Consider the following 112,822-nt stretch of genomic DNA (forward strand, 5'->3'; position numbering starts at 1 on the left):
CGGAAGAAGGGCCACAGCAGTACGGACCCGGATGCCACCAGCCCGGCGGCGACGGCGGCGCAGACGGCGACGCCGTCGGATGTCTCCGAGGCCCTCAGGGAGGCGAGCACGGCGAAGGTCACCGCCACCTGCCATGCCACCGCGGCCACGATCGGGCGCACGGCATGCCAGAGCTCCCGCGGCGTGGTTCCGGCGAGCCGTGCGCCGACGGTGGCGTACACCGCCACGTACGGCAGGAAGACCACAAGGTGCGCCAGTGCGGCCCCACGGATCCCGTCGATCGACACGAGGATCCACAGGGCGACCGCGGTGGCGATACAGCGGACGCCCATCACCTTCGCGCGGAAGGCGATGTGTCCGTTCCCTGAGAGCGCCTCACCGATGCAGTTGTCGATGGCGTAACCGATGCCGGCCACCCACAGCACCTGGAAGGCGGTCACCATGCCCACCCATTCCGGCCCCAGGACCGCCGGAAGCACCACCGGTGCGAGCAGGATGCCTGCCGGCAGCATCGGCAGCAGAAGCGCCGACACCAGACGTACGGACTGCACCGTCCGCTCCCCGCTGGTCTCGGGACTGGACGCGGCGGCGGCGAAGAGCACCTTCCCCACCTGATCCGAGAATTGCGTCTCGGGCGCCATGGCGATCGTGAAGGCCACAGCGTAGAGACCGACGAGACTCGCGTCGCTGGAGAGGCCGACGATCAGGTAGTCGACGTTGGCGGCCACCATCATGGTGACGCCGAACAGGAAGAACCACCGGTCGCCGGTGCGCCCGTGTTTCCGGGTGCCGGAGGCGGAGGCGTACACAGCCGTCGACCGATCGCGCAGATCGGGCAGACACAGCACGGTCGTGAGCACCGCCAGCAGACCGAACAGCACCACTTGGCGCGCCACCAGCGACCAGACGCCCGCGCCGGCCAGAACCGCGGCCATGGCCACCGCCGCGGACGCGATGTTGGCGGCGGCCGTCGCCCCACCGAGTCGCCGGAACCGCATCGACTTGTGCAGCAGCGCCGTCGGGATGACGGAGATCGCGTGCAGCGGCAGGCAGACCGCGAGCAGCGCGACCGCGGGTGCGTCCCCGCCGTCCGCGAAGGTGCCCACCAAGGGTCCCGCGGACGCCGCCATCGCCGCGGCGAGCGCGATGGCGATGAGGAAGCAGCGCCAGAAGGCGCGTACGAGGTAGGCCTGGGTGAGACGGGGGTGCACCATGATGCCGCCGTAGGTGCCGCGTTCCACCAGCAGGGTCGCGATGTAGACGACGGCTGTTCCGACCGCCACGGTGCCGAAACTCGCGGGCGGCAGGCGTCGTGCGAGGAAGATGAGCGATCCGTAGGCGAATGCCTGGGCGACCAGATGGGTTCCGGTCATCCACGAGGCGGAGGCGATCAGGCCGCGTCCGGTGAGTTCGCGCGGCACGGAGACCACCTTGGTGCGGACGTTCACGGCAGTGCCGGGCCGTGGGCCGACGTCGCCGACGACCCACGGCGCCGCCACCGCAGACGCAGGGCTTCGACGGTCAGGCGAGCGGCGGTGGGAAGCCCTTGGACCAGGTAGCGGCGCCAGAGCCAGGGTTGCCTCGTGAGCCGCCAGGCCCACTCGAGGCAGAGCCGCCGCACGATGTCCGGGGGGCGTGTGCGATCGCCGTTGATGAAATCGAAACTCGAGCCCACGCCGACGAACCACGTACCGGGCAGGGAGGGGCGCAGATCGGTCATGACCGATGTCTGGCTCGCGAAGGGCAGACCGAGGAACACGATGTCCGGGGACGAGGCGATCAGTGTGCGCGAGAGGGCCGCCAGCTCCCCGGCCATGGTGTCGGGCCGGACGTAGCATGGGTGGGTTTCGGCGCGCAGCCCCGGATTCTCCCGCGTGAGACGGTCGGCGGCCCGCTGCGCCTCGCCGGGACGACCCCCTGCGAGCAGGACCGAGCGCCCCCGCGCACTCGCTCCCGCGGCCAGTGCCCGGAGCATGTCCGTGCCGGTGATCTGCCGGGGCACCGGGGTTCTCTGGATCCGCAGGGCGACCACCAGCGGCATGCCGTCGGTGACGACGAGCTCGGTGTGTTCGAACAGCCGCCGCAGCTCCGGCGAGCGCCGGTACTGCCGAAGGATGTCGATGTTCGGCGTCAGCACCGTCCCGCCTCGCCCGTCCGCCAAGCTGTCGAACACCTGGCCGACGGCCTCGTCGAGTGTCACCGTATGGATGGGCAGGCCCATGAGACGTGCGATCCGGCGAGGCGGAGCCGATCCGGGGGCAGGCGACGACATCGGACTCAACTCCTCAGCATTTCCTGTGAGGACACAGGGAGGTCGCGTTCGACGGCCGCGACGTCGTCGCTCGGCGCGCGGCGCCTGAATCGCTCGATCCCGACGGCCGCGAGAACGCCGAGGAACATCCCGCCGACCGCCGCCACGCCGATCGTCACGGCTTGGGGCATCTCCTTGACGCGCACCGGCGGACTGGTCGACTCGATCCCCAGGGTGGGGTCCGCGCCGGACTCACGGACGAATCGGAGAAGTTGCAGCTTCCGGGACTCTTCCCCGGTGTTCGGGTCGACAGCGGTGTTCTCGGCCGAGAAGGCGATACGGCGGTCCAGTTCGGCGGAGACCGTCTGCCACCGATCCTTCAGAGCCGTCTCGGCGAACGTCTGCGCCAGGCGGACCGCCTGGTCCGGGTCGGCCGCTCGGGCGGTGATCCCAATCAGGTTCGTCTCGCCGACCGGCTTGACGTCCACGGCGTCGCGGACGGATTCCGGCGTCCAGCGGCCTCCGAGGGACTGGGCGGTCCCGACGGCGACTCGGTGGGAGTCCACCAGTTGCGCGACCATGGAAGACGTACGGGTGGCATCGCCCGCATCACGAACCAGGCTGGTTCCCAGGAACGTCTCGTCCGATTGCGAAAGCGGCGTGACCGGCATCCTCGTGGTCGCACTGTAGGAAGGCGCCCGAGGACCCAGGGCCACCACGCTCGCCACAACCGCGGCAACCGTGGTGAGCACCACCAGTGGCCACCACCGCGCAACGCCGTGGACCGCGCCCCTGCCCCGACGCTCACCCGTACCCGCGCCCGCACCCGCTTCAGCGACGTGTGGCGCGCCAGGCCGTGTGCCGTCCGGAGCCGTGAGGCTCCCCGGGTCACGCCCGTAACGATCCCGTGTCATGTCGGCCGCCCGTATGCGAGAAGGTGCACTTCGACCGCCCGGTTCTCGTCGAGGGACGGGTCGGGTGCCACGGCGCGGGCCAGCTGCGCGTCGATGGCACGGTTGAGATCGTGCGGATCCCCCGCCGCGAACGTCTGTGAGGCAAGTTCCCGCAGGCCGCCCACGTTCGCCGCGGCGGTCGGGGTGCCCAGCTGACGGGCGACCGCGAGCACTCCGCTCTGGCTCGCCTTGTCATAGGGCAGGACGACGAGATCCGCCGCCGCGATCGCCGCCGTGAACTCCGGCAGTTCGAGGAACTCCACTCGTGCGGCGACGTCGACGCCGTAGGCCTTCGCGAGTTCCGCGCAGGGAGCCCATCCACCACGGTCTTCGCCCACGACGGCCAGGCGCCGATTCGCAGGCCAGTGGCGAGCGCCCTCGATGAGCACGTCGAGCCGCTTCTCGGGGCGGATGCATCCCGCGAAGAGGACGACGGACACGTCCGGACCGGCCCCCCACGCGTGGCGCCACCGGAGCCGCGCGTCGTCCGAGGTCTCGGGCACGATCTGGACCAGGGGAGAACAATGCGCCTTGAGACCGCGGCGGCGCAGAACCTCGACGTCCGCCTGGGAGTAGACGATGATCGCGTGCGGGACGCGCAGGGCGAGCCGCAGCAACGCGCCGTCCACCCGGCCTCGTCGCGAGAACGTGTCGTGCGGTGAGTAGATCACCAGTCGATCCTGGAACCGCCCCACGCCCAGGGCGAGAAGTGTGAGTGCCCCCGCCGCGGCGATGCCCTGTACGTGAAGGACCGCTCCGGGTGGCACCGCGGCGTGAAGGTGCGGCAGCGTACGGCTGACGAACCTGCGGGCGATGGCGCCGGAGCGGCGGGCGCCGGCCTGACCATGACGTGGCCACCAGGAGCACGGGCACAGGTCGACACCCTCGATGCGCACCTCCTCGTGCTCGTGCCCGGTGTGGAGCACCACGCGCCGGCCGGACCGGCCGAGAAGCTGACCGAGGCAGCAGGCGTGTTGGAAGACCCCGGCGTATCCCGATGGCTCGAACAAGTGGATCTCGGGGCGAGCGGACGGTCCCGCACCGGCGGCCTGACGAGCCGTGCCCGTCGTGGAGGCGGTGGCCTCGGTCATGGTCGCGCGACGGGACGGGCCCTCTGTGTCGGTTCGCTTGGGTTCGCGGCGCATGTCAGCAGTCTGTCGATGGCACCGAGGCACGTTCATCGGGTGGCAGGACCCGATTTTTCGCGGCGACATACCCAGATACGCCGAGCGACAACACGGTCACCGTACGGGCACGAAAGCGGTCTCGACCGAAGATCCTTAGACTGAGGGTGTACGGATACACATACGGACCACGGACCACGCTGGGGACAGCCGTGACCGATCTTCTCGAACGCGGCGCCGTACTGCAGGGTCTCGCAGACCGCCTGGAACAGGCGGAACACGGCCACGGACAGCTGGTGCTGGTGCGCGGTGAGGCAGGCATCGGCAAGACCGCGGTCGTACGACGATTCGCGGAGGAGATGGGCGGTAACGGGCGCGCCCGGGTTCTGCTCGGGGCGTGCGACCCGCTCTTCGCGCCGCGCCCCCTGGGCCCTTTGATGGACATCGCCACGCTGCTCGGCCCGCCGGCGTCCCAGTCCCTGGAGGCCGGCCTGCGCCGACGTACCGACCCGGGCGGAATCTTCAGCGCGCTGCTCAACGCGCTCGGCGGCCAGACCGGTGGGCAGCCGACACTGCTGGTGATCGAGGACCTCAACTGGGCCGACCAGGCCACCTTGGACCTGGTGCGTTACCTGGCGCGGCGGATCGACCGGATCCCCCTCCTGCTCCTGGCCACCTATCGCGACGACGAGATCGGACCCGCCCACCCCCTGGCGGTGGTCCTGGGCGACCTCGCCGCTCTCGCCGCGGTCCACCGCTGCACGCTGGAGCCGCTGAGCCGCCGGGCGGTCGCCGATCTGACGGCCGCGGCCGGGCACCCGGTGGACGCTTACGAGCTGTTCAGCAACACGCATGGAAACCCGTTCTACGTCACGGAAGTCCTGGCGGCCCGCACCCCCGGCGTCCCCGCCACCGTGCGTGAGGCGGTACTGGGCCGCATAGCGCGGCTCCCCGATCCGGCCCGGGAGGTGGCGGAGACGGTGGCCGTCATCGGGCCCCGTGCCACCGAACAGCTGATCGCCGCTGTGTCACCGGACGCCGCCACGGCCCTTGAGGACTGCCTGGCATCCGGTGTGCTGCGCCCGGACGGCCCGGTGCTGTACTTCCGTAACGAGCTGGCCCGCCGGGCCGTCTGGGAGTCGCTCCCGGTCTACCGGCGCGCCCGACTGCACGGCCGCGTCCTGGCCGCCCTGCGCTCCGGTCCGGTCGACCCCGTCGATCTCGCGCAACTCGCCTTCCACGCCGAGCAGGCCGGCGACGAAGCGGCCATGGCCGAGTACGCCCCGAGGGCAGCCGCCTACGCCGCGGCGCTGGGCGCACACCGGGAGGCCGCCGAGCTGTACGGGCGCGCCGTACGCAACGCGGCCGCCGCCCAGCCCGCACAGCGTGTCGAACTGCTCGAAGCCCAGGCGTACGAGAGCTATGTGACCGGGAACGTTCTGGAGGCGATCGACGCCTGGCGCGAAGCGGTCCGGCTGCGCCACGAGCAGGGCGACCGGCGCGGGGAGGCGGAGGACCTGCGTCGGCTCTCCGACATGCACTGGCTCGCGGTCCACACGACGGACGCCTGGCGCGTGGGCCTGGACGCCGTTCGCGTGCTGGAAGGCGAGGGCCCGACCCGGGAACTTGCCTGGGCCTACGCCAACCTCGCCCAACTGGCCTGCCTCGGCTACGACCCCGCGACGACGGCCGACTACGCGGGCAAGGCCGTCGAAGTGGGGCTGGGCCTCGGCCTGGGCGAAGCCGCGCTGAAGACCCATGCGCGCCTCTACGAGGCCCTGGTGAACGTGGCCTGCCGCGGTCAGGACTGGCAGGATTTCGAGGACGCCTGGCATGCGGCCATGGCCGAGGACGGCGTGGCGGACGACGCCTGCAAGGTCGGAGCGGTGGCCTGCTGGACCGCGGCACTCCACCACGACCTGCCGCGCCTCGATCGGCTCACCGTCCGTACCTGCGCGTACTGCCGCGAACACGACCTCCCGATGTTCCTCGTGCCGGCCCTCGGAGCGGCCGCCCTCGGCATGCTGCACCGGGGCCAGTGGGCACGGGCCGCCCAGAAGGCGGGCGACGTGCTCGGCCGGAACCCCCAACCGCTGCACCGGCTGCTGCCCTTGGTGACGTCGGCGCTGGTCAGGGCCCGGCGAGGCGAACCGGGCGTGTGGCCGCTCCTTGACGAGGCACTCGCGTACGGCGAAGAGGCGGACCTCTTCCTGGCGGGCCCGGTGTGGGCCGCCCGCGCCGAGGCGGCCTGGCTCGAAGGGGACGACAGCCTCGCCGTGGCGGAGGCCGAACACGGCCTGAAGGCGGTCACGATCGACAGCGACCCCTGGCTCGTCGGCGGGATGCTGCGCTGGTCCCGGCTGGCGGGCGGCGACCCCCCGCAGACGAGGGCGGCGGAGCCGTACGCCCTGGAAGCGGCCGGGAGGTGGCGCGAGGCGGTGCGCGTGTGGGAGGAGCTCGGCTGCCCGTACGACGCGGCGCTGGCCGGCCTCGGCGGTGACGTACCCGCCCTGCGGCAGGCCCTGGAGACCTTCCGCTCCCTGGGGGCCCGACCGGCCGCGGACCGCGCCCGGGAACGCCTGCGGGCGGCCGGGGTGCGGCGCTCCCCGTACGGCAGGCGTGCCTCGACGTCCGCCAACCCGTACGGCCTGACCAAGCGCGAGCGTGAGGTCCAGCGCCTCCTGTGCGAGGGACTCAGCAACAGGGAGATCGCCGCCCGGCTCTACATCACCCCCAAGACCGCCGGACACCACGTGGCCGCCGTGCTCGCGAAACTCGGCGTCCACACACGCGAGCAGGCCGCCATCCCGCTCGACGACGACCCCTCATGGCCCTGACTCCGGTGACGACGCCCTGAGTTTCGTCACGACGCTCTGACTCCTGTCATGACGGACACGCGAGGTGTCGTGACGGCCACCCCCGGTATCTGGGTATCCCGCGGCGAAAAAATCGGCTCCGGTGACCGATGAACCTGCCCCGGCACCACCGCAGACTGGTCGCACCGCGAGCCTGAAGGCACGAACCGCCTCGGGCACGCGGGACCGATCCGCAGCACGCCTTGCCGGCGCCGGACGTAGGAGTGGTGACTCATGGCGAGACGCATCCGCGTGGTCGCGTTCCTGGGCACACGGCCCGAGGTCATCAAGATGTATTCGCCCGTTCGGGCACTACGCGATCTGGATTCGGACTTCGAGACGACCGTGTGCGCGAGCGGCCAGCATGCAGAGCTGTTGTCCGACGCCCTGACGACGTTCGGGATGGACGTCGACCACCAGTTGGCGGTGATGCGAAAGAACCAACGGCCCGCTGAAGTGGCATGGAGAGTGGCTCGGTGGGCCGCCGACATCTGCGACCAGATACGCCCGGACGTCGTCCTGGTTCAGGGCGACACGACGACCACGATGGCCGCCGGCCTCGCGGCTTTCCACTCCTCCACGCGCGTGGCTCACGTCGAAGCCGGGCTGCGGACCTATGACAACAGCGCCCCCTGGCCCGAGGAGGGCCACCGACGGATCCTCGGCGCGATCGCGGATCTGCACTTCGCCCCCAGCGAGATGGCCGCGGCCAACCTCGAACGGGAGGGCGTGGCCCCGGACCGGGTGTTCCTCACCGGGAACACCGGTATCGACGCGCTCCATTGGGCCCTGTCGCGCCCGCGTGAAACGCCCGCGCCCCCCGAAGGGCAACGTCGCATCGTGATCACCGCGCACCGGCGCGAGAGCATTCCCGACGGGATCAGATCCGTCTTCGGCGCTGTCCGCCAACTGGCGGGTCTCTATCCCGACGTGCACTTCCAATTGGTGAGTCACCCGTCTCCGCCGGTCTTCCGGGTGCTCCAGCAGACCCTGAACAACGGGGCCCCTCCCCGGAACGTCGAGGTGCTGGCGCCGCGCAGCTACATCCCCTTCATGCACATGCTCGCCGACTCGTACGCGATCGTCACGGATTCGGGCGGCATCCAGGAGGAAGCACCGGCCTTGGGCAAACCGCTTCTCGTGGCCAACCGTCGCACGGCACGCGAGGAGCCCCTCATGGCCGGAACGTCCAACCTTGTCGGAACCGATCAGAACGAAATCGTCGCGGCGGTGGCCGCCCTCCTCGACGACCCCGCCCACTACGCGCGCATGGCCACGCGCCATGACCCCTACGGGGACGGCTGCGCCGGCGAGCGGATCGTGAAGATCCTCGGCGACGTGCTCGCGCCAGCGGTGGAGAAGGAGTTCTCGCGATGAAGACGGCGTCCTCGATCACCGGTACCGGATTGTCCGCCGAGACAGCGGAGGCTGCCCGGCGCGTCGAGCGATGGTTGTTGCGGAGCGGGGTGCAGATCGAGGAGGGGCCCCAGCGCGGAGCGGTCGCGGGATGGCTGGATCGGGAGGGGCGACCGGAGTTCGTCTACCTCGAGATCACCGGCTACTACCTGAACACGATGGCCTGGTTGGCGTCGGGCGCGGCGAGTTCTCCGGACGGTGCCGCGGAGGCTGTCGAGCACGGGCGGCGGGCGTCGGACTGGCTCACCCGCACCGTGTCGGAACGGGGAGTCCCGCCCACGCGGCTGTACCTGTCGGGCGATCGCTCCGATTGGCGGAACGCCGGCGTGTTCATGTTCGACCTGGCGATGGCGGCGCGGGGCGTCGCATGTCTCGGCGACGTCGCCCGGCACGGCGCATGGGAGAGCCTTGCCGCCCGCCTCTGCACTCTCATCGACAGCATGTGTGCGGGCGCCGCCGTCCTACGGTCCCATGGCGCGGTCGCCGGTGCGCCCCTTCCCGACCGCTGGTCGACACAACCGGGGCCGCACCACCTGAAAGCGGCCGCGGCCCTGCTCCGGATGCCTGATGGCGTGCTCGGCACACCCCTCGCACGGATCTGCCACCGAACCTGCGAGCACTGGGAGGCGACGTTGCGGGAAGCCTGGCCGTGCCGCGAGCTGCACCCGCTCCTCTACGGGATCGAGGGCCTGCTCATCGGGGCGTCCCCTACGGAAGACGAGGCGCTGGAGGTCGTCGAGAGCCTCTACACCCGCCTCATGGGACTGCAGGACGGCGACGGAACGCTCGCGGAGACCACGGGAGGGGGGATCGTACGCTCCGACGTCCTCGCCCAGGCCTTGCGTATCGGCCTCCTGCTGCGCGCGCGTGGACACCTGCGGATGGACCACTGGGCCGGACGTCTGGAGGGGCTGACGCGGGCGCTGCTCCGCTTCGTGCGACCGGACGGAGGAGTTCTGTTCTCGGCCGATCAGGACATCGCCAACGCCTGGTGCGCGATGTTCGCCCACCAGGCGTTGCTCCTTCACTCCCGCAGCCACTCCCGCACCATCGATCAGGACCCCCTGATCGCCCTCGCTTCGAAGCTCTTGGTGTGACTCGGCGATCAGTACTCAGTAGGACTCAGTAGGCGCCTCGGTGCTACTCAGTAGGCGCCTCGGTGCTGGAGAACGGCCGGTACCGTCCTGACCAGGAGCGTCAGGTCAAGCAAGAGGTTCCAGTTGTCGATGTAGTCCAGATCCATTCGCACTTGTTCGGCGAACTCGACATCGGAGCGTCCGCTGACTTGCCAGATGCATGTGATACCGGGCTTCACGAGCAATCGCTGCCACTCCCGCGGACCGTAATGCGCACACTCCTCCGGAAGAGGGGGGCGCGGGCCGACGAGACTCATCTCGCCGTGTATGACGTTCAGCAACTGTGGCAACTCATCGATGCTCCACTTGCGAAGAACGCGTCCCACCGGAGTGATCCTAGGATCGCGACGAATCTTGAAGAGGGGCCCGGTGCTTTCGTTCAGGTCCAGATAGGCCGACCGCTGACGCTCCGCATCCACGCACATCGAACGAAACTTGAACATCCTGAAATGCTTCCCGTCGCGCCCGACTCGCTCTTGCGGATAGGAGACCGGGCCCGGGGACGACAACTTGACCGCGCACGCTGCCACCAGCAGGATCGGCGACAGCAGGATCAGCGCCAGCAGGGCCAGAACAACGTCGAGAACACGCTTTTCGATCAGTTGGCGGCTGCTTGCCGAAAGAAGGCCGCGATCGCGAGAGACGTGGTCGGTGGCGGCGGCTCCTTGATTGATATACACGTTGCGCCGCGTGCGATGTGACGTCGAATGAATGAATCCGTGCCCGCGCATGCCAGCAGTCTGCGATGATTCCGAGCCGGCTTCATCGGTAACCGGACCCGATCTTTTCGCGGCGGGCTACCCAGATTCGCCCAGCGACGGCGCTGTTACGCGCCGTCGTCCAGGCGGTCCGCACCACGCACCAGGGAAGAGGTTCAGTGCTCGCAGAGGGAGAATTCTCGTTCGTAGAGCTGATCGTTGTGTTCGTCGACGAAGAACTTGCGTTCTTGCATGAGTGTTCAAGCGTCATGGTAGAGGCGTCGGACCACGGTTGCTGCGGCGGCACATCAGATGTCGAGACGATCTTTTCCGATGGGTCGACAAGGAAGAACGCAAGGATTTTGCGGTGTCCCGGGCGAGTGGGGTCCATGAGGCGGAATGAGCCGATCCGGCCACCGGTTACCAGGCTGCCGGGCGCGGCCTGAACCGGTACCGCAAGCGGCAGCTTGCGCTGCGGGCCAAGCTCCAGAAGAGGCGGACCAAATCCGCCAAGCGCCGGTTGCAGGAGCGTTCCCGCCGTGAGCAGCGGCACGCCAAGAACATGAGCCACGTCATCGCCAAGACGATCGTGACCGAGGCTGAGCGGACTTCATCGTCTACAAGGCCAAGCGGGCGGGAGTGCCCCTGGTCTCCGTCAATCCCGCGTACGTCGCAGACATGCGCCGAGTGCGGCCACGTCGACAAGCGCAACCGTGTCGACCAGGGGCTTTTCATCTGCCGGGGGCGGGGTCGTTGCCTACGCTGACGGGAATGCTTCCCGCAACCTCGCCGCACGCGGCGCTGCTGTGTGGAATGCGGGGCCTGAGTCACGCGTCCCTGCCACCCCATAGGGGTGTCTGGACGGAGGAGCCAACCCAGCATCCAGCTGGGCACTACCTCCAAGACCGGTCCTTTAGGGCCGGGTCGTGTTGACTGCGTCTTCGTCCTCCAGCCCGTAGACCTCACGCAGACCGTTGTCGTCGTTACTCGTCTCACCGGGCGAGCCCGCTGACACCGCAGCGCCAGAGGTCAGTTGACGATGAGCCTGCCGGGCCTGATGCCGAAGAGCTTGGTGATCGAGGTGATCGAGTTCTCGGGGGGTCAACGAGACGCGTTGACGGTGGCGGTGGTGTTCCGGTCGGAGTTGTACGGGTGCGTGACCGTGCGGAGCGACGCTCTGTTCGAGACGCGCGGCTGTGCACAGACGGTCCGGTCCGGGCCTGGCGCTCGATCCCGAGCATCGGCACGAGCACGGAGCCCTGTACTCCGGGATCAACCAAGCTCGGATCGACGCCTCCGGCTCCGAGGGGCAGCGGGACGGGGGCCCGGGCACGGCGAGACACAAGGCACCTGTGGCTTTCTGCCTGGTCAGGTGGAACACGCGTCTGGTGGGTCGCCCGATAGGTGATCTTCCCTGCGTGTCCGGTGCGGCTCGGTCAGGCTTTCTTCGGGGAGGGGCGGACCACCGGCCCCGGTCTCGGAGAGCAGCTGATGCTGCCGTTGGACGGCAGATGGCCGAAGGGGAGGACGACATGGCGTACGAGAGCGGGCCGCGCGGGGGACGACCGAGGGATGCGGTGCTGCTTGTGGCGGGTCTGGCCGATATCGCGGTCACCGCGGTGAGCAGTGCGGTGGGTGAGGTACGGGGGCTGTTGGGGCGCTCCGACGTGGCCGGGCTCGCGGATGAGGGGCAGGAGGAGATCAAGGCCCGCGGGCGTCTGGTCCTGGACCGGTATGCCGTTCCGCCGGCACACATGGAGTTGCTCGCCCGGCATGTGGTTGCCCGGCGCAGTGGACCGGTTGATGCCTGAAGGCGCCGGGCAGGGTGCCCTGAAGGCCCGTGTGGACCAGGTGCTGCGGCACTTCGTCCAGCAGGAGACCGACGCGCTGCTCGACATCGACGTGGACCTGGCTCCCGTGGCGGACCAGCTCCAGGTCGCCACGGCTCACGGGAAGCGTTTGCGGGCGGCGTTCTGTTACTGGGGATGGCGGGCGGCCGGCCAGCCGGACAGCGACGCCCTGGTCCGTGCGGCGGCGGCGATGGAACTCGTACACGCCGCGGCCGTCGTGCACGACGACCTCATCGACCACAGTGCTCAGCGCCACGGGCTGCCCACCCCTCACCTGGCGCTCCGCTCCGCCACCACCGCCAGTCCGCGCCCGAAGGCGGCTGCTCGCTCGCTGGCCATGCTGGTGGGTGACCTGCTGATGTCCTGGGCCGGCCAGCTGTTCACCACCTGCGGTCTGCCGGGAGCCTATCTTTCGCGGGCGCGCCCCCTGTGGGGCGTGTTGGCCCGCGAGCTGGTGGCGGGGGAGTGCCTTGAGATCCTCCGCACCGGAGCTCGCCCGGACCCGCACGCCTCCCTGAAGGTGATCCGCTACAAGACCGCCAAGTACACGGTGGAACATCCGCTGCACATCGGCGGGGCCCTCGCCGGTGCCTCTCCAGGGCTACGCGCGGCGTTCTCCGACTACGGGCTGCCGCTGGGGGAGGCGTTCCAGTTGCGGGACGACCTGCTCGGGCTTTTCGGAGACCCGGAGCGGACCGGCAAGGCGAACGCGGACGACCTCACCGCACACCGCCCCACCGCCCTGCTGGCGCACACCTGGCAACACGCCACAGCCGACGAACGGCGCGTGCTGGAGCAGACGTTGGGGCAGCGCGAACTCGACGAGGACGGTGTGCTGCGCGTGCGGGAGATCATGTACCGCACCGGGGCGCCCGCCCGTATCGAGGACATGATCACTGAGCGAATCCACGTCGCCACCGCCGTCCTTGACGACACGGCGCTGCCCCTGGAAGCCGCCCGAACGCTGGCCGACCTGGCACGCATGGCCACCGTCCGCCATCACTGAACCCCTCGCGCCCGGCCCAGCCCCCACTTCTTTCTGCAAGGAGCCCCCGATGGCCTACACCGAGCAGTCCCTCCAAAGCCTGCGCCTGGCGGGTGACGAGCTGGCCGACGCCACCGTGGCGACGCTCTTCGAGCGCGGCGAGATCGGCACGTTCAACACCCTGATGCGCTACGTCTCCACAACGGGCCAGGAACTTCCCGAGGGGCTCCCTGAGGTGGCCCGCCAGTACCTCCACGAGACGAGCGCCCCGCCCTCCTGGGTGGACTGGGGTGAGATGGAAAAGGCCCGGCTGTTCTTCATCGACAACAACGTCCACATCTCCACGGCCCTCTCCTTCGCCTCGATGCCCGCCTGCTACGTCCTGCCTCACGTCGCCAAACTGCTCTCCGCCACCCATGGGCTGAAGTACCCGTCCAAACGGATGGCGGAGACCGGGCAGTTCACCGTCTACCTCATGCGACCCGACGCCTTCGAAGCCGGCAGCCGGTTCATCCCCGCAGCCCAGAAGGTCCGCCTCCTGCACGCGTCCATTCGCCATCACCTGCGCCGCGAAGACCGCTGGGACACCGAGAACCTGGGCACCCCGATCTGCCAGGAGGACATGATCGGCGGACAGATGATGTTCTCGATCCAGGTCCTGGACGCCCTGCACCGGCTCGGCATCCACATGAGCACCGAAGGCGCCGAGGCGTACTACTACGCGTGGCGCGTCGTCGGCGCCATGCTCGGCATCGACCAAGCCCACGCGCCACAGAGCTTGGAACAAGCCCGCGAGTTCTCGGACCTGTACATGACCCGCCACATGGGGCCCTCCGAAGAGGGCGCCCTTCTCACCCGTCAGCTCATCGACCTCTTCGAAGAAGTCGTCCCCGGCACCCTCTTCGACCCCCTCGTCAGCGCCCTCATCCGCTACCTCGTCGGCGACACCTGCGCCGACTGGCTGCAAGTCCCCCGCACCCCGTGGGACACCGCGGTCAAAGCCGCACCGGCGCTCCTCGGCATCCTGGAGACGATCGAGGACAGCTCACCGCTGGGCGCCTGGGCCCTGGACCGCCTCGGCCACCTGACCACTCTCTTCGAACTCAGCTCACTGACCCGCGGCCGCGTCATGCACTACGCCATCCCTGAACACCTGAAGAAGGACTACGACGTCCCCTCCACCATCCTGCGCACCCGCCGATGGACACCCCCTCCTCCCACCGTCGCCGCACTGTGATCGGCCGGAAGGGGGCAGGGTCCCTGCCCTGCCCCCGCCCTTCCGGTCACTTCACCGAACCGGCCATCACTCCCTGCACGAAGTGACGCTGGAAGGCAAAGAAGACCACCACCGGCACGATGAGGGAGAGGAAGGCGCCCGGCGCGAGGACATCGATGTTGCTGCCGAACTGCCGCACCTGCGACTGCAGTTCCACCGTCAGCGGCTGCGAGGAGCTGTCGGCGAAGAGCAGCGCCACCAGCATGTCGTTCCACACCCACAGGAACTGGAAGATCGCCAGGCTGGCGATCGCCGGGCGACCCACCGGCAGTACCAGCCGCGTGAAGATCCGCCATTCGCCGCCCCCGTCCATCCGCGCAGCCTCCAGCATCTCGCGGGGGATGTCGGCGAAGTAGTTGCGCAGCAGGAAGACGGCGAACGGCAGCCCGTACGCGACGTGGAAGAGCACCACGCCCGGGATCGTGCCGAACAGCCCCAGCTGTCCGAACAGCTTCGCCACCGGCAGCAGACCCACCTGCACCGGCACCACCAGCAGCGCCACCACGCCGAGGAAGATCCAGTCCCGGCCCGGGAAATCCAGCCAGGCGAAGGCGTATCCGGCGAGCGCCGCCACGACGACGACCAGGACGGTCGTCGGCACCGAGATCAGGACCGTGTTCCAGAAGGCCCGTGTGATGCCCGCGTTGCCCAGGAGAGCGGTGTAGTTGTCCAGGGACAGCTGGCCGGGCCCGGTCAGCGCCGTCCACCAGCCGCTCGCCGCGTTGTCGCTCGCCGAGCGCAGCGAGGACAGCAGCAGCCCGGCGACCGGGGTCACCCAGATCAGGCCGACCACGGCCAGGAACGCCTGGACCAGGCCGTTGCCCAGCCAGCGGCGCAGCCGGCCGCCCGGCATCGTCGCGGTCGCACTCATGACTGACTCCTGCGGAAGCGGCGGACGTTGAACACCATCGCGGGGATCACCAGGAGCAGGAGCAGCACACCGAGCGCGCTGCCGAGCCCCTGGTTGTTGCCGCCGCCGAAGGAGACGAGCCACATCTGGGTGGCCAGCACGGTGGCGTCCTCCTGCACCGGCCCCGGCGCGATGATGTAGATCAGGTCGAAGACCTTCATCACATTGATCACCAGCGTCACGAAGACGACGGTCAGCACGGGCGCCAGCAGCGGCACGGTGATCCGGCGGAAGACCTGCCACTCGTTGGCCCCGTCCATCCGCGCCGCCTCCAGCGCGTCGCGCGGCAGGGACGAGAGACCGGCGCCGATGAGCACCATCGCGAAGCCCGTCCAGATCCACAGGTACGCGCCGATGATCGCCGGAGTGACCAGGGCGGGACCGAGCCAGGAGACACCCTCGTAAGGCGGCGCGAAGTTCTCCGCGGGCAGCCGTACCGTGTACGCGCCCGCCGTGAGGTCGGTGAAGCGGAACGATCCGTCGGCGGCCGTGGTCGCGGTGGCGACGGTCTTGCCGTCGCGCACCGCCTCCACCGCCATGCCGGGCAGCCCCCGCTCCCCGGCGTCGACGGCACCGGGCCGTCCGCCGCCACCAGGAGTGAAGTCGAGGTACACGGCGCCGGCCACCTCCTTCGGACCGGCCTGGCCGGCCGCAGCCTGCTTCGCGCCGGCGGGCAGCTCCTTGGGCGGCACGCCGACGAAGCCGAGGGCGACGCTCTGCCCCGGGGAGAGCGCGTCGGCCGTCCCGTACGAGCCGTCCGGCCGCTTCTCGAGCCCCTGCCCCTCGCGGGCCCGGGCCTTCGGGTACGACGAGGAGTCCTCGAACACGTCGTGCACGCCGACCACGGCCGCGTTCAGCACGCCCTTGTCCGGGTCCTCCTCGTAGGCGAGGCGGAAGATGATGCCGGCCGCCAGGAAGGAGACGGCCATCGGCATGAACAGCAGCAGCTTGAACGCGGTCGCCCAGCGGACCTTCTCCACCAGTACCGCGAGTATCAGCCCGAGACCAGTGAGCAGTGTCGGCGCGACGACCACCCAGATGGCGCTGTTGCGGATGGCGGTCAGGGTGGCCGGGTCGCGGAACATCTCCGCGTAGTTGCCCCCGCCGACGAACTGCGTGCCGGACGCGTCGAAGAAGCTGCGGCCCACGGAGAACAGCACCGGGTAGACGACCAGCGCGCCGAGCAGCAGGAGCGCCGGCAGCACGAACGCGACGGCGATGATCCGCCTGCGGCGCCTGGCCCGGTCCCGCGGACTGGTCTCCCGCCGGCCGCCCTCGGCGGCGCCGGCCCGGGGCGGCGGGGGAGCGGTGAGTGTGGTCATGACGGCCGCCTCAGCTCTTGTACGCCTTGGCCGCCGCGCTCTCCAGCGCCGCGGCGGTGCCCGCCGGGTTCGACGAGTCGCGCAGGAAGTCCTGGAGGATCTTCCACTCGCCCACGCCCTTGGTGCCGCCGAACGCCGCCGGAGCCTGGTCCGACATGTCGAAGCGCACCGAATCCCCGGCGTCCATCAGCGACTTGGCGGTCTCACGCAGCGTGTCGTCGCCGTAGGAGGTGAGGTCGAGCTTCTTGTTCGGCGACAGGAAGCCGCCCGCCCCGGCCCACACGGCCGCGGCCTCCGGCGTCGCGAGGTACTCCATGAACGCCATCGCGGCCTTCTGGTTCTTGCCGTCCTTCAGGACGACGGCCGCGTCACCGCCGCTGACCACCGGTGCCTTGCCGCCCGCGACCGCGGGGAAGGGGAAGAAGGTGGCGTCCTCGCCGATCTTCCTGCCGAACTGGTCCTTGGCGATGCCGGCGACGAAGTCGCCCTCGTACACCATCCCGGCCTCGGGCTTCGGGCCGAAGACCTTCTCGACGGAGCCGGGGAAGTCGGTGCTCAGCGCGCCCTTCTGGCCGCCCGCGATCAGCTTCTTGTCGGCGAAGAGCGCGCCGAGGGTGGTCAGCGCCTTCACCACGGTCGGGTCGGTCCACTTGATCTCGTGCTGGGCGAGCTTGTCGTACTTCTCGGGGCCGGCCTGGGAGAGGTAGATGTTCTCGAACCAGTCGGTGAGCGTCCAGCCGTCCTCGCCGGCGACCGCGAAGGCCGGCAGGCCCGAGTCGGAGACCGCCTGCCCGCTCTTCAGCATCTCCTCGTACGTCTTCGGCGGCTTCACACCCGCCTGGTCGAACGCCTCAGGGCTGTACCAGACGGTCGACTTGTGAGCGGCCTTGAAGTACAGGCCGTACAGGGTGCCGTCGACGGTGCCGTAGTTCTTCCACACCGGCGCGTAGTTGGCGTCGACGGACTTCTTCGCGGTGTCCGACAGCGGCTTGAGCCACTGCTGCCGGGCGAACTGCTGCAACACGCCGACCTGGGGGACCATCACCACGTCGGGGGCGTTGCCGCCCTCGATCTTGCTGCCGACGACCGTGGAGACGTTGTCACCGGTCGAGGTGAACTGGGTCTTGGCGCCGGTCTTCTCGGTGAAGGAGTCCAGCACCTTCTGGAAGTTCTTCTGCTCGGCGCCGGACCAGACACCGGCCACGTTCAGGGTCTGGCCGCTGAGTTCCTTACCGCCGCCGCCCGCGCTCACCGGGCTGCCGCCGCAGGCGGTCGCCCCCAGTGCCAGGGTGAGCGCCGAGCAGCACGCCATCGCCGTACGTCGTCGCATCTTCATGTCAAACCTCCGAGGTGGTGTGGTCACTGATCCACCAGGCGGCGGTGGATCCGGGCAGTACGCCGGCCGGGCAGGGGCCGCTGGACAGCAGGGGGGCGCCGGCGACCGGTGCGGGCACCGGCGCGGCGGTGAAGTTCACGGCGCAGACGAGTCCGTCGCCGCGCAGGAAGGCCAGGACGCCGGGCGGCGCGTCGAGCCAGCGCAAGGTGCCCTCGCCCAACTGCGGCAGCCCGTGCCGCAGTTGCAGACCTTCGCGGTACAGGTGCCAGAACGAGCGGGTGTCGGTCAGCGCCCGGTCGGTGGCGTGCTCGGCGAACCAGCCGGGCTGCGGCAGCCACGGCTTGGCGCTCTCCGCCCCCGTGCTGAAGCCGAACGGGGAGGCGTGCCCCGACCACGGCAGCGGCACGCGGCAGCCGTCGCGGATCCGGGCCCGGCTGCCGGTGCGCCGGAAGATCGGGTCGGTGAGGACCTCGTCGGGCAGGTCCACGACCTCCGGCAGGCCCAGCTCCTCGCCCTGGTAGATGTACGCGGCGCCGGGCAGCGCCAGCATCAGCAGGGCGGCGGCGCGCGCCCGGGCGACCCCGAGCCCGCTGCCTTCGGTGCCGGACTCGCCGTACCGGGTGACCGTGCGCACCTGGTCGTGGTTGTTGAGCACCCAGGTGACGGTGGAGCCGGTGCCCGCGATGTCGCGCATCGCCTCGTCGATCACCTTGCGGAAGGCGTCGGCGTCCCAGGGCGCGCCCAGCAGGTCGAAGAAGAACGCCTGGTGCAGTTCGTCGGGGCGGACGTAGCGCGCGTGCTCACGGGCGGTGGGCACCGACACCTCGCCGACCAGGAGCCGTTCGCGGCCGTCGCGAGCCGTGTACTCCTCGCACACCGACCGCCAGTGGCGCCATACGTCGTGCACCTCGGGCTGGTTCCAGGCGAGCGGGTTGACGGAGTCGCGGGTACGGGCGTCGGCCTCCGGGTCGGGGGAGTCCGGCAGGTCGGGGTGTTTGAACAGTCCGGCCGCCACGTCGATACGGAAGCCGTCGACGCCCCGGTCCAGCCAGAAGCGCAGGGCGTGGTCGAAGTGGGCGCCGACCTCGGGGTTGCGCCAGTTCAGGTCCGGCTGCTCGGGGGTGAACATGTGCAGGTACCACTGGCCGGGCGTGCCGTCCGGCTCGGTGACCCGGCTCCAGGCGGGGCCGCCGAACATGGCGTGCCAGTTGTTGGGCGGCGCGTCGCCGTCCGGGCCGCGGCCCTCGGCGAAGTGGAAGCGGGCGCGGGCCTCGCTGCCGGGGGCGCCGGCCAGGGCCTCGCGGAACCAGGCGTGCTCGCTGGAGCAGTGGTTGGGGACGATGTCCAGCAGCACCTTGATGCCCAGCCGGTGGGCGTCGGCGACCAGCAGGCCGAATTCGGCGAGGTCGCCGAAGACGGGGTCGACGTCGCAGTAGTCGGCGACGTCGTACCCGTGGTCGTGCTGCGGCGAGGGGTAGAAGGGGCTCAGCCAGATGCCGTCGACCCCGAGCTTCTTGAGGTACGGCAGGCCGGCCCGGACACCGGCGAGGTCGCCGATCCCGTCGCCGGTGCTGTCGAGGAAGCTGCGGACGTACACCTGGTAGATCACCGCGTCGCGCCACCAGTGACGGCGGCTCGGGGCTGTGTGCATCACCCGTTGACCTGTATTTCTGCGTGAAGGGTGCGCGCCACCCAAAGCGGGTAGCGGTTATGCATGCATGTTAAGTAGGCACGACGAGAGGGTGTCAACGAAGATGCCAAAAATCAGAGTTGGTTGGGATGATTTGTCCCGCTTTGCGGTTGCACCCGGCGAGCGCCGGTCCGCATGCTGGTACCTAACAGGTAGGTAGGAAGCTTGATGAAGGGGGCTGTGACGGAGACGTCAGCGACGGCGGGCGATGGCCGCGAGCTCCTCCGCGAGCCGGCGCACCGCCGCCTCGGGCGTCTGGTGCTGCGCCATCGCGTCATGCGCCACGGCCTGCACCGCCAGGCTCACCTGCTCGTAGTGCGGGCTCTTGGGACGCGGCGCGGCCGCCAGCACGCTCGCCCGCAGCGCGGGCAGATAAGGGAAGCGCGCCACCAGCGCCGGATCCCCGTACAGCGCGGCCCGCACCGGCGGCAGGGCGCCCTCGCTCAGGACGCGGCGCTGCACCTGTTCGCTGGTGAGGTACGCGATCAGGTCACGCGCCGACTCGGGGTGCCGGGCATGGCTGCTCACGGCCAGATTCGAGCCGCCCAGCACACTCGCGCCCGGCCCCCGCGGGCCCGGCAGCGGCACCGCGCCGAACTTCCCCGCGACCCTCGACTGCGCGCCGGACGCGCCGGCGTACGCGTACGGCCAGTTACGCAGGAAGAGCAGCCGGCCGTCCTGGAACGCCTGCCGGGACTCCTCCTCCTTGTACGTCAGGGCCTCCCTCGGGATCCAGCCGTCCCGCACACCACGGGAGAGGAACCCCAGCCCTTCGCGCGCGGCCGCCGAGTCGACCGTCACCCGCTCGCCCTCGTCGCCGAGGACCGACCCGCCCGCCGAGTACACCGCCTCGGCGGCGTTGACCGTCAGCCCCTCGTACGGCAGGAACTGGCCCGCGTAGCCGCCGAGTCCGTACTTCGGGGCGATGGTGCGGGCCTGCCGCTCCAGCTCCGCCCAGGTCCGCGGCGGGCGCTGCCCCTCGCGGTCGAGCACGTCCTTGCGGTAGAAGAGCATCCCGGCATTCGTCACGTACGGAACGGCATGGAGCCGCCCGTCGTACGTCGCGGTGTCCACCACGGGCGGCAGGAAACTCTCCAAGGGGAACCGGCCGCGCTCCAGCGGCGCGATCCACCCGGCCGCGGCGAACTCCGACGTCCACGCGACATCGATGTTGAGCAGATCGAACCTGCCCTCGCCCGACCTCAGATCCGTGATCATCTGGGCCCGGGTCTCGTCGGCCGAATCCGGCAGCTCGACCAGGGTGACCTTCTCGGCCGGATGCGCGCGGTTCCAGCCGTCCAGGACACGGCCCAGATAGCCGGTGAGATCACCGGCCGTCGCCAGCGTCATGGGGCCGCGCCCGCCCTCGCGCTCCGCGCCGCCCGACGGGGTGCCCGAGGCCATGTAACCCGTCAGTACGACCGCGAGAGCCAGGAGACCCCTACCGGCGGCACGTATCCACCGCATAGGTTCCTCCCAGAGCACCGCGCCGTACACCTTCGTCCGACGACAGGGCATGTATACCCGTTAGGCATGGGCGATACTAGAGCCCACATCACATCGGGAGCACGCCAAGGGAGGACAGCACGGGTGCGCCTTCCCCTCCTCGCCCTCCTGGCCAAGGGCCCGGCCCACGGCTACGAGCTCAAGCAGGAGCTTGAGCAACTGCTGGGCGCCGCGTACCCTCCCACCAACGTCGGCCAGATCTACGTGACGCTCGGCCGGCTGGAGAAGTCCGGGCTGATCGAGGGCGAGGAGATCGCCCAGGAGAGCCGCCCCAACAAAAAGATCTACCGCCTCACCGACGCCGGGCAGGAAGCACTGCGCGCCTGGTTCGACGAGACGTCGGACGAACCGAGGGTCCGGGACGAGTTCTTCATGAAGCTCGCCCTCGCCCCGCGCACCGGTCTCGCCGACCAGATCGCCCTCATCAACAAGCAGCGACGCGAGTACCTCACCACCATGCGCAACCTGTCCAAGCTGGCCGCCACCGAAGACCGGGACAACCGCATAGCCCACCTGCTGATCGAGGGCGCCATGCTGCACCTGCAGGCCGACCTCGACTGGCTGGAGCGGTGCCAGGAGGAACTGGAGGAGCTGCGATGACGGACTCCGCCGTACCCGCGCCGCTGCTGCGCGCCGAGGGCCTCGTCAAGACCCACCACGGCGAGGGCGCGCCCGCACACGCCGTGCGCGGCGTCGACCTGACCGTGCGCCGCGGCGAGTTCGTCGCCGTCACCGGCCCCTCCGGCGCCGGGAAGTCCACCCTGCTGCACCTGCTCGGCGGCCTCCAGCGTCCCGACAGCGGCTCGCTCCGGCTGGACGGCGAGAGCACCGACGGCTGGACCGAGGCGCGCTGGGCGGTGGAGCGGCGCCGCCGCATCGGCATCGTCTTCCAGTTCTTCAACCTCGTCTCCAACCTCACCGTCGCCGACAACGTCGAACTGCCCGCCCTGCTGGCCGGCACCTCCGCCAAGCGAGCCCGCGCCGAGCGCGAGGAGCTCCTCGCCGAGCTGGGCCTCGACGGCAAGGCCCGCAGCATGCCCGGCGAGCTCTCCGGCGGCGAACAGCAGCGCGTCGCCCTCGCCCGCGCCCTCGTCAACCAACCCCGGCTGCTGCTCGCCGACGAACCGGCCGGCAGCCTCGACAGCAAGGGCACCCGCGAGGTGATGCGGCAGCTGACCCGCTTCCACCAGCGCGGCCAGACCATCGTGCTCGTCACCCACGACGCCCGGCTCGCCAGCGCCGCGGACCGGGTGATCAGCTTCTTCGACGGCCGCATAGCCGACGATGCGGAACTGGGCGGCACACCGCCGCGCGGCCACGGCATCGCCGGCGTACTGGAACTGAAGGACTGACCGGTGCGGGCCATGCTGCGCTGGGCGCACGCCGATCTGCGCACCCACCGGGGCGAGGCACTGTTCATGGTCGCCGCCACCGCCGGCATCGTCGCCTCGCTGCTGCTGGCCACGGCGCTCTTCGGCTACGCCACCAACCCCTGGCAACGGGTCTTCACCCAGTCGCGCGGCGCTCACGTATGGATCCACATCGGCCCCACCGCCGACACCGGCCCCCTCGCCACCCTCGACGGCGTCGAGCAGCTCTCCGGCCCCTACCGCACCGCGGCCGCCACCGTCGCCTCCCGAGGCGCCCGCGCCGGCGTGGAACTACGCGCCACCACTGCCGAGCCCCCCGGCACCGGCCGGCCCCAGATGACGTCCGGCCGGTGGCTCGACGACGCCGTCCCCGACGGCGTCGTCCTGGAAACCGGACTCGCCCGCGCGCTCTGGGCCGAACCGGGCGATCGCCTGACCCTGCCGACCGGCCGCACCCTGACCGTCCTCGGCGTCGCCGACAGCGCCGAGCCCCGCTACCGCCCCGGCGAGCGGCCCGGCACCGTCTGGGCCCTGCCGCGCGCGGTGCCCGACGACCGCGGCGGCGGCCAGGTCGTCGGCCTGCGCCTCGCCGACCCGGACGACACCGACTACACCGTCCAGCGCGCGGTCACCGCGCTCGGCGCCGGCGCCGTCACCGACGTCTCCACCTGGCAGCAGGCCCGCGCCGAGGCCCAGGGCGACACCAGGCTCCTCGGACAGGTCCTCGGAATGTTCGGGCTCGGCGCGCTGATCGCCGCCGCCCTCGCGGTCTTCGGCGCCATCAGCACCCGGGTGCGCGGCCACCTGCGGGACATCTCCGTCCTCAAGGCCATCGGCTTCACACCCGGCCAGGTCGTGCGCGTCTTCCTCGTCCAGCACCTCGCCTTCGCCGTGGCCGGCGCGGCCCTCGCCACAGCGGCCGCCCAGACCCTCGGCCACCGCCTGCCCGGCCGGCTCGGCGACGCCGTCGGCGTCTGGCAGGGGCTCCAGGGTCATGCGGCGGCGCTGGTCGCGGTGCCCGTCGCGGTGGTGCTGTTCATCGGGGCGGCCACCTGCCTCGCCGCCTGGCGGGCCGGGCGCGTCGAGCCCGTACCCGTCGTCCCGCCCACCGTGGCCCCGCGCGGCGGACTGTCCCGGGCCGCTCGGGGCGCACTCGGTCTGCGGGTGCCGGCCGCCCTGGTCCTCGGCTGGCACCGGGCCTTCGGCCGAGGACGGCGCGCCCCGGCCGCCATCGTCCGCCTCGCCCTGCCGCTGCTGCTGATCACCGTGGCGCTCGGCGCCTGGACCACCATCGAACGCTTCGACAGCCGCCCCGAACAGCTCGGCCACGCCGCCGCGCTCACCGCCCGCCCCGACACGACCCTCACCGACCGCGAGGCCGCCGCGCTCCTCGAGGCCCACGACAAGGTCACCGCCGCCCACCCCGGCCTGGAGGTCGCCGCCCTGGTCCCCGGCCAGACCGGCACCATCGCACTGCGCGGCCTCGGCACCCGCGACGAGCCCTACCCGTACTCGATCGCCGAGGGCCGCGCCGCCCACGGCCCCGACGAGGCCGTCGCCGGTCAGGGCCTGCTCGACCTGCTCGGCGTACACGTCGGCGACTGGGTCCGCGTCACGGTCGGCGGCCACCCGCAGGTACTGCACCTCGTCGGCCGCAGCATCGAACCGGAGAACGGCGGCCGGGTCATCTCCACCTCGCTCGACACCCTGCGCGAGAACGACCCCGCCCTGCGCCCCTCCCTCTACCAACTCCGCCTCGAGCCCGGCGCCGACCCGCGCGCAGTCCGCGCCGAACTGGCCGCGGCCTCCCGGGGCCACCTCGACATCCACGAGGTCACCACCCCCGCCGACCGGCTCTCCACCCTGCGTGGCGTCGTCTTCGGCCTGATCGCCGTCCTCGCCCTGATCGGCCTGACCGAACTCTCCACGGCGATCGGCGGCGCCATCCGCGACGGCGAACGCGACCTGCTGGCCCTGAAGGCCATCGGGCTCTCCCCGCGCCAGATCACCGCCGTCACCGTGACGGCCATCGGCTGCACCGCCCTGGCCGCCGCCCTCGCCGCGACGGCCCTCGGCGTTCCCTTCGCCCACTGGCTGATCGACCACGAGGCCCACACCACCGGCATCGGCTCCGGCATCGCCCAAACCCCACCCGCCGGCCACCTCGTGGCCACCTGCGCGGCCGCCGTACTCGGCGCGATCGCCCTCACGGCCGTCCCAGCCTCCCGAGCGGCCCACCGCCGCCTCGCGGACAACCTGAGCGCGGTCGCCTGACGCGTCGTCACTCCGACAGCGTGGGGTCAAGTACGGGGCCTCCCGTGCGAGCTTGACCGGGCGGCGCCGAGCGTGGGCTGCCGCCGGTGCGCCCCGGGCACGGGCGGAGCGAGGCCGCCGATCGTCCGCTCCGACATCCGTGCGCGCTCGAACGCGGACGCGAGCTCGCGCCGCTGTCTCAGCACGTCCCGGTGTACGCAGGCCGGCCGCGCCACGCTGCCCGGCGCACGCGCGGCCCAACACCCTGCTCCGCAAAGCGGGTGTCGAGGTCATCGAGATCGTCGGCGCCGAACTCGGCCGAGGCCGCGGCGGAGGCCACTGCATGACCTGCCCCCTCATCCGCGAACCCATCACCTTCTAACCCCTCACATCGCCTCTACCGGGCGCTCGCCGACCACGAAGGCGGCAGGCGTAGGAGGCTGTTGAGGCCGCGCACACCGACTTCGCCCCTCTCCGGAGCAGTCGCGACCGTCGCGCGCCGATGTCTGACCCGGAGCGCCGTCCGGACGGAACAACGCCCGGCAGCACGAAGGCGCCCCGGCCGCATTCGCAGCCCGACGACGCCTTGTCAGTGGCCAGGGAGACACTGGCGCCATGAAGACCTCCTCATCCACCGCAGCCAGTTCGGTCGAGCCTTCGTTCACCTGGGTCGAGTCGATGGGCGGCCCTCTGATCGCCATATCTGTTTCCGTAGTGGACGGATGGCGTGGTTGCACGGAGTGGGGGCTGGTCATCGGCGACGGGGACGTGCTGGACGACTACGACCGCGCCTGCGAAGTGGACGGTCTGGCGGGAGTGATCGCTGTCGGTGACGACGGCCTGCGAGGGCTTGTCCTGGCGGATGAACCCGCCTCCACCTGCTACCTGCCGGAACACCGAGTCTTCGTCCGTTGGCTCGGAGCCAACTCGGATGCCGATCTGTTCGCCGCCGCCCGGGCCGTCCTGGCCGACCCCACGACCCAGTGGGAAGAGTGCGGTGTCTGGGAGACGGACGGGCCGGCGGTGCTCATGGACTCCGTCACCCCCGGGAACGAGCTGGACGTCGAGTACCCCGAGGGCGGCGGACTGCCGGAGCAGGCGCCCATCCCCATACCGCCCGGTCGCTGGACAGTCCGCGCCGTCCATACCTCGACGAACGAGGAGACTTCGGTGGGTCTGGTTCAACTTCTGCCCATGACGCCGGCAGGCTCTCCGGAAGTACTCCACGGAAGTAATTGACGTGCTGACAAACCGTCAGTGAATGAGCGAGCGAGCGCTGCTGGGGGCAGGACCGAACCAGGACTTGTCCGGCCGTTCACCCGGCGCGCCGTCATAGGCGTACGACGATCAGGGCGATGTCGTCTCGGGTGCCGCCGGCCACGCCGAGGTCGGCCAGCAGGGCGTCTGCGACGCGGTCGGGGCTCATGCGGGCGTGGCGGCCGAGGGCGTCGGTGAGGCGGTGCAAGCCGGTGTCGATGTCCTCGTCACGGCGCTCGATGAGCCCGTCCGTGTACAGGACCAGGACGTCACCGGAGGTGTAGGGAAGGGTCGCCTGGGGGCGGGCGGCGTGTTCGGGGCGGGCGCCCAGTGGGGGATCGGTGGCCTGATCCAGCAGGTCGCAGGTGCCATCGGGGTGCACCAGGACGGGCGGAGGGTGCCCGGCGCTGCTGTAGGCGATCCGCTGATGGCCGGCCTCGATCACGACCTGGACGGCGGTGGTGGCAAGCGCCCCTTCCACCGAGCGGGCGTACAGACCCAGGACCTCCAGCGACTTGGCCGGCTCGTGCAGGGCCCGGACGGCGGCGCTCAGCGCGCTGCGGAGCATACCCATGACGGCGGCGGCCTCCAGGCCGTGACCGACGACGTCACCGACCGCGACACCGAACGAGCCGTCGGGCAGGTCCACGACGTCGTACCAGTCGCCGCACACGTTCAGCGACCCGACCGCGGGCAAGTAGCGCACCGCGACATTCCCGTGCCCCTCCAGGTCGGGCGAGTGCAGCATGGCCTCCTGCAAGGCGACGGCGACCTGCCGCTCCCGGGCATGAGCCTGGCGCAGCTCCTCGTTCAACCTCTGCAGCACCCGCCCCCGCGCGTACAGCTCGGACTCCATCACCTCCCGCCGGCCCAGCAGTCCGCCTGCCGCCCGGTCGGGGCGGGACCGGATGAACTCGGTCACGTCCTCCACCCGGTGAATGATCCACGCCACCTGACCGTCCGGCCCGAGCACAGGGGTGTTGATCGGAGACCACCACCGCTCCTCGAACTCCCCGGGCCGCGACGGTACGGGGATGTCGTACTTCTGCACCGCCATCGTGTCCGGCTCCCTCGACTGCAGTGCCCGGTGCAGCGAGGCACCCAGGTTCCGCACCCCGTCCGCGGTGGCGTCCGCGGGATTGTCCGGGAAGGCATCGAAAATGTACTGGCCCACCAGGTCCGACCTGCTCCGACCGGTGGCGCGCAGGTACGCGTCGTTGACGTCGACGATCACCAGGTCACGGCCGAGCACCAGATACGGACTGGGCGTGGCCACGAACAACGCCTTGTAGTCAATGCTCGGTTCCAAGGAACCTCACACCCGCCTTTCCACCGCTCAAAGAGGCTCTTCCCGATGCGGGTAGCAACACCTCCCGGAACAGCCGTGCCTCCCACTGCGTCGCGAGCCGTGGGACCGTCGTCGTTGTCGTGACGACGGAGGAGACGGCAGCTGCCGTCACCATGGGTCACATTTACTTACGATGAGTAAGCAGCTTGGTCGTCGTGCACCTGCCTCCAGCCTCACCCGCGCGGCCGCTCGGCGCGACACGATCGTGGGCGGGCGCCGGGGTATCGGCGGTATCTCCTCGCTACCTGCTCGGCTTGCTCCGTCTCCAGCTCGCGGCCGGATGCATGGGCTGCGGCTCTGTGGAAAGCCGCCAACCATGGCACCCATCTCACCGAAGCCAGAGCGCGGAGACGACCACGACCGCTTCGAAGAGGACCGGCACAACGGCGCGGGTCCGGACGAACGGGTGGAGGACCAGGCACCGGACAAGCCCACCGAGCTGAACAAACAGTCCTGGCGGGCGGTGCTTCGCGGCACTTTCAAGGAGTTCAAGGAGGACGAGCTGGCCGACCGGGCTGCGGCGCTGACCTACTACGGTGTGCTGGCCCTGTTCCCCGCGCTGCTGGTCCTCGTCTCCTTGCTGGGTATCGCCGGGGAGTCCGCGACGAAACAGGTCCTGGACAACATCCAGAAGCTCGCCCCTGGCTCGGCGCGTGATGTGATCACCAATGCGGTGGAGCAGTTGCAGGGCAATGCCGGTATCGGCTCGATCCTGGCGATCGTGGGCCTGGCTGTCGCGGTGTGGTCCGCCTCCGGATACGTGGCCGCCTTCATCCGTACCTCCAACGCCGTCTACGACATGCCCGAAGGCCGCCCGGCCTGGAAGGTGCTGCCGCTGCGCCTGGGCCTGACCGTCACGCTGATGATTCTGGCCTGCGCGAGCGCGCTGATCGTGATCTTCACCGGTGAGCTGGCCCGGCAGCTGGGCACCGCCCTAGGGGTGGGTGACACCGCGCTGACCGTGTGGTCGATCGCCAAGTGGCCGGTCCTGGTCCTCCTGGTCACGATCATGATCGCGCTTCTGTACTGGGCCGCTCCGAACGCCAAGGGACGCGGGTTCAGGTGGGTGACCCCGGGCAGCTTCCTGGCGCTGCTGATCTGGATGATCGCCTCGGCCGGCTTCGCGTTCTACGTCGCGAACTTCGCCTCCTACAACAAGACGTACGGCACCCTCGCCGGGGTGATCATCTTCCTGGTGTGGTTGTGGATCACCAATATCGCCGTGCTGCTCGGGCTGGAGTTCGATGCGGAGATGGCCCGCCAGCGGGCGATCGCCGGCGGACACCCCAAGGACGAGGAGCCCTACGTTCCGCCGCGCGACACGCGGAAGTGGAGCGATGAAGACCGCCGCCGGATGGACTGATCACGGCCCGAACGGCCTGTGCGGGGAAAGCTGCCGACCATGAGGCTTCTGGCGTCTTTGCGTACCTGCGAGAACCGGCTGACCAAGCGCATGGCGTCCTGGAAATCCCCATGGGCGCGTGGCCTGCTGCCGCCGGTGGAGGATGCGGCCCAGCACACGAAGCTGTGGTGGGCTGCCGCTGCCGCCATGGCAGCCGGGGGCGGATGGAGGGGCCGCAGGGCCGCGGCGGCGGGTGTTGCGGGGATGACGGTGGCACTGGGTCTCTCCAACGGGGTCGCGAAGCAGCTCGTCGAGCGCCGCCGCCCACCGAAGGAATGGTTCCCGCACGAGGACGTCGAGGACCGGCCGGACAGTTCCTCCTTCCCGTCCGGGCACACAGCCGCGGCCGTCGCGTTCGCTGCCGCCGTCGCTCCGACGTGGCCGTGGGCGGGCGCCGCGTGTGCCGTGCCCACGGTTCTGGTGGCGATCGAGCGGGTCCACAGCGGCGCGCACTACCCCTCCGACGTCGTAGCCGGAGCCGCCATCGGGCTGGGTGCGGCCGCTGCGGTGCGGGCCGCGCCGGGCCTGCTGCTGCGTCACCTCGGGTGAGGCGCCGCGAACTCCCGGCGCGCAGCCGCCGCTTCCGCGTACAACCAAGAGCGTCCACCATGTCCACGTCGGCACGAGGCCGTCAGGCAGGAGAGGCCGTCCGGTCGAGGCGCTGACGTTGCGAGGCGGTCAGCCGGATGCCGGCCGCAGCGAGGTTCTCCTCCAGATGGGCAAGCGAGGCGGTTCCGGGGATCGGCAGGACGACGGGGGAACGCGCCAGCAGCCAGGCGAGCAGGACCTGAGGAACGGTGGCGTCGAGTTCCGTGGCGACGGCGGCGAGTACGGACGCCTGATCCGCGTCGGTTTCCGCAGCGACGGGACGCCAGGGCAGGAAGGCGATGCCCTCGGCCTCGCACATCTCCAGAACGGGTTCGTAGTCTCGGTCAAGAAGGTTGTAGCGGTTCTGCACGCTTGCGATCTCGGCGCTCCGCCGGGCCTCGGCGAGCTGCTCAGGGGTGACTTCGGAGAGCCCGATGTGCCCGATCTTTCCTTCGAGCTGGAGCTCGCGGAGCGCGCCGACCTGTTCGGCGAGCGGAAGCTTCGGGTCGATCCGATGCAATTGGAGCAGACCGATCCGCTCGGTCCGTAGTCGCCGCAGGCCCTGTTCGACCTGTTCGCGCAGACTCTCCGGCCGTGCATCGTACGCCCACCCTTCCGGACCGGACTGGGTGACGCCGACCTTGGTGGTGAGCAGCAGATCGTCCGGGTACGGATACAGGGCCTCGGCGAGGAGTTCCTCGTTGGCCCCCCATCCGTACAGGTGGGCCGTGTCGATCAGGGTGACACCCAGGTCGACAGCTCGCCGGGCCACCGCCTTGGCGGCAGCCCGCTCAGGGCCGGGCCCTGTCGGCAGCCGCATGGCGCCGAACCCGAGCCGGGACACCTCGTACTCGCCTCCCACGGAGAACGTGCTTGCCGTGCTCGGTGTTCTCGAAGCCATCGGTTTCCCCCTCATCGGCCCGACGATACCTGGGCGGAGCCCGTGAGGGCTCCTCCCGCTGACGGCCCGCCAGGTCCGCCGCGCACGTTCTCCGGCGCCCGGCGTGGTCGTCGGTACTCAGCCGCGCGGCCCGGGGCGTGCGTGCGATTGAGTACGGGGGCTCAGGTCCGGGACGGGCTCTCAACCTGACGATGGGGCAGTCACCGCGACCGTCACGAAGGGCCCGCGCATGCTCAGTCGCCTCGCCGCCGCAATCGTTCCCGTCCTCGGTCGGCTGGCCGTCACGGCGGACCTCCCACGACTGCCCGCGGGCGGCGCCGTGATCGTGGCCAACCACAGCAGCCTGGCCGACCCTCTCGTGGTCCTCGCGGCCCTGCGCCGTATGGGGATCGAGCCCGTCGTCCTCTGCGCGGCAGGACTTTGGCGCGTTCCGCTGCTCGGCCGCGCCCTGACCCGCGACGGATATGTGCCCGTGCGCCGCGGGACCGCCCGGGCCGCCGAGGCCCTGACCGGAGCAGAGGCCGCTCTGCGAGCCGGACGCTACGTCCTCGTGTACGGCGAAGGCTGTATTCCGCCTCGTCCGGACTCCGCGGACGCACCACCGCAGGCTTTCCGCAGCGGGCCGGCCCGACTGGCGGCCGCCGCCGGAGTACCGCTGGTCCCACTCGGCCAGGCCGGTGCCCGTCGTATCACCTCGGGCGGCGCCACCAAGCAGCTTGCCGGACTGCTGACCGCGCCGTTGCGCAGACCTCGCCTGCACGTCCACATCGGGGCTCCACCGATGCTGCCCGCGGACACGGCCTCGGCGACCCACGTGGCTCGGCAGTCCGTGACGCACGCGTGGCGCACGGCCGCACACCGGCGCACGTCGAGCAGCCCACACCCAGTGCCCTGAGGGAGGACGCCACGATCGGCGGACGCTCGGACATGTCGGCCCCGGTACGTCGCCGAGCGCCGCGGAGGCCCCCGCCGCGTGCACATGGCCGACAGACCATGGGAGTTTGCCCGAGCCGCTCCACCATGCGCGGGTCGACTTCGAGCGTCCGACGCAGAGAGATCTCAGGCGGGCACGGCTCTACTCGGCACCGACACGAGCGGCCATACTCGGGCGAGGGCCCATGCGACGGGGGAGGGGGCCAGGGCATGAGCGGCGACGAAGCGAGCCCGGCTCAAGAGCTGTTCACCCTCGGCGCGCTGATCCTTGCCGAGCCGAAGCGGCCGGTCCTGCGCCGGTACCACGGTCCCGTGATGCACGTGGCGGCCGAGGACGGCACGGTCCTGGCGCATGTTCATGAGCGCGGAGCCTTCGCGTACGCCCTCGAAGATCTCGGGCGCCGGCCCTTGCTGGGGGTCGACCTCGTCTCCAAGGGGGCACTTGCCCGGCCGCGTTTCCGGTTGACCGACGGCGAGGGGCACCTGATCGGGGAGGCCCACGCGCCCGGCCGGGTCAGCCACACACGACTGCTCGAGGTACGAGCCGGTAGCGCCTCCATGCAGCTCACCCGCAATGCGGTGCTGGGCAGGACCTGGTCCGTACGAGACGGTCTCGACCACGCGGTGGGCCGGGTGACGGTCTCGACCTGGCGCTCGCTGGACGGCCTTCAGCGGTACCGCGTCGAACTGGACCGACGAGCCGGAAGCGAGCAACGCCGTCTCGTGGTGGCCGCGACCGTCTGCCTGCAGGCGATGCGGCGCTGGATGACCGCCCCTCAGGGCACTGCGGCCTGACTCGTTGTCCCCTTGGCTGCTTGCCGGAACGAGAGAACGCCTGCGCCGCCTGCCGGGAAGTGGCGAGGCGTCGTGAGCGGTGCCGGTCACTCATCGGCGTCGCGTAGCCGGGCGGCGAGGATCGCGACGTCGTCCTCGTACGCGCCGTTCGCCGTGCGGGCCAGGAGGGTGTCGAGCATGTCGTCCAAAGTGCCGTCGGTGGGCAGGCTCAGTGTCGCGAGCGCCTGCACGCAGACGTCGATGTCCGTGTCGCGCCGCTCCACCAGCCCGTCGGTGCAGAGCAGTAGGGCGGTGCCGCGTTCCATGCGTACGGTGATCGATTCGTAGCCGCCGAGCCCTGTGCCGACGGGCGGGCCGGCCGGCAGCGACAGAACCTCCGTGCTGCCGCTGGGCATGGGGCCCTCACTGTTCACAGGTTCCCTGTCTGTCTCCACTGATCACCGGAGCTGATCCATACCCAGTCGAGGGAGGGGCCTCTCGTCCGAGGCCACGCGTTCCTCGCGGAGTGCTGAGCGCGGGGCACAGCGAGGTCAGCCCGGAAGGCTCCCACGATTGGCTGCCGGGAGTTCGCAGGTCAACGAGGCCCCTGCTCCACTGAGGGGATGAAGTGGGTGCGAGCAGCCGGTGGCACGAGCGGGGCAGCGGCCCGAGGACTGTTTCCCGAAGGTCATCGCTACGCGCGGATCGCTCCGCTGCTGCTCGTTCTGACCTTCGTCAGCGGTCTCGTCGACGCGGCGAGCTTCCTGGGGCTCGGCCACGTGTTCGTGGCCAACATGACCGGCAACGTGGTCTTCCTCGGGTTCGCCCTGTCCGGCGACGCTCAACTGTCGGCCCTGGCCTCCGCCGTAGCGTTGGCGGGGTTCCTGGTCGGGGCGGTCGCCGGCGGGTGGTGGCGCAGGGATACGGATCCGGGAGGACTGCTTGCGCCGCTGGTCGCGGTCCAAGGGCTCCTGGCCGCGCTCGCCCTCGCTGCCCAGGGGTTTTCCTGGGGCCGCTACGCCGTACTGGTCCCCTTGGCCTGCGGCATGGGCCTCCAGAACGCCGTCGCCCACCGCTTGGCCGTGCCCGATCTGACCACCACCGTCATGACCCGGACCCTTACGGGCCTCGCGGCAGACCCTACGGGTCCCGCGAAGGTACGGAGAGCGGTGTCGGTGATGATGCTCGCCGCAGGCGCTCTGACCGGCGGTCTCCTGCACGCCCGCGCCGGGGTCGAAGCGGTTCTCGCCGCGGTCCTGGCCCTGCTGCTCGCCGTCGCCCTCGCCGCACGCAGGTGGAGCTGAGCACTCCGGAGAGACGACGGCGGCGCTTCGGGGAGGGGGCGCAGGATGCGGCCATCCCATGGCGCCTGCCCGCTGTGTGGCTGTCGGGGAGGGACGACGTGGTGTCCCCACCCACGGGCAGGCTCCGAACGGTGGTTGGCCGACCCATTCTTCGAGACAGCTGGGGCGTCATAACCTCCCGCGGTCCCTGTACGCGATCTCGGAGGCACACCGATGCGTCTCTCCCTCGTCTCCGCACCACAACGCTCCTGGCAACGGGGAGCGGCAACAGCCCTCGCTCTGGCCGCTCTCGTCCTCAGCTCCGCTCCCGCCACAGCCACCCCTGCCTCCGCCCCCGTGAAGCCTGGAGGCCACTGCGCCCGGCCGACGCAGCTGCGCGTGCCGGGCGCCGCACACCAACAGGCGGCCTGTCTGGACGAACTGACGACAGCGGGCACCGTCGCCTCCGGGCACACCGACCCCGCCGACTGGGCCGGCCTGACGCCCAAGGACCTGCCCGTGCCCAGCGGCGTCCCAGGGGTCCAGATCGACGGGTACTTCCCCGACACCTCCCTCACCAACACCAACCACGGCTGGAACCACGACGCCCAGTTCGTCATACGCATGCCCGACCAGTGGAACGGCGGCCTCGTCGTCGCCGGTACCCCGGGCAACCGGGAGCAGTACGCCAACGATCGAGCCATCGCCGACTGGGTGCTGGCCCGCGGCTACGCCTACGCCGCCACCGACAAGGGCAACACCGGTCTCTCCTTCTACAGGGACGGGAATGCTCCCGGCGACGCGATCGCCGAGTGGAACGACCGCCTCACCCAGCTCACCAGAGCGGCCCGTGCCGTGGTGGCGCAGCGCTACCACCGTCCCCCCTCGCGCACCCTGGTGACCGGTATGTCGAACGGCGGCTACCTGGTGCGCTGGCAACTGGAGAACCACCCGGAGGTCTACGACGGGGGCGTCGACTGGGAAGGCACGCTGTGGAGCGCTGCCGGCCCCACCCTGCTGGAGTTCCTGCCGAAGGCGCTGCGCGCCTACCCCGTGTACGCCGCGGGCGGCGAAGGCGCCCGGGAGGCGCAGCAGGCCCTCCACTCCGCCGGCTATCCGGCCGGGTCGGAGTTCCTGTGGCCCTACCACCACAAGGTCTACTGGGATCTGACCCAGCGCATCTACCGTGAGGAGCTCGACCCCGGCTTCGACGGCGAGACGGAAGCCGGTACGCCGTTCTGCGCGCCGGGCACGCCCGCCTGCGACAGCGACTACGACTACGCGACACGGCCCGCCGAAGTCCGGCAGGCCGTGCGGAAGATCGCCCTCACCGGCCGGATCGGCAAGCCTCTGATCACCGTCCACGGCACCCTGGACGTCCTGCTTCCCATCGGCCAGGACTCCGACGTCTACGCCCGCATGGTGCGCGAGAGCGGCCGCGGGTACCTGCACCGCTACTACCGCATCGAGGGCGGCACCCACACCGACTCGCTGTTCGACACCTTCCCGGACAGACTCCGGCCTCTCGCCCCCTGCCACCGCAGCGGCCTCACCGCCCTCGAGAAGTGGCTCTCCACGGGCACCCGCCCGCCGGCCTCGAAGACCGTCGCGCTACCCACCGGAGCCGACGCGACGGCACTCGTGAACCACTGTTCCCTCGGCGGATAGGGGACGGCCCCGAATCGGGCAAGTTGCTTCGCCCCACACGGGCCGTAAGCCGATGTCGTGAATCCGTCCGAATGCACGACCGCGCGGCGTCGCGACGCCACCGTGCCGCAGCACTCAGCCCAGGGGGTCCCGGTCCCAGTCGGCCGTGACGCGGGCCGCCTGGCGCTGCAGGGAGGCGATCAGCTCCTGCACGCTGGGCGCGGCCGTGGAGCGCAGGGCTGCGACGCTGATCTCCCGGCCCCCGGCGAGGCCGTTCTGACCCCGCGTGAGGCGTTCATGAGCCCCGGCCGGGTCGTGCCCGCCGCCGAGGCCGTGGGCCGGGTGTCGGCGGACACCCTGGCCGCGTACCCGCCCGGCATTCCCAACGTGCTGCCCGGCGAGGTCATCACCAGCCAGACGGTGCGCTTCCTGCAGCTCACCGCGGCAGCCCCGAACGGGCACGTACGCGGCGCCGTCGACCCGCTCGTCTCCCATTTCCGTGTGGTCACGGGCGGTCGCCCGTGAACGGGCCGAACAGCTCCCGACCTCGCCGCATGCCCGGCACCCGGCTCAGGTTCCGGGGAGGATACGGCGCGTTTCGTAGGCCCACATCGCGATCTCGACCCGGTTGCGGGCGCCGAGTTTGGCCATCAGGCTGGCGAGGTGCGTCTTCACCGTGCTGAGGCTGATGTGCAGTGCATCGGCGATCTCGGTGTTGGTCAGCCCGCGAGCGACGGCGAGGAGCACCTGCTCCTCGCGGGCGGTGACGGGGGAGACCGGCTGGGCCAAGGGCCGGCCGGCGGGCAGGTCCGCGAATGTCTGGAGCAGACGGACGGTGACGCTGGGCGCGATGAGCGCCTCACCGTCGGACGCCGACCGTACGGCCTGCGCCAGGAGGTCCGGTCCCGTGTCCTTCAGGAGGAAGCCGCGGGCGCCGGCGCGCAGTGAGCCGTAGACGTACTCGTCGAGGTCGAACGTGGTGATGACGACCACGGCCAGCGGGTCGGCGACGCCCGGGCCGGCGACCAGCCGGGTGGCCTCGAGCCCGTCGAGTACGGGCATGCGGATGTCGAACAGGCAGACGTCGGGGCGTAGTTCGCGGGCCAGACGTACCGCTTCCCGCCCGTCGGCGGCCTCGCCGACCACCTCGATGCCGGGCTGCGCGTTCAGCATGATCCGCAACCCGGTGCGGATGATCGTCTGGTCGTCAGCGACGAGGACGCGAATGGACACCGCTCTCGCTCCTCGCTCTCGGCAGTTCGGCTTCGACATGCCAGCCCCGGTCGGTACCCGGGCCGGCTCGTAGTGTGCCGCCCAGCAGGGTCGCGCGCTCGCGCAGTCCGGTAAGTCCGTATCCGTCGCGCCCCCGGCCGGTGCGCCGGCCGTTGTCGCGCACGCTCACCCGTACCGTGTGCCGTTCCGCGGCGACCCGCACGACGAGCTCGGTCGCGTCGACCGCATGGCGCAGCGCGTTGGTCACCGACTCCTGCACGATCCGGTAGACGGCCGCGTCCACGGCCGGGGGCAGCGCGTCCAGTTCGCCGTCGAGCCCCAGGTCGACCCTGAGGCGACCACCCGGAGTGCGCACCAGGCGCTCCAGATCCGCGACTCCGGCAGGGGGCGCCAGCTCGGCGCCGACCCCCCGGTCGCGCAGCGCGGCGACCATGGCGCGCATTTCCTCCAGGGTGCGCGCCCCTTCCTCCTCGACCCCCTCCAGCGCCTCGACGGCGGCGGACGGGTCGGTGCCCGCGAGCACCCGGCCCGCCTGGGCGATGATCACCATGGCCGACACGTGGTGGGCCACCGTGTCGTGCAGTTCCCGGGCGAGCTGCTCGCGCTCGCGGGAGCGCACCTGCTCCAACTGCCGCTCGCGAGCGGTCACCCGGAACCGCACGGCAGCCCCGACCACGCCGGGCAGCAGCAGGAAGACGAAGCCCACGACCTTTTCGACGACCGGGGTCTCGTCCGTGACGACACACAGCGCGCCGACCGCGATGATCACCGCGCCGCCCAGCACGATCTCGCGTCCGGATCCCCACCGCGGCAGCGCGTACACCAGCACGAGCACGACCGCGCCGGTGTACAGGCCGACGGGCTCGCGCGGTGCGGCGACGAGTGAGGCCACCTCAAGCAGACTCACCGAGCCGAACGCCGGCGTCACCATCGCCAGCGGGCGGGTCCGGCGCCACAGCAGCAGCAGGCACAGCCATACGGCGAACACCACCGCCACCGGCCGCCACACGACGTTCTCCCGCAGGGTGGCCTCCAGCGCCACACCGGCAAGGCCCACGGCGAGCAGCGCCCAGTCCCGCCACACCCGGGCGGGCGCGTCGGGCGGCCGGGGTTCGGTCCACAGGGTTCGCAGGTCGTCTCGGAGCACGGTTCTCAGCCTAGGGACCGCGGCGTGCCGCGCATCGGCCGAAAGGACGGGTCGTCACTCCGCCCCGGGGCCGACGGATCCGCGGCCCGCGGGCCGATGCCGCGGAGCGCCGTGGCGACGAGCCTCGACATCGGCGGCCGTACTAGGACGGCCGCCGAGGTGGTTGGAGGACCCGATGCTCTCGAAAGCCCTGTTGCGCCTGGGCGCAAGCGCCGCCCGCCATCCCTGGCGGGTGATCACGGCATGGCTGATCGCCGCCACGCTCGCCGTCCTCGCCGCCGTCGCCTTCGGCGGGCGTACCGCGGACACGATGACCGCTCCGGGGCTGGACTCCCAGCGGGCCGCGGAACTGATCGAGCGTGCAGGCACCGGCCAGGAGGGGATGACCGCCCAAGTCGTCGTCACCCCCCTCGACGACGGTGCGACGTTCTTCGACGACGACCGCGCGCGCACCGCTCTCACGCGGCTGCGGGCCGAGGTGGAGCGGCTGCCGCACGTGCTCGGCACGAGCGACCCGGCAGGGGCGCTCGACACGGGCGGGGACACCGCCGTGCGCGGCGGCCTCGTTTCGGCCGACGGGCGGATCGCGGTCGTCCGGGTGCAGTACCCCGACCAGAGCAGGCTGTCGGCCGAGGACCTCGACGCCCTCGTCGATCTCGGCGACCGGCTGCGCACCGAGGTGCCGTTGCGGATCGAGATGGGCGGGAGCCTCTTCTACGCCTTCTCCGACCCCAACGGCGGCGCGAGCGAGTTGATCGGCCTCCTCGCCGCGGCCGCGATCCTGTTCCTGGCGTTCGGTTCGCTCGTCGCCGCCGCGCTGCCGATCGGCATGGCGGTCTTCGGGCTGACCGTCGGGGTCGCCACGATGACGGTACTGGCGGGGGTGACCGAGGTCCCCACCTTCGCACCGGTCCTGGGCAGCATGGTCGGGCTCGGAGTGGGCATCGACTACGCGCTGTTCGTGCTCGCCAGACACCGGGAGTACCTCGCGTGCGGACTCGATCCACAGACGGCGGCCGGACGGGCGGTGGCCACGGCGGGGCGGCCGGTGGTCTTCGCCGGCGGCACCGTCGTCGTGTCGATCCTCGGCATGGCGGTCGCGAACGTGCCGTTCATGACGGTGGGCGGGGTTGCCGTCTCGATCGTCGTCCTGACGATGGTGCTCGCGTCGGTGACGCTGCTGCCGGCCTTCCTCGGCGCGGCGGGCCCGCGCCTGGCCCGGGCCGGCCGGATCGTCCGGGCCCTTCGGGCCAGGCGGCCGGGCCGAATCGACCGGCGGCGCGCCCCGGCGGCAGGCGCCGTCTCCGCCCCCGGGTGGCGCCGCTGGATCGGCCACGTCGGCCGGCACCCGGTGCCGTACGCGGTCGGCGCGGCAGGGCTGCTGCTGACGGCGACGCTGCCCGTGCTCGGCCTGCGCGTCGGCCTTCCCGACGACGGCTCACTGCCGCAGAGCCGTACCGAGCGCCGCGCCTACGACCTCGTCGCCGAGGGGTTCGGCCCGGGCATCAACGGTCCCCTCGTCATCGCCGCGGACCCCTCCGGCGATCGGGGAGTGGTGGACCGTCTCGTCACCACGGTCGCGGCGGACCCGGGCATCGCATCCGTCGCACCGGCGCACATCGATCGGGCCACCGGCATCGCGACCCTCGTGGTGTTCCCGACCACCAGCCCCCAGGACAAGGCCACGGCCGCCACCATCGCCCGGCTGCGCGCCGACGTGCTGCCCACGGCGATCGGGCACGGCCCGGCCAGGGCCCACGTCGGCGGCGCCGCCGCGAGCCTGTCCGACGTGGGCCAACGCACCAGCCGGCGCCTGCCGGTGTTCGTCGCCGCCGTGCTGGCGATGTCGTTCCTGCTGCTGATGCTGGTCTTCCGCTCGATACTCGTACCGCTCAAGGCGGTACTCCTGAACCTGCTGAGCATCGGCGCGGCCTACGGCATCATGGTCGCGGTCTTCCAGTGGGGCTGGGGAGGCGCGCTCATCGGGCTGGAAGCGACAGTTCCGATCGTGTCGTTCATCCCGATGTTCCTCTTCGCCATCCTGTTCGGCCTGTCCATGGACTACGAGGTGTTCCTGCTCTCCCGCGTACGCGAGGAGTACCTGCGCACCGGCGACAACGGCACGGCGATCGTCGAGGGCATCTCGCGCACCGCCCGTATCATCACCTCGGCCGCCCTCATCATGGTGGCGGTCTTCCTGTCCTTCGCCGTCGCCGACGACGCCTCCGCCAAGATGTTCGGACTCGGCCTGGCCACCGCGATCTTCATCGACGCGACGGTCGTACGCATGGTGCTGGTACCGGCGACCATGACACTCCTCGGCCGGACCAACTGGTGGCTGCCGAAGTGGCTGGACCGGATACTTCCCCGCGGCCCGGTCGACACCGACGACACCGACACGGAATCCACGGGTGAAGCCCCGCGACCACGACTGGTCGACCGTTGACCCAAACTCCTGCCCGCCCTTGGCGCCCGGCCCCTCAGCGCGTCACCTAGGGGCATGGCGAGTCGTGCTCATCGGGTGCTCCTGATGAGGTCCTTGATCCAGATCATCGAGGCGCGCAGGTCGAGACCGGCGAGGTAGCTGACGGGAGTAGTGCCGCATCGGGTGGCGATGCCACGCCATGTGTTCGACGGCGTCCACCGCCGGCTCGTCCTGCCGCCGGATCACGCCCTCGAACTGCTGCCGCAGTCGCTCGGGGCCGTACTCGCCGATCGGCAGGTCCGGCTCGATGAACTCCCAACCGGAAACGGTCAGTCACGCGCGCGTCACGTAAGACCGTCCATCGGGCCGGACCATGCCACGAAGGCACATCCCGGAAATTGATCACGACTCGATTCGGCGAAACCGCGATGCGCGCGCACGGACGCCGCCACGATGGCAGCATGGGCGAAGAAGGTACGGGATCCGGCAAGAGGCCGGTCACGGTCAGGGTTCCGGTGGAGCCGGTAGAGGCCGCGATGGAGGCAGACGCCCTCGACGCGGCGGTGCGCCACAGTGCTCTGGCGGTACGGGGCCCGCTGTTCGGGGTGGCCTCGCAGAGCAAGGACGACGGGCAGCGGTGGCGCGTAGTCGTCGAGGTCACTCACAGCTGTCCGCAGCAGGCCCGCGACGGGCTGAACTCCCTTCTGTGGTACCGGGCGAAGGACGAGGCGAAGAGCAGAGCGGAACGGCGTGCACTGCTGGCGGCAGTCTCCCGCCTGGAGAAGCACTACGTCGACGAGCTCACGGTGCTCGACACCCGCTACCGCGTGGTGCGGGCCGAGGAGTACGCGGGCATCGACGAGCACGGCGACATCGAGACGCCACGGCCCACCGACCCCGAACCCCTCGTCCCTGACTGGAGCCCGGGGGCCGGCGCCCGCAGCCCGAGGGTCGACGACGACCTGGTTCTCGACCCGGACGCACCCCTTTCACCCCTCCAAGCGGCGGAGCGGGTGTCGTTGCGCTCCATGGCGTACACCGGAAGCAGGTTCCCCGAGCCCGTACTGCACGACTCCGCGCGGGCCGTAGAGACGCACCCCGACGTCCTGCTCATGCCGGCGGCGTTCCTGATCGTCGAACGCTCCGGCAGCGAGCCCTGGAAACCGGGCAGCGGCCTGCAGGCAACCGCCCACGACGCACGCCGGACCCTGGCCTTCGCTCTGACCTGGATGGAACCGCGGACGCGCGGCCTGATCCCGTTCGACGCCGAGAGAGACGTCGACGCACACACCGTCGTCGCCGAGAACAGCAGCCCAGCGGTCACGGAGTTGAGAGCGTTCGCCGAGGCGGCAGACCGGCTGCGCGCAGGCAGCCTCAACGAGGTCGAGGTGCACGGCACCGTCTCCCGTATCGCCCGAGCCCGCCGCTTCCTGCGCTGGGGCCCCGACGGACCAGAAGGCCCACGCCCGTCCGACATCAACACCCACACCCCCAAGGCAATCCACCCACCGCTCGACGAAGACGGCACCGTCCACTTCGACGGCCCCGCGGCGGGCGGAGGGTAGCTGGGACATCAACCCACCGCGCTGCGGCTTCTGCGGCGCGCTGCCTTCTTTGCGTGCGAAGCCATGTCCGCCGTCCTATGCCTCTGACGGTTTGGCCGGCGCGGGAAGGTCCACAAGGCGGGCGAGGGCGGCTGTGAGGGGAGCGCAGTGGCCGGGTAGCTGCCTGGAGGCCCAATTGGCCGCGAGCGTCAGGAAGTCGGTCAGGTCGCGCTCGGCGCCGGTGAGCAGGTTGCGGAGTTCGGCGACCGACAGCTCGATCACCAGGCTGTCGCTCTGCTCGGCGTTGACCGTGAGCCGGACGACGTCACCGAAGCGCTCCGCGACCGGTGAGGCGGGTTCGTGGCCGAAGCCGAGCAGGCTGCCGTCCTCGATGAACTGGTGCCAGTCGCGCCAGTCCTCCAGTCCGTCACAGCAGCCAGGCAGGAAGGTGATCCCTGTGGCGTTGTCGGTGACCCGCAGGCCGCCGGGGGCTACGAGGTTGTCGAGCGTCAGCAGTCCGTGAAGGAACGAGTCGAGTGCGTCGGCCGGGCGAGGCGGCTGACTGCCGTCGGGGTCGATGTCGTTGTAGCTGGCGATGCGCATCACCGCCGATCCGACCTCCGTGGGTGAGAGCTCCCCACTGAGAGGCAGAAGGCCGAACGACTCGACCTCGGCGACAGGCCAGAGGTCGAAGCCGTCAGGTGTGTACATCTCCAGGACGGGCTGCATCACGATCACCAGGCGAAGTGTTCCGCATCCCCTGCCCGTGCCGCCTCTCGATAACGCCGAGCATCCTCATCTCGGTCATGCCTTCGCGTCCACCGCCCCCGCAGCCGCAGCACAGCCGCTCCACGCTGCCGCCCGCGTGTCAGCGAACCGGCCGGCGATTGCGTCATCAGCGATCTTCCGGCGAATCCCACCGCCGAGCGGCCCGCTCTTCGGTCACGCAGGGGCGGCAGGATGCGAACTGCGGCGTACGGGTTGCAGCCCGTTGCTCGGTCCGGGCGGGGCAACGCCCCTTCGGTGAGGTGCGCTTGACGCCGTGTCTGTGCCGTACGTCACCCGACTTCAGGGCCGCCGGACGGCGTGCGTTCGCCGGAGCTGGGCAATGCTGGGGCAATGCCCTTCACCGCCCAGCACGCCGAGCACGGTCGGCTGGACGCCACCCAGCACGATCTGGGCTGCGGGGTGAGTTGGGAGACGATCCATCGGGCCCGGGCTCCGCTGCACTGCCCGGCCTGTGACGGGCGGATGGTCGCCCGGCGCTCGGTGCTGGGCATGCCGCACTTCGCCCACCGCCGACGGACGCCTGACTGCCCGCTCGCGGGGGAGAGCGCGGAGCATCTGCTGCTCAAGTCCGACCTCGCCGCCGCCGCACGCGTGGCGGGCTGGGACGCCGTCCTCGAGGCCGCCGCGCCCCATGGCGCCTGGCGGGCCGACGTCCTGGCCACCTCCCCGGACGGTCGGCGATTCGCCCTGGAGGCCCAGCTGTCGCCGATCACCGAGGACAACGTCCTCGAGCGCACGGACCGATACACAGCGGACGAGGTGGAGGTCTGCTGGTTCGACGACCGGGAGCGTCCCCGGCCGTGGATGACCGCCGTCCCGTCACTGCACCTGACCTCGGCCTCTGCGGGGCCACGGGTGGTGCGCGGGGTGATCGCCCGGTACACGGCAAGGGATGGCTGGAGCGCGGTCGCGGGCATATCCCTGAACAACGCGGTGGAGCGGATCCTCGACAGGCGTCTCGTCCCACACGACGAACGGTATGTCCTGGACGCGGGAACTCCCCGCGGCGAGCCGTACCGTTGCCGGTTCTGGACCGGGCCACGGTACGCGGCCGAGGCCCGGGAAGAGTCAGTGCGCAGGCGGGCGGAGCGGGAAGCCCGAGAGACCCGGTGGCAGCGCGAGGCGGCGGCTCGGAAGGCACGGGCGGCGGCGTACGAGCGGTTCTGGGCCCGGACTGGCATCGGATCGGCGTGGTGGCGGACCTTCGAGACCATCGTGCAAGGGGCGCTGGGCGCCGACACGTTCTTCGGAGCGCCCGCTGCGGCGTACGGCGAGGGCCGACCGCTGTACACCAAAGAGGACGCCGGGGTGCGCGTCGTCGCCGTGGCACTGCCTGCTCGCCTTGGGGCGTGGGCGGAGACGACTCCCGTCATCGTCGACGACGTCCCGGCCCTGCACAGGATGGCCGAGTTGGCGTTCTGCGACGTGAAGGTCTTCGTCGCGGCCCCGGAGGCGCAGTCGTTCGAGTGTTGGTGGGTCCGGCCGGGCGGGGTGTACTAGGGCCTTCTTCAGCCGCGATCAACGGGGTGGCACGAGCCTGCCGATCCAGATAGTTGCTGCGCCGTGTGGGAGTCCGGCGAGGTAGCCCGCGGGGGTCTGCTGAGCCCGCCGCGGCCCCTCGTCGGCAGCCTTGGCACCGGCGGGGCCACGGGCCTCACGGCCGGGGCGGCCGCCGCGTGGTGACGCGACCGCCATGCGAAAGCGATGCCTTCCTTGCCCAGCACGAAGGCGAATCGCTGCAAGAAGCGATGCACAAACGCTGCACGTTGAGGAACCCGACCGTGCGCTCGATTCTGAATGGGCCGGGACGTACCCGCCCGGCGGTGCCCCGCCCCCTCGGAGCGGAAGCTTCCGCCCGCCGGACCGCACGATGGGCAACAGGAGTCGTCATGATCGCAGCGCCCACGGCAGATCGCCTCCGCACTTTGGCCTCCGCACCGACCGACGAGGAGATCGGCGCCGGACTCGCTCGCGGCGACGAGGACTGCTTGGCCCTGGCCTACCGGCGCTGGGGCGGTCTTGTGCACACTCTCGCGAACCGGGCGATCGGGGATTCCCGTGAGGCGGAGGACGTGACGCAGCAGGTTTTCCTCGCCGCTTGGCGTGGTCGCCAGGGGTATCGCCCAGATCGCGGGCCTGTTCCCGCCTGGCTGGTCGGAATCGCGCGACGCAAGATCGCCGATGCCCTCTCCGCGCGCACCCGCAGGACCGAGCTGGAAGCCGCAGCCGGAGCCGTGCTGCCTTCGCACGATGTGTACGCGGACGGTACCGAGCACGTACTGGACCGCATCGTCGTCATGGGAGAACTGGCCCGTCTGCCAAGCGTGCAGCGGGACGTCCTCACCCTCGCGTTCTTCGGCGACCTGACGCAGAACAAGATCGCGCAAAGGACCGGTCTGCCGCTCGGCACCGTGAAGAGCCACGCCAGGCGCGGGCTCCAGCGTCTGCGCGGCAGCCTCACGCCGCTCCCGGCAGCCGTCCCGGGCGACGACGGACCAGGCTCCCGGCCGTCCGCCGGTACCCGGCCGAATCCGGTCACCGCTCGGTGAGCAAGGCGCTCCGATCTGCGGCGGCGACGGCAGACGGTCACGGTGCTTCGTGGCGAGGGCCTCGCGCGGGATCGGTCTCCCCGGAGACGAACTCGCGGTGGGCGCCGGTGGAGCCGTCAGCGCCTGGGCGTTCGAAGAGCTCCGAGTTCCTCGTTGAGCACGGTGAGAAATCGCAGCGCGGTGGCGAGTTCCTCGTCGTCGAACTGCTCCCTCGCCTGGGTGGCCGCCTTTGCCAGCGGGAGGAAGTACAGCCGGGCGACGGCTCGTGCGCTCTCCACGTAGTGCACGTGCACCACGCGGCGGTCCATGCTCGCCCGCGACCTGCGAATGTGACCCGCCTCTTCGAGGCGGTCGAGACACGCCGTGACGGCGCCCGAGGTCAGCCCCAACTGTTTCCGCAACCGGCCGGGTGTCAGAGGTGCGGGGCTGTCGAGGATGATGCCGAGCGCCTGTACGTCGGTGGGGTGCAGGCCATGGGTGGCCGCGAAACCGTGGACCAGCCGGCTGATCTCCCCGTGCGTACGGCGCAGTGCGACGGCGAAGCTCTGGAGGTCGCCGGGTACCCGCGCGGGGGGCGGCGCCGTCTCTCCGTCATCGGTACTGGGCACGCGGTCAGCCTACGCTCCGGAGAACGAGCGGATCACCGGAGGGCCCTCTGGGCGGGCCGGGCCGGGCACCCGGGTTCGTCCACTTTGATTCGTCGCAACCTCATCCGACGAGGGGTGTGGCGTCGAATGTCTCGTGACGATGTTTTTCCCACCCATGGCCGTTCCCGTTTCAGGGCCGGACCCAGGAGGAGGAAGCACCATGAACACCTCGCACATCACCCGGCGCGCCGCTGCCGTCGCCGCTGCCTTCATCCTGCCGGTTTCGCTGGGCGTTCTCGCTCCGCATGCCATGGCCGCGGGCACGGACGGGCCGTTCGGCCCCGGCTGCGCGTCGGTCCCCAAGGAAGGGGAAGGCAGCTTCGACGGCATGGCTGACGACCCGGTGGCGACCGCCGCGTCGAACAACCCGGAGCTGTCCACACTCGTCTCGGCCGTCAAGGCGGCCGGCCTGGTCGACACGTTGAACAAGGCCGAGGACATCACCGTCTTCGCGCCGACGAACGACGCCTTCGCGAAGATCCCGAAGGCCGACCTGGACAAGGTCCTCGCGGACAAGGCAGCCCTCACGAAGATCCTCACCTACCACGTCGTGGAGGAGAAGGTCGACAAGAGTGACCTGGGCGACGGCTCCTTCAAGACGCTTCAGGGCGGCACGCTCACCACCGAGGGCTCGGGCGACGCCTTCACGGTCAACGACACCACCAAGATCGTCTGTGGAGACGTGCCGACCTCCAACGCCACCGTCCACATCATCGACACCGTCCTCATGCCGAAGTGACGGAGCGTCGCCGTCAGGGGTCGACCACGACGACAGCCGTAGCCCCGCGTGGCTACGGCTGTCAGGTCCGTCGGGGTACCCCGGCCGTCATATCTCTCAATCATTGAGATACTTTACGGTCGAGTCAATCAGGTGACGTCTTGGAAGGCTGACATGACAAGGACATCGCGCTGGGCACGCTGGGCGGTCCCACTCGCGCTGCTGGTGGTCTGGCTGGGCATCGGCGGCACTCTCGGGCCGTACGCGGGAAAACTGGGTGAGGTCGCCACGAACGACCAAGCCGCCTTCCTGCCCCGCAGCGCCGAGTCCACCCAGGTCCTCGAGGCCCGGAAGGCGTTCGAGCGGTCGGAGTCAGTGCCTGCGATCGTCGTGTGGACCGGCGAGGGCGGTCTGGTGACGGATGCCCAGCGAGATGCCGCGACCCGGGCCGTGGCCGGCCTGGCCGGCCGTCCCGGGATCGCGGGCACCCCCTCGCCGGCGCTGGTCTCGCAGGACGACCAGGCGCTGCAGGCCGTCGTCCCCTTGGCCCCCGACCTGGGCGAGGAGTTGCCGGTCGTCCTGGACGAGGTCCGTGAGGCCGCGCAGTCGGTCTCCGGCACGCGGGTCGAGATCGCCGGCCCCGCCGCCAGCCAGGCCGACCTGTCCGACGCCTTCGCCGGGATCGACGGACTCCTCCTGGGTGTGGCGCTCGGGGCAGTCCTGCTGATCCTGCTGCTGGTCTACCGCAGCGTCCTGCTGCCCCTCGTGATCATCATCAGCGCCGTCTTCGCCCTCGGTCTGGCCTGCGCGGTGGTCTACGCGCTGGCCGACCGCGACATCGTTCGGGTCGACGGACAGGTCCAGGGAATCCTGTCGATCCTGGTCATCGGCGCCGCGACCGACTACGCCCTGCTGCTCGCCGCCCGCTACCGCGAAGAACTCGCCGCCCGGGGCGACCTCGGGGCAGCGGCCGTGGCGGCGGTACGCCGATCCGCCGGTGCCATCGTCGCCAGTGCGGCCACCGTGGCCCTCGCACTGATCGCCCTGCTCGCCAGCGACCTGACGAACAACAGGGCGCTCGGCCCCGTGGGTGCCATCGGCATCGTCTGCGCGGTGCTGAGCACACTCACGTTCCTGCCCGCCGTCCTCGTCCTGCTGGGCCGCACCGCCTACTGGCCCGCCACCCCCAAGCCCTCCGAAGCGACAGCCGAGGGACACAGCGTGTGGCGCCGTGTCGCCGCAGTCATCGACCGTTCACCGCGGCGGGTCTGGGTCTCCACCGCGCTCGTGCTGCTGGCACTCGCCGCCTTCTCGCCGGGCCTTTCCTCCAAGGGCGTGCCGCTCGACGAGATCTTCGTGAACGACGCTCCGTCCGTGAGCGCCCAGCAGACCCTCGGCCGCCACTTCCCCGCCGGATCGGGGAACCCCACTGTCGTCATCGCCGACGCCGACCGCGCCGAGGAGGTCACGCAAGCGGCGAAGGACACCGCCGGTGTCGCGTCCGCGGCACCTGTCACCGCGTCGGGCGGTCCCGGGACGGGTGCGCCGCTCGTCGTCGACGGCCGCGTCCGCATCGACGCCACACTGACCGCGGCCGCCGACAGCGATGCCGCCAAGGAGACCGTGCAGCGGCTGCGCGATCGGGTGCACGCCGTTCCCGGTGCCGATGCCCTGGTCGGGGGATACACGGCCCAGCAGTACGACACGCAGCGGACCTCCGAGCGGGACCGGGCCGTCATCGTGCCCGTCGTCCTCGGCATCATCCTGATCATTCTCATGCTGCTGTTGCGCTCGCTTCTCGTGCCCCTGCTGCTGGTGGCCACCGTGGCGCTCAACTTCTTCGCCACCTTGGGAGTGTCCGCGCTCGTCTTCGAGCATCTGCTCGGCTTCAGCGGCACCGACGCGTCCGTTCCCCTGTACGGCTTCGTCTTCCTGGTCGCCCTCGGCGTCGACTACAACATCTTCCTGATGTCACGGGTACGCGAGGAGACGCTCACTCATGGCACGCGACAGGGTGTTCTGCGCGGGCTGACCACGACCGGGGGAGTCATCACATCGGCCGGCGTGGTCCTTGCGGCCACGTTCGCGGCCCTCATGGTGATTCCCCTGGCCTTCCTCGTCCAGATCGCCTTCATCGTCGCCTTCGGAGTCCTCCTCGACACCCTGGTCGTCCGCTCCTTGCTGGTGCCCGCCCTGGTCATCGACATCGGTCCCCGCGCCTGGTGGCCCAGCAGCCTGGCTCGACACCGCCCTGCCCACTCGCCACCGCTCGAGCCCGCCACCTGACAGGCGGCCGCCGTGGCCGGAAGAGCCTCCTGGGCGCTCGGCTGCTTCCGGCCCGGTGCAACGGCTCGTTGTCCGGTGCATTCGGACGTGGCGCGTGGCATCGGTCTGGGGAACGTGGTCCGCTGGACCGGCGGTCGAGGCTACGGCCGTCGCGCGGTTGCCGGTTGCCGATTGCCGGTCGCAGCGAGCCGTTGCGCGCCGGGGCTCCGCACGTGCGTTCAGCGGTCCGGACCACCAGCCCCCTGAGACAGGTACCGGCTTCGAATGAGGTGCAGTATGACCGACGAACACCGCGGGGCACTGGACGCAGTCGTTGTCGGTGCCGGCTTGGCAGGCCTCGCCTGCGCGCTGGATCTGTGCCGCGCCGGGCAGCGGGTGGCACTGCTGGAGGCGTCCGACGGCGTGGGCGGCCGAATGCGCACCGACCGGCGCGACGGACTCCTGTTGGACCGCGGATTTCAGGTTTTCAACACGTCGTACCCGCAGGTGCGGCGGCGCTTCAACCTTCGGAATCTTCGGCTGCGTCCGTTCACGCCGGGCGTCATCGCGCACACCCCGAGCGGACCGGTCCGTTTCACCGATCCGACGCGTTCGCTGCGGCTGGGTTCGACCCTGTCCCCTCGCGATCTGGCGGCGCTGGCGGTGCTTTCCGCTCGGGACGGGGTGCTGCCGGCGTACGCGCTGAGACGTCGCGCGGATCGCTCGACGGCGCAGGCCTTGCGGCGTGCCGGGCTGTCCGACGCGGCAATCGCCCACGTCTTGCGTCCGTTCTTGTCCGGAGTCTTCCTGGAGGACCGGCTGGAGACGTCCGCCCGCTTCTTCCACCTCGTTTGGCGGAGCATGATCCGAGGGACCCTGTGTCTGCCCGCCGACGGGATCGGAGCCGTTCCTCTCCGGCTCGCCGACGCCCTGCCCGACGGCGTGCTGAGGCTGGGCACGCCCGTCGCCGAGGTCAACGACGACGGAGTGCTCCTGAGTGACGGCACCGATGTGCAGGCTCCGGCCGTCGTCGTCGCGACGGACGCGGCAACCGCCGGCCGCCTGTTGCCCGGCCTGCCGGTGCCGGAGGGGCGTACGGTCACCACCTACTACCACGTGGCCGGCAGCACACCGCTGTCGGAACCGACGCTGATGGTGGACAGCACCGGAGCGGTGCTCAACACCTGCGTACTCACCGAGGTGGCTCCCACCTATGCGCCGGCCGGCACCGCGCTCGTCTCCACCTCCGTCCTTGGCGGGGACCGGCCGGGGCGGGCGGACACGGTTCTCCGACGTCTGGCGGAGCTGTACGGCACCGATACCAGTGCCTGGCGGCAACTCGCCGTGTATACGGTCGAGGGGGCGCTGCCCGCGATGCGCCCGCCCTGGCCGCTCAGCCGCACCACCCGCTTCGGACCGCGCCGGTACGTATGCGGGGATCACCGGGCGACCGGATCGGTGCAGGGAGCGCTGGCCTCGGGCACGCGCGCCGCGCGAGAAGTCCTCACAGACCTTCAACAGACCTGACGGCGTGACAGTTCTGCTCTGCCGCATCCATGGACGGGCCCCGGTCAGAAGTGCTCGGTGACCGGATGTTGTTCGTCGACCCGTATTGCGGAGTGAAGTGTGCAGCTGAGCGGCGCGCGGGTCCTGGTGGCCGGTGCCACCGGTGCCCTGGCTGGTGTGATCACCGCCGAGCTGGTCGGGCGTGGTGCGCGTGTGGCCCTTGCCGGACGCGATCCGAGCAGGCTGGCGGACGCCGCACGGGCCTGCCCAGGCGCCGCGACCACGCTGTTCGACGCCTACGACCCCGCATCGTGCGCCCGGGCCGTGGAGCACACGTCGGCTGAGCTCGGCGGCCTGGACGCCGTTTTTGTCGCGGACGGGCCGGCAGCGGATGCCGAACTCGTGCGCTCGGACCCGGCCGGGGCGCCCGTCATCGAACGGCGGACCCGGTGACACCTCCCTCCACCGATGCCTGTGAGGTGGTCATCCTCGGCGGTGGCGCAGCCGGCCTCAGTCTGGCGTACCGGCTGGCACGGACCGGCCCCGTCACCGTGACCCTTGTCGAGCCGCCGGACGGCCCGCTGCGTCCGGCCGAACGCACCTGGTGCTACTGGAGCGAGGAGACCCCTGGCCTCGACGACGCCGTCAGCGCCTCCTGGTCCCGGCTGCGCGTGCACGGACCCGACGGCCGTGACGTCACCCTCGATCCGGCCCCGCTGACCTACCACATGATGCGCTCCACAGCGTTCGAGCGAATGGTCCACTCCTGCTTGGCCCGTTCACCCGGCGGGCGTGTCCTGCGTGCGACGGCCGGCGAGGTGCACGACGTGCCCGGGGGCGCCGAGGTCCGATGCATGCTGCCGGAGGGCCGCTCCCTCACACTGCGGGCTCGGCGGGTCTTCGACTCGCGGCCCCTGAGTGGGCTGCCGCCTGCCCGGACGCAGTTGCTGCAACACTTCCGCGGCTGGTTCGTGCGTACCGACACCGAGCGGTTCGATCCCGCGGTCGCCGATCTGATGGACTTCCGTGTGCCGCAGCCGAACCACGGGCTCGCCTTCGGCTACGTCCTTCCGACGGCCGCCGACCGAGCACTGATCGAGTACACCGAATTCTCCCGTGCACCGCTGAGCACGGAGGCGTACGAGACGGCCCTTCGCCATTACGCCCGCGACATCCTGGGCCTGGGGGCGTTCAACGTGGAGACGGCGGAACAGGGGGTCATCCCCATGACCGACGCCCGCTTTCCCCGCCGGATCGGGGCAGCCGCGTTCCGGATCGGGACGGCCGGCGGTGCGACCCGTCCGGCCACCGGCTACACCTTCACCGCGGTACAGCGCCAGAGCCGGGCCATCGCCGCCGCCCTGCGCGACGGCCGCGACGCGGTGCCCCCGCCGCATGGTCGACGGGCGCTCTTCATGGACGCCGTGCTGTTGCGGGCCCTGGACACGGGACGGATCGACGGCCCGGCGTTCTTCACCGATCTGTTCCGCCGTACGCCGACGCCCCGTCTGCTGCGCTTCCTGGACGGCGCGACCTCGGTCCGGGAGGAGTGGAGCATCGGACTGCGCACACCGGTCGGACCCATGCTCCGCACCGTGGTCGAGCTGCCCTTCCTGCCCCGCCGTGCCCACCCCGCCCCACGGACTGGAGACAGTCGCTGATGACACCGCTGCGCGACAACGCCCTCTCGCGGCCCTTCCACCTGAGCGCGAGGCGGGGCCGTGACCGCAAAGCCGAGGTTCTGATGCCGGTACCCGGCAAAGACCGGTTCCAACGAGGGGACGAGCCGTCGGTCGCCGTGGTCGGCGGCGGAATCGCCGGTCTGGCCGCGGCGACCGCGCTGGCCGAACGAGGCGCCCGCGTCACGCTCTACGAGAAGGACGACTCACTCGGCGGCAGGCTCTCCGGCCACGCCACAAGACTCGCCGACGGCTCCCAGGTGACGATGACCCGCGGGTTCCACGCCTTCTTCCGCCAGTACTACAACCTGCGCGGCCTTCTGCGTCGCACCGATCCTGCCCTCGCACGACTCACGCCGTTGTCCGACTACCCCCTGCTGCACAGCGGCGGTCTGGCCGACAGCTTCGCCCGTGTCCCGAGAACGCCGCCCCTCAGCGCGCTCGGATTCGTCGCCCTGAGCCCCACCTTCGGCTGGCGGGACCTGGCCGCCATGGACGCACGGGCGGCGCTGCCGCTGCTCGACGTGCGTGTGCCCGACGTGTACGAGCGCTTCGACGACGTCACCGCGACAGCCTTCCTGCACTCCGTGGGATTTCCGGAGGCCGCGAACCACCTGGCGTTCGAGGTGTTCTCGCGGAGCTTCTTCGCCGACCCCCGCGAACTGTCCGCCGCCGAAATGCTGCTGATGTTCCACATCTACTTCCTCGGATCGGCAGAGGGCCTGCTCTTCGACGTGCCGAGCGAGCCGTTTCCCCAGGCGCTGTGGGAGCCGCTCGGCGACTACCTGGAGAGCCTCGGAGTCGACGTCCGGACCGGCACTCCCGTGTACAGCGTCCTGCCGCGTGGGGACGGGGGAGCGGACGTGCACACCGACGCCGGCTCCGACGGCCATCACGCCGTCGTGCTCGGCCTCGACAGCGGGGGACTGCGGCGGATCGTCTCCGCATCACCAGGCCTGGGCACGTCCGCCTGGCGTGACGACGTCTCGAGCCTGCGTACCGCACCGCCGTTCCTCGTCTCCCGGCTCTGGCTCGACAGGCCGGTCCACGCGGGCCGACCCCCGTTCCTCGGCACCAGCGGCTACGGCGGCCTGGACAACATCAGCATCCTGGAACGGTACGAGGGCGAGGCCGCGCGCTGGGCCGCGCGGAACGGGGGCTCCGTCGTGGAGCTGCACGCCTATGCCGTGGACGACGTCGCGGGGCCGGAGAAAGCACAACACTTGCTCGTCGACCGGCTGCATCAGGTGTACCCGGAAACCCGCCACGCGAGAATCGTCGACGCCCGCCACGAATGGCGCTCGGACTGCCCGCTTTTCGCGGTCGGCACCCACCACCGGCGTCCCACCGTACGGACGCCCCACCCGTGGCTGACGCTGGCCGGAGACGCGATCCGCTGCGACCTCCCTGTCGCTCTCATGGAACGAGCCGCCACCACCGGCTTCCTGGCCGCGAACGCGCTGCTCGCCGACCGGGGCGTGCGGGGCCAGGTGCTCTGGACCGTTCCCCGGGCGGGCCGCTCACCCATGTTCAGGGCACTCGCGGCCGCCGCGGGACGCCAACCGGCCTTCTGACGAGCTACCTGTCGACGCCCGAAGGAGCCTCAGGCCCGCACGGCCGGCGGGCCGGTCCACGTTCGACCGGGTACTGGAGGGCCGGCCGGGGAACAGGGGGCCGGTCCCCGTTCAACCGGGGAATCTGCCCGTGCTGCGCAGCAACCAGCGACGTTCGGCGTAGGCCAGGTCGTCGCGCCACAGTCGCGCCGCCGTACGGCGCATCACCGGGCGCAGCACGGGGGCGGCAGCCCGGACCAGCGCGAAGCCCGGCCGGTCCGAAGCGGCGACGACCGCCTCGACTACGGCGGTCCGAGGCTGTTCGGCGCCCGGACCGGTCAGCGGGGTCGCATGCGTCTCCACGACGGACGTGGCTCCCTCGCCGTCGGTGATACGCATGACGACGGTGCGCGGCTCCGGCGCGGTGAACTCGGCCCGCACCGGCACCACCAGCCGCCCGGCCACCCGGAACGAGACGTCGACGATGAACTTGTCCTCCTCCTCGTCGTCCTGCGGCTCCCGCACCACCGCGAGGTCGAGGAACGAATACGGATGGAACCACGAGCCGTGCCACGGGTCGAGCCGGTTGGCCACCACGTCCTGCGGTTCGCATCGCCCGACCGCCGTGAACACGGCGTCCACGCCGCTGCCGGTCGCAGGCCGTACCGGCACGAGGGGGCGCTCGGCGGGCTCCTCGCCACCTACCTCGTCAAGCCGTACCCACACCAGTACGCCGTCGTCGTGGACGGGGAACGGCTGCCAGCCGGCGAACGGAGAACCGTCCAGTGCCAGGCCGTGCCAGTGGCAGACCAGCTTGCCGCAGACCACCCGACTGCTGCGCAAGGGAGCACCTAGATGCGGGCAGCCGCCCTGACCCGCGTGCAGTGCACCTGCCTTCGAGCGCCACAGCACCACCTCCACACCACCGACCGTCCTGCCGTACGGGCGCCCTGCGGCGGCCACGTCCCGGGAGGCACCGACCACGAACCAGTTGCCGGACGGACGCGCGGACGCCCGCTTGAGCGCTTCGGCGATGAGCGCCGGCCGCGCCTGACGCCAGGTCGGCGTCTGAGTCGCCCAGTCCGGGCCACCACGCCGACGCCGCAACGGAGGAGTCCAACCTCGACCACCCGTCCGCCCCCTCATCGCACCCGCCCGTTCTGCTCGGCCACGACTTCACTCGCGGCGACTTCACGGCGGGAGGAGGAGCGAGCCCGCCACCGGGCGCGCGCCACGTGCAGCACACCGGTCGTGGCGGTGGCCGCACGACGTCTGCCGGACACGACCGCGCGGCGGTGCAGCACGGTGTAGTCCTGCGCCGCGATCGCGTCGAGAATGCCGGCGTAAAGGGTGAATGCCGTGCGGATGCAGGGACGCACGCGCGGGTCGAGCATGGCGATGCCCGGCTCCGCAGCCCGGTACACGCCCCGCGTCAGTGCTTCCGCGGCGACGAAGGCCCTGCGGATCCGCGGGTCGGTGCGCCCGGTGTGTCGGCTCCACTCCAAGAGCGGCCGGTCAACGCCATGGGCGGCGAGCAGATCGCCGGGCAGGTAGACGCGGCCCCGGTCGAGGTCCTCCCCGACGTCCCGCAAGAAGTTGGTGAGCTGGAAGGCCACACCGAGAGCCGCCGCGTGCGGTGCCGCCTCCTCACGGGGCACGACCGTGCCGAGTACCGGCAACATCTGCAGACCGATCACCGCGGCCGAACCGTGCATGTAAGCCTGCAGTTCCGTGTAGGTCGGATACTCCGTGACCGTCAGGTCGGCGCGCATCGAGGACAGGAAGTCGGCGAAGTGCGCGTGCTCGATGCCGTACCGGTCGGCAGTGTCGGCCACGGCCCGGACCACGGGCTGGTCTCCGTCGCCTGTACGCAGCCCCTTCGCCAGGTCGGCCTCCAGACGGCACAGCAGCCGGTCGCGCTCGGCAGGTGCCTGATGCCGGTCGAGGTCGTCGACGATGTCGTCCGCCCAGCGGGCGAAGCCGTAGAGCGCGTGCACGGCCGAGCGGCGTTCCAGCGGCATCAGGCGCGTGGCCAGGAAGTACGTCTTCCCGTGACGGGCGTTGAGCCGGCGGCAGTGAGCGTATGCGGCGCGCAGCGAGGGACCGGTGATCCCTGCCGCGTCGAGTTCACGACGGGTCATCGGCACCTGCCCCCGTCGGGGAGGCGGGTACGGGACCTGAGGCCAGGGGCGGGCGCGCGGGCGTGAACCGACGCCCGGCGCCGCCCGTGACGCGCGCGGCGGCGAGTTTGCCGCTGATGAGCACCGTGGGAACGCCGACGCCTGGGGTGGTTCCGCAACCGGCCAACACCACGTTCTCCACTCCGCGCACGAGATTGCGCGGCCGGAACGGTCCGGTCTGGGCGAAGGTGTGGGAGACCGAGAACGGGCTGCCCGCCGCATGGCCTTGTATCGTCCAGTCGAGCGGGGTCATCAGAACCTCCTCCTCAACGCTGTCCGCGAACCCCTCCAGGCCCCGGCGCTCCAGTTCGCCGACCAGGCGGTCGCGGTAGGCCGGTGCGAGGCGTCGCCAGGCGAACGCGGACGGCCCGACCGTGGTGTTCGGGCAAGGGGCCAGGACGTGGTGGAGATGGCGGCCCGGCGGCGCCAGGGTGGCATCGTGTGAGGTCGGGCGGGTGATCAGCAGCGACGGATCGCTCATCAGATGCCCCGAGCGCGTCAGTTCCTCGAAGGTGCGCTCCCATGCGGCACCGAAGGAGAGGGTGTGGTGGGCGAGGTGGGGCCAGGTGCGGTCCGTTCCGGCGTGGAGTACCACCGCCGAGGGTGAGTGGCGAATCCGTGACGGCCGCCGCGGCGTGCGCTTCAAGAGCCGGTAGGCGTCGGTGAGTTCGCACGTGAGCACCACCGCGTCGCACGGGATCCGCTCGCCTGTGGCCAGGCGGACGGCGCGCACGCGGTTCGCCGAGCGTTCCAGAGCGCTCACTTCGGACCCCCAGCGCAGGTCGGCCCCGGCCTTCGCGGCCGCGTCGGCCATCGCGCGGGGAATCGCGTGCATGCCTCCCCTGGGGAACCAGACGCCGGCCACGGTGTCCATGTACGCGATCACCGCGTAGGCCGCCAGGGCACGGGCAGGGGCGACACCGGCGTACAGGGACTGGAAGGAGAAGACGCGACGCAGGCGGTCGTCGGAGAGGAAGCGGCCGATCCGGCCGTCCAACCGCGCGAACCCGCCCAGTGCCGCCAGCCGTGCCAGGTCCGGGGTCAGCAGCTGGAAGGGGCTGTCGAAGTTCGTGTCGATGAAACGGCGCATCTGCGCCCGGTACAGCCGCTCCAGCCATGTCCGCAGGTCCCGGTAGCCGGACGCCTCCGCCGGGCCGGCGAAGCGCCGTACCTCTTCCTCCATCGCGTCGCCTTCGGTGTGCACGTCGAGCGAGGAACCGTCCGCGAAGCACGCCCGATAGGCCGGATGGAGAGCCACCAGCTCGACGTGACGGTCGAGACGATCGCCGACAGCCGCGAACGCCTCGTCGATCAGATGCGGCATCGTCAGCACCGTGGGACCGGTGTCCAGCTGATATCCGCCGAGCTGCAGACGGCCGGCCCGGCCGCCCGGCCCGGCATCGCGTTCGACGACGGTGACTCGGCGCCCCGCACCCACCAGGTGCAGGGCACAGGCCAGACCGGACAGACCGGCACCCACGACGACGACATGATCGGTCGGCCCCGCAACCGTCCTCACGCGACCTCCTCCGAGCGGCGAGGAACACTGCCCGAGGCGCGTTCGACCAGCTCGGCGAACTCGTCCTGCACGGCGGGGTGGGCACCGGTGCGTTCAAAATGCCTGAGACTCATGGCGACCAGCTCCCTGATCTTCGCCTCCACCACCTCCCTGGCCCCCGTCCGCTCCAGCGCCGTCCGCATCCGCTCGACTGCCGGTCCCGACCGTGTCTCCACGCCCGGAGCGAGCGTCGCGGCCGCGTGGTGATCTCCCGTGGCGTCGGCGAGTTCGACCGCGACGGCCAAGAGGTACGTGAGCTTGCGTGATCGCAGATCGTCGTCGGCCGGTTTGCCGGTCAGCATGGGGTCACCGAAGGCGCCGAGGAGGTCGTCACGGAGTTGAAAGGCCAGCCCGGCGCACCGGCCGGCCGCCCTCAGCGCGGCCAGCACGCCATCGTCGGCTCCCGCCAACGTCCCGCCGAGGGCGAGCGGCCGAGCGGCTGTGTAAAGGGCGCTCTTCAGGGTCGCGATGTCCAGCGCCTCGCCGACGTCGGACGAACGAGCGGCCTGAGCGCGCAGGTCGCGGTACTGGCCGGCCACCATCTCGGTACGCATCGCGCGCCACTCCGCATGCAGCCGCGCGCCGTGCGGCGTAGCAAGTGCGGTCTCCGCCAGCAGATCGTCCGCCCATGCCAGAGCCAGGTCACCGGCGAGCACGGCGGCGGAGGTCCCGAAGGACTCGGCGGAACCGTGCATGCCCGCGGCCCAGTGCCTGCGGGCCATGTCGACGTGCACGGCGGGCGCACCCCTGCGCCGCAGGGACCCGTCCATCACATCGTCATGGATGAGGGCGCACGCCTGAAGCAGCTCAAGGGCGGCGCCTGTACGCAGTACCGCGGCGGCGTCGCCCGAGCCGCCCGCCGCCCGCCAGCCACAGCACACGAACGCGGTACGCAGCCGCTTTCCGCCCCGCGCGACGAGCGCGACCACGCGATCGGCCAGGTCGGGACCGAAGAGGGGATCGACAGCACGCGCATGGCGCAGCCGCGCGTCAAGAACCTTCTCAAGGACGGGGCCCACCGCGTCCTGGGCGTCGGTCGCGGCAGGAGGGATCTCCTCGCGTTCGGCGGTTGCGGCCCGCGTCGGCAGGTGTCCAAGCATGCGCGACCCCTTCTCACTCCCGGCTGTCTCCACATCAGTGCTTCCGCCGAAGACCCCGGTACGGATGCGCCTACTTCCGCGCGGCACGGGCCTGCCCAGGGGTGTAATCGCTTCGGCGGCTCATCGATGTACGGCTTACGCCGGTGCCACCTCTGCCACGCTCCTGGAGCGAACCCAGGTCGCGCGGTCGTCGCGCTGAGCGGCGACGAGGGCGGTGTACGCGCGGCTGGATTCGCTCCAGCGAGCCAGCGCCTCAAGGACCTCGTCGTCCAGGGCGTCAGGAACGACCGCTGATGCGAGGGCGACCCGACGCCATCCCACCCAAGACTGGCGAAGACGCCTGTTGATCAGCCGCGCCAGTTCACGGGACGCGCTCTGCGGCGCTCTGCCTGTGCGGCGTAAGCAAGAGGAACCTGCCTGATCGACGTCTGCCGACAGCTTCGCCTTCCTACTGGCCCGAGCCGTCCAGCTTTGGCCGGCTCAAGAGTAGGAATGCTGTTCGGTGATCTTCTCCGGGGTGATGATGCTGTCGTGTTCGTAGTGAGCCAGGGCCAGACCGAGGCCGAAGAACGTCGGGGCCCACTCGCCGACGAAGATGCCCCACCGGTCGGCACGATCGATGCCGCGTGCTTCAGCCTTCGCCGAGACGAGCCACGAGGTGAATGACAGGCCGACCGACACGAACGCCGCAGTGTAGGCGTGTTCGCTCTTCAACCCAGCTTCGTGCAGTTTCTTGACCAGCATGACTGCTCCCTGCATCGTAGGGCTCCACAATCGAGCGGAATCGGACGGCTCGGACAAGCCGTACCTGGACTTCGGCCCGATAGCCGCTGGCGGATGCAGCCCAGTCGCTCGTGACGGTCAGCGGCCAGCCATCCGAAAGCCGTACACCGCAGCACGCAGACGCCAGGGTCGACGATCCCACCTCCGAGGCCGCGTCAGAGTGACAGGATCCTCCGCATGAGTGAGTGGGGGATCGCCCTGATCGCCGCCGGATCGGCCATCTTGGGCAGCATCACGACAGGGTTCTTCGCCTGGAAGGCCGGCCACCGGCAAGCGGCCGCTGCCGAAGCCGCGGGCGCCGCGCAGGCGAGCGCGCTGATAGCCACCGTCCAGGCCACCCTCGACGAGCAACGTCGCGCCCGCGCGGAGGGACATCGACGGCAGGTCTACCTCGAATTTCTCGACGCTGCTCAGATTGCCCAAATGGAGCTGACGGAGGAGACGATCAGCGCCGTGTTCAGGGCTGACAACAGGCTCGAGCTCGAAGGGCCGGAAGCGGTGAGTGAAGCCGCGCACGCCTATGCGGGCGCGCTCAGGGACAACGTGAGCGACGAGGGCAGGGCTGCTGCCGAAGACGCTCGCTGTGCCTACATCGAGGCCGTACGGCAGGCTCTCAACGACACCTGAACCAGGCACGTATCGACCGCCAGGACGGGTCGCCCGTCGGGGCCCGCGGCATCGGCGGACCGGCCAGCACCTGCACCAACCGGGGTACGCCCACGTTCCCGTGTTGCACATCGCACCGTACCCACCACGAGCTCGAACAGCTCGTCCCCGCGCACGGTCAGGCAGTCGAACAGGTCCTTCCGGAAGTTCGACCGTTGCGCGAACGCCCAGCGTCCTGCGAATGCCCAGCTCGGCTACTCAGTTCGACACCTCGTTCGAAGTCAGTCAGGCAGCGCCACGGTGAGATCCACTTCGACGAGCTGTCCCGTGAAGCCCAGCTGGGCGACGCCCAAGAGCGTGCTGGCGGTGGTGAACGCCGGACCCAGGGCGGACTCGGCGAGCCGATGCCATGCGGCTCCGAGAACATCCCTCTCATCGCTCCGCACGTAGATCACTGACCGCACCACATGTTCAGGCTGGGCACTCACTGCTGCCAGAGCAGCGAGCGCGTTCGCGACAACCTGGTCGACCTGCGTCTCAAGGGAACCGGAACCGACGAGGTCACCATTCCGATCAAGCGGGCACTGCCCCGCCAGATAGGCGGTACGGCCTGCCTCCACCACGGTGATGTGGTGGTAGCCGGGTGTCTCATGCAACTGCTCGGGGTTGATGCGGGTGATCTTCTCGGTCATGTCAGCGAGTCTGACCAGCGTGGTGCCAGCACGCACCGCATTTTCTCCACCAGCAAGCATTCCGCGGTGACGTGAGGTCATGGAGAACCTATGAAGCCTCCGGGATTGCCTGAGCCGTGATGCTTCGCAACAGGCACGTCCGGTTCGGAGAGGGCCGGGTCGCTGCGACGTGCCCCGGCCACCCGACGAGTGGCGAGGCCTGGTAACGCGAACGGGCAAGCTGGCGATCGCCTACCCGGCGGTACTCCACCTCGCCCGCCGTCCTCATCTGGGCACGCCGATGACCACGGAACAAGGACCTAGACGCGTTCCAGCGGGCGGTGGGGGAGGGGCGGGTGCTCGACCCGGATGGCATCGTCGGGGCGGACGGTGCCTCCACGGCGGACCACAGCCATGACGCCACACTTGAAGACGAACTCGCCGGACAAGGGGTCCATGGCGAAGACCTCGCCAAGCAGCCCCTTGCGGAAGTCGTTGATCTTCGCGCACGGGTTGCGCAGGCCTGTCACCTCGAGCACCGCCTGCTCTCCGAGATGGAGCAGCGCACCGGTGGGCAGGCCCAACAGGTCCACCCCGCGCGTGGTGATGTTCTCGCCGAGCTGGCCTGGGGAGACCTTGAACCCCTTGAGCGCGAGTTCGTCGAAGAGTTCCTTGTGCATCAGGTGGACCTGGCGCAGGTTGGGCAGGTCCGGCTCGTAGGTCATGCGGAACTGGTGACGGATCGTCTCACCCGCGTGAACGTCCCCTTCCACACCGAGCCCCGTGAGCAACGTGACGGAATCGCGATTGGGCTTGCTGAACGAGTACACCTCGTTACGGCTCACTGCGGCGACCTGACCAGGCATCACGCTCTCCACCCGTTGTCGTTCTGCGGCCGGTCGATCGTAGAGGCGGTGCGCCCAGGCTGTAAGGGAGGCATGCGGTGAGCGGAACTCATCGGGCGGATGCGTCCGGTCCGGCACCCGACCGGTACCGTCCAGCAACTGAACACCAAGGCCACAGCTCCTAGGCTCCGGGTCGCGTGTCGCCGGTCGGGCCGGAGTTCGGGCAGGCCGATGAGGGCGTAGATGCCGAGACGCTCCAAGGGCAGGGCATTCAGGTGGCGGCCGTCGACGAGTTCGACCGTTTGCGTGGAGTGAAGTCCCAACTGGCTTTGCCGAACCAAGCGGTGGTGACGACGATGCCTTTCGAGGCGCACTTGTCGTTCACGATGCCTGCGACCGGCCGGACGGGTCTCGGCGGACACATCGCCCGCTGATACACCGCGTCGTCATGCGTCAGAGCCTAGTAGGCGGGTCGAGACGGCCCGCCAGCTGCGGGGTCCGAAGCACGTGTGAGGTCCGACGCGTGGTGCGGCAGCGATGGCTCCGTGACGGTTCGGCCATGCCACCGCAGGTGTACGGGGTGGCTTCTCTCCTTCTGACGGTCGGTAGTTCGGCCGTACGGGCTGCCTACCACCGGCCCGCGACCGACCACCGGACAGGCACCGACCTCCGGAGCGCGACCGACCCCGGACCAATTCCGACCGCCGGCCGCCGGCCGCCGGCCGCCCGACCGCCGGCCGCCACCGACGGCCGACGTCCGCACCGACCGCCGGCCCGTAACCGGCGATTCTGCCGATGCCTCGAGCGCCCGGTGCCCGGACATTGGCCGAACCAGTCATTCCACGGCTCCGCGACGGCCCCCACGCCGGCCGGAGCCGTACACGACACGAGAGGACGACTCCGTCGTGAAACGACACTTTGCCGCAGCGGCAGCCGCCGCCGTCTGCTGTCTCACCATGCTCAGCGCTCCTGGTGCCCAGGCCGCCGACAACCCGTACGAGAGGGGCCCGGCTCCGACCACCGCGAGCATCGAGGCCCTGCGTGGCCCGTACTCCGTCGCCGAGACCAGCGTCTCCTCCCTGGCGGTCACCGGCTTCGGCGGTGGCACCATCTACTACCCCACGTCGACCGCCGACGGCACGTTCGGTGCGGTGGCGATCTCGCCCGGCTTCACCGCGAGCCAGTCGTCGATCGCCTGGCTCGGGCCGCGCCTGGCCTCCCAGGGCTTCGTCGTCTTCACCATCGACACCATCACGACGATGGACCAGCCCGCGAGCCGGGGCCGGCAGCTCCTCGCCGCGCTCGACTACCTGACCGGGCGCAGCGCGGTCCGGGGGCGCATCGACAGCACCCGCCTCGGTGTGATGGGGCACTCGATGGGCGGCGGCGGCAGTCTGGAGGCGGCCAAGAGCCGGCCGTCCCTGCAGGCCGCCATCCCGCTTACCGGCTGGAACACGGACAAGACCTGGCCCGAGATCGCGACACCGACACTCGTCATCGGCGCGGACGGCGACACCGTCGCACCGGTCGCCACCCACTCGGAGCCGTTCTACGAGAACCTTCCGAGCTCTCTCGACAAGGCGTACCTGGAGCTCAACAACGCCAGCCACTTCACGCCGAACAGCTCCAACACGACGATCGCGAAGTACAGCGTCTCCTGGCTCAAGCGTTTCATCGACAACGACACCCGCTACGAGCAGTTCCTCTGCCCGATCCCGCGCCCGAGCCTGACGATCGAGGAGTATCGCGGGACCTGCCCGCACGGCTCCTGACCCTGGCCGGGGGCGGACTGGAGACGGGGGCTCCGATCCCCGCCGGACGGGGGGTGGGAGGTGGGGCTGCTCTGAGCGCGCCGGCTCCCGGGATCCCTGATCGGGGTGCCACCCCCGTTCCCGGCATCTGACCCCTGTGTGCCCGGGGTGCCGGGGCCAGGCCCTTGTGCGCGCCCACAGGGTCTGGCCCCCGCAACTGGGCCGTGTCCCAACCCGGTTGTCGGAGCCCGGCCTTGTACCCACAAGACGTCTGGCCCTGGGCCGTACCGACGGGGACGCAGGCTCTTCCGTGGAAACCTACGGGGCAGTAACGTGACGCCCGTGAGCGGAGGGACGGGCGCGGCCGCTTCTCCGCGGCTGCACGACCGAAGGACCGAACTCGCCGCCGTGGCCGCCCTTTCGGCCCGTGTGTACGCGGGTTCCGGCGGAGTTCTCCTGATCACCGGCAGCCCTGGCATGGGGCGCACGGCGCTCCTCGCCCACGCCGTCCGGGACTTCCACGGCGCGGCGCACCTGGTGCCCGCGCCGCCCGGCAAGCGCGTTCCGTGGAGCGGTGTGCGGGCGTTGCTGTCGGCGTTCGGGAGCGCGCCTGCCGAGGTGCGGCACGCGCTGCGGGCGGCGCGGGGCCCGGACGGCCTCGCCAAGGCGCTCTCCCGGCTCTCGGCCGGACGGCGTCTGCTGCTCTGCGTCGACGACTACCACCTGTGGGACGCGCACTCCCGTGCCGCTCTCGCCTCGGCGTGGAGGCCCGGTGGCGGCCTTCCGGGGGTCGGCTGGATCGTCTCGTTCGCCCGGCATCACCGCCCACCCGCCGTACGGGGGGCGACGGTTCTGCGACTCCAACGCCTCGATCGGGCCGGGGCGAGTGCCCTGCTGGACGACCTGTGCCCGGTGCCCGCGGCGGAACCCGTACGGGAACGGCTGCTCCTGGAGGCGGCGGGCCACCCGGGCATCCTGGCAGCGGCGACCCGGCGCCTGTCCCGGGCTCAGCTCGCGGGCGCGGAACCGTTGCCGTGCTCGTTGACCGACGGGAGCGTGCTCGTCGACGTCTACGGCAAGCTCCTGGAGTCACTGCCGGTGGAGTGCAGGCGCCTGCTCGCTCTCGTCGCGGTGGCCGGCGACGGCCCGCCGGAGGTACGTCAGGGGGAGGTGGGACGGGGTGCCGAGGTGTCGAGGGGGACGTCGTTACGGGGCGGTTCGGCTTGGGGCGGGTCGGGGCTGCGGAAGCCGGGGGCGCAGGGGCCGGGGGCGCACGAGATGGGCCCGGACGCCTCGTGGTGGGACGGTTCGGTGCCGGACGGGTGGGGGTGGAATGGTCCGGCGTGGGATGGTTCGATGCCGGACGGGTTCGGGACGCAGATGCCCGGGGCGCAGATGCCTGGACCCGGGTGGCCGGATGGGAACGGATCCGCCCCCGAACCATGGGGTTCGGACCCGCGGGGACGCCCTGTCGAAGCCTCCGCCGTCCTCGCCGCCGCCCGCGCCGCCCGTACCTCGCCCGAGGCGCTCGACAGCCTGATCGCGGACGGTCTGCTGAGGGGAACACGTACGGCCCTCCGCTTCGCCGACCCGTTCCTGCGGCGGGCCGTGCTCGCCACGACGCCCGTGGCGTGGAGGCGTTCGACCCGCGCGCTGTTCACCGTGCCGCAGGACAGCGCCGCGCCGCCGCCCCCCGGCTCCTTACCGCACCGCCAGGACGCTCCATCGGGCGGCGCTGCCCGACAGGCCGAGCCGCCCCGCTCGAAGCGGGACGTGTACCCCGAGCGTGCCTCCGCCGTGAGTGGGACGGTGCCCGCCTCCCGCACCCCGGGCGCGAGCGATGGCCGCGACGGCAGGGTACGGGCAGCGGCTACGCAGGCGTTCCCGCTGCTCCCCGGCCTGCGGCACCGGGCGGACCGCTTCCGCGCCGCCGAAGGCGTCCACGCGCGCACCGATGTGGTCCGGGGGCGCGCCGAGCTCGCGCGCGGACTCACCGCGCTCGCCGACGGGCCGGTCGCCGACGCCCACCAGGCGCTGCTCCTGGCAGCCGCGCTTCTGGAGGCCGAAGCGCCGGCCGAGGCCGCGGACGCTCGCCTCCTCGCCATGGAGGCCGCCTGGGCGGCCGGGGACCCCGTGGCGTGCCTGATCGCCCTCGGCGACGCCGAGGCCGACATCGAAGCTGATCCCGGCTCCGACTACGGCAGCCGCCCGGACGGTCGCTCGCACGTCCGCCCCGGGACCGCCGAGGCCGGGAAGCCCCACACGTACGAATCGACGCGAACCGAGCGAGACTTCCTCGAAGGCATGCGCGCGGCACTCGCCGCCCGGCTGCCCGAGGCGCGTGCGCCGCTGGCGCGTGTGGTGGCGCACGACGGGGAGGCCGACGACCCCAGGATCCTGCTCCGGGCCGGTTCCGCCGCCCTGGTGCTCGGGGACATGGCGTCGGCGGCCCGGGTGCACGCCCGCGCTCTGGCGGTGGTGAGGGCGGAGCGCCGTACGGCCCTCCTGCCGCGCGTACTGGAGTACCTCGCCTACGCCGAACTCAGGGCCGGCCGCCACGCGCGCGCGGGGGCGCACGCCCGTGAGGCCCTCCAGGCGTCCCTGCTCACCGGGCAGCGCAACATGGCGGCGCACCAGCACGCCGTACTCGCCCTGGTCGCGTCGGTCACCGGCCACCCGGACGCGGTCGAGGAACACGCGCGGAAGGCCCTCGAACGCGCCCGGCCGCACGGACTCGCGCAGGCGATCACCCTCGCGGAATGGGCACTTGCCCGCGCGGACCTGGCCCGGGGCCTCGCGGCGCAGGCGTCGGCCCGGCTCGCCCAACTCGTGGGTCCGGGGCCCCGGAGCGGTCACTTCGCCCTGCGGATGCTGGCCGTGCCCTGCTACGTCGAGGCGGCCGAAGCCGCAGGCCGGACGGGCGAGGCACGGGCCGCGGCGGAGGAGTTCGCCCTCTGGGCAGCCGGAGGGGTGGACCCCCATGCCCCGGCTCAACTGGCCCGCTGCCGGGCGGTGCTGGCGGACCCGGAGAAGCTGGAGGAGGCCGCGTACTGGTACGGGGAGGCGATGCGCCACCACGACGAGTCCGGCAGCGATTTCGAGCGCGCCCGGACCCTCCTGTCGTACGGCAAATGGCTCCGGCGACGCAGGCGCCCGCTGGAGGCACGGGCTCGGCTGAGCGACGCGCTGGTCACCTTCGAGCGGGCGGGCGCCGGGATCTGGGCCGACCAGGCCAGGGCGGAACTCCGTGCCACCGGCGGAGCGATCGGCGGTCCCCGCTCGCCGGTGTCGGCGGACGGCCTGACTCCGCAGCAGCAGCGCATCGCGCGGTTCGCCGCCGAGGGCGCGACCAACCGGGAGATCGCGGACCGGCTCTCCATCAGCCCGCGGACGGTCGACCACCATCTACGGAACGTCTTCGCCCGGCTGGGCGTCCGCTCCCGGGTCGAGCTCACGCACGCGCTCCGCCGGGCGGACGAGGAAACGTCGAACCACTGAAAGGGCAGCCGGGACCCGCCTGCCGATCCGAGCCCCGGCACGCGCCGGACGTGCTCCTCGCCCACTCCGCCAGAGTGGGTCGTCGGACGACTGCAGAATCGATCTCCCGCTCGGCCACGGATGCCGCGCCCGCCCGTCCCCTTCGAGGACACCTTCGTGGCTGACAGCCGGCCGACCGGGGGAGCGCGTTCCGCCAGCGGCCTACGGTCGCGGGCGCGCGGGGGCGCCGGGGCACGCCAAAACGGATTCACCCGCCGGTACGGAGTGACCTGGCCGCATCGCCAAGATCCTCCGCGTCTGCGGGGGAACGCTCTAGTAGCGCGCCACTACTTTGCGGCTGGGGTCAGAGACAAGGCTCCGGGGCCCAGTTGCAGTGATCAGCCAACGGACGCCCACCGCTCCGTGCGGTGGGAGTCGGAGGCACGAGCTCTGAGCCTGACCTTCTATTCGGTGCGCAGGGCCGTGGCGGTTCGGGTCCTGGCGGCCCAGCCGGCGGGCAGGAGTGCGCCCAGAGTGGCGATGAGCAGGCCACCGAGGGCAAGCGGGATGAGTACCGGGCCGTGGTAGACGGCGAGGACGGAATCGGGCAGCCGCAGTCCCACGCTGTCACCCATGGCGGGCAGGACCCGGCCGTGAAGGGCCACTCCCAGCGGCACACCCACGGCGCCCGCGGCCAGGCCGGTCACGACGACCGAGGTGAGGACCATCGCGATGGTCTGTCGTGGGGTCATGCCAAGCGCCTTGTGGACACCGATCTCCCGCACCCGCTCGCGGGTATCGAGCAGCACGCCGTTGAGCACGCCGAGCGCGGCGACGGCGACGAGCATCAGCGTGAGCATCGCGGAGAGCGCGTTGAGCGTGACGACCATGTCGCCGCCGGCGTCGAGTCCGCCGGCCTGAGCGGTGGCCCCCAGCGGCGCCAGGTCCTTGTTGAGCGCGGTGACGTAGGCGGAGACGTCGGTGCCTGACGCGACCGCGATGTGATGGCTCGTATCTGTCAGGTCCGGATGTGCGGCGGTGAGGGTCGCGGCGTCGGTGAAAACCTGCATGCCGGAATTGCGGGGGTCGAGGACTTCGCCGACGACCTGGACCGTGACCGGCTCGGCCAGGCCGTTCAGGGTGATGCTGTCGCCGACACGGGTGCCGGTGGCGGTCAGGAAGGGGGTAGGGACCACGGCCTCGCCGGGCCTGTCGATCCAGCGGCCCGCGACCATCGTGTAGCCACCCCAGGAGGCGTCGCCGGTGAAGGCGACCACGTCGACGGTGCCGGTCAGGCCGGACACGGTCGAGCGCACCGTCGAGGCGCGGTAGTACTCGCCGGTTCCGGGGGCGGACTCGACGGTCTCCGCAACCGCGGCAGGGTCGGCCTTGGGCTGCTTATTGCCGCCATGGGGCTGGGGTCCGAAGTCCGGCATGGGCGCGGGCACGGTGACATCGGCGACGTCGTGGGCCTTGGCGTCCATCACCTTGCCGAGCGTGGCGCCCATTCCCGCGGTGAACGTGACAGCGATGGCGCCGAACAGGATCGCCGTGCCCATGGCGAGCGCGCGGGCGGGCCGCGCGAAGGGTCGGGCCAGGCCCAGGGCCACCGGCCGCGGCAGCGGCAGCCTTCCGGCCAGGCGGGCCGCCCACCGGCCGCGCCCCGCCGAAGCGGTACGCCCGACGGCGAGCGCGTCGACCGTACGCAGCCGCCCGGCCCGCCAGGCACTGGCCCACGCGGTGGCCGCCACCAGGCCGAGCACCCCGGCGATCACCGCCAGGTCGACCCAGGGAGCGATGGCCAGGGACGAGGAACCGTAGATCTCCTCGGTCTCGGCCATCACAGGGATGGCCAGCAGGTGGCCGGCGAGGACGCCGAGGGCCGTGCCGACGCCGGCCGGGATCAGTGCCTGGCCGATGTAGCCGCGTACGACCTGGGCAGGGGTGAAGCCGATGGCCTTGAGGATCCCGATGCGGTGCGTTCCCGTGCCCACGGCTGACGCGACGACGTTGCCGACGATGAGCGCCGACATGACCAGGCCCAGGGCGCCGAACGCGACGAGGAACGGGACGTAGAGGGCGGTGTCGCGCTCGGCGTCCTTCTTGACGGTGAGCCAGGACTGTTTGCCGGCGGCCGCCCCCGGTGCCAGGGACCGCGTCACGGCTTTGCCGCCCGCGGTGATCTGCGCGGCGGTGCCCGCGTTCGTGAAGCGGTAGAGCATCTGGTAGCCGCCGCTGCCGGGTGCGGTGAGCGCCGGCATCTGGGCCGGAACGACCCAGGCGTCGGCGGTCCGCGTGACCGAGCGGGCGACCCCGACGACCGTGAGGGTCGGTTCGTCGGGCAGATGAGTGAAGGTGACCCGCCTGCCCAGGGTCGGGATGAGCGAGGAGTCGGCGGACAGCACGATCTCGCCGGAACGGGTGGCCCACCGCCCGTCGACCAGCGCCACCTTGTCCACGTCCCGTCCGGGATCGGAACGGCCGACCACGGTCATCGGCCAGCCGGGGCCCGCCTCGTTCGCCCGGGGGGGTGACGGCCGCCGTGCGGAACGGTCCGGCCGAACCGCTCACCCCCGCGGTGTCCTTGGACTTCGCCAGTTGCCCGGCACTCACCTTGCCCGCGTCGAAATCGACGGACAGATGCGCGCCACGTTGCTGGGCGAAGGCGTCGTCGAAGGGTGCGCTGGAGACCACCAGCAGCGAGCCGCCCAGGACGGAGGCGGCCACTGCCATCATCGTGGCGAGCCCGATCACCAGCGTCTGCACCCGCCGTCGTCCCGCCCCCGAGCGCACCACTCTGGCGAGCACGCTCAACGGACGGCCTCCGGGGCGATCGCCTGCGACGGGACGTCCTCGGTGATCCGGCCGTCGGCGATCTTGACCGTGCGCCGCGTGCAGGAACGCGCGAGGGACAGGTCGTGAGTGACCACGACGATGGTCTGGCCGTCGGCGTTGAGTTCCGTGAGCAGCCTGCTGACCTCCTGTCCGGCGGCCGTGTCCAGGGCGCCGGTCGGCTCGTCGGCCAGCAGCACTGGTGGCCGGTTCATCAGCGCCCGGGCCACCGCGACGCGCTGGCGCTCGCCGCCGGACAGCCGCCCCGGATACGCGTGGGCGTGCCGGTCGATACCGAGGTTCTCCAGGAGCTCCGCCGCCCGCCGACTTGCCTCGGCACGTGCCACGCCCGCGAGGCGGGCCGGCAGAACGACGTTGTCGGCGACGGTCAGATCGTCGAGCAGGTTGAAGAACTGGAAGACCATGCCGATCTTCGAGCGCCGGTAGAGGGCGGAGCCGGACTCGCCCAGCTTGTCCACGCGCACCCCGTCCACGGTGACGGCCCCCGTGTCCGGCCGGTCCAGGCCCGCGATCAGATTGAGCAGCGTGGACTTGCCGCTGCCGGAAGGGCCGAGGATCGCGACGGCCTCGCCGCGCTGCACGGTCAGCGACGCCTGGTGAAGGGCGGCCGGGCCGTCGTCGTATCGGCGGCTCACCCCGCTCAGTTCGATCACCGGCATGGTCATGAAAGGGCTCCTTGCGTACGGTCAGTGGGCTGTGGGCGCTGTGTGAACGCTAGGAGCGGACCCGGCCCACCGCGTCGCCCGCCCGGACCCCTTGCGGTACCGCGCTGGGATGAGCACCGGAAACGTCATCCCTGCGATGTAGGCGGGCGATGTATCCGGCCCAGTGGGAACGACCTCCGAGTTGGACTCCACAGGCCCGGGCCGCAGCGACAATGAGCCGGTGATGAACGTACGTACGACGCTGGTGCGGCTGCGGAAAGCCACCCTCAGGGCGGTCCGCGACAGGATTCCGAGCGGTCCACCGCTGCGGCCCGCCCGGCGCGCCTGGCAGTTCGACGTGCTGATGGCACTCGCACTCGGAATCGCCACCGTCCACTACGGCATCGACAACGTCGGCAACGTCGTGCTGCGGGAGGTCGCGCCTGGTGTGGAGGTGGCCCTCCCGCGCCCGTCCGGCCCCGGCGGCCTGGCCTTCATGGTGACCCTCGCGGCCGCCGCCTCCGGTGCCCTGGCACTGCGCCGCCGCTACCCGCTCGCCGTGCTGTGCGTCGTGACGGCAGCGACACTGGCGACACCGCACAACGTGATGAGGCTGACCTTCTACGCGTTCGTCATCGCCGTGTACAGCGCCGCCGTCTACAGCCCCTACCGGACGGCCACCCTGGCTGCGCTGCCGGTGTCGGTCTTCCTGGTCGGCACCTCGGGGAACTCGGTGACACCGATCGTCCCCAACGAATACATCGCCCTGCTGATCCTGGCCCCGATGGCCGTGGCCGCCATCGGCCTGCGTACCTGGAAACTCCGGACCGACGAAGGCCGCACCCGGCTCTCCGCCCTGGAGCGCGAGCAGGCCGAGGTCCTGCGCCGGGCCGTCGACCATGAGCGGGCCAGGATCGCCCGCGAACTGCACGACGTCGTCACGCACAACGTCAGCGTGATGGTCATCCAGGCGGGCGCCGCCCGCAAGATCATGAAAACCTCCCCCGAGCAGGCCGGCGAGGCACTGCTGGCCGTAGAGGCGGCGGGCCGGGCGGCCATGACCGAACTGCGCCACGTCATGGGCCTGCTCACCATGGATGACCGGGAAGAGGGCACGGACATGGACAGGGGGGTTGAGCTGGCCCCGCAGCCGGGCCTTGACCAGTTGGAGACGCTCATCGGGCGGGTGCGGGACGCCGGACTGCGCGTCGACCTGACCGTGACAGGACCGCCCCGTCCCCTTCCCCCTGGCCTCGAACTCGCCGCCTATCGCGTTGTCCAGGAGGGCCTGACCAACACGGTGAAGCACGCGTCGGGCGCCACCGCTGCCGTCACCGTCGATTACGGCCCGCGTCAACTGCGGGTGGAGGTCACCGACACCGGCGGATACCGGGGCGCGGGTACCGGAAGTGGTCGGGGCCTGATCGGCCTGCGCGAGCGTCTCGCCGTCTACGACGGAACCCTGAACACCGGCCGGCGACTCACTGGCGGTTACCGTGTGGAAGCCCTGATCCCCTTGGAGACACCGTGACCGAACCGCCGCGTGTGCTCCTCGCCGACGACCAGACCCTGGTCCGCACCGGGTTCCGGATGATCCTCGGTGCCGACGGCATCGATGTCGTAGCTGAGGCGACCAACGGCCTCGAAGCGGTCGAGGCGGTCAACCGCACCCGCCCCGACGTGGTTCTGATGGATGTTCGGATGCCCGCGATGGACGGCCTGGAGGCCACCCGCCGCATCACCGGCACTTCCGGCGAGCCGCGCGTGATCATCCTGACCACTTTCGACCTGGACCGGTACGTCTACGCGGCGCTGTCCGCCGGGGCCAGCGGCTTCCTCCTCAAGGACGTCACCCCCGAGCAGCTGACCGCGGCCGTCCGTACAGTCCGTACCGGCGACGCTCTCCTCGCGCCCGCCATCACCCGCCGTCTCGTGCAGCGGTTCACTCGGCGAGGCAGCGACACCGCCGCCCTCCACCGCGACCTCGCCTCGCTCACCCCGCGTGAACTGGAGGTCCTGGGCCTGCTGGCCCGAGGACTGAGCAACGCCGAACTCGCCGCCCGCCTCCACCTCGCCGAGGCGACCGTCAAGACGCACGTCGCCCGCATCCTCGGCAAACTCGGACTCCGCGACCGTGTCCAGGCCGTCATCGTCGCCTACGAAACAGGACTGGTCAGTGTCGGCGAACGCGAGGCCGCCGAGCAGTCCACCGAGTAGACGTAGGCCGAAGCCGAGACCGGGGATCAGCAGCCGGAACCCGCGCCTTCCCCGGTAGTGCACGCCTCCGAACGGTCATACGACGGCCGCCCGACGTCCGCGTGCGCCGCAGTGCGGGGCTCGGGCAAAGTCGGCAGAGCGATGTCGAGCTGTCACCGCCTGCAGCAGCGCGCGGGAGCGCATCGGAATCGAAGAGCTCGTGGCACCCTGCCTCTGAGGCCGAGGCAGCCAGACATCCGCACCCTCGCAGCCGGCGTCAGCGCCACTGCTCCTTTTACCCAAGACGCGCTTCGGGACGCCGCCCGGCGGCCGGAAGCGTCGCCCACCGGCGCTCAGCGTGCAGAGCTCCTAGCGAGCCTTGAGCTCAGGTGGGTGCGGCGGCATCCCACCATGGTGCGAGTCCGCCGCCCGCCCTCCCACACAGCCCTTGTTTTCACCTATCGATATTCGATAGATTCCCATCGTGGCTCGATGGGAGGATGGGGCATGGGAAAGCTGACAGTGCGCGCGCTGCGCGCCGTGCTCGTGGTGGTGCTCACCGGCACGGTGTTCGTGCAGGCATCGATGGTGTGGGCGTTGACCAGTGGGAGTGACCCCGAGGACGGGTCGCTCCCCTTGACCCCCCTGCGCGTGATCACGATCCTGGGCATCGGGACGGCCCAGGTCGCCCTGGTCTGTGTATGGCGACTGGTAACGATGGTGCGACGCGGAACCGTGTTCTCCCACGCCGCTTTCCGGTACGTGGACGGCATCATCGGCGCGATCGTTGCGGCTGCTCTCGTGTGGTTCACGGTCACAGCCATCAATGCGCCCGGCCAGCGGGACGACCCGGGCGTCACCCTCATCATGGGCGGGATCGGCGTGGCCATCCTGGGAGTCGCGCTCATCGTGCTCGTGCTGCGGATGCTGCTCGCCCAGGCCGTCGCCCGTGACGTCGAAGCGGCTCAGATGCAAGCTGAGTTGGACGAGGTGATCTGATGCCGATCGCCGTCGACATCGACGTGATGCTGGCCAGGCGGAAGATGTCCGTGGGCGAACTCGCAGACCGCGTCGGGATCACGCCCGCCAACCTGGCGGTACTCAAGAACGGCCGCGCCAAGGCGGTGCGCTTTTCGACGCTCGCCGCGCTCTGCGAGGTGCTCGAGTGCCAGCCAGGAGAACTGCTTCGCTGGGAGGCCGAGGGCACCACGGGCGAATGAACCGTGCCTGCCGGCGCGGCATCGCCGATCCCGCTCTGCTTCGACCAACCCCGTGAGCGTGCCGGGGCCGTACTCCGCGGGACATCCGGGGGTAGGCGAGCTCCTCCATCTGGCGCTGGCCATGACCCTGCTGGCGACCCTCGGACATCCTCTGCAACTCGCGCTGGAACGCGTCCTGGAGGACGGCTGGTCTTCGCGGCGCGCGGCGGACCTGTCGCGGAGGCGGCAGGCAGGCCGCCGCGCCCGCCAGGCCGCCGATGAGGAGCTGCCGTCCGGTGAGGTCACCGGGGCCCGGTTCCAGGCGGCGGGCCAGGCCGGTACCCGGCTGCGGCGCCTGTTCCCGCGTGCGGCCGTGCTGCGGCCCACTGCTCTCGGCATGTGCTGGCAGCCACCGAGACCGGCGCGGGGGAGCCCTATTGCCTCGACGCCCTCGTCGCCTGGCCGCGCCTCTACCCGCTGTTCCCCGCGGACACCAGGCGGACCGTCGACGACCGGCGGGACAACATGGACGTCGCCGCCCGCCTCGCGGTGATCATGGCCGCCACGGCTTCGGTGACCGCGGGCCTTCTGGGCGCCTCGGGTTGGTGGCTCCTGTAGGCGTTGATCCCGCTGGCGGTCGCGCGCGTCTCCCACAGCGGCGCGGTTCATACCGCCGTCGCCTACGGCGAGAGCGTCCGGGCGGCCGTGGACTGCATCGGTTCGCCCTGCTGGACGCTCTCCGCCTGCCGCCCTCCTCCCGACTTCGCTGCGGAGCGGCTGCTGAACACGCAGCTCAGCAAGCTGAGGCGCCAGGGCGTCCCCAAGCCCGAGACGGTGTAAGAGCACCCCGCACGGCTCGAAGCGATCCGGCTGGAGGGCGATCAGCGGGCGCTGCGCGTCCAGCACGCACGCGCTCGGTTCGGCGTCGTGGCCCTCGGCTTCCCGGACCAGTCGCCCCAGCACGCCGTTGAGTTGGTCGAAGGCGCCGTCCTTCTGCCAGGCGGCGAAGTACCCGTAGACCGTCTCTCACGGCGCGAAGTCGTGCGGCAGGTACCTCCACGGGATGCCGGTGCGGTCGACGTAGAGGACGGCATCCATGATCCGCCGCAGATCGTGCTCGGGCGGCCGGCCTACGTCCAGGTCATTGCCTCGTCGTTCGGCCTGCCAGGTCGACAGAACGGGCTCCATCAACTCCCACCGGGCATCGGGCAAGTCACTCGGATACGGCCGCTGTCGTTGGCGCATGTTCCGGTAGTACCGCCGACAGGCCCCTCGGTTACAGGGCGCAAACGGGGGTGAGGGGGGGCGCCTTGAGATCAGACAGGAGCGAAGGAACCGAAACGCACCCACGATCGTCATCATCGGCCACGGATGTCCGTGACCGGCTGCCCCAGCCACCCCGAGCCGGTCGGCCACCCAGAACGCCACCAAACACGCCTCATGGGGCAGAATGCTCTTTCACAAGCTGTTTCTGAAGTTGGAGCAGCTCAGAGCGGGGCGAGGAGCATGAGGATCTCGTCGCGATCGTCGCCTGCGCTGAGGCGGAGGGCGGCAGGCCATCGGCCGATCTCCTTCCAGCCGAGTTGCCCGTAGAAGTCCTCGAGGCCAACGCCGCCGCGGGCGGCGAGGTGCAGCTGTTCCAGACCCATCTCGTCCCTTGCGACTCTGTGCACCTCTGCCATGAGAGCCCGTCCGATGCCCAGTCCTCGTAGGGCAGTTCGGGTCTGGACGTGGTGGAGGGTTCCCCAGTGCGCGATCAGCTGGAACCGGTCGCGGCGGACGTTGAGCCAGCCTGCGAGTTCTCCGTTCATGGTCGCCGTGAGGATTCGGCTGGTGTCGGGGGAGAGCTGATCGACTATGCGATCGAGGGCCGGCGTCACCGTGGCCGCGTCGACGGGCGGGAACGGGAAACCTGCGGCGCCGCCTGCGTTGGTGACCTCGACCCAGCACTCGGCGAGAGCGCGTCGGAGCTCGGGGCTGGCATCACCGGGCAGCGTGAGCTGCTTGAAGACGAGGGAGTCAGGAGTCACCCAGAAATCATCGCAGCGGCCTATGACAAGAAGGGCCTGCCGCTCTGCCTCATCGGCGACTCCGGCACCGGCAAGTCCCACCTGCTGATCGCACTGGGCACCGAAGCCGCGATGGCCGGCTTTCGGGTCAAGTACGTCCTGGCGACGAAGCTGGTCAACGAGCTCGTCGAGGCCGCCGACGAGAAGCAGCTGACCAAGACCATCGCCCGCTACGGCCGCGTCGACCTGCTCTGCATCGACGAGCTGGGCTACATGGAACTCGACCGCCGCGGCGCCGAACTACTCTTCCAGGTCCTTACCGAGCGCGAGGAGAAAACAGCGTCGCCATCGCCTCCATCGAGTCCTTCTCGGGCTGGACCAAGATGTTCACAGACCCCCGCCTCTGCGCGGCCATCGTCGACCGCCTCACCTTCGGCGGCAACATCATCGAAACCGGCACCGACTCCTACCGCCTCGCCACCACCCGCGCCCAAGCGGAAAGAGCAGCCGTCTGAGCGCAGTCCGCCTGCTCTATCGAACTGGCCCGCACTCATCGACGATCAGGGTCGGCTCCGACAGGAAGACATCCCGGTCGACGGGGCCATAAGCGATGTTGAACGTGTCGAGCCAGTACGACCACCCGCGGATTCCCAGGGCGCTGGTGAACCGGTAGTTCAACTGCCAGCGGACCCACTGCCCGGGAAGCAGTCGAACTGCCGGCGGCCTGCGCGGCCGAGGAGGCAAGCCGAAGAGCGGCTCCACACGAGCTAGCACTCGGAGCCGATCGCCTTCGTCCCGCAGGCTGACACCGATCTCGCGAAGGTCCTTCTGGCTCGAACGCAGCTCGAAGCCGTCACGCTCGGACATCTGGACGAAGTGGGCAAACCCAGGGGGCACCTGAGGCAACGAGAAGCAGACCGGCGCCGCGTTCCTGCGGGCAGCGGCCTCCCCGCCCCGAGACTGCTTCGTCCAGGACGTCTTGATCCACTGCACCGTGATGTCCATTGCACCTGCCTTTCGCCGAGAGCCTACGGTCAACATTTGCTTGACGTCACTCAGGTTCCGACGCAACTGCCTGCTGCCAGTTCTCAGCAACATTCCAGAGGCTTAAAGACCCAAACCGCTCTCCGAAACCGCCTACAAGCGCTCTCCGGTCTCACCTACGCAGTCAGTGGCTACAAAGCTGCGTTGGGGGCTGACGGCCGACCCCTCCGAGATGGACGCCCTCGCCGTCTTCGCCCACGGCGACTGCGCCGAGACCGCGGTCATCTTCACACCCGTCCCGTAGCCACACCGTCTCGACAGCGAGGATGTCCATGGCTCCCAGGCCAGAGCGTGAACGTGGGGGCCACGAACGCGTGGCGGGGTCCAGTCGAGACCACCGGTGAGGTGACGAACCGCGCACACCGTAGAGGGGATAAACGGTCACTCGACGGTCCGGTCGCCCTCCAACGCCTTACAGGTCTGCTCGGTGCTCAGGAGTTGTTCTGGCCGGGGAAGCGGTCCCTCAAGGGGGTGCGCGCTGCTGGCGCCGATGGGGTGCTGTCAGGTGAGCTGGCTTCGAAGCTGGTTCTTGTCCGGTTTGCCGATGGCGGTGCGTGGGATGTCCGCGACGAAGTGGATGGTGCTGGGTGCGTATGCGCGGGTGAGCTGGGTGGTGATGTGGGCGCGGACTTCTTCGGGGGTGATCCGGTGCTCTTGGGCTGGCACGATGGCGGCGTGGATGTGTTCGGCCGCGTCTTCGTCGCAGACGCCGAAGACGGCGCACTGTGCAATGGCCGGGTGGGTCAGCAATACGGCTTCGATCTCGCTGGGGTAGATGCCGCCGCCGGGAACCTTGATGAGGTCGTTGGAGCGCCCCACGAGGAAGAGGTAGCCGTTGTCGTCAAGGTATCCGATGTCTCCGGTGCGGACCCAGCCGTCCCGCATGGTCTGAGCGGTGAGTTCCGGCTGCTTCCAGTAGCCGCGCATCATTCCGGGGGAGCGGGCGTAGATCTCGCCTTGGTGGCCCGCGGGAAGAGGCAGGCCGTTGGCGTCACGGATGACGAGTGCGACTTCGGGCATGGGACGGCCCACGGTGATCTGGCCATGGTGGCCGACCAGGAGGTGTTCTTCGGGCCGGACCTCGGTGAGGCCGAGGGTCTCGCTCTGCCCGTACCAGCTGTGCAGTACGGGCCCGAAGACTTCTGCGGCGCGGTCGAGCCGGGCGGCTGACGCGGGACTGCCGCCGTAGGTGATGCGCTTGATGCTGGAGACGTCCGTGGTGGCCAGGGACGGGTGATCGAGCAGCTGGTGCAGCAGCGGCGGGAGTAGCCACAGGTGGGTGACGCTTTCGCGTTCCACTGCGGCCAGGGTCGCGCCGGCGTCGAAGGCGGGCTCCAGGACCACGCTGCCGCCCTGCAGGAGCGTCACGTCGGCGCACAGGCCGGCGACGTGGGACAGCGGGGTGTTGGCGAGAAACCGCGGCGGATCGCCTGCATCGACGTGCAGGCTGTTGAGGCAGCGCTTGTACTGGCCGTGGGTGACCTGCAGGGCTTTGGGGACACCGGTGGTGCCGCTGGTGTGACGGATGCACCAGTCGGCGTGGGGGTCGGCGTGTCCGCCCAAGGGGTCGGGAGCGTGGAGGGCAGCTGCGGCGACGAGATCTTCGCAGCCGGGGACCGGGCCGAGTGACGCCACCGCGGGGATGCCGACCAGGGACAGCAGGGGGCCCAGGTCGGCGTGCCGGCTCGAATCGACGAGCAGCAGGCGCGTGTCGACGTCGCCGACGATGTGTGCAAGGGCCTTGGGTGGCATGACGTCATAGAGGTAGACGAGCCGGGCACCGGCCAGGGGTACCGCATAGCGGGCGGCCAGGGCGAGTGGTGTGTTGCCGGTGAGCAAGGACACTGTCTGGCCCGGTCCGATCCCGCGTGCTCGCATGGCGCGTGCCAGACGGCAGGTGAGGGCGGACAGTTCGCCCGCGGAGACGGGACTGCGGTCAGCGGTGAGGAGGGCAGGCCGGTCGGGGTGCCGCGCCAGGACCTGCAGGAGGTCCTCGGCGTAGCCGGTGAAACCGCGGTCGGTCCCCGTTGCCCGCTGATTTTGTGACATGTCTGCTCCGGCGGGTTGTGTGCGTCGTGCGCGGCCTGCGGATGGGCGGGCCATGCACGAGGACAACGACCCGGCCACGCGACCGGTGCGGCCGGATTCGGTCGCAGCCTGGGCGTTACGCGTGTCACTTGCGGGCCGGGCTGAGCGCACCACACGTTGGTGTGGGGCGAGGGCCGGCGGCGAGAACCATGTCAGGGGCACGTCGTTGATCCACGGTAAGCGTCCACATCGTCTGGAGTTCGTCCTCGTGACCGTCGATCAAGTGCACCGATTCTTATTCTCCGGCTTCGGCTACCAGTGCCGTGTCGTGCAGTGCCCCGCCCCCAGCACGGAGCCGATCGTCGTGATCGGCGGTGCCTTCCAGAACATGCACTCCTACCGGCGGCTGGAAGGGCCTTGGGCGCAAACCGCTCCGGTCATCAGTGTGGAGCTGCCCGGTTCCGGGAACGCTGACCAGCTGCCGGCGACGTACGGGTTCGACTTTCTCGCCGACGCCCTGACCGACCTCCTCGACCGCCTGGGCCTCGACCGAGTCAACCTCCTGGCCGTCTCCTACGGAGTGCCGGTCGCCTACCACCTTGCCCAGCGCGCCCCCGGCCGCCTGTCCCGCCTTGCCCTTATGGGAGCCGCCTCCGTCTACCCGCCGGAGGGGCTGGAGGGGCTACGGGCCATGGCGGACGCGCTCGCCTCGGGGGACGCCGATGAATATGTCCGCCGCAGCGCGGAGGCGCTCATGGCTCCGGCCGACCGCACGGTGCGTAATCGGGCCGCCGTCACCCGCGTGCTGGCCCGCGACATGGCGGCCATCACGGGACCGGACTTCGAGCGTCACCTGGCGTCCATCCGTCGAGTGCTCGACTGGCCGGGGCTGCCCGACGGCGGCGTGAGCGGCGTCCCGGCCCTCTGTTTCACCGGCGAGCACGACACCCTCACTCGCCCCGGCCTGGGCCGTGAGGCCGCTGCCACCATCGACGGCAGCATCTTCACCCTCGTCCGCGACACCGACCATCTGCTGGCACTCGAACGACGCCGAGAGGTCGGCGAACTCGTCCTGCGCTTCTTCACGGACCAGCCCCTCGACGACTTGGACTGCCTCACCCCGCTCGAGCACCCCACGCGGCGGCTTCCCGCCGGAGTCGCATGAAGCCGGACGGAAAGAAGACCGCCCGCCGGAGCCACCGCCCGGGGGCCCGAAGGACTGACCCTGTCGCGCCGTTCCAGGAGTGACGCTCCAGGCGCTCTGGATGAGCAGCGCGCCGGATAGCGCTTAGTGTCTAATTCTCAACCTGATGCGCCGACATGTGGTCTGTCTGCGTCACGGCTTGTCGCGACTTGCGAGGGCATGCCGGATCGCGGCGAGGGCTTCCTCGTCGCTGGCATTGAGCTGTCTGGCGGCAGCCGCGTAGTTGCTTGCGTGCTCCGCCAGCTTCGCCTTGATGTCGGTGGTGGCCGACGGGGCAATGACCTGAGTACCAGAGCCTCGGCGACTCCTGACAAGGCCTGCGGCTTCGAGTTCGCGGTAGGCCCGCACCACGGTGTTGTTAGCAAGCCCGAGGTCGGAGGCAAGCTGGCGCACGGACGGCAGCCTGGCCCCCTGACCCAGCCGACCGACGGAGATGAGATCAGCCAGCTGTGCGCGGAGTTGCTCATACGGAGGGACAGGGGACGCATGGTTGACGCTGATACTGATGCCGTTGGTCGTCATGGCCGAGCCTTGAGGTAGGCCTGCGGCAGCAATAGGACGCACAGACAGTGACCCGCGGTCGGTGCCGAGATGAGGGCCGCGATAGCCATCCCCGCGAGGGCCACGTCGTTCGTCGCGCCCCCGCAGGGCACGCCCAGCACCCCGACGGCCATCGCCGAGGAAACGGCGAAGAGAGGGGCGCTCACCAGCACTCCCCATGCACCGACAGCCGCCCGGGCGTCGATGCGGCGTTGATCGTCGCTCCCGGAGCGTAGGGTGACACGGCGCAGGAGCAGTGCGCAGGCAACGGTACCGAGGGCGAGACCGCCGAGAGCCGGCCAGGTGTAGTACGGGCCCGGCCAGGGTGAGAGCAGGTAAGTGCCCGCCGAACATGTGACGGACACAGCACGCCCTGAACGACCGTCAGAGTCCGCCGAGGCCGTCGTGGTGGCGACGATCAGCAGAACCAGCAAGGCGACAGCCTGCGCGGCCAATGCAGCCGTCAGAGATCGGGGAGCGTAGTCCCGGATTCGGCGCGGAGTCACTTCGGCTGCTCGTAGCCAGCGAGGGCTTGGTCGTGCGATGACGTCCGCTGCAAGCACGCCAGCCATGACACACAGACCGAACACGGGAAATCCGTACAGCAGGTCCACATCAGGCTCAGGACTGAAGGTGACCAGCGCGTTGACAGCCAGACCGGTCGCCGCGCCGGCCCATCGCACAGGGGTATTCAACCCCGCCCGCCAAGGGCCTTCCGTTCTTGCAGCAGGCATGCCGATTCCCTTCCCTCTCACAAGGTGTATTAACTACCTGACACAATTACCCAAGGGTTGAACTGTGTCAAGGAGTTGACACACTTGGCACAGGTCGCCGCCGTCCGGCAGCCTTCTGGACTTGCCGGAGTTCGTATCAGGCGCAGGGTCATCAGAGTGACGAGTGATCAGGTCAGACTCGGGGTGCAGTGGCAGAACCTGGGTGCCTTGCGCTGGCATCAGCAGTTCGGCGGGGAGGGAGGCCAGAGTCGGCTGAGGAGTAGTCAGCCGACGGGCCGGTTCTTCTTCGTCCAGCTGTCGGCGCGGGGGCCCTTCCGGGCCACGCGCCGGGTCATGAGAGTGATGAATGCCCAGTTCAGGTGGGCTTCGGCGTGCTGGGGCAGCCGTTCGTAGCCCCGGCAGTTGCGGCGGGCGTTCATCCAGGCCGTCACCGACCTGACCCGCGACCTGCACCGAACCGAGCAGAACAGCGCCTCCGTCGCCATCGACGACGCAAGCGGATCACCACACTCCCGGCGGTACCGCCGGCCCACCCCGCCAGACGCCACAACCCAGATCATCCAGCCGTACGCCCCTCACGGCCAGCGTTCAACAACACCTACTTATGAAGCCGGAGGCCGCGCGTGCCACCTTGGCGGAGCTCACTCTGAGTTCGGCCGCCCCGTTGCAGCCGAAAGCCCTTCGCCAAACCAGGTACGAGGTGCGCCGCCACGGCAGACAGTCGTGGCACGCATGGATGTCGTACGAGTTGCCGTCGTCGTCGAACGCGCTGAGATCAACGCAACCGACCGGTGCCCGGTAGGTGACGTCCTGTTGGCCCTGCGGCCTAAGCGGAGCGCAGCACGATGGTTGTCACCACGTCGGCGCACTACCTGTCGCCAGGGGCGCGCGAAGCATGACGGTGTCATCGGCTGCGGCGCTCAGCCGTCTCAGCGGACACCGTCATGTCCGCCTTGCGCGGCCGGGGTCCCGGCGATCGTCGACGGCCGTCTCAACACTTTCCAGACCTTCGTCTTCGGAGACCTGCTGCCCGCGTCAGCGGCTGCCAGGATCGCGGAGCGATCCCTGCGCAAGGCTGCGCTCGGAAGCTGAATTTCCGCGCCCAACGTCCGCGACCGCGAATCCGGCAAGGACGTCCTCATCTCCCTGGTCGAACACGTCCTCACCCAGGAACTCACCCCGGCCTGACGGGCGGTTTGGGTCAGCCGGTGACCGTGAGCCGGATGTTGCCGATCCGCCCCATCCCGTCGAAGGAGACAACGGCGGCGTTCCCGGTCGGCAGATCGGCGATCAACCGGTCGCCTTCCACGCGCTGCGGCACCCCGTGGTGCTCGAAGTAACCCGTGACGGCCTGTCGCGGCGAACGCCCGATGAGTGAGACCCCGGCCATGAGCACGCGCGGCAGGGCGACCGGATCGAGCTGGGCGCTCGGCACCTTCGGGTCGTCTGGCAGGAAGTACACCTGGGTGCCGGGTCCGGCGGGCTGCCCGATATACCCGGGAGTGTTGGCTACCCCCATCCCCGCGAAGGCAAGCATCTCGGCGGCCCGTCGAGGATCGTCGAACCCGGACAGATCGAGTTCCTCCGTGGTGAACTCACGAATCCCGTGCGCCTGCCCGTACCGTGCCACGGCAGCGGACAACGCCACGACCTCACTCCCGCCGAGGCCCGAATTTGCCCAGCCCCACAGCCAGGTACCCCCCTTCATGTCGTACGTCCCAAGGACACCGACCCGTAGCTCCACTTCCCCCTGCCGGTACGAACACGTCGGCAGGTCCGCGCTCCACGGCGCCTCGGGCAGGAACTCCATGAGTGCCTCGAGCTGAGCGGCGCCCCAAACGGAATGCCGTTCCGCCTCGAGCAGGAACTGGTCGCTGAATCCCTTTGTCATGATCACGAGCGTAGGGGGCGAGACCCAACGACGGGTAGCCGGGCTCCGTTCCCCCGTTCTTCATTGGCTCCGCAATGGGGCCTCCGGCCTTCGGGTCCGGCATGAGTTCCCCCTTGTTGCAGCTGATGATCCGGGTTGGTGTCACCGGGTCCGGAGGCATCGGCGGACCGCTGATGAGGGGCTTGAGCACCGGCTTTACCCGAGCCGGAAGAGCTCTCCGTAACGCCGTCGACGGCACCGCCGACTGGTGGTGCACGCCCAGGTTCGACTCGCCCAGCGTGTTCGCCTCGCTGCTCGACAGCGACCGAGCGGGTTTCTGCCGCCTGGCCGCCGATGTCGGCCGCGACGTCACCGTCCGACAGCTCTACCTTCCCGACACTGCCATTCTCATCACCCGTTTCATGGCCCCGAGCGGGGTCGGTGAAGTCGTCGACTTCATGCCGCCCGACCCCTCGCCGACGCCGTCCGCCAGGCACCGGCTGATTCGGGTGGCGCGGGTGGTACGCGGGAGGATGCCGTTCGAGCTGATCTGCCGGCCCCGCTTCGACTAGGGCCGGGCCTCACACCACCTGACCCGTCTCGACGACGGGTCGGTGCTCTTCCGCGGCCCCGGCACGGATCTGCATCTGCAGGCCACCACCACGATCGCCCGGCATCCGGACGGCACGGAGGTGTCCGCTCGCTCCACGCTGCATGCTGGGGAGCGCACCGCCGTGGTCCTCACCGCTGAGTCCGGCGAGCCGGGCACGCTGAGCGGGCGGCCAGGGGGGACGGCCCCCGGCGTCCACACGGTCAGCACCGAGCTTGAGGCGTGCGCCGCGTTCTGGCTGGACTGGCTGCGTGCCTCCCGCTACCGCGGCCGCTGGCACGAAATGGTCACCCGCTCGGCCATCACCCTCAAGCTCCTCACCTACGCTCCCACGGGCGCCCCGATCGGTGCCGCCACCATGGGCCTGCCCGACCACATCGGCTGGGAGCGCAACTGGGACTACCGCTACACCTGGGTCCGCGACGCTTCTATGTCGGTGCGGTCCCTGATCGGCCTCGGCTTCACCGCGGAGGCGAACGCCTTCCGCCGGTGGCGGCGCGAGCGCCTGGACGCCGGAGGCACCGCCTCCGGAGAACCGCTGGAGATCATGTGCCGCGTCGACGGGGAACCGCACCTGACCGAGGAGTTGCTGGACCACCTGGAGGGCTATCGCCGCTCCGCCCCGGTACGGGCCGGAAACGCCGCCGCCGACCAGATCCAGCTCGACATCTACGGCGAGGCTGCCTACGCCTTCGTCCAGGCGGAGGACATCGGCACTGTCCGCGGCTGGCATGCCTTCGCAGGCGTCATCGACTGGCTCACCGACCACTGGGACCGCCCCGACGAGGGCATCTGGGAGACGCGTGGCGGCCGTCAAACTTCACCTACAGCCGGCTCATGACCTGGGTCGCCTTCGACCGCGCGGCCAAACTCGCCACCGCGCACTCCCGCGCCGGCGACCTGACCCGATGGCTGGAGGCCCGCGACGCGGTCCTGCGGCAGATCGTCGATCACGGCTGGAATGAAGAACGGCGGGCATTCGTCCAGCACTACGACACCGACGTTCTCGACGCCTCCCTGCTCCTGATGCCCAAGGTGGGCTTCCTCGCCCCCACCGACCCCGACTGGCTGACCACCCTCGATGCCATGGACAGCGAACTCGTCAGCGACAGCCTCCGGGGGCGAGCGCCGGGGCGACGGCGGACTGAGGGCTGCGGCCTGGGGCGCAGGTCGCGGTGGACGAGGTTACGAACCCCCTGTGAACGCGATGGCGTGGTCAACGGCCCACTGGCGAAACGTTCGCGGCGCCGTCCCGAGGATGTCGGCCACCGCAGTGGTGATGTACGCGGGCTGTCCGACCGCCGCACTCCACGCGGCGAGCAGCATGTCGACGGCCGAGCTGGGCACCGTACCCTCGCACAGGCTTCGGAACTGGTCTGGCGTTACCTCCTCGAATGCGATCCGGCGTGCCGACTCGGCAGCGCCGTAAGGCCACCGGACGACTTCGCCGGCCCGGATCGCGGGAGCCCACCAGACCAGCGAGTTCGACGCGAACATCCCCGGCCGGATGATCGTCGACTCGAGCCCGGTGGCCGCGATGAACCGCTCGATGTCGGCGTGCAGATCCGCCATGGGATTGGGCTGCTGGAAGAGGGGGTCAGCTGGCACCTGCTCCACTCACTCGCCTGCGCCGTCGAACGGACGGCCCATCAGCACCGCGTCTGCCTGCGCAAAGACGCCGAGGCCGACGATGCGGACCAGCCCCAGGAGCCGTCGAACCCCGCGTCCCTGGCGGCGCTGATCGGGCCACCGGAACCGAGCGACCCGCCGGACGGGCAGTTGCTGGCCCGCGTCCGTCAGCGGCACACCGACATTCACCAGCTGCGCGAACGCGGCTGGACGATCAGCGCGATCGCCGCCCGTCTGGGTCGGGACCGCAAGACGGTGTCTGACCACCGACCTCGACCAGGTCCTCGCCTCGGCTCGCGAGCGCCGCCCCAATGGCCACAGCATCAACCGCTTCAAGCTATGCCTGCAACACCGCTTCCGCGGCGGCGCGACGAACGCCGCGGCTCTCTTCCGTGAGATCCGCGAGCGCGGCTACCAGGGCAGCCGCGTCGTGGTCACCAATTACATCGAGACCCTTCGCGCCGGCACCGCCACCCCCGAACCGCCGCAGCCGATCCCCAGCCCTCGCCGGATCACCACCTGGATCATGCGCCACCCGGACGCCCTGACCGACGGCCAGCGCCACCAGCTCGACCGTATCCTGGACGCCTGCCCCGACCTGGCCACCGCCCGCGACCTTGCCCACGAGTTCAGTGCTATCGCCCGCGAACGCCGAGGCCAGGACCGCACAAACTGGATGTCTCGAGCCCTCGACCAAGGTCCACAACCGATCCGGGGCTTCGCCGCCTTCCTCGAGAACGACTGGGCCGCCGTCGTCAACGGCCTCACCCTGCCCTGGAGCTCCGGCGCCGTCGAAGCACCAGGTCACGCGGATCAAACTGATCAAGCGCCGGTCATATGGGCGGGCGTCCTTCGCTCTCCTGCGCACGCTGGTCGTCGCTCAGCCGCCGTGAGCGTCAGAACGACAGAACAGCCTCGTGACCGTGTGGCCTCGGATACCGCCGACACGGCGGGCGTCAGAGCGCCACTGGTCGAAGTGACCGGCCTGCTCTACCACCGCTGCCCAGGCCCGATGACCGTGAGCCCCGCCTGCTCGGCGAGCCACTGCGCGTACGGCTCCCTCGTCTGGCGGCCGTCGACGCTGACGCTGCGGACATGGACGAGGACGGTGTGATCATCGGCGGGCTCATCGAGATCGCGGGTGCGCGTGTTGAAGAGGAGCGTCACCTCAGCGTGCTTGGACTCGCCGTGAAAACCCACCTCGGGCGCGTCCGGCCAGCACAGCGAATCCCAGTTGATCTCGCCCCTGTTCGAACCGATCGCCGCCGTGAAGGCGTCCTCGATGCTGCCGACGGACAGATCGAGCAGCTCACACTCCACCGGCAGCCGTCCTTCGTATGCGGCCGGGTCGGTGGGCAGACCGGGCCCCTGCACGCCGACGACCAGCGCGGGCTGCTCCTCCCACGGCACCCCGTCGAACTCGTGGTACTCCTCGCGCCCCCGGAACCATCCTTCGGGCAGTTCCTTGCCCAGCCGCCGCACCTCGTCGACGGAACAGAGCTCCACGGCCACGGAGACCCGCGAGTACGTGCAGCGACCGAACTCCATGAGGCGGCGCGCGGTGCTCAGGGCGAGTGCGAGGTCGGGAGTACGGAAGACGGGATAGGCGACGTCGTTGGACATGCCTGCGCTGTGCCACGCCCCGTCATCGCGGCGCATCGCGATTTCCGACGATCGTGGGCCGGTTCGGTCCGTGGCCCGCCGACACCGGATTCACTCCTGTGGAACTGCTGCTCGCCGCGATCGGCGGCTGTTCCGCGGCCGATGTCGACGTGGCGACCTCGCGGCATGCGGATCCGATCGTGTTCTCCCTCTCCGTCAGCGGGGACAAGGTCCAGGACGAGCAGGGCGGCAACCTGCTGACGGGCCTGGAGGTGGCCTTCACCGTCGGCTTCCCCGACGGGGAGGGCGGGGACCGGGCCCGCGCGATCCTGCCCCGTGCCGTGAAGAGCTCCCACGACAAGCTCTGCACGGTCAGCCGCACGGTGGAGGCCGGCACCCCGTCACGACGAGGATCGTCGAACGGGACGGGCCGGAGCCCGCCCCGGGCGGGCACTCGCCAGCGCGCTGACTCCGGCCACCGGCCGGCCGGCCTCCGTCCAGTCGTGGATGCTCGGCCATCCATGCAGTCCCGTGCTCCGCTGCGTCCGCCCCACGCATAGCGCCGCGTCCCGTGGGCATCTGCGTCTGCACAACAGTGGTCGTGGAGACAAGGAGCGCCCGTGCTGCCCTTCGAGGTGACCGAGAGCGGTGTACTGATCATCCGTCTGCGTGCCGACCTGGACATAGCAGGGCGGGCCCCCGCCGCGTGGGCGATCGACGGCAGCCTCACCGCCCACCGGTCCGCGCCCGTCGTACTGGAACTGTCCGAAGCTCCGGTGAGCGACGCGGCGGTCAGCACGGTCGTACGGGCCCACCGCATGTGCCGGTACGCGGACGTACCGCTGGCCGTCGTGGCCGCGGACCCCGAAGCACGCCGGAGGCTGGCCGCCGCAGCCGTGACGGAGGCGCTGGACGTCCATGACAGCCGCGCGCAGGCCGTCGCGGCGCTGTCGGCCCCGGTGGCCGCGGCGGCCTGACGCGCCGGAGCAGCTGCTGCGGCAGCTCTTCCCGCCCGACGCCCGCGGGGGCCGTGGTCCCCGCGGGCGTCGACGCGTCTACCGAGTCGGCTTCTTGCCGGTGCCGTGGCCGTCCCCGCCCTGTTCGGCCGTGCGGCGCTGGGCGGCGGTGCTGGGGCTCAGTGCGTCGCCGACCTCGCCATCCCCGTCGCCGGGGACGAGGGCGTCCTCCGCTTCCCGGCGGGCCGCGCGGTCGCCGCTCTCCCCGGGGGCCTCGGAGGGCGGGCTCGGCTTGCGGTGTTCCTTCTCTGCCACGGTGATCCCTTTCGTTCGGGGCGTTACTGTCGCGTACGCGGCGCGCGGGCTGCCGGAGCCCCGCGTCGGACGCCGACCCCCACGTACCCCGTGATCGGCACCGGCACGCGGGGGTGCGCCGTTGCCCGGCGTTTCCCCGCACCGTGCCACCTGGACGGCGCAGCCCCTGAGGACGGGGCGTCGTCCACCCGGGTGCCGGCGGTGCCGCCGCATCACTTGGGTCCTGGGCCTTCTGCGGTCGGCTCGACCAGCGGCGTGCACACGCCGGAAGCGCGGGCAGGGACGCGGTCGCCGCGGCGGGTCAGGCGGTGACACCAGTTGCGGCGGCACGGGTGGACGGCGCGACCCATTCCGGCGGCCGAGGACGAGATAGCCGAGAAGGGCGCCGGTGACGTTCAGGAGGACATCGTCCACGTCGAAGGCCCGTCCGGTGACCAGGGAGCCCTGGATGAGTTCCACCAGGGTCATCACCACCGCCGTCACCGCCGCCACCCGCACCAGCCCGCGCGCTTGCGGAATGAGCACCGGCAGGAGCACGCCGAAGGGCAGGCCCAGCAGAACGTTGCCGCCGAGCTGTTTGGCGGCTTCCCGAACGGACGCGCCGTCGAGGTAGAGGCTGATCGAGGCGCCCGGGCGGGTATAGCTGTGCACCACGCCGGCCGAAGCCGCCGAGGGCTCCAGGGTCACGCCCGCCAGGATCAGGCTGAACAGCACCGTCCCGACGAAGGCGGCCAGCATCGCAAGGGCTCGTACCACCGGACGGCCGGGGGGCGGGCCACGGAGACGGTCTCCCGCGCCCGCTCCCTGCGTTCCGCCCACGCGGCTCGCTCCGCCCGCTTCGCCCGCCGCATCGCGGCGAGTTCCTTGCGTACGTCCATGTGACGGCTCCCTCGGTGACCGGCTCCTACGGTGGATGCCCGTGTACTCGCTGACGGGACCACCGTGCGGATGAGCACCAACTGACGGGGAATCCGAACCCCATGGACTCCACGGAGAAGAACCACGTGCCGAGCCGGCTGCGCAGAGCGGCCGGCCGGAGCGCTCTCGCCCTCCTCGTCGCCGCCGCTCTCGCGGTCCTCGCGGTGGCGTTCCTCCCGCTGCCCGGCCTGGGCGACCTCTTCGGCACGCGCACCCACGACCGGACGGGCCCGGCCGTGCTCAAGTCCCTGCGCGACATGAGCCGTCTGGAGGGTGCGGCCGGCGACTACCAGGTCGTGGTGGACCTCGAACACGACGCGCCCTTCCTCCCGGACAGCATCCGCGGTACCCGCACCCTCTACGTCGGCGCCGGCTCCGTCTCGGCCTATGTCGAGCTGGGCGCGCTCGACCAGCAGGCCGTGACGGTCGACTCCGACCGGACCGCCGTCACGCTGAAGCTGCCCCGGGCCACGCTCGGCACGCCGGTGCTCGACCCGGCACGCTCGTACGCCGTGTCCAAGCAGCGCGGTCTGCTCGACCGGCTCGGCGACTTCTTCTCGGACAACCCGGCGGGTGAACAGGCCGTACAGCGGATCGCCGTGCAGCGCATCGACGAGGCGGCGAAAGCGAGCGGACTCACGCAGCGCGCCGAACAGAACACGACCGCGGTCCTGGAAGGCCTGCTGAGTTCCCTGGGCTTCACGAAGGTCACGGTCTCCTATGCCTGACGGACGGCTCGGCGGGTCCCCCCGGGGGAGGGTGGATCCATGAACAAGGCCTGGACTCGCGTGGCACCGCCCCGCGGTTTCGACGGGAGGGGCCGGGGCACACGACCTGGCATCACAGGCACTACACGGGAGGGCTCAGACATGTCCGGACTGTTCGCGAAGATCAAGCAGTTCAGCCGCAGCCCGCAGGGGCAGCGGACGATCGCTTCGGTGCGGCGGGCGGCCGCCGACCCGCGCAAGCGGGAACAGGCCCGCGGGATGCTCAGGCGACTTCGCGGCACGCGCTGACCGCGGCCGTAGCGCCAAAGCGCCGTGGCGCTCCTCGCGTTCGGGCACGGAAGCCGGAGTGGACCGGATCCGGTAGCCGCAGGCACCACCGCTCGCACCCTAAGAAGGAGAAGGTACTCATGACGTCCTCGCTGCTGGAAGCCGTCGACATAAAGGCGCCCGTGTCCGTGAGCTGGGCCCTGTGGCAGGACGTCGAGCGCTGGCCCACCTTCCTCAGCCACGTCCGCCACGTCGTGCGGCTCGACGCGTCCACCTTCGCCTGGCAGGTGTCCCTGCCCGGCGCGGACAAGCAGTTCGTGGCCGAACTCGCCGAGGTGGTTCCCGAGGAACGCATCGCCTGGCACACCACCGAGGGGGTCCATCACGCCGGCGTGGTCACCTTCCACCGCCTCAGCGCGACGGAGAGCCGGGTCACGCTCCAGATCGAGTACGACCCTAAGGGCTTCATCGAGCACCTGGGTGCGCTCACCAACCTGGACTCGGTCCTGGCCAACTACGACCTGGGCGAGTTCCAGGCCCTCGCGGAGCACGAGGCGGCACGCACCCGACCGTAGCTCCCGCGTCACCCGGTCGCTTCGACGGCCGGTCCCCCGTGGCGCAGGAGTCGGCCGGCGGCGCCGGCGGCGGGTGAGGGGTTCAGGCGAGGAAGCGCTCGATGGCCTCGCGGGCGCGGGCGCGCGAGGCCGCGGCGTCGGACAGGGCCCGGGCCATGGCCTCGGTCCACTGGTCCAGGCCGACGGGGCGCCGCGACAGTACGATGCCCCGCACCTCGTGGCAGATCTCGCCGGCCACCTGGCCCCGCGCCAGCCGCAGCGAGAGCCGCTGTTCGCCGAGGACGAGGTCCAGTGCGGCGACCGTACCCGGGCACCCGGCCAGCCGTTCGGCGGGGGTGCGCCAGCGCTCGACCCGCACGGATCCGGGGGGCAGCAGATCCGCCAGGTTCGCGGACAGCACGCCGGCGTAGAGCTGGGCCCTGCCCCCGCCCTCGCCCGCGCGGATGAGCTCGCCCTCACCATAGCCGCCTACGAGACGGCCACCCAGAACGGGTTCGGCAGTCTCCTGGCGGACCACGCGGTCATCACCTGCCTGCTCCGGCGTGAGACTCTCGACGACACCCTCGCCAGCTGGGCCATCACGCGGCTCCCGGGAACTGTCGGAGGAGGTCTCGACATAGAACCCGCCGCCGGCCTCCGCCTCGCTGATCACCACGCTGATGCCGGCGATCTGCCGGGGCCAGGCGAGCGGATGCGGTGCCCTGGGCGGAGCTCACGGTCCAGCGGGTACGGGGCATCTGCGTGAACCAGTCGGCGGAGTGGTCGGCGCCGTCGTGCGCCAGCCACATGCCGGGCGCGTAGCCGCTGCCGGGAGAGTGGTCGAGGCGGGTGTCCCACAGGCGGCCCCCGAGCTGGCCGAGCAACTGCTCCAAAACGCCTTCGACCGGGCCCGCCCCGCTTGTCCCGCGTTATGCCGCGCGGGGCAGCAGTCGGCGGGCGTCCGCCGCTGGCCCTGCGACGACCACGGTGGCGGTGGCAGCCGCCCCGAGCTTGCACCGACCGTGCGGACGGCGTTGGCTCTCCCGTCCGGGCGCCTATCGGTTCGGGTTGCGGAAGCGAGCGAGCGTCCTCGTGAGGGTTTTCAGCGGTGAGATGTCCTGCTCGGCCGCGGCCGGCATGGGCGTCCGGGGCGCGTCGTTGCGGCTGGTTGCCTCGGCTAGCGCGGCGAGCGCCGACTCGGCCGCCTCACGGTACAGGTCACAGGATGTCGTCATGGCCTCGAGCGCCTTGGCGTACTTGGTGACCATGGCCCGTGCGTGGACAAGCTCCTCGTCCGGGGTGAGCAGGTGCCAGCCTTGGCGCAGTCGGGTCAGGACTTGTTCGGCGTCCGCCGGCAGCGGTCGCGGCAGTGAGGCGAACCCCGCGATTGCCTGGAGGAGTTCGGCCGGTTCCGTGCCGTCCAGGAAGACATCGCGTACGGTGAAGCGCTCCGCGTCGTAGCCCGGGACCTGGGGCGTCGGGGGCAGGACGACGGCCCCGCCGCGCGGTAGCCCGACGCCCAGCTCACGCTTCATCGCGAAGTCGGCGATCAGCGCCTGCTCCGGCGTGGCCCGGTGCTCGACCACCCGGTGCCGCAGGCTCGGTGGCAGGAACGACGTGATCGGCCGCTGCCCCCGCGCGTCCGGTGTCATCGCCTCGTGCACCACGACATGGATGAACCAGCTCTTTCGGGTGCAGTCCCGCAGCCGACGCCGCAACTCGCCGTCGTCCTTCGGCAGGTGGTTCGTCGTCCGCAGACGCACGCCCGGCACGCTCTCGTGGTCCCAGGCGACCTGGTCGCTGTCGGGCCAGAACACGGTGGCGGGTGACGGCCAGCTTGCTTGCCACGCCCGCTCCGCCTCGGCGGCGAGCACCCAGGTGAGGCCCTCGCTCTCGACGCGCCGGGACTCCGGCTCATACGTGGTCAGTTGAGCGCGCACCGTGACACTGTCGGCCACGCGCCAGCGGGCCTCGAAGAGCCGGCGGGCAGATGGGCCGGCGTCGGCGGACTCATCCCGAGGGAACAGATCGGTCGAGCGGGCCGCCTCGATCGGGTCGAGGTCCAGGAAGTCGTCGATCACCCCGGCCGCCTTGAGGGCGATCAGGTTGCGCCGGACGTCCCGCTCGGCATCGGGCCCGAGGTGACGCCCACGCCCGAGCCACACGGTGTCGGGGACAGTGGTCGATGAAGAGCTGCTCATGGCCATGGAACCGTCCAGTGGGTGATCAGGGCTCGACCAGTATGGTCCGTGGCCCGAGCGGCGGAGTCCATCAGGTCGCACTGACCCGGTTGGGCACGCTTCCTGGCGGCGAGCCACCGTCGGCCTCCTCGGGAGCGTCCAGTGGTGCACCCCGGCGCTCGACCGGGCCGCCCAGACCCGCGCCCTGCGACTCGTCCAGGACTGGCCCAACCCCGGGGTGCAGCCGACCCGCTGCACCCCTGAGCCGCCGGCTGTGGGCTGGGCAGGGGCAGCTCCGTAGCTTCGGTCGCAGGTGGTACTTCCACGGCATCGGTGGGCCCAGCCCGGCACGGCTGCCGGGGTGGGGATCGCGAGCCAGCGAAGGCCCCCGGCGTCGGCCGGAGACCGTCGTTGGCACCAACTCGCCGGAGGCTCTTCACGAACGACCTTCACGTCCCGCAGACCGGCCGTACGGCGGCGCCGCACTCCCCGAAACCCTGACCCGGCGGCGCGAGGCGGTCGCACGGGCCGTTGACGCCCTCCTGGTCTCAAAGCTGCTCAAGCCCGGGATCAGGAACTGGCACTGGTGCACAGGACGCCGTGAGTGAGCTGACGGAAGGGGCGGCAGACGGGATTTGTGTGAGTGTCAGGTCCATCATGCCTGTTCAGGTGGGGTTTCGGTAGGACGCACGGCACGTCCGTTCGACCTTGTGGCAGCTGGTACCGCGCGTCAGACTCGTCGTCATCCACTCTCCGGCCAGCCTGTCGGCAACCCTTCACAGTTGTCGGCGGGTTCGCTGTGCTGTCTCGCCGTGTGACGTGCACTGGCCGGGGGTGGGGGACGAAGGGGGAACGATGGATCAGGACATGGTTGTGCTGGCGAGGGTCAGGCTGCTCAGTGCCAACCGGCGGGTGGTGCGGGGTGCCGAGGGGCTGTGGATCTACCGCCTTCTGACACAGGTCGCGCCGGAGGCATACGGGTCGAAGCTGGCGTACGTCCTGGTGGAGGCGAGCGCGTCGCCGCTGGTGCGGGAGTTGCCTGAGCGACGGTTGGCCCTGTTGGACGAGGCTGTGGAGGTGGCGCAGGCGCTCGGTGCGTCGAACCCCTACCGGGCGAAGATGCTGGCGAGGGCCCTGGCTGCCAGGCAGCGGGAATGGGAGGGACGCCAGGCGGAGCGGCGCGCGTCCGACGGGTGGGAGTATCGCCCGGCCCTTCAGGAAGAGCCGCAAAAGGAACGCGCATGACCCAGTGGGTGTCGGGCGTTGAGTCCCTGGACGGTGAAGAAGGGGAGGGCCCGGCCCCCGGTCTAACGCGACACGTGGCCGTGCCACGCGGCGGAGGCTGGCGGCCGGGGCAGCCCTGGCCGGCTCTCGCACGACTCACGTGGCGCCCGGACATCCGCGCCGTTGTGATCTCCCGCGCCCGGACCGGGATGCACCGCAAGATGGTGGCACTGGCCGCCGCGACCGGCCGCTATCCGGTTGCTGTGCTGTCCGAACTGCGCCGTCTACGCGGCCGACGGACCCTCACCGCTCGACGTCCTGCCCTACGACGACGCGGGCAAGACCGTGCCCGGGTCGTTCCGGCTCGGGGTGTCACCCGGGATGGTCAAGCACGAAGGCACCCAGACGACCCTGTGGGCCGAGGAGCTCCGTGAGCGAGCTCAGGCCCCGGAGCTGAACCTGGCCCGCTACATCAAGACCGGCGACGTCACCACCGCCGACACAGGGGAGTAGGGCACCAAAGATGACCAAGTCGGTCGGCGAGGGACTCGACAACGCACTGGAACAAGCCGTCACACGCCCAGCGCCCAAGAGCGCGGGCGCGCAGATGCGCTACCTGGTCAAGCAGCTGAAAGGAACCAAGGCCGCCGCCCAGGCACTCGGGATCTCCCAGCGCACCGTCGAGCGGTACATCAAGAACCAGCTCAAAAGACCTCGCCCGGACCTTGCTGCCCGACTGTCCGGCGAGGTGAAGAAGCGGTGGCAGCCCCGCGTGAAGGCGCAGGCCAAGAAGTCCGCCGGCACGAGCGGCGGCCTCGTCATCGACGTCCAGGGCCGCCTCGGCTACAGCGCGCCCGTCGGCACCACGGACGAGGCCCGCGAACGCCACCTCACCGTAGCCCTGGCGCCGCACTTCGCCGAGCGCCTGTTCGCAGCGCAGGACCAGGGCGCCTCGGAGAACCTCATTGGCCATGCGTGACCGATCGGTTGGTTCGTGGTCGATGACGCACCCCGCCCTCACCGGTCATCGGATACAACACTCGGGCTACTGATACCGCTGTTATCACTGCGCGGTTGCTCCGATCCGAGGCAATCACTCTGCACGCTGGTGATAGCGGCGTTATCAGCAGCACTTGTGGCGTAGGGAGTAGAGCCAACAGCGCAGCCGCGCACACCTCCAGTCTGACCGGAGCTGACCGACCTCTCCTGGCAGCGGCCGATGGCCAAGCACCTCATCTCTGGCACCGCGCCACCTGTCCCCAGTACTGCAGCGGTCACGACCGATAGCAGAGATCGATAGCCGACGGCCTACCGTGGCCGATCGGCTGGCCTGTGGCCGATGACCGATCCCTCCCTCGTCGGTCATCGGTCATGACCGATCTGTCTCCCATTCGGCCACGCCTGCGCCGTGACCGACCCACAGCTCCCGCCTCCCTGAGTCCGCCCTTCCGGCTACAGGCTTGCCCACCCCCTGCCGAGGCTTGCCGAGAGTTGCATTGACCGGTCACAGATGGCTTGCCGACCCCCACAGCAGGCTTGCCCAATCGGCCACCCGAGGCTTGCCTGCCACATGGGCAAGCCCATCACCTGCTCTTTTAGTGCGCTGGGCAAGCTTTCGGGCAAGCCGGTCTGAGGAGAGTTCACGGCACGAGATCCGAAAGGAGACGTGCCGTGATCGACGTACAGCATCCCGCCCGCACCGCCGGCGGGATCTTTCGCCGCCTGGACGCGGAGTGGGTAGCGCTGTGCGGCGACGCCGACGTCCAGGCGGCCGTGGCCGACTGACTGGTGGCCGATCGCCTGGCCGGCGACGTTGCCGCCGTGACCGATTCCTCGGTGCGCGCCCTCGCACCCGCGCAGCTGCTCGCCGCGCTCCAGCCCGGCAGCGGTCGCCTGACCGACAAGCGGACCGATGCCGTCCTGCGTGCCCTGCTGCGTCGTGCGGCCGGTCATGACCGATCGGCCATCCTCGCCGCCCGCGTCGTCGTCCAGGCGATGATTCCGGCCGCCGTCCGCATTACGCGCGGTCAGGTCCGGCCCTTCGGTGGCCGATCCTTCGACGCAATCGGCCACGTGACGGTGGCGGCTCTCTTCGAAGTGGCGCGCTCCGGCCGGATCCATACCCGGCCCGGCCGGCCTGCCGCGAACCTCGCGCTGGACACGCTGCGTTACACCTGCCGCGAGCTCGCCGCCGACCGCGATGCGCGCGCTGAGGACCTGGCCGCCGCCGAGGAGCTGCCTGATCGCGACCCGGGCCCGGGCCGGATGGCCGAGGCAGCCGAGGTCCGCGCCGCTGCCACGACCGCCGGCCTGACCCCCGCGGGGCCGGCCTGTGAGGCCGATGCGACGAGCGCCCGTCTGGAGCTGCTCGAGCTGGTCCTGGAGGCGATGGACGCCGGCGCCCTCTCGCCCTCCGACGGCCGCGCCATCGCCTGGCACTACACCGCAGCCGTTCCGGACACCGAGGCCGCCGCCCGCGCCGGCACCACCGCCGGCGCCTGGCAGCGCCGGCGCTCGCGTGCCGTGGCCCGGCTGACGGCCGCCGTCCAGCTGAGGTGTGCGGCATGACCCCGACTTCCTCTCCGGCCATCGTCCGCCTGCTGCCACGACAGGAGATCCGCATGCCCCAGACCACCAAGGCGCCTCTGGATGCCGACGAGGAGCGCGTCACCCGCGCCCAGCTTCTACTCATCCAGCTGGGTGCCGCCCTGGTCTCCCAGCCCTTCGACACCAGCACCCACGATCGGCTGCGGGCCTTCCTCGCCGACGACGCCGACGACGTCCTCGCCTCCCTCGCAGTGCTGCAGCAGCGCCCCGAGGCCGAACTGCGCCGCCGTGTCGCCGAGCTGGTCGGCCACAACCTCTTTGCCGCCCGAGGTGCGGCATGAAGAAGTCCGCCTGGACCCGCCGCCCACCGCAGGGCGCTGATACGGGGGCTGATGAAGTCGAGCTGCAGGACTGGGACATCGAGGAGGGGACGCAGGATGTGGTCGACCGGCGCCCAGGCGGAACATGTCGGCCGCGATCCGCTGGACGGCCTGGGGGCTGCTCGTCCTCGGCCCGTTGCTGGGAGCTGCCGCGTACGTGTCGGCGACTGCCGAGGCCGGCCCGGCACAGAAGAAGCCCACCCAGGCGGCACCGGCCGCGCCCGGAGCCCAAGGGGCGGCCGGCTTCGCGCAACTGGCGGTATCCGGTATCGGCCCACGCTTTGGTGATGCGAGGGTGGGCAGTCGCAATGTTCGAGAGGACGTGGACGCCACCGGCGTTGTCGGAGACGCTCGCGGCGGTGACCAGCACGGCCAGGAGAAGGCCGAGTGTGTCGACGCCGATGTGACGTTTTGCGGCCGACGATCTTCTTGCCCGCATCGATGCCTTGGCCGGCCGCGGGCACGTTGGCTGAGGTCTTGATGCTCTGGGCGTCGAGGACACAGGCGCTGGGCTCGGCGTCGCGGCCTTGCGCCTCCCGGACCAGCCGTCGCAGAAGACCGTTGAGCTGGTCGAAGACCGCGTCTTTCTGCCAGGCGGCGAAGTAGCCGTAGACGGTTTCCCAAGGGGCGAAGTCGTGCGGCAGATACCTCCACGGGATTCCAGTTCGGTCGACGTAGAGGATCGCGTCCATGATCCGGCGCAGGTCGCGCTCGGGCGGCCGACCGATGTCCAGCCCCTTCCCCCTTCGTTCGGCCCGCCAGGCTGCCAGAGTTGGTTCCAGCAGTTCCCAACGGGCATCGGACAGGTCACTCGGGTACGGCCGCTGTCTGCGAGGCATGTTTCTGTAGTACCGATGGCCGCCGTCCCGTCACAGGGCGCAAAGCGGCGCGACCGAGGGCGTGTTGGGATCAGACGGGAGCGAAGGGCCCGAAACGGGCCATTGAAGGCTGTCACCCGCCGCGCCTGCCACAAGAGACGTCTACTGTCCCGGCCGACCCGAAGCGGTCCGCCGCCTGAACTGTGATGAAGCACGCCGAGTGGAACAAAACGCTCTTTTAGTGCTTGTTTCTCATTCCGGAGGCTTGATCAGCGCGTTTCAGGGCAGGCGGAGCCCGTGTCCTCTGTTCCGCCCGACCTGCTCACGCAGGTTCGGCATGCCTTGACGCAGGCGGGGTTCCACCTCGTCCGTGGTGATGCGGAGGACGGCCGTCCGGGGATCTCGGTGATGCAGGTGCCGGCCGGGGTGCTCGTGAGGTGGACGGCCTCGGACGGGTTCAGGGCGCTGGCGCAGGCCCCGCGGGGAGCCTCCGGCGACAGCATGCAAGCGATAGTGCGGGCGGCGGTCTCCGGCTTGCTGGTCCAGCTAGGACACACCGTCACGGAATCGCCGGATGGCGGTGACCTGCTGGTCCTGGATCAGCAGTAGGTCAGCAGTTCACGGGGCGGGGGTGCCGTAGAGTCCGGTCAACTCGGCGATGGCGTGGGTCATCTCCGCGCGGGCTTCGGGCGGGCCGATGACCTGGACGTCGGCGCCGAACTGCAGCAGGTGGCGGACCGCCTCCACGACGGGGTAGACGAGCTCCACCCGCAGCCACTCATCCGTGGCCGCCTCGGTCGCAGGTGGCCCGGTGAAATAGGCGCCCGCGATGCGGGTCACCATGTCCAGCCGCTCCCGGCGCACCCGGACGACGATCGTGACGCCGCCGCTGCGGTCCTCCACCTCGCGGCGCAGGTCGTGCCAGACCTGGGTCAGCTCCACGCCGGGCCGGCGGCGTGCTTCGGCCTCGGCAACGCTGACCTGCGACAGTCGGTCGGTGCGGAAGAGCCGCGGGGTGCCCTTGTGGTCGGCGATCAGATACCAGGTGCCGGCCTTGGCCACCAGCCCGTACGGGTCGACGGTGTAAGTGCGCACCGTGATCTGGCCGCTGTGGCGGTAGCGGATGCGCAGCCGGCGGTCGCTGAGGACCGCGGCGTAGAGGGTCTCCAGGTCGGTCTCGGGGCGGGGTGCGGCATGCCAGCGGTCGGGTTCGACGAGGATGCGGCGGCTGGTCAGCTCGGCCGCCGGGCGGTGCGGGGCGGGCAGCGCGGCCATCACCTTGCGCAGCGCGGAGCCGAGGGCCTGGTCGAGGCCGAGCGCCGAGTGGGCGCTCTGCGACGCAAGCACGAACAGCGCGCGGGCCTCGTCGGTGGTCAGGCCCGTGACGTCGGTACGGAAGCCCTTCAGGAGCCCGATGCCGCCGCCCTTGCCCCGCTCGGCGTACACCGGGACGCCGGCCGCCGACAGCGCTTCGACGTCGCGGTAGACGGTGCGCTGCGACACCTCCAGGCGCTCGGCGAGCTGCTTGGCCGGGACCAGGTCACGGTGCTGGAGCAGCAGCACGATCGAGAGCAGGCGGTCGAATTTCACCCGCGAAGAATATGACGGCGGATGTCATATTCACCCCTCAAGATCGCTCCCGTTGACACCGACGAAGGAGCAGGATTGTGGAACGTCACGACCTTGAGACCCTGGCCGCCCGTCTTGAGGGGCCGGTGCTCCTGCCCGGTCAGCAGGGCTACGACGAGGAGCGGACCGGCTTCAACCTGGCCGTGCGGCACCGTCCGGAGGTGATCGTCGGCGCCGCACGGGCCGAGGACGTGGCGGCGGCCGTCGCCTTCGCCGCGGCACACGATCTGCCGGTGGCCGTGCAGAACACCGGGCACGGCTTTTCGGCTGCCGCGGAGGGCGGACTGCTGGTCACCACCCGGCGCATGGCCGCTGTCCGCGTCGACCCTGGGACCCGCAGCGCGTATGCCGAAGCGGGCGCCCGCTTCGACGTACTCATCCCCGAGGCGGCGCGGCACGGTCTGGCTCCGCTGAACGGCTCCGCCCCGCACGTGGGCGTCGTCTCCTACACCCTGGGCGGAGGGCTCGCGCTGCTGGGACGCAGTCACGGCTGGGCCGCCGACCGGGTACTGGCCATGGATGTGGTGACCGCCGACGGGCGGCTGCGCCACGTCACCCCGGACGCCGAGCCGGAGCTGTACTGGGCTTTACTGGGCGGGCGGGACAACTTCGGCATCGTCACCGGCATGGAGTTCGGCCTGGTCCCCGTGGCCCGACTGTACGGCGGCGGGCTCTTCTTCGACGCCGAGCAGACCCCCGGGATACTCGAGGCGTACGAGCGGTGGAGTGCCACGGTGCCCAATGAGATGAACTCGTCGGTGGCGCTGATTCCCTTCCCGGACGACCCGCGGGTTCCCGAGCCGATGCGCGGACGCCACGTCTGCCACGTGCGGATCGCCTTCACCGGCTCCCCCGAGGACGGCGAGCGGCTGGTCGAACCGCTCCGCCAGGCCGGTCCCCGGCTGCTGGAGCACTTGCGCGACATGCCCTACGAGCACAGCGCCGACATCCACGACGACCCCCCGGTCCCCATGCCCTGGGCCGCCGACAACGCCTTCCTCGCGGACCTGGACGGCGACACGATCCGGACGATCCTCAAGCACACCGGCCCCGGCGCGGCGATGCCGGCCATCGTGGAGCTACGCCACCTGGGCGGCGCGCTCGCCCGCCGGCCCGCGCACCCGAACGCCGTCGGCCACCGGGACGCCCGCTTCATGCTGGCGGTCCTCACTCCCCTGACGGGCGTCTCCGGCGCCGACGCGTACGCCTTCCTGAAGCGCGTGTTCAAGGACCTGGAGCCCTGGGCCGGCGGACGGTTCCTCAACTTCATGGGCCATGGCGGCACCGCCGATCGGGAACGGACCCGCACCGCCTACACCGCGGACGACCATCGGCGGCTGACAGCGCTCAAAGCCGCATACGACCCACGGAACCTCTTCCGCCTCAACTACAACATCCCGCCGCACACCACCCGGTGACGGCGACAGCTCGGAGACCTCATGACACCGTCGACCGCGGACGACACCTCGACGAACGCCCTCACGCCGGCCCATGCTCGGCTGCGCCGCATCCTCGCCCTGGACGCGGTCGGAATGATCGTGTTCGGGCTGGTCTACCTCTTCACCTCCGCCCGCCTCGCCCCGCTACTGGGCGTCGGCGACAATCTGGTGCTCACCGTCGGCGGCCTGATGCTGACGATCGGCGTGGGCGTCGCCCTGCTGGCCCGCCGCGCACATCCACCAACCGCGTCGGTGCGGCTCGTCGTTCTGATCGGGGTCGCGTGGGTGGCGGCAAGCCTCGCCTCCCTCGTCCTCGACTGGTGGGACACCAACACCCTCGGCACCGTGTGGACCGTCCTGCAGACCATCCCCGTCGCGGTGTTCACCCTCCTGCAACTCACCGCTCTGCGCGGCAAGCCCTAGCCACCTGCCGTCCCGGGCGAACCGGATCGCGCCACTACTTCTGGAGATTCCTGTGACCAAAGACAGCCGCCCCGCCAACGAGCCGGGCAATGCCGTCACGTTCATCAACATCTTCGAGATATCCGCCGAGCACGTCGATGCCTTCACCGCCCAGTGGGAGCAGCGCGCCGCACTCATGAGTTCCAAGTGCGGCTTCATCGACTCCAGACTGCTCCGGGCCCGCTCCTCCAAGACGAGGTTCCAGCTCGTCAACGTGTCCCACTGGGAGAGCCGTGAGGCGTGGGAAGCGGCAACCGTGGACCCTGAATTCCACCAGCGCGCCCAGGCCGCGCAGGACGACCTGCAGACGCGGATCACGCCAAACGCGGGCCTGTACGACGTCGCCGTCGAATTCCGCTCGGTCTTTTGGCCCGCTGTTGGCAGTTCCCCGAGCAGGCGGTGAAACGGGCCGCACTTGCCTCGGCGATGACGGCCGTCCTCATCGCGGTCACCGGTGGCGCGGTGCGCCTCACCCCGTCCGGGCCGGGATGCGAGACCTAAGACCGTGTCCTATGTGGTGAGGCGGTTGTTGAGGCCGTCATGGGTCGGGGTACGTGGAGTTGGATTGTTCCGGACGGGCTGTGGGAGATCGCGAAGCCGCTGATCCCGCCGTCGAAGGTGCGCCCGCAGGGCGGCGGGACGCAGGACACGCCTGATGAGACGCTGTTTGCCGCGATCGTCTACGTGCTGGAGTCCGGCTGCGCCTGGCGGGCCCTGCCGCCATGCTTCGGCATATCGAAGTCCACGGCTCACCGCCGGTTCCTGATCTGGTCGCGCGCCGGCGTGTGGGGCCGGCTGCACGAGGAGATCCTGCACCGTCTCGACGACGCCGGCCTGCTCGACCTGTCCCGAGCGGTCCTCGACTCCGCCCACGTCCGGGCGAAAAAGGGGGCGGACTCACCGGTCCGAGCCCCGTGGACCGGGGCAAGGCGGGTTCCAAGATGCACGTCCTGTCGGACGCGAACGGCCTGCCCCTCGTCGTCGGCGTCTCGGCCGCCAACACCCATGACAGCCAAGGGCTGAAGCCCATGATCATGGGTCTCCAAACGAGACACGACCCCTATCGAGGCCGTCACTTCAAGCCCCAGCGTCTGCATGCCGACAAGGCCTACGACATACCTGAGCTGCGGAAATGGCTCCACGGCAAGCGCATCGGCGTCCGCATCGCACGCAAGGGCATCGAGTCATCAGAACGCCTCGGGCGTCGCAGGTGGGTCATCGAGCGGACCATGTCCTGGCTGACCGGATACCGCCGACTCAACCACCGCTACGAGCGCCATCCCCGCAACTACCTGGCCTTCCTCGGCCTCGCCGCAGCCATCTGCTGCTACAAGCGGCTCCTCCGCCTCACCACATAGGGAACGGTCCATGAGAGCGGAGCGAGATCTGCGGGGTACTCCTACTGTGGGACAGTGACCTCAACGACTTCCTCCCCTCTCGTGCTTCGCGGAGCGCTCGGACAGCGTGCCCGGTTGCGTTCGGGAGAGCTGATGCTGCGGTCGAGGAAGGAGGTTCGGCGGATACCCCTGACGGCGATCGAGCGCGTGGAGATATACGGATTCCGTGGACGTACGCTCGCCGTCATCCTGACCGGTCCGGAGCCGGACGCGGTGCGGGCCCACCGGTTCGTCTCCCTCAGGCCCGCCGCGGTGAAACGCTTCGCTGCCGTCCTGCGCGAGGCACTGCCAGTGCGCGACGATGCCGAGCTGGGGCCGGCCGGCTCCTCGTTGGTGACCGTCGAGCCTCTGGAACGCCAGGTCCTGCCCGCCCTTCGGTGGGACGTGTTTGTCCCCATCACGTTCTGCCTCGTGATGGCGGCGCTGCTGGCCACCCGATCTTGGATCGGAGCCTTCTGCTGGGTGTTCGTCCCGATGCTGGTGGGTGCGGGGATCAGTCTGGTCGAGGTCGGTTGGAAACCCGTCCGCGAGGGCTGGATCCTGGCCGTGCGCGGGATCACGGTCGACGGGCAGCGGAAAAACTCGGGTTCCGTGGACACGGGAGATCCCGACGCTTCGTACGTCTACCTGTTCACGGACGTAGAAGGGGCCCTGTGCGCGTACCGGGTACGAACGGGGGCCGCGACGAGGAGGAGATCATCTACGATCCGCGAAACCCGGGCGTCAACCAACTGCAACGCCGCAATGCCGCGCAGTTCACCATCGGGCTGGCCTTCCTACTCACCGTCGTCCTTCCTCTCCTGGGATGTGGCGTGGCCCTCGGCCTAATGGCGCTCGCCGACCTGCTCGGCTTCGTGTCACTCACGGTGCTCTAACAAACTCCACACACCCCGCCCCATAACCAGCCCGACCGACCGCCTCACCACATAGGACATGGTCTAAGTCCGCTCCTGGAGCACGTTTACTCGGTAACCAGGGGTGAGGGTGAGGGCGGCCGCACCGGTGGGGCCCACCTCTCAGCCGCGCGCCCGCGCGATCCGGCTGATCGATTTCTCCGGTGAACCGGCACACGCGCTCGGGTGACCCGGGCAGCATCTCGCCGCCGACGCCGTAGGCGGACCGCTATTCCTCTGTCCGTGATCTCCGCACACCAGACCAGGGTCCAAGGCTACTCAGAACCGAGGATCAGAAACAGCTACTTACGCTAAAACGCGCATGGCCTACGTTTCTTCGTGCGCCGCGGCGCTGGACGACGTCGCGCCGGACGCCGGGGACCCCGATCTGAAGTGGAGGGCCGCCTTCCGGATCGACGGCCGCTCCGGCACGACCCGGTCTCCCCGGCCTACTCGCGGAGATGCCGGGCTGTCCCATGGCCCGGGATCAGGGTGTCCAGCGCCTGGTCCAGGACTGTGAGCAGGTACTCCCGCTCCTGTGGGGTGTACAGCATGCGCAGTGCCAGGCCGTCGGACAGTGCGATGACGGCATCAGCGACGGCCGACGCATGGGTTTCGTGCCCGGCTGACTCCAGCAAGATGGCCAGTGCCTGACGGATGTCTCGGTCGACCTGCTGCCGGATCGCGGCAAGTCGGGGGTGGTGGGCCGCGTGGACGGCAAAGGCGAGTTGCGCGGTGGCCTCAGCGCGTCGCTCGGCGTCCACGGGGAGCGTGGTGAGGATCAGGTCGCGAAGCGCCTGGCGCAGCGGCAGTGCGGTGTCCACCTCGGCCATCCGGCGCTCGATGCGCTCGCCGGCCAGCTCGGCGGCGAATGTGAGCATCTCGTCCTTGGTGCGGAAGTACTTCTGAACGGCACCGGGGGAACGGCCCGTTGCGGCGGCCACGGTGCGCACGCTGACCTCGTCGAGGCCACGTTCGGCGACCAGTTGGAGCAGGGCCGCACCGATCTGCCGACGCTGTTCCTCCCTGTCGACGGTCTTGGGCATCGGTCGCGCTCCCATCTTTAAGATACAGTCGTATCCTAACCTTCCGTCAGGTGAGATGCTGCGCGGAGCCGAAAGGGGACAAGTGGTGGATGACCGACGTGAGCCTCCGGTGCCCGCTGTGCGGGTCTCGGACCGCGACCGCGACGAAACGCTCGGCGTGCTGGCCGCGGCGCTGACCGAGGGGCGACTCGATCCGCACGAGCACGAGATCCGTTCCACACGTGCCCTGCGGGCGCGTACAGCAGATGAACTCGCCGTACTGACGGCCGACTTACCCGCTCCAGCGCCGACCCGCTCGGAGCAGGACCGCAAAGACCTCAGGGAGTGGCTGGCCGAATGGCGCTACTGGCTCGGTGGGGCGGTGATCATGTCCGGGATCTGGGGCGCACGCTGTGCGCAGAAGGGAGAGCTGACCTACTACTGGCCGGTCACGCCGCTGGGGGTGTGGGCGGCCGTGCTGATCGCCATCGCCATCTGGCCGCGCGACACGGACGACAGCGATGAAGGAGATGGTGGTCATACTGTGGCCCGCTAAGGGGTGAGGTTTGGATCAGGCCGCGGGGAAGCGACCGCATCTCGTCGCGCCGCAGATGCGCGTACCAGGCCCCGCGTCTGCGGCGTGATCCAAACGACAGGCCCTAGGTGGACCTTGGTGGTCAGCCCGCCGCGAGACCGGCCGATGGCATGGTCCTCCGGTTCGTCGGCCGGGGCCTCTTCTTACGGGCCCCGGCCGCGTGCTGGTGAGCTCGCACGATCGTGGAGTCCACGACACAGCCCAGTTCGGGCCCTCATCGGCACCGCCTCGGCCATCAGCGCGGTGAAGACACGCTCCCAGGCGCCGTCGATGGCCCACATCCGCAGCCGGTTGTAGACGCCCCGCCAGTTTCCGTACTGCTCCGGCAGATGAACGCACTGCGTTCCGGTCTGGAACTTGAAGGCGATCGCGTCGATCACCTCACGGTGCTCCCGCCAGCGACCACCCCGGTGTCCGGTCCAGGAGTAACGGCTCGATCCGGGCCCACTGAGTATCTGTTAACGGCACACCGAGACCGACGACCGACTGATCCAAACGAAACTGCCTAGGTGTCCGGTCCACGTCCTCTTGCCCGAGGCTCGACGCTGCCCGGCTGGCGCGAGGGTGACGTCCTTGGGGGGTGTTGCAGCCGTCGGTGTTGTTGAGGTTCTTGTTCAGGTGCTTGTGGAGGTCCGCCGGTATCTCTCGCGGTGCTCGGCCGTGGCGGGCTTCTGGTCGGTGGCTTCGAACAGCGGCATCAGCGTGCCTGCAGCGGCTCACCGCCCCCCCGACAAGGAGCCGGTGCCGCTCGGGATCGAGCGGCCCATCCTGCACGCGCAGATCGACATCGACCACGCAGCACCCGGCCGCGTGCTGCTCATCATCACCGTGCATCTGAAGTCCAGATCCCGACCGACATCCCCGGCCAGGTGATCGACCCTCAGAAGGGCATCTGGCGCAGCGCCGACAGCTGGGCCGAGGGCAGCTTCCTGTCGTCGATGAAACGCATGAGCCAGGCCCTGGAAGTCAGGCGTCTGATCGACCAGATCCTCGACGACGATCCGGACGCCCGCATCATCGTCGCCGGTGACTTCAACGCCGAGCCCGAAGAGGTCCCGGTCCTGGCGATCTGCGGCAACGCCGAAGACACCAACAACGGCAACCTTTCCACCCGCGTTCTGGTCCCCATCGAGCACACCATCCCCAGCGAGGCCCGTTACACCCTGTTCCATCACGGCCGCGGCCAGATGATCGACCACATGCTCGTCACGCGCAACCTGCTCGCCCACTACCGCGGTTCAGAGACACAACCAGACGTCCACGACGACTCCCTCGCCTTCGCCAGGGACAGCAAGTACCCCGAGTCCGACCACGCTCCGTCGTCGCCACCTTCGACTTCGACTGACCCTCGCAACGCCCCGCACGTCAGGACCGTTGCTGAGAGCCGCTCAAGATGAGCATGTCCGGGGTTGAGGAAGGACCGCCGAGATCCTCCGGCAAGCCTTGTCGATCTTCATCGTGTCACCGGGATGCTCGGGGTGCCGATCGCTCCGTCCAGGATTTGGCATGATGCTCGGGTGATCGTTCCGATACCTGCTGTTGTACCCCTGGGCCGGATGCGCCAGACCGAGCAACCTGTATTCGGCCTGACCAACGGCCTTGAGGTGCGCCCGTGGTGCCCTGATGACGCCACGGTCCTCATGAACTCATGCCAGGACCCGGACGTTCAGCACTGGAATCGGCCGGGACACTTGTCTCTGGATGACGCGCGCGACCGGATCGCTCGCTGGGACAGGCGCTGGGGGACTGAGGAGGCAGCGATCTGGGCGATCGCCCAACCGGAGGGCGGCAGCCCGGTGGGCCTGATCGGTCTGGCCCTGTGGTGAACCTCGATCAACCACGCGCGCGCCTTCGTCTCGATGCCGCGCTGGACGGCCTGGCCGTCACCTTCCGGGGGATGACCGCTCACCCGGAGGAGTCCAACTGCGAGTGCCATTGGGGTAGCGCGGAAGACCTCGGGCGGCTCAAGGCGGCGGAGGTGGAGCTGGACTTCGATCTCCTGCAGCGTACGTGGCAGGCCACCGACTGGACGGACAAGGCGTCTGTGCTGCGCCGGATCCTCCCTCAGTTCGCCTCGGCTCTTGTCAGCGGCCTCATCAAGCCTCTCTTGGGTATGGAAGAGGTCGGGCTTGCGTTCGCTCTTGGTAAGTGGCGGGAGTGGCCTGCGGAGCAGGCCGCTGCGGTGGAGGAGTTCCTGGGGTCGTGGTGGGCGTACACGCTCATCGATCCGGCTCCCGCGGTGTCGGTGCATGACCTTCTTGTCCTGTGTGCGGAGGCTTCGGGCACGCTCAGTCCGTGGCTCGAGGCCTGGGAGGCGTTGCGTGATCCTGTTGCGGACGGACACCTGGCCGAGGCGGCGGACCACTGGGAGTACGACTTGCTCGGTGACCAGCTTCCCTGGAGCGCTTGGGAGGGTGAGGAGGAGATGCGCGCAGAGCTGACTGCTTGGCTTGTGCGCCACGCGCTTGGCCGTCTTCGTGCCTGTGGCGTACGGGAGGACCTCCTCCACCGGATACGACTCCTCGGCGTCACCGGAGTCGACCGCTGGGAGGACCCGCACTGGCCCGGCCACCGCTACTGACCGGCCAAACCGCCCGGCGTTCCTTCTCCGCGGGCCAGGCTGCGTCACAAGGGTCGGCGACGGAGCCGAATGACGTGATCGCCGAGGCGCGGGGATACGTCACGACCGGGAGCGTGTGTGGTCTTTCGTCCGCAGCTCAGCCGGTGACGAGTTCACCGAGGAGACGCTGCGCTCTGGGCCGCGGGCCCTGTTGTGTGCGCGTGCGGGGAATCCGATGCCAGCCGGCCCTCCCGCTCACGGCGCTCCAGCCGGATCAGCGTGAGGCGGTCCTGCAGATCCTGCTTCGCCTGCCGCCGACGAGCGCCCCCGTACGCGTAGAGCGCGTTCGGCCAGAGGGTGTAACCCTCCAGAACGCGGTCGAGGGGGTTCTGCAGGGCGCAGAGCGCCAGCCCGAGGAGCACCGACCGCTCAGCACTCCGACAGACAAGGTCGTGACACCCTCCGACCACGGCCTCACGGAGTCCCCTGTGCGCCGCAGGCTCGGCCAGACGGCCACAACGAAGAGGCTCACGTTCAGCGCGGTCGGCAAGAGCCATCCCACCAGCACTGTCCACATTCCACCGAGAGCGCTCCTGGCGATGTCACCCACGCTTCACCACTTGTCGTCATCGTCGCCGAACGGCGGTCCAGGCGGCGTGCTTCCGGGCGACTCGCCAGGCGGGGGTGAGGCTGGCATGGGGGCCGAAGGATCCCGGTACGGCATTGGCACGTCGAAGCCATCGGAACTGGTGGCTGAACGGAAGGCGCTCACGAACTGCCAGCACCAGACGTATCGGTCCTCGGGAGACTTGGCCAACACCTTGGCCATCGCAGCATCGGCACCGGGCGCGATCTCGGGGAGTGTCTCGGAAAGGGAAGGCGGCGGATCGTATTGGTGCGCCCACAGCAGCGCCAGGTCGCTATCGCGCTCGAAAGGCGGCTTCCCGGTAAGGGCTTCGTAGACGACGCAGGCCAGGCTGTACTGATCGCTCCGGCCATCGACGGGACGCCCGGAGATCTGCTCCGGTGCCAAGTAGTCGAGCGTGCCCACGGAGGTGAACCCACTGAGCGACAGAGATTTCTTCGGCAACCCGAAGTCTGTGAGGTAGACGTGCTCGTGGTGGTCGCTGTCAGTTCCCGCGGAGACCAGGATATTGGCGGGCTTGACGTCCCCGTGCACCAGATCGTGCTCATGGGCCGCGTCGAGTGCCGAGGCCACCTGGGTGGCGATGCGCAGGGCGGTCGGTACCGGGAGCGAGCCTTCCCGGTCCAGCAGTGCCCGCAGGTCGAGGCCGGGGACGTACTGCATGGCGATGTACAGGCCACCGTCGGTCTCGCCCGCTTCGAAGATCGGCAAGATATGCGGGTGATCGATCGCGGCTGCCAGGCGTGAGTCATACACGAAACGTTGACGGAAGGCGTCGTTCCGAGCAAACTCCGGCGCAAACAACTTCAGAGCGACCACCCGGTCCAGTCGCAGATCCATCGCGCGGTAGACGACGGACATTTCCCCATGGCCGATTTCGCGCTCCACCTTGTAGCCCGCGATCTGTGCCCCGATCAAGCAGCCACCACCCTTACGCCGGAGGCCGCTTCAGGATCGCCTCGGAGGTCGTCACCGCAGCACCGAAGCCCTAGTGAAGGGAAGGCCGCTGGCCCAATGAGCCGCTCGTCCGCACTCAACTCCAACCAAATGGGCTTACAACTGGCTGCTTGGTCGCTGGGGCATGCGTGCAGCGCTTCGGCCAGGAGAGGCCACCTCCCAGCGCGTAGCGCCGCCGAAGGCGTCCAGCTCCAAGGAGCCCCATCAGCCCGAGAGTCCGCTCAACGCACTGTGGGGTGGACCGGTAGTTCGGCGGTCCACTCACAGTCCACTTCCGGATCGGTCAGCGGCGCGTGACCTGGGCCATGCGGATGGTCTCGGCGGTCTCTTCCTCCATGGCCCATCCGTTGTCGACAAGGAGCGTCTCAAGGCGCCGGATCGCGTCCCCGAGGCCGGAGCGATCCCCCAGGAGCGCCAGGGCGCGGAAGCGGTGACGCCACAGTTCCTCGCGTTCGCGGGCAACCTCCAGGCCACGGCCGGCGGCCCAGAGCGCGCCGCGTCCGTTCCCCGCTTCGAGGTACCAGTTGGCCAGCATGCTGGCGCTGTTGACCACCATGTCGTTGATGTCTTCCACGATCGGCTCGGCCCAGCTGTAGTACGTGGAGCTGACGCCGGAGAACGGGCGGCCGCGGACCAGGTCGAGTGCGCGGTGGAGGAGGACCACCCCTTGGGGGCGCGGGACCTGGAGAGCGATGTCGTGTAGGAGCTGGAACTGGATCCAGTCGCACTCCACCCCGACCAGGCGGTGGCCGTCGGCGTGCTTGGTCATGCGGCGGAAGAAGGGTTCGCCTTCGTCGTCGAGGCCGAGCCATCGCCGGACATCGCGCAGGCGGGTGTTGCGGGTTTTGGGGTTGGTCAGCCCGCCGCGCGGCGAGAGGACCTCGTCGACCTGGGGAGCGGTGGCACCGGGGTGCAGGACGAGGAAGGCGGCCAACTCTAGGGCGCGGGTGTGCCGGTTGGAGTCGACGGTGCCGCGGGCTCCGGTGACCTCCACGGAGCCCAGGATCTTGACCAGGGGCCGGTCGTCGGGGAAGTCGATGTCCGGGATCTCCGCCGCGGTTGCCGGGCCCGCGGCCTCGGCGGCATCGGTGGGGGACTGGAGTGTGACGTCGCCCAGGGCAGGGGCAGGTGCGGGAAGCCGGAGGCTGATCTGGGGCAGGGCCCGTGCGGGCAGGACGGGTACCACGGAGGCGCTCGCCACGCCGTCACCGGCAGCCTTCACATCAGCTGCGCCACCAGCGGCACTGGTGTCCCCGGCTACATTCGGCGAGTCCTCCTGGGAAGGGAGGAACTGCTCGGGCAGATCCGCGGCATCAGCGTTGCGGGGCGCGGACTCGTGATCCCGATCCGTTCCAGCGCCGGAACCTTCCCCGCGGGCTGTCTCGCCTTCGTCGTCCTCTCCCGCGTCCTCAGGGTTGTCCTCGAGGTCGGCGAGGACGGCCAGCAGGCTCGGAGACGCTCCACTCGTGACGGATTCCGAGCCGGACGCCGGGGCGGCGGCGGCCGGGGGAGTAGCGACCAGTCCGGGGGCGGCGCCGGGCAGCAGCTTGCTCAGAGGGACAGGATCGGCTGGAGGAACATCGGTGGGGGAGTCCGCCGTCAGCGCGAGTTCGAGGACGTCGGCGTACTCCTCGTCGGTGCACATCGACAGCACACAGTGCAGGGGGGTGTTCGGTACCGGGAGGGCGGTGCTGTCGGTGTCGATCTCCCACCCCCCGCCGCTGGTAGAGGGGGCCGGCTGCGCGCTGCTGGTGATGACGACGGTGGAGGACAGCGGCTCGTCGGCCAGGATCCCGGCGAGCTGCTCCATGGCCTCGGCGGCGGGACATGTGTCCAGATCGGCAAGAACCACCAGGGGATGGAACTCCTCGGCATCATCCGAGACACGCGCGTGGAACAGGTCGGGAAGGCCCGAGGCGGTCAGGAGTCGCTGCTGGTCAGCGTGGTGGCCGCGGGCCGCACGGGCGGCCGTGTCCAGGTTCTCGTGCGGATGGACGCGCTGGGAGTCGAGCATGGACAGGCCCGGGGCCGTGTCCTCACCGGCCACGAGGACGTCGATCTGGCCGCTCAGCGGTGACAGGGCGAGCGAGATACCCAGAGTGCGCAGCAACTGGGTGCGCCGACTGCCGGTCAGGTGCAGTGCGCCGAACTCCTCCACGTCGACCAGGAGGATGCCTCCCATGGAGTCCTCGCCCAGCGGCACGAGCCCCGGGTAGGGCGCGGAGACGTCGACTAGCGACTCCTCGTCCAGGAGGTCGGCGGAGTCCGCCGGGCACCACCACAGACCGGGCCGGCCCTCGACAGCCGTGAAGGGAGTCACCGGCTCGAGAGCGCTCGGCTCCATGCCGTCTTCGCTGCCTGCTCCGGTGGCGGACAGATGCAGCAGGACACCCTCGGTGCCCAGCTGGACGGCGGCGACAGGCGGCAGAGCCTGCTCCTGGGCAGCGAGCTGGACGGCGAGGGTCCGCAGAACAGTGTCCAGCAGCCGCAGTTCCGTACTGGAGTCCACGCTCCGCAGGGCTTGTTCGGCCGCCGCGGTGCGACCGGTCGGCATCGCGATACGCCGGCCGTCGCCGCGCCTGCGCCGCTGCAGAGCCCTCCGACGCCGGAGCATCATCACCACACCGCCGGCCACCAGACTGCCGCCGGCGGCGTACAGGACGGTGCTCAGGGAGGAGTCCTCGTCGCTGTCTCGAACAGCGGGCGCGGGCGCGGGCGTGCTTGTGGTGCTGGCGCTGGGGGTGGGTGCGGTACCGCTCGGAGCGGGAGCAGTCTGAGAAGGAGACGGGGTCGCGGCCGGCGGATAGTCCTGGTCGGCCTCGGCGTCCCCGTCGGGGGTGTTGTGCTGCGGCTTGTCGGCGTTCTGCGTGTTGTCGGGCTTGGCGGGCGTCTTCGGCTTGGCGGCCTGCCGGTCTGTGGGCGGTGCCTTGGAGGCCTTGGGCTCGGGGAGGTCCAGTACCTGGCCCGGGAAGATCAGGTTGGGGTTGCCGAAGGTGCCGCCGTCCGGGGTGGGTTCGTCCTTGTTCGCCTCGTAGATGGCTGGCCAGTCGCTTGGGTCGCCGTGTTCGTCGGCGATCGACCAGAGGCTGTCGCCCTTGCGGACGGTGACGTGGTCAGGCCGACCGGTGCCGTCGTCCCCCATGGCGGTAGCGGTCTCTTCGGCAGTCTCAGCGGCCTTGTTCTTGCTGTCGTCGCGCTGAGCTGAGACGTTCGCGGTGCTGCCGCGGACCTCGGGCGCGGTGCTGGCGGCCGGGGCGACGGGCCGGGCGTCGGCCGGCAGCTTGATGGTCGCGCCCTTTGGGAGGTACTGGTCGCCGGCCACCAGCTGGGGAATCTCCGGGTTGAGAGCGGCGATGTCCTTCCACCGTGTACCGGCACCGAGGTACTCCTCAGCCAGATCCCACGGCAGCTCGGTCGTGGAAGTCACCGTGTGCTTGGGCCAGTCGGCGGTCGAGGCGCGGGCTGCCGGTGTGGCGCTGGAGGCTTCCGCCGCCGTGGCGCTGCCCATCGTGTGGGTCGCGGCGGCGGCGACCGTGGGGAGGGTGGCGGCCGACGCGGCGGTGGGGGCAAGCAGGACGATGCCGCCGATGAGGAACGACGCGAGCGACTGCAGTCCGCCAAGTCCCTTAATCCGGGGCGCGGAGCGCCGCCGGAGTACGGCCATGAGCTCCAGGAGGACCGAGAAGGTGAACGCCGCCCATCCCGCCCAGCCGATGCAGGTCAGGGTGACCAGAAACAGGGTGCCGTCGTCCTGCTCCAGCAGGCTGAAGCCGTCGGCGAGTTCGGTGGGTTGGTGGCCCACCTTCAGCAGCAGGTATGGGAGACCTGCGACCAGGGCCGCGAGAAGAGCGAGGCCGAGCAGGGCCCGAAGCAGGGCGCCGATGGCGCGTAGCGGGGCGGGGGTGCGGTGAGCCATGAGTTGCTCAGCCTCCAGCTTGGGTCTGCAGATGGGCTTTCGCGGTGCCGGTCACGGTGATCGTTCCCTTGCCCACGAACTGCGCGAAGAACGTGTTGTAGGTGTCGGTCACAGCGACGGTGATGGTCTGCCCGCCGTCGGTGACCGTCACGTTGCCCTGGACG

General features: G+C 70.3%; 100 protein-coding genes and 10 pseudogenes (2 of these 110 only partly in view). 63 read left to right on the forward strand and 47 right to left on the reverse strand.

Going from position 1 to position 112,822, the window contains the following annotated elements; genetic code table 11:
* The 4 genes from ACWF79_RS05635 to ACWF79_RS05650 form a co-directional block, all read right to left on the reverse strand.
* On the reverse strand, positions 1-1,448 hold the 5' portion of the coding sequence (locus tag ACWF79_RS05635; protein WP_453726753.1) for an oligosaccharide flippase family protein. Its footprint begins 16 nt before the window's first position; 1,448 of the gene's 1,464 nt are visible here — the first part of the coding sequence; it begins with the start codon at positions 1,446-1,448; the stop codon falls past the left edge of the window.
* Positions 1,445-2,200 (reverse strand): WecB/TagA/CpsF family glycosyltransferase, encoded by a 756-nt coding sequence (locus tag ACWF79_RS05640; RefSeq protein ID WP_453726754.1) that lies wholly within the window; start codon positions 2,198-2,200, stop codon positions 1,445-1,447. Before ACWF79_RS05640 ends, ACWF79_RS05635 begins: the two co-directional genes overlap by 4 nt.
* A gap of 77 nt (positions 2,201-2,277) precedes the next feature.
* Positions 2,278-3,006: a hypothetical protein gene (locus tag ACWF79_RS05645; RefSeq protein WP_453726755.1), complete on the reverse strand. Its 729-nt coding sequence runs from the start codon at positions 3,004-3,006 to the stop codon at positions 2,278-2,280.
* A 155-nt stretch (positions 3,007-3,161) separates the two neighbouring features.
* A complete protein-coding gene (locus tag ACWF79_RS05650) occupies positions 3,162-4,349 on the reverse strand; it encodes a glycosyltransferase (RefSeq protein ID WP_453726756.1) in 1,188 nt (395 codons plus the stop codon).
* 191 nt (positions 4,350-4,540) lie between these two features.
* On the opposite strand from ACWF79_RS05650, the gene ACWF79_RS05655 reads away from it, so the two are divergent.
* The 3 genes from ACWF79_RS05655 (at position 4,541) to ACWF79_RS05665 (ending at position 9,696) form a co-directional block, all read left to right on the forward strand.
* Positions 4,541-7,165, forward strand: a complete 2,625-nt coding sequence (locus ACWF79_RS05655) for an ATP-binding protein (RefSeq protein WP_453726757.1) — start codon at positions 4,541-4,543, stop codon at positions 7,163-7,165.
* 252 nt (positions 7,166-7,417) lie between these two features.
* Positions 7,418-8,560, forward strand: a complete 1,143-nt coding sequence (gene wecB / locus ACWF79_RS05660; RefSeq protein ID WP_453726758.1) for a non-hydrolyzing UDP-N-acetylglucosamine 2-epimerase — start codon at positions 7,418-7,420, stop codon at positions 8,558-8,560.
* Entirely contained in the window at positions 8,557-9,696 is a 1,140-nt protein-coding gene (locus ACWF79_RS05665; protein ID WP_453726759.1) for a hypothetical protein, read from the forward strand. Before wecB ends, ACWF79_RS05665 begins: the two co-directional genes overlap by 4 nt.
* Positions 9,697-9,743: 47 nt before the next feature.
* Here the strand turns inward: ACWF79_RS05665 and ACWF79_RS05670 are convergent, their stop codons facing one another.
* Both ACWF79_RS05670 and ACWF79_RS05675 read right to left on the reverse strand, forming a co-directional pair.
* On the reverse strand, positions 9,744-10,466 hold the full coding sequence (locus ACWF79_RS05670; protein ID WP_453726760.1) for a sugar transferase: 723 nt from the start codon (positions 10,464-10,466) through the stop codon (positions 9,744-9,746).
* A 143-nt stretch (positions 10,467-10,609) separates the two neighbouring features.
* A pseudogene (locus ACWF79_RS05675) lies at positions 10,610-10,845 on the reverse strand (DUF4246 family protein); the annotation flags it as partial.
* A 1,120-nt stretch (positions 10,846-11,965) separates the two neighbouring features.
* Between ACWF79_RS05675 and ACWF79_RS05680 the strand changes: the two are divergent.
* The 3 genes from ACWF79_RS05680 to ACWF79_RS05690 are packed head-to-tail and all read left to right on the forward strand — an operon-like array spanning position 11,966 to position 14,505.
* On the forward strand, positions 11,966-12,244 hold the full coding sequence (locus ACWF79_RS05680; RefSeq protein WP_453726761.1) for a polyprenyl synthetase: 279 nt from the start codon (positions 11,966-11,968) through the stop codon (positions 12,242-12,244).
* On the forward strand, positions 12,237-13,289 hold the full coding sequence (locus ACWF79_RS05685) for a polyprenyl synthetase family protein (RefSeq protein ID WP_453726762.1): 1,053 nt from the start codon (positions 12,237-12,239) through the stop codon (positions 13,287-13,289). Before ACWF79_RS05680 ends, ACWF79_RS05685 begins: the two co-directional genes overlap by 8 nt.
* A 49-nt stretch (positions 13,290-13,338) precedes the next feature.
* The gene (locus ACWF79_RS05690; RefSeq protein ID WP_453726763.1) at positions 13,339-14,505 is read left to right on the forward strand and encodes an oxygenase MpaB family protein; all 1,167 of its coding nucleotides are present in this window, start codon (positions 13,339-13,341) and stop codon (positions 14,503-14,505) included.
* Positions 14,506-14,551: 46 nt separating this feature from the next.
* Here the strand turns inward: ACWF79_RS05690 and ACWF79_RS05695 are convergent, their stop codons facing one another.
* The 5 genes from ACWF79_RS05695 to ACWF79_RS05715 form a co-directional block, all read right to left on the reverse strand.
* Positions 14,552-15,415 (reverse strand): carbohydrate ABC transporter permease, encoded by an 864-nt coding sequence (locus ACWF79_RS05695; protein WP_453726764.1) that lies wholly within the window; start codon positions 15,413-15,415, stop codon positions 14,552-14,554.
* Entirely contained in the window at positions 15,412-16,776 is a 1,365-nt protein-coding gene (locus ACWF79_RS05700) for a carbohydrate ABC transporter permease (protein WP_453726765.1), read from the reverse strand. The genes ACWF79_RS05695 and ACWF79_RS05700 overlap by 4 nt, the downstream gene beginning before the upstream one ends.
* Positions 16,777-16,786: 10 nt before the next feature.
* The gene (locus tag ACWF79_RS05705; RefSeq protein WP_453726766.1) at positions 16,787-18,112 is read right to left on the reverse strand and encodes an ABC transporter substrate-binding protein; all 1,326 of its coding nucleotides are present in this window, start codon (positions 18,110-18,112) and stop codon (positions 16,787-16,789) included.
* A 1-nt stretch (position 18,113) separates the two neighbouring features.
* Entirely contained in the window at positions 18,114-19,763 is a 1,650-nt protein-coding gene (locus ACWF79_RS05710) for a glycoside hydrolase family 13 protein (protein WP_453726767.1), read from the reverse strand.
* A 231-nt stretch (positions 19,764-19,994) separates the two neighbouring features.
* Positions 19,995-21,269, reverse strand: coding sequence for an ABC transporter substrate-binding protein (locus ACWF79_RS05715; RefSeq protein ID WP_453726768.1), 1,275 nt, complete (start codon positions 21,267-21,269; stop codon positions 19,995-19,997).
* Between the two features lie 123 nt (positions 21,270-21,392).
* Between ACWF79_RS05715 and ACWF79_RS05720 the strand changes: the two genes are divergently transcribed.
* The 5 genes and pseudogenes from ACWF79_RS05720 (at position 21,393) to ACWF79_RS05740 (ending at position 26,170) form a co-directional block, all read left to right on the forward strand.
* Positions 21,393-21,908, forward strand: a complete 516-nt coding sequence (locus ACWF79_RS05720; RefSeq protein ID WP_453726769.1) for a PadR family transcriptional regulator — start codon at positions 21,393-21,395, stop codon at positions 21,906-21,908.
* Complete coding sequence (locus ACWF79_RS05725) at positions 21,905-22,660, forward strand: ABC transporter ATP-binding protein (protein ID WP_453726770.1); 756 nt, start codon at positions 21,905-21,907, stop codon at positions 22,658-22,660. Before ACWF79_RS05720 ends, ACWF79_RS05725 begins: the two co-directional genes overlap by 4 nt.
* Positions 22,661-22,663: 3 nt before the next feature.
* Entirely contained in the window at positions 22,664-24,952 is a 2,289-nt protein-coding gene (locus tag ACWF79_RS05730; protein WP_453726771.1) for an ABC transporter permease, read from the forward strand.
* Positions 24,953-25,124: 172 nt separating this feature from the next.
* Positions 25,125-25,313 (forward strand): annotated as a pseudogene (locus ACWF79_RS05735) (arginine deiminase family protein); the annotation flags it as partial.
* Between the two features lie 233 nt (positions 25,314-25,546).
* On the forward strand, positions 25,547-26,170 hold the full coding sequence (locus ACWF79_RS05740) for an immunity 21 family protein (protein ID WP_453726772.1): 624 nt from the start codon (positions 25,547-25,549) through the stop codon (positions 26,168-26,170).
* A gap of 91 nt (positions 26,171-26,261) precedes the next feature.
* On the opposite strand, the gene ACWF79_RS05745 is transcribed toward ACWF79_RS05740, so the two are convergent.
* Complete coding sequence (locus ACWF79_RS05745; protein WP_453726773.1) at positions 26,262-27,497, reverse strand: PP2C family protein-serine/threonine phosphatase; 1,236 nt, start codon at positions 27,495-27,497, stop codon at positions 26,262-26,264.
* A 355-nt stretch (positions 27,498-27,852) separates the two neighbouring features.
* On the opposite strand from ACWF79_RS05745, the gene ACWF79_RS05750 reads away from it, so the two are divergent.
* Together ACWF79_RS05750 and ACWF79_RS05755 are read left to right on the forward strand one after the other, a co-directional pair.
* The gene (locus ACWF79_RS05750) at positions 27,853-28,899 is read left to right on the forward strand and encodes a YihY/virulence factor BrkB family protein (RefSeq protein ID WP_453726901.1); all 1,047 of its coding nucleotides are present in this window, start codon (positions 27,853-27,855) and stop codon (positions 28,897-28,899) included.
* Between the two features lie 243 nt (positions 28,900-29,142).
* Entirely contained in the window at positions 29,143-29,487 is a 345-nt protein-coding gene (locus tag ACWF79_RS05755) for a phosphatase PAP2 family protein (protein ID WP_453726774.1), read from the forward strand.
* Positions 29,488-29,569: 82 nt separating this feature from the next.
* Here the strand turns inward: ACWF79_RS05755 and ACWF79_RS05760 are convergent, their stop codons facing one another.
* Positions 29,570-30,427 carry an aldo/keto reductase gene (locus ACWF79_RS05760; RefSeq protein ID WP_453726775.1) on the reverse strand — a complete coding sequence of 286 codons (858 nt, stop codon included), beginning with the start codon at positions 30,425-30,427 and terminating at the stop codon, positions 29,570-29,572.
* 229 nt (positions 30,428-30,656) lie between these two features.
* Between ACWF79_RS05760 and ACWF79_RS05765 the strand changes: the two genes are divergently transcribed.
* Together ACWF79_RS05765 and ACWF79_RS05770 are read left to right on the forward strand one after the other, a co-directional pair.
* Complete coding sequence (locus ACWF79_RS05765; protein WP_453726776.1) at positions 30,657-31,322, forward strand: lysophospholipid acyltransferase family protein; 666 nt, start codon at positions 30,657-30,659, stop codon at positions 31,320-31,322.
* A gap of 248 nt (positions 31,323-31,570) precedes the next feature.
* A complete protein-coding gene (locus tag ACWF79_RS05770) occupies positions 31,571-32,155 on the forward strand; it encodes a hypothetical protein (RefSeq protein WP_453726777.1) in 585 nt (194 codons plus the stop codon).
* An 86-nt stretch (positions 32,156-32,241) separates the two neighbouring features.
* On the opposite strand, the gene ACWF79_RS05775 is transcribed toward ACWF79_RS05770, so the two are convergent.
* A complete protein-coding gene (locus tag ACWF79_RS05775) occupies positions 32,242-32,550 on the reverse strand; it encodes a SpoIIE family protein phosphatase (protein ID WP_453726778.1) in 309 nt (102 codons plus the stop codon).
* 207 nt (positions 32,551-32,757) lie between these two features.
* Between ACWF79_RS05775 and ACWF79_RS05780 the strand changes: the two genes are divergently transcribed.
* The 3 genes from ACWF79_RS05780 (at position 32,758) to ACWF79_RS05790 (ending at position 35,589) form a co-directional block, all read left to right on the forward strand.
* Positions 32,758-33,438 carry a YoaK family protein gene (locus tag ACWF79_RS05780; RefSeq protein WP_453726779.1) on the forward strand — a complete coding sequence of 227 codons (681 nt, stop codon included), beginning with the start codon at positions 32,758-32,760 and terminating at the stop codon, positions 33,436-33,438.
* A gap of 213 nt (positions 33,439-33,651) precedes the next feature.
* Complete coding sequence (locus ACWF79_RS05785; protein ID WP_453726780.1) at positions 33,652-35,085, forward strand: tannase/feruloyl esterase family alpha/beta hydrolase; 1,434 nt, start codon at positions 33,652-33,654, stop codon at positions 35,083-35,085.
* Positions 35,086-35,361: 276 nt separating this feature from the next.
* Positions 35,362-35,589, forward strand: coding sequence for an Orn/Lys/Arg family decarboxylase (locus tag ACWF79_RS05790; RefSeq protein ID WP_453726781.1), 228 nt, complete (start codon positions 35,362-35,364; stop codon positions 35,587-35,589).
* 45 nt (positions 35,590-35,634) lie between these two features.
* On the opposite strand, the gene ACWF79_RS05795 is transcribed toward ACWF79_RS05790, so the two are convergent.
* The gene (locus ACWF79_RS05795) at positions 35,635-36,297 is read right to left on the reverse strand and encodes a response regulator (protein ID WP_453726782.1); all 663 of its coding nucleotides are present in this window, start codon (positions 36,295-36,297) and stop codon (positions 35,635-35,637) included.
* A complete protein-coding gene (locus tag ACWF79_RS05800) occupies positions 36,272-37,444 on the reverse strand; it encodes a sensor histidine kinase (RefSeq protein WP_453726783.1) in 1,173 nt (390 codons plus the stop codon). The genes ACWF79_RS05795 and ACWF79_RS05800 overlap by 26 nt, the downstream gene beginning before the upstream one ends.
* A gap of 175 nt (positions 37,445-37,619) precedes the next feature.
* Here ACWF79_RS05800 and ACWF79_RS05805 point away from each other — a divergent pair, with 175 nt between their 5' ends.
* On the forward strand, positions 37,620-39,890 hold the full coding sequence (locus ACWF79_RS05805; protein ID WP_453726784.1) for an MMPL family transporter: 2,271 nt from the start codon (positions 37,620-37,622) through the stop codon (positions 39,888-39,890).
* Between the two features lie 440 nt (positions 39,891-40,330).
* Positions 40,331-41,434: a DUF5954 family protein gene (locus ACWF79_RS05810; protein ID WP_453726785.1), complete on the forward strand. Its 1,104-nt coding sequence runs from the start codon at positions 40,331-40,333 to the stop codon at positions 41,432-41,434.
* 75 nt (positions 41,435-41,509) lie between these two features.
* Here the strand turns inward: ACWF79_RS05810 and ACWF79_RS05815 are convergent, their stop codons facing one another.
* Positions 41,510-42,142 (reverse strand): hypothetical protein, encoded by a 633-nt coding sequence (locus tag ACWF79_RS05815; RefSeq protein WP_453726902.1) that lies wholly within the window; start codon positions 42,140-42,142, stop codon positions 41,510-41,512.
* A 390-nt stretch (positions 42,143-42,532) separates the two neighbouring features.
* Between ACWF79_RS05815 and ACWF79_RS05820 the strand changes: the two genes are divergently transcribed.
* Both ACWF79_RS05820 and ACWF79_RS05825 read left to right on the forward strand, forming a co-directional pair.
* A complete protein-coding gene (locus ACWF79_RS05820; protein ID WP_453726786.1) occupies positions 42,533-43,702 on the forward strand; it encodes a competence protein CoiA in 1,170 nt (389 codons plus the stop codon).
* 389 nt (positions 43,703-44,091) lie between these two features.
* A complete protein-coding gene (locus tag ACWF79_RS05825; protein WP_453726787.1) occupies positions 44,092-44,751 on the forward strand; it encodes a sigma-70 family RNA polymerase sigma factor in 660 nt (219 codons plus the stop codon).
* A 116-nt stretch (positions 44,752-44,867) separates the two neighbouring features.
* On the opposite strand, the gene ACWF79_RS05830 is transcribed toward ACWF79_RS05825, so the two are convergent.
* The gene (locus tag ACWF79_RS05830; RefSeq protein ID WP_453726788.1) at positions 44,868-45,359 is read right to left on the reverse strand and encodes a MarR family winged helix-turn-helix transcriptional regulator; all 492 of its coding nucleotides are present in this window, start codon (positions 45,357-45,359) and stop codon (positions 44,868-44,870) included.
* Between the two features lie 199 nt (positions 45,360-45,558).
* Between ACWF79_RS05830 and ACWF79_RS05835 the strand changes: the two genes are divergently transcribed.
* The 6 genes from ACWF79_RS05835 to ACWF79_RS05860 all read left to right on the forward strand — a co-directional run bounded on the left by ACWF79_RS05835 (position 45,559) and on the right by ACWF79_RS05860 (position 53,140).
* On the forward strand, positions 45,559-46,137 hold the full coding sequence (locus tag ACWF79_RS05835) for a fasciclin domain-containing protein (protein WP_453726789.1): 579 nt from the start codon (positions 45,559-45,561) through the stop codon (positions 46,135-46,137).
* Positions 46,138-46,290: 153 nt separating this feature from the next.
* The gene (locus tag ACWF79_RS05840; RefSeq protein WP_453726790.1) at positions 46,291-48,402 is read left to right on the forward strand and encodes an MMPL family transporter; all 2,112 of its coding nucleotides are present in this window, start codon (positions 46,291-46,293) and stop codon (positions 48,400-48,402) included.
* Positions 48,403-48,678: 276 nt separating this feature from the next.
* Positions 48,679-49,908, forward strand: a complete 1,230-nt coding sequence (locus ACWF79_RS05845; protein ID WP_453726791.1) for an NAD(P)/FAD-dependent oxidoreductase — start codon at positions 48,679-48,681, stop codon at positions 49,906-49,908.
* A gap of 99 nt (positions 49,909-50,007) precedes the next feature.
* A complete protein-coding gene (locus ACWF79_RS05850; protein ID WP_453726792.1) occupies positions 50,008-50,340 on the forward strand; it encodes an SDR family NAD(P)-dependent oxidoreductase in 333 nt (110 codons plus the stop codon).
* Positions 50,337-51,548 (forward strand): lycopene cyclase family protein, encoded by a 1,212-nt coding sequence (locus ACWF79_RS05855; protein WP_453726793.1) that lies wholly within the window; start codon positions 50,337-50,339, stop codon positions 51,546-51,548. The genes ACWF79_RS05850 and ACWF79_RS05855 overlap by 4 nt, the downstream gene beginning before the upstream one ends.
* A complete protein-coding gene (locus ACWF79_RS05860) occupies positions 51,548-53,140 on the forward strand; it encodes an FAD-dependent oxidoreductase (protein WP_453726794.1) in 1,593 nt (530 codons plus the stop codon). Before ACWF79_RS05855 ends, ACWF79_RS05860 begins: the two co-directional genes overlap by 1 nt.
* Positions 53,141-53,251: 111 nt before the next feature.
* On the opposite strand, the gene ACWF79_RS05865 is transcribed toward ACWF79_RS05860, so the two are convergent.
* The 5 genes from ACWF79_RS05865 to ACWF79_RS05885 form a co-directional block, all read right to left on the reverse strand.
* Positions 53,252-54,265, reverse strand: coding sequence for a DUF5914 domain-containing protein (locus ACWF79_RS05865; protein ID WP_453726795.1), 1,014 nt, complete (start codon positions 54,263-54,265; stop codon positions 53,252-53,254).
* Positions 54,262-55,260 (reverse strand): phytoene/squalene synthase family protein, encoded by a 999-nt coding sequence (locus ACWF79_RS05870; protein WP_453726796.1) that lies wholly within the window; start codon positions 55,258-55,260, stop codon positions 54,262-54,264. The genes ACWF79_RS05865 and ACWF79_RS05870 overlap by 4 nt, the downstream gene beginning before the upstream one ends.
* Positions 55,247-56,818 (reverse strand): phytoene desaturase family protein, encoded by a 1,572-nt coding sequence (gene crtI / locus ACWF79_RS05875; protein ID WP_453726797.1) that lies wholly within the window; start codon positions 56,816-56,818, stop codon positions 55,247-55,249. The genes ACWF79_RS05870 and crtI overlap by 14 nt, the downstream gene beginning before the upstream one ends.
* Complete coding sequence (locus ACWF79_RS05880; protein ID WP_453726798.1) at positions 56,815-57,957, reverse strand: polyprenyl synthetase family protein; 1,143 nt, start codon at positions 57,955-57,957, stop codon at positions 56,815-56,817. The genes crtI and ACWF79_RS05880 overlap by 4 nt, the downstream gene beginning before the upstream one ends.
* Positions 57,958-58,437: 480 nt before the next feature.
* Positions 58,438-58,701: a hypothetical protein gene (locus ACWF79_RS05885; protein ID WP_453726799.1), complete on the reverse strand. Its 264-nt coding sequence runs from the start codon at positions 58,699-58,701 to the stop codon at positions 58,438-58,440.
* Between the two features lie 216 nt (positions 58,702-58,917).
* On the opposite strand from ACWF79_RS05885, the gene ACWF79_RS05890 reads away from it, so the two are divergent.
* A complete protein-coding gene (locus ACWF79_RS05890) occupies positions 58,918-59,367 on the forward strand; it encodes a hypothetical protein (protein ID WP_453726800.1) in 450 nt (149 codons plus the stop codon).
* A 260-nt stretch (positions 59,368-59,627) separates the two neighbouring features.
* On the opposite strand, the gene ACWF79_RS05895 is transcribed toward ACWF79_RS05890, so the two are convergent.
* Positions 59,628-60,038 carry a RidA family protein gene (locus ACWF79_RS05895; protein ID WP_453726801.1) on the reverse strand — a complete coding sequence of 137 codons (411 nt, stop codon included), beginning with the start codon at positions 60,036-60,038 and terminating at the stop codon, positions 59,628-59,630.
* Between the two features lie 299 nt (positions 60,039-60,337).
* Positions 60,338-60,883 (reverse strand): MOSC domain-containing protein, encoded by a 546-nt coding sequence (locus ACWF79_RS05900; protein WP_453726903.1) that lies wholly within the window; start codon positions 60,881-60,883, stop codon positions 60,338-60,340.
* Between the two features lie 176 nt (positions 60,884-61,059).
* Here ACWF79_RS05900 and ACWF79_RS05905 point away from each other — a divergent pair, with 176 nt between their 5' ends.
* From ACWF79_RS05905 to ACWF79_RS05915, 3 genes are all read left to right on the forward strand, one after another.
* On the forward strand, positions 61,060-61,296 hold the full coding sequence (locus ACWF79_RS05905; protein ID WP_453726802.1) for a hypothetical protein: 237 nt from the start codon (positions 61,060-61,062) through the stop codon (positions 61,294-61,296).
* 522 nt (positions 61,297-61,818) lie between these two features.
* Positions 61,819-62,634, forward strand: a complete 816-nt coding sequence (bdeA, locus tag ACWF79_RS05910) for a bis(hydroxyethyl) terephthalate hydrolase (protein WP_453726904.1) — start codon at positions 61,819-61,821, stop codon at positions 62,632-62,634.
* A gap of 321 nt (positions 62,635-62,955) precedes the next feature.
* Positions 62,956-66,111: a LuxR C-terminal-related transcriptional regulator gene (locus ACWF79_RS05915; RefSeq protein WP_453726803.1), complete on the forward strand. Its 3,156-nt coding sequence runs from the start codon at positions 62,956-62,958 to the stop codon at positions 66,109-66,111.
* Positions 66,112-66,554: 443 nt separating this feature from the next.
* Here ACWF79_RS05915 and ACWF79_RS05920 read toward each other — a convergent pair whose 3' ends face one another.
* Complete coding sequence (locus ACWF79_RS05920) at positions 66,555-68,585, reverse strand: ABC transporter permease (RefSeq protein ID WP_453726804.1); 2,031 nt, start codon at positions 68,583-68,585, stop codon at positions 66,555-66,557.
* Positions 68,586-68,900: 315 nt separating this feature from the next.
* Positions 68,901-69,608: an ABC transporter ATP-binding protein gene (locus tag ACWF79_RS05925; RefSeq protein ID WP_453726805.1), complete on the reverse strand. Its 708-nt coding sequence runs from the start codon at positions 69,606-69,608 to the stop codon at positions 68,901-68,903.
* Positions 69,609-69,831: 223 nt separating this feature from the next.
* On the opposite strand from ACWF79_RS05925, the gene ACWF79_RS05930 reads away from it, so the two are divergent.
* From ACWF79_RS05930 to ACWF79_RS05955, 6 genes are all read left to right on the forward strand, one after another.
* The gene (locus ACWF79_RS05930) at positions 69,832-71,118 is read left to right on the forward strand and encodes a sensor histidine kinase (protein ID WP_453726806.1); all 1,287 of its coding nucleotides are present in this window, start codon (positions 69,832-69,834) and stop codon (positions 71,116-71,118) included.
* Entirely contained in the window at positions 71,115-71,804 is a 690-nt protein-coding gene (locus ACWF79_RS05935; protein ID WP_453726807.1) for a response regulator, read from the forward strand. The genes ACWF79_RS05930 and ACWF79_RS05935 overlap by 4 nt, the downstream gene beginning before the upstream one ends.
* 486 nt (positions 71,805-72,290) lie before the next feature.
* A complete protein-coding gene (locus ACWF79_RS05940; RefSeq protein WP_453726808.1) occupies positions 72,291-72,782 on the forward strand; it encodes a DUF2975 domain-containing protein in 492 nt (163 codons plus the stop codon).
* The gene (locus ACWF79_RS05945; RefSeq protein ID WP_453726809.1) at positions 72,782-73,003 is read left to right on the forward strand and encodes a helix-turn-helix domain-containing protein; all 222 of its coding nucleotides are present in this window, start codon (positions 72,782-72,784) and stop codon (positions 73,001-73,003) included. The genes ACWF79_RS05940 and ACWF79_RS05945 overlap by 1 nt, the downstream gene beginning before the upstream one ends.
* A 378-nt stretch (positions 73,004-73,381) precedes the next feature.
* Positions 73,382-73,600, forward strand: coding sequence for a hypothetical protein (locus ACWF79_RS05950; protein ID WP_453726810.1), 219 nt, complete (start codon positions 73,382-73,384; stop codon positions 73,598-73,600).
* 3 nt (positions 73,601-73,603) lie between these two features.
* Positions 73,604-73,822, forward strand: coding sequence for a hypothetical protein (locus ACWF79_RS05955; protein ID WP_453726811.1), 219 nt, complete (start codon positions 73,604-73,606; stop codon positions 73,820-73,822).
* Positions 73,823-73,873: 51 nt separating this feature from the next.
* Here ACWF79_RS05955 and ACWF79_RS05960 read toward each other — a convergent pair.
* A pseudogene (locus ACWF79_RS05960) lies at positions 73,874-74,227 on the reverse strand (transposase); the annotation flags it as partial.
* A gap of 242 nt (positions 74,228-74,469) precedes the next feature.
* Positions 74,470-75,012 (reverse strand): GNAT family N-acetyltransferase, encoded by a 543-nt coding sequence (locus ACWF79_RS05965; protein WP_453726905.1) that lies wholly within the window; start codon positions 75,010-75,012, stop codon positions 74,470-74,472.
* 27 nt (positions 75,013-75,039) lie between these two features.
* On the opposite strand from ACWF79_RS05965, the pseudogene ACWF79_RS05970 reads away from it, so the two are divergent.
* Positions 75,040-75,506, forward strand: a pseudogene (locus ACWF79_RS05970) (ATP-binding protein); the annotation flags it as partial.
* Positions 75,507-75,522: 16 nt separating this feature from the next.
* On the opposite strand, the gene ACWF79_RS05975 reads toward ACWF79_RS05970, so the two are convergent.
* Both ACWF79_RS05975 and ACWF79_RS05980 read right to left on the reverse strand, forming a co-directional pair.
* On the reverse strand, positions 75,523-75,996 hold the full coding sequence (locus tag ACWF79_RS05975; protein ID WP_453726812.1) for a hypothetical protein: 474 nt from the start codon (positions 75,994-75,996) through the stop codon (positions 75,523-75,525).
* A 540-nt stretch (positions 75,997-76,536) separates the two neighbouring features.
* Entirely contained in the window at positions 76,537-78,084 is a 1,548-nt protein-coding gene (locus ACWF79_RS05980; protein WP_453726813.1) for a class I adenylate-forming enzyme family protein, read from the reverse strand.
* Between the two features lie 262 nt (positions 78,085-78,346).
* Here ACWF79_RS05980 and ACWF79_RS05985 point away from each other — a divergent pair, with 262 nt between their 5' ends.
* Positions 78,347-79,228: an alpha/beta fold hydrolase gene (locus ACWF79_RS05985; RefSeq protein ID WP_453726814.1), complete on the forward strand. Its 882-nt coding sequence runs from the start codon at positions 78,347-78,349 to the stop codon at positions 79,226-79,228.
* Positions 79,229-79,399: 171 nt separating this feature from the next.
* Here ACWF79_RS05985 and ACWF79_RS05990 read toward each other — a convergent pair whose 3' ends face one another.
* The 4 genes from ACWF79_RS05990 to ACWF79_RS06005 form a co-directional block, all read right to left on the reverse strand.
* Positions 79,400-79,789, reverse strand: coding sequence for a GntR family transcriptional regulator (locus tag ACWF79_RS05990; RefSeq protein WP_453726815.1), 390 nt, complete (start codon positions 79,787-79,789; stop codon positions 79,400-79,402).
* Positions 79,786-80,490 carry a hypothetical protein gene (locus ACWF79_RS05995; protein WP_453726816.1) on the reverse strand — a complete coding sequence of 235 codons (705 nt, stop codon included), beginning with the start codon at positions 80,488-80,490 and terminating at the stop codon, positions 79,786-79,788. The genes ACWF79_RS05990 and ACWF79_RS05995 overlap by 4 nt, the downstream gene beginning before the upstream one ends.
* Positions 80,491-80,804: 314 nt before the next feature.
* Positions 80,805-80,960: a hypothetical protein gene (locus tag ACWF79_RS06000; protein WP_453726817.1), complete on the reverse strand. Its 156-nt coding sequence runs from the start codon at positions 80,958-80,960 to the stop codon at positions 80,805-80,807.
* 782 nt (positions 80,961-81,742) lie between these two features.
* A complete protein-coding gene (locus ACWF79_RS06005; protein ID WP_453726906.1) occupies positions 81,743-82,432 on the reverse strand; it encodes a DUF6882 domain-containing protein in 690 nt (229 codons plus the stop codon).
* A gap of 224 nt (positions 82,433-82,656) precedes the next feature.
* Between ACWF79_RS06005 and ACWF79_RS06010 the strand changes: the two are divergent.
* Together ACWF79_RS06010 and ACWF79_RS06015 are read left to right on the forward strand one after the other, a co-directional pair.
* Positions 82,657-84,137 (forward strand): annotated as a pseudogene (locus tag ACWF79_RS06010) (glycoside hydrolase family 15 protein); the annotation flags it as partial.
* A gap of 1,039 nt (positions 84,138-85,176) precedes the next feature.
* Positions 85,177-85,389, forward strand: a pseudogene (locus tag ACWF79_RS06015) (hypothetical protein); the annotation flags it as partial.
* A 251-nt stretch (positions 85,390-85,640) separates the two neighbouring features.
* Here the strand turns inward: ACWF79_RS06015 and ACWF79_RS06020 are convergent.
* A complete protein-coding gene (locus ACWF79_RS06020) occupies positions 85,641-86,273 on the reverse strand; it encodes a hypothetical protein (RefSeq protein ID WP_453726818.1) in 633 nt (210 codons plus the stop codon).
* A 2-nt stretch (positions 86,274-86,275) separates the two neighbouring features.
* On the opposite strand from ACWF79_RS06020, the pseudogene ACWF79_RS06025 reads away from it, so the two are divergent.
* A pseudogene (locus ACWF79_RS06025) lies at positions 86,276-86,653 on the forward strand (OsmC family protein); the annotation flags it as partial.
* Positions 86,654-86,872: 219 nt separating this feature from the next.
* Positions 86,873-87,229: an STAS domain-containing protein gene (locus ACWF79_RS06030; protein WP_453726819.1), complete on the forward strand. Its 357-nt coding sequence runs from the start codon at positions 86,873-86,875 to the stop codon at positions 87,227-87,229.
* Positions 87,230-87,307: 78 nt separating this feature from the next.
* Here the strand turns inward: ACWF79_RS06030 and ACWF79_RS06035 are convergent, their stop codons facing one another.
* The gene (locus ACWF79_RS06035; protein ID WP_453726820.1) at positions 87,308-88,261 is read right to left on the reverse strand and encodes a VanZ family protein; all 954 of its coding nucleotides are present in this window, start codon (positions 88,259-88,261) and stop codon (positions 87,308-87,310) included.
* Positions 88,262-88,503: 242 nt separating this feature from the next.
* Here ACWF79_RS06035 and ACWF79_RS06040 point away from each other — a divergent pair, with 242 nt between their 5' ends.
* The 3 genes from ACWF79_RS06040 to ACWF79_RS06050 all read left to right on the forward strand — a co-directional run bounded on the left by ACWF79_RS06040 (position 88,504) and on the right by ACWF79_RS06050 (position 90,011).
* Positions 88,504-89,169 (forward strand): DUF4230 domain-containing protein, encoded by a 666-nt coding sequence (locus ACWF79_RS06040; protein WP_453726821.1) that lies wholly within the window; start codon positions 88,504-88,506, stop codon positions 89,167-89,169.
* A 141-nt stretch (positions 89,170-89,310) separates the two neighbouring features.
* The gene (locus ACWF79_RS06045) at positions 89,311-89,457 is read left to right on the forward strand and encodes a hypothetical protein (protein ID WP_453726822.1); all 147 of its coding nucleotides are present in this window, start codon (positions 89,311-89,313) and stop codon (positions 89,455-89,457) included.
* A 119-nt stretch (positions 89,458-89,576) separates the two neighbouring features.
* Positions 89,577-90,011 (forward strand): SRPBCC family protein, encoded by a 435-nt coding sequence (locus ACWF79_RS06050; protein ID WP_453726823.1) that lies wholly within the window; start codon positions 89,577-89,579, stop codon positions 90,009-90,011.
* A gap of 82 nt (positions 90,012-90,093) precedes the next feature.
* On the opposite strand, the gene ACWF79_RS06055 is transcribed toward ACWF79_RS06050, so the two are convergent.
* Together ACWF79_RS06055 and ACWF79_RS06060 are read right to left on the reverse strand one after the other, a co-directional pair.
* On the reverse strand, positions 90,094-90,528 hold the full coding sequence (locus ACWF79_RS06055) for a hypothetical protein (protein ID WP_453726824.1): 435 nt from the start codon (positions 90,526-90,528) through the stop codon (positions 90,094-90,096).
* 517 nt (positions 90,529-91,045) lie between these two features.
* Positions 91,046-92,191 (reverse strand): hypothetical protein, encoded by a 1,146-nt coding sequence (locus ACWF79_RS06060; RefSeq protein WP_453726825.1) that lies wholly within the window; start codon positions 92,189-92,191, stop codon positions 91,046-91,048.
* An 834-nt stretch (positions 92,192-93,025) separates the two neighbouring features.
* On the opposite strand from ACWF79_RS06060, the gene ACWF79_RS06065 reads away from it, so the two are divergent.
* The 5 genes and pseudogenes from ACWF79_RS06065 to ACWF79_RS06085 all read left to right on the forward strand — a co-directional run bounded on the left by ACWF79_RS06065 (position 93,026) and on the right by ACWF79_RS06085 (position 96,282).
* Positions 93,026-93,415, forward strand: coding sequence for a hypothetical protein (locus tag ACWF79_RS06065; RefSeq protein WP_453726826.1), 390 nt, complete (start codon positions 93,026-93,028; stop codon positions 93,413-93,415).
* A gap of 83 nt (positions 93,416-93,498) precedes the next feature.
* A pseudogene (locus ACWF79_RS06070) lies at positions 93,499-93,907 on the forward strand (telomere-associated protein Tap); the annotation flags it as partial.
* Between the two features lie 10 nt (positions 93,908-93,917).
* Positions 93,918-94,352: pseudogene (tpg, locus tag ACWF79_RS06075) on the forward strand (telomere-protecting terminal protein Tpg); the annotation flags it as partial.
* Between the two features lie 863 nt (positions 94,353-95,215).
* Complete coding sequence (locus ACWF79_RS06080; RefSeq protein WP_453726827.1) at positions 95,216-95,962, forward strand: hypothetical protein; 747 nt, start codon at positions 95,216-95,218, stop codon at positions 95,960-95,962.
* Entirely contained in the window at positions 95,959-96,282 is a 324-nt protein-coding gene (locus tag ACWF79_RS06085; RefSeq protein WP_453726828.1) for a hypothetical protein, read from the forward strand. The genes ACWF79_RS06080 and ACWF79_RS06085 overlap by 4 nt, the downstream gene beginning before the upstream one ends.
* Positions 96,283-96,574: 292 nt before the next feature.
* Here ACWF79_RS06085 and ACWF79_RS06090 read toward each other — a convergent pair.
* Positions 96,575-97,160 (reverse strand): annotated as a pseudogene (locus ACWF79_RS06090) (IS5 family transposase); the annotation flags it as partial.
* Positions 97,161-97,436: 276 nt separating this feature from the next.
* Between ACWF79_RS06090 and ACWF79_RS06095 the strand changes: the two are divergent.
* Complete coding sequence (locus ACWF79_RS06095) at positions 97,437-97,748, forward strand: hypothetical protein (RefSeq protein ID WP_453726829.1); 312 nt, start codon at positions 97,437-97,439, stop codon at positions 97,746-97,748.
* 9 nt (positions 97,749-97,757) lie between these two features.
* Here the strand turns inward: ACWF79_RS06095 and ACWF79_RS06100 are convergent, their stop codons facing one another.
* Complete coding sequence (locus tag ACWF79_RS06100; RefSeq protein WP_453726830.1) at positions 97,758-98,729, reverse strand: helix-turn-helix transcriptional regulator; 972 nt, start codon at positions 98,727-98,729, stop codon at positions 97,758-97,760.
* 77 nt (positions 98,730-98,806) lie between these two features.
* Here ACWF79_RS06100 and ACWF79_RS06105 point away from each other — a divergent pair, with 77 nt between their 5' ends.
* From ACWF79_RS06105 to ACWF79_RS06125, 5 genes are all read left to right on the forward strand, one after another.
* Positions 98,807-100,186 carry an FAD-binding oxidoreductase gene (locus tag ACWF79_RS06105; protein ID WP_453726831.1) on the forward strand — a complete coding sequence of 460 codons (1,380 nt, stop codon included), beginning with the start codon at positions 98,807-98,809 and terminating at the stop codon, positions 100,184-100,186.
* A gap of 21 nt (positions 100,187-100,207) precedes the next feature.
* Entirely contained in the window at positions 100,208-100,630 is a 423-nt protein-coding gene (locus ACWF79_RS06110; RefSeq protein WP_453726832.1) for a hypothetical protein, read from the forward strand.
* Between the two features lie 52 nt (positions 100,631-100,682).
* Positions 100,683-101,072, forward strand: coding sequence for an antibiotic biosynthesis monooxygenase family protein (locus ACWF79_RS06115; protein ID WP_453726833.1), 390 nt, complete (start codon positions 100,683-100,685; stop codon positions 101,070-101,072).
* Positions 101,073-101,209: 137 nt separating this feature from the next.
* Positions 101,210-102,027, forward strand: a protein-coding gene (locus tag ACWF79_RS06120) for an IS5 family transposase (protein WP_453726834.1) whose coding sequence is annotated in 2 segments (ribosomal slippage) — positions 101,210-101,567 and positions 101,567-102,027 — 819 coding nt in all. Because the reading frame shifts where the segments join, the coding sequence is not laid out codon by codon here.
* 132 nt (positions 102,028-102,159) lie between these two features.
* Entirely contained in the window at positions 102,160-102,894 is a 735-nt protein-coding gene (locus tag ACWF79_RS06125; RefSeq protein WP_453726835.1) for a hypothetical protein, read from the forward strand.
* Between the two features lie 514 nt (positions 102,895-103,408).
* Here the strand turns inward: ACWF79_RS06125 and ACWF79_RS06130 are convergent.
* Positions 103,409-104,005: a TetR/AcrR family transcriptional regulator gene (locus tag ACWF79_RS06130; RefSeq protein WP_453726836.1), complete on the reverse strand. Its 597-nt coding sequence runs from the start codon at positions 104,003-104,005 to the stop codon at positions 103,409-103,411.
* Between the two features lie 85 nt (positions 104,006-104,090).
* Here ACWF79_RS06130 and ACWF79_RS06135 point away from each other — a divergent pair, with 85 nt between their 5' ends.
* The gene (locus ACWF79_RS06135) at positions 104,091-104,540 is read left to right on the forward strand and encodes a DUF1707 SHOCT-like domain-containing protein (RefSeq protein WP_453726837.1); all 450 of its coding nucleotides are present in this window, start codon (positions 104,091-104,093) and stop codon (positions 104,538-104,540) included.
* 182 nt (positions 104,541-104,722) lie between these two features.
* Here ACWF79_RS06135 and ACWF79_RS06140 read toward each other — a convergent pair whose 3' ends face one another.
* The gene (locus ACWF79_RS06140; RefSeq protein ID WP_453726907.1) at positions 104,723-105,034 is read right to left on the reverse strand and encodes a transposase; all 312 of its coding nucleotides are present in this window, start codon (positions 105,032-105,034) and stop codon (positions 104,723-104,725) included.
* A 205-nt stretch (positions 105,035-105,239) separates the two neighbouring features.
* On the opposite strand from ACWF79_RS06140, the gene ACWF79_RS06145 reads away from it, so the two are divergent.
* The 4 genes from ACWF79_RS06145 (at position 105,240) to ACWF79_RS06160 (ending at position 107,160) form a co-directional block, all read left to right on the forward strand.
* Positions 105,240-105,452: a hypothetical protein gene (locus ACWF79_RS06145; protein ID WP_453726838.1), complete on the forward strand. Its 213-nt coding sequence runs from the start codon at positions 105,240-105,242 to the stop codon at positions 105,450-105,452.
* Positions 105,449-105,976, forward strand: coding sequence for an endonuclease/exonuclease/phosphatase family protein (locus ACWF79_RS06150; protein WP_453726839.1), 528 nt, complete (start codon positions 105,449-105,451; stop codon positions 105,974-105,976). The genes ACWF79_RS06145 and ACWF79_RS06150 overlap by 4 nt, the downstream gene beginning before the upstream one ends.
* A 159-nt stretch (positions 105,977-106,135) precedes the next feature.
* On the forward strand, positions 106,136-106,405 hold the full coding sequence (locus tag ACWF79_RS06155) for a GNAT family N-acetyltransferase (RefSeq protein WP_453726840.1): 270 nt from the start codon (positions 106,136-106,138) through the stop codon (positions 106,403-106,405).
* Entirely contained in the window at positions 106,402-107,160 is a 759-nt protein-coding gene (locus ACWF79_RS06160; RefSeq protein WP_453726841.1) for a hypothetical protein, read from the forward strand. The genes ACWF79_RS06155 and ACWF79_RS06160 overlap by 4 nt, the downstream gene beginning before the upstream one ends.
* A gap of 152 nt (positions 107,161-107,312) precedes the next feature.
* Here the strand turns inward: ACWF79_RS06160 and ACWF79_RS06165 are convergent, their stop codons facing one another.
* From ACWF79_RS06165 to ACWF79_RS06180, 4 genes are all read right to left on the reverse strand, one after another.
* The gene (locus ACWF79_RS06165) at positions 107,313-107,561 is read right to left on the reverse strand and encodes a hypothetical protein (RefSeq protein WP_453726842.1); all 249 of its coding nucleotides are present in this window, start codon (positions 107,559-107,561) and stop codon (positions 107,313-107,315) included.
* A 191-nt stretch (positions 107,562-107,752) separates the two neighbouring features.
* The gene (locus ACWF79_RS06170) at positions 107,753-108,646 is read right to left on the reverse strand and encodes a serine/threonine-protein kinase (protein WP_453726908.1); all 894 of its coding nucleotides are present in this window, start codon (positions 108,644-108,646) and stop codon (positions 107,753-107,755) included.
* 379 nt (positions 108,647-109,025) lie between these two features.
* Positions 109,026-112,658: a LysM peptidoglycan-binding domain-containing protein gene (locus ACWF79_RS06175; RefSeq protein WP_453726843.1), complete on the reverse strand. Its 3,633-nt coding sequence runs from the start codon at positions 112,656-112,658 to the stop codon at positions 109,026-109,028.
* A 7-nt stretch (positions 112,659-112,665) separates the two neighbouring features.
* A protein-coding gene (locus tag ACWF79_RS06180; RefSeq protein ID WP_453726844.1) for a TadE/TadG family type IV pilus assembly protein crosses the window boundary here: on the reverse strand, positions 112,666-112,822 show its 3' portion. Its footprint extends 305 nt past the window's final position; 157 of the gene's 462 nt are visible here — the last part of the coding sequence; its start codon lies off the right edge, out of view; it ends in the stop codon at positions 112,666-112,668.

This window comes from Streptomyces sp. NPDC054975, from assembly GCF_053609105.1.

Coding starts and splice junctions, on each gene's coding strand:
- ACWF79_RS06175 (WP_453726843.1), bottom strand. CDS start 112,658: ATGGCTCACCGCACCCCCGCCCCGCTACGCGCCATCGGCGCCCTGCTT.
- ACWF79_RS06045 (WP_453726822.1), top strand. CDS start 89,311: ATGTCCGGACTGTTCGCGAAGATCAAGCAGTTCAGCCGCAGCCCGCAG.
- ACWF79_RS05785 (WP_453726780.1), top strand. CDS start 33,652: ATGCGTCTCTCCCTCGTCTCCGCACCACAACGCTCCTGGCAACGGGGA.
- ACWF79_RS05765 (WP_453726776.1), top strand. CDS start 30,657: ATGCTCAGTCGCCTCGCCGCCGCAATCGTTCCCGTCCTCGGTCGGCTG.
- ACWF79_RS05725 (WP_453726770.1), top strand. CDS start 21,905: ATGACGGACTCCGCCGTACCCGCGCCGCTGCTGCGCGCCGAGGGCCTC.
- ACWF79_RS06005 (WP_453726906.1), bottom strand. CDS start 82,432: ATGACAAAGGGATTCAGCGACCAGTTCCTGCTCGAGGCGGAACGGCAT.
- ACWF79_RS05930 (WP_453726806.1), top strand. CDS start 69,832: ATGAACGTACGTACGACGCTGGTGCGGCTGCGGAAAGCCACCCTCAGG.
- ACWF79_RS05990 (WP_453726815.1), bottom strand. CDS start 79,789: ATGACGACCAACGGCATCAGTATCAGCGTCAACCATGCGTCCCCTGTC.
- ACWF79_RS05815 (WP_453726902.1), bottom strand. CDS start 42,142: ATGCAGCCCGTCCTGGAGATGTACACACCTGACGGCTTCGACCTCTGG.
- wecB (WP_453726758.1), top strand. CDS start 7,418: ATGGCGAGACGCATCCGCGTGGTCGCGTTCCTGGGCACACGGCCCGAG.
- ACWF79_RS05845 (WP_453726791.1), top strand. CDS start 48,679: ATGACCGACGAACACCGCGGGGCACTGGACGCAGTCGTTGTCGGTGCC.
- ACWF79_RS05760 (WP_453726775.1), bottom strand. CDS start 30,427: ATGGCTTCGAGAACACCGAGCACGGCAAGCACGTTCTCCGTGGGAGGC.
- ACWF79_RS05885 (WP_453726799.1), bottom strand. CDS start 58,701: ATGCTGGTCAAGAAACTGCACGAAGCTGGGTTGAAGAGCGAACACGCC.
- ACWF79_RS06085 (WP_453726828.1), top strand. CDS start 95,959: ATGACCCCGACTTCCTCTCCGGCCATCGTCCGCCTGCTGCCACGACAG.
- ACWF79_RS06035 (WP_453726820.1), bottom strand. CDS start 88,261: ATGCTGGCCGCCTTCGTCGGGACGGTGCTGTTCAGCCTGATCCTGGCG.
- ACWF79_RS05890 (WP_453726800.1), top strand. CDS start 58,918: ATGAGTGAGTGGGGGATCGCCCTGATCGCCGCCGGATCGGCCATCTTG.
- ACWF79_RS05975 (WP_453726812.1), bottom strand. CDS start 75,996: ATGGACATCACGGTGCAGTGGATCAAGACGTCCTGGACGAAGCAGTCT.
- ACWF79_RS05835 (WP_453726789.1), top strand. CDS start 45,559: ATGAACACCTCGCACATCACCCGGCGCGCCGCTGCCGTCGCCGCTGCC.
- ACWF79_RS06040 (WP_453726821.1), top strand. CDS start 88,504: ATGGACTCCACGGAGAAGAACCACGTGCCGAGCCGGCTGCGCAGAGCG.
- ACWF79_RS06000 (WP_453726817.1), bottom strand. CDS start 80,960: ATGAACGCCCGCCGCAACTGCCGGGGCTACGAACGGCTGCCCCAGCAC.
- ACWF79_RS06065 (WP_453726826.1), top strand. CDS start 93,026: ATGGATCAGGACATGGTTGTGCTGGCGAGGGTCAGGCTGCTCAGTGCC.
- ACWF79_RS05925 (WP_453726805.1), bottom strand. CDS start 69,608: ATGACCATGCCGGTGATCGAACTGAGCGGGGTGAGCCGCCGATACGAC.
- ACWF79_RS05820 (WP_453726786.1), top strand. CDS start 42,533: ATGCCCTTCACCGCCCAGCACGCCGAGCACGGTCGGCTGGACGCCACC.
- ACWF79_RS05650 (WP_453726756.1), bottom strand. CDS start 4,349: ATGCGCCGCGAACCCAAGCGAACCGACACAGAGGGCCCGTCCCGTCGC.
- ACWF79_RS06155 (WP_453726840.1), top strand. CDS start 106,136: ATGCGCCAGACCGAGCAACCTGTATTCGGCCTGACCAACGGCCTTGAG.
- ACWF79_RS05690 (WP_453726763.1), top strand. CDS start 13,339: ATGGCCTACACCGAGCAGTCCCTCCAAAGCCTGCGCCTGGCGGGTGAC.
- ACWF79_RS05945 (WP_453726809.1), top strand. CDS start 72,782: ATGCCGATCGCCGTCGACATCGACGTGATGCTGGCCAGGCGGAAGATG.
- ACWF79_RS06020 (WP_453726818.1), bottom strand. CDS start 86,273: ATGTCCAACGACGTCGCCTATCCCGTCTTCCGTACTCCCGACCTCGCA.
- ACWF79_RS05680 (WP_453726761.1), top strand. CDS start 11,966: ATGGCGTACGAGAGCGGGCCGCGCGGGGGACGACCGAGGGATGCGGTG.
- ACWF79_RS06170 (WP_453726908.1), bottom strand. CDS start 108,646: ATGTCCGTCGTCTACCGCGCGATGGATCTGCGACTGGACCGGGTGGTC.
- ACWF79_RS05705 (WP_453726766.1), bottom strand. CDS start 18,112: ATGAAGATGCGACGACGTACGGCGATGGCGTGCTGCTCGGCGCTCACC.
- ACWF79_RS06130 (WP_453726836.1), bottom strand. CDS start 104,005: ATGCCCAAGACCGTCGACAGGGAGGAACAGCGTCGGCAGATCGGTGCG.
- ACWF79_RS05740 (WP_453726772.1), top strand. CDS start 25,547: ATGAAGACCTCCTCATCCACCGCAGCCAGTTCGGTCGAGCCTTCGTTC.
- ACWF79_RS05810 (WP_453726785.1), top strand. CDS start 40,331: ATGGGCGAAGAAGGTACGGGATCCGGCAAGAGGCCGGTCACGGTCAGG.
- ACWF79_RS06050 (WP_453726823.1), top strand. CDS start 89,577: ATGACGTCCTCGCTGCTGGAAGCCGTCGACATAAAGGCGCCCGTGTCC.
- ACWF79_RS05715 (WP_453726768.1), bottom strand. CDS start 21,269: ATGCGGTGGATACGTGCCGCCGGTAGGGGTCTCCTGGCTCTCGCGGTC.
- ACWF79_RS05865 (WP_453726795.1), bottom strand. CDS start 54,265: ATGAGGGGGCGGACGGGTGGTCGAGGTTGGACTCCTCCGTTGCGGCGT.
- ACWF79_RS05685 (WP_453726762.1), top strand. CDS start 12,237: ATGCCTGAAGGCGCCGGGCAGGGTGCCCTGAAGGCCCGTGTGGACCAG.
- ACWF79_RS05695 (WP_453726764.1), bottom strand. CDS start 15,415: ATGAGTGCGACCGCGACGATGCCGGGCGGCCGGCTGCGCCGCTGGCTG.
- ACWF79_RS05860 (WP_453726794.1), top strand. CDS start 51,548: ATGACACCGCTGCGCGACAACGCCCTCTCGCGGCCCTTCCACCTGAGC.
- ACWF79_RS06060 (WP_453726825.1), bottom strand. CDS start 92,191: ATGAGCAGCTCTTCATCGACCACTGTCCCCGACACCGTGTGGCTCGGG.
- ACWF79_RS05665 (WP_453726759.1), top strand. CDS start 8,557: ATGAAGACGGCGTCCTCGATCACCGGTACCGGATTGTCCGCCGAGACA.
- ACWF79_RS05900 (WP_453726903.1), bottom strand. CDS start 60,883: ATGCCTGGTCAGGTCGCCGCAGTGAGCCGTAACGAGGTGTACTCGTTC.
- ACWF79_RS05700 (WP_453726765.1), bottom strand. CDS start 16,776: ATGACCACACTCACCGCTCCCCCGCCGCCCCGGGCCGGCGCCGCCGAG.
- ACWF79_RS05790 (WP_453726781.1), top strand. CDS start 35,362: ATGAGCCCCGGCCGGGTCGTGCCCGCCGCCGAGGCCGTGGGCCGGGTG.
- ACWF79_RS05805 (WP_453726784.1), top strand. CDS start 37,620: ATGCTCTCGAAAGCCCTGTTGCGCCTGGGCGCAAGCGCCGCCCGCCAT.
- ACWF79_RS05770 (WP_453726777.1), top strand. CDS start 31,571: ATGAGCGGCGACGAAGCGAGCCCGGCTCAAGAGCTGTTCACCCTCGGC.
- ACWF79_RS05920 (WP_453726804.1), bottom strand. CDS start 68,585: ATGACCGTGGTCGGCCGTTCCGATCCCGGACGGGACGTGGACAAGGTG.
- ACWF79_RS05880 (WP_453726798.1), bottom strand. CDS start 57,957: ATGCTTGGACACCTGCCGACGCGGGCCGCAACCGCCGAACGCGAGGAG.
- ACWF79_RS06110 (WP_453726832.1), top strand. CDS start 100,208: ATGACACCGTCGACCGCGGACGACACCTCGACGAACGCCCTCACGCCG.
- ACWF79_RS05775 (WP_453726778.1), bottom strand. CDS start 32,550: ATGCCCAGCGGCAGCACGGAGGTTCTGTCGCTGCCGGCCGGCCCGCCC.
- ACWF79_RS05940 (WP_453726808.1), top strand. CDS start 72,291: ATGGGAAAGCTGACAGTGCGCGCGCTGCGCGCCGTGCTCGTGGTGGTG.
- ACWF79_RS06125 (WP_453726835.1), top strand. CDS start 102,160: ATGCTGCGGTCGAGGAAGGAGGTTCGGCGGATACCCCTGACGGCGATC.
- ACWF79_RS05870 (WP_453726796.1), bottom strand. CDS start 55,260: ATGACCCGTCGTGAACTCGACGCGGCAGGGATCACCGGTCCCTCGCTG.
- ACWF79_RS05895 (WP_453726801.1), bottom strand. CDS start 60,038: ATGACCGAGAAGATCACCCGCATCAACCCCGAGCAGTTGCATGAGACA.
- ACWF79_RS05980 (WP_453726813.1), bottom strand. CDS start 78,084: ATGTCACAAAATCAGCGGGCAACGGGGACCGACCGCGGTTTCACCGGC.
- ACWF79_RS05780 (WP_453726779.1), top strand. CDS start 32,758: ATGAAGTGGGTGCGAGCAGCCGGTGGCACGAGCGGGGCAGCGGCCCGA.
- bdeA (WP_453726904.1), top strand. CDS start 61,819: ATGCTCAGCGCTCCTGGTGCCCAGGCCGCCGACAACCCGTACGAGAGG.
- ACWF79_RS05710 (WP_453726767.1), bottom strand. CDS start 19,763: ATGCACACAGCCCCGAGCCGCCGTCACTGGTGGCGCGACGCGGTGATC.
- ACWF79_RS05755 (WP_453726774.1), top strand. CDS start 29,143: ATGACGGTGGCACTGGGTCTCTCCAACGGGGTCGCGAAGCAGCTCGTC.
- ACWF79_RS05825 (WP_453726787.1), top strand. CDS start 44,092: ATGATCGCAGCGCCCACGGCAGATCGCCTCCGCACTTTGGCCTCCGCA.
- ACWF79_RS05670 (WP_453726760.1), bottom strand. CDS start 10,466: ATGCGCGGGCACGGATTCATTCATTCGACGTCACATCGCACGCGGCGC.
- ACWF79_RS05840 (WP_453726790.1), top strand. CDS start 46,291: ATGACAAGGACATCGCGCTGGGCACGCTGGGCGGTCCCACTCGCGCTG.
- ACWF79_RS05750 (WP_453726901.1), top strand. CDS start 27,853: ATGGCACCCATCTCACCGAAGCCAGAGCGCGGAGACGACCACGACCGC.